This window comes from Citrobacter sp. Cb041 (assembly GCF_030336655.1).
Lineage (GTDB): Bacteria > Pseudomonadota > Gammaproteobacteria > Enterobacterales > Enterobacteriaceae > Citrobacter > Citrobacter braakii.
Genome location: NZ_JAOWDD010000028.1, coordinates 633,954 through 749,296, shown reverse-complemented (window position 1 = coordinate 749,296; position 115,343 = coordinate 633,954). Strand labels below are relative to the sequence as shown.

General features: G+C 48.4%; 107 protein-coding genes and 1 tRNA gene (2 of these 108 cut by a window edge). 44 read left to right on the top strand and 64 right to left on the bottom strand.

The genetic code is table 11. From position 1 onward, the window contains the following. The 6 genes from dmsA to lrp all read right to left on the bottom strand — a co-directional run. A protein-coding gene (dmsA, locus tag OGV52_RS06070) for a dimethylsulfoxide reductase subunit A (RefSeq protein WP_019076391.1) crosses the window boundary here: on the bottom strand, positions 1 to 1,360 show its 5' portion. It extends 1,085 nt beyond the left edge of the window; only the first 1,360 of its 2,445 coding nucleotides appear in the window; the start codon lies at positions 1,358 to 1,360; its stop codon lies off the left edge, out of view. A gap of 236 nt (positions 1,361 to 1,596) precedes the next feature. Next, entirely contained in the window at positions 1,597 to 2,889 is a 1,293-nt protein-coding gene (gene serS, locus OGV52_RS06065) for a serine--tRNA ligase (protein ID WP_003831902.1), read from the bottom strand. A gap of 92 nt (positions 2,890 to 2,981) precedes the next feature. Beyond that, positions 2,982 to 4,325 carry a replication-associated recombination protein RarA gene (gene rarA, locus OGV52_RS06060; RefSeq protein ID WP_016152429.1) on the bottom strand — a complete coding sequence of 448 codons (1,344 nt, stop codon included), beginning with the start codon at positions 4,323 to 4,325 and terminating at the stop codon, positions 2,982 to 2,984. 10 nt (positions 4,326 to 4,335) lie between these two features. Beyond that, positions 4,336 to 4,947 carry an outer membrane lipoprotein periplasmic chaperone LolA gene (gene lolA, locus OGV52_RS06055; protein WP_279263431.1) on the bottom strand — a complete coding sequence of 204 codons (612 nt, stop codon included), beginning with the start codon at positions 4,945 to 4,947 and terminating at the stop codon, positions 4,336 to 4,338. Positions 4,948 to 5,058: 111 nt separating this feature from the next. Further along, positions 5,059 to 9,003 (bottom strand): DNA translocase FtsK, encoded by a 3,945-nt coding sequence (gene ftsK, locus OGV52_RS06050; protein WP_287108230.1) that lies wholly within the window; start codon positions 9,001 to 9,003, stop codon positions 5,059 to 5,061. A 134-nt stretch (positions 9,004 to 9,137) separates the two neighbouring features. Then, positions 9,138 to 9,632 carry a leucine-responsive transcriptional regulator Lrp gene (lrp, locus tag OGV52_RS06045; protein ID WP_002439523.1) on the bottom strand — a complete coding sequence of 165 codons (495 nt, stop codon included), beginning with the start codon at positions 9,630 to 9,632 and terminating at the stop codon, positions 9,138 to 9,140. Between the two features lie 547 nt (positions 9,633 to 10,179). On the opposite strand from lrp, the gene trxB reads away from it, so the two are divergent. The 5 genes from trxB to infA all read left to right on the top strand — a co-directional run bounded on the left by trxB (position 10,180) and on the right by infA (position 16,004). Next, complete coding sequence (gene trxB / locus OGV52_RS06040) at positions 10,180 to 11,148, top strand: thioredoxin-disulfide reductase (RefSeq protein WP_016152427.1); 969 nt, start codon at positions 10,180 to 10,182, stop codon at positions 11,146 to 11,148. A gap of 114 nt (positions 11,149 to 11,262) precedes the next feature. Further along, positions 11,263 to 13,029, top strand: coding sequence for a heme ABC transporter permease/ATP-binding protein CydD (gene cydD / locus OGV52_RS06035; protein ID WP_287108229.1), 1,767 nt, complete (start codon positions 11,263 to 11,265; stop codon positions 13,027 to 13,029). After that, the gene (gene cydC, locus OGV52_RS06030) at positions 13,030 to 14,751 is read left to right on the top strand and encodes a heme ABC transporter ATP-binding protein/permease CydC (RefSeq protein WP_181220609.1); all 1,722 of its coding nucleotides are present in this window, start codon (positions 13,030 to 13,032) and stop codon (positions 14,749 to 14,751) included. 44 nt (positions 14,752 to 14,795) lie between these two features. Then, entirely contained in the window at positions 14,796 to 15,500 is a 705-nt protein-coding gene (aat, locus tag OGV52_RS06025; RefSeq protein WP_016152424.1) for a leucyl/phenylalanyl-tRNA--protein transferase, read from the top strand. A 285-nt stretch (positions 15,501 to 15,785) separates the two neighbouring features. After that, complete coding sequence (gene infA, locus OGV52_RS06015) at positions 15,786 to 16,004, top strand: translation initiation factor IF-1 (protein ID WP_002211347.1); 219 nt, start codon at positions 15,786 to 15,788, stop codon at positions 16,002 to 16,004. Positions 16,005 to 16,083: 79 nt separating this feature from the next. On the opposite strand, the gene OGV52_RS06010 is transcribed toward infA, so the two are convergent. Then, positions 16,084 to 16,995, bottom strand: a complete 912-nt coding sequence (locus OGV52_RS06010; RefSeq protein ID WP_200052275.1) for a LysR family transcriptional regulator — start codon at positions 16,993 to 16,995, stop codon at positions 16,084 to 16,086. Between the two features lie 108 nt (positions 16,996 to 17,103). Between OGV52_RS06010 and OGV52_RS06005 the strand changes: the two genes are divergently transcribed. The 3 genes from OGV52_RS06005 to OGV52_RS05995 all read left to right on the top strand — a co-directional run bounded on the left by OGV52_RS06005 (position 17,104) and on the right by OGV52_RS05995 (position 18,895). Further along, the gene (locus OGV52_RS06005) at positions 17,104 to 17,964 is read left to right on the top strand and encodes a pirin family protein (RefSeq protein WP_153690560.1); all 861 of its coding nucleotides are present in this window, start codon (positions 17,104 to 17,106) and stop codon (positions 17,962 to 17,964) included. Between the two features lie 16 nt (positions 17,965 to 17,980). Next, positions 17,981 to 18,658, top strand: a complete 678-nt coding sequence (locus tag OGV52_RS06000) for an isochorismatase family protein (protein WP_016156101.1) — start codon at positions 17,981 to 17,983, stop codon at positions 18,656 to 18,658. 149 nt (positions 18,659 to 18,807) lie between these two features. Further along, positions 18,808 to 18,895: transfer RNA gene (locus OGV52_RS05995), tRNA-Ser, on the top strand. A gap of 344 nt (positions 18,896 to 19,239) precedes the next feature. On the opposite strand, the gene rlmC is transcribed toward OGV52_RS05995, so the two are convergent. From rlmC to OGV52_RS05945, 10 genes are all read right to left on the bottom strand, one after another. Beyond that, a complete protein-coding gene (rlmC, locus tag OGV52_RS05990; protein WP_200051460.1) occupies positions 19,240 to 20,367 on the bottom strand; it encodes a 23S rRNA (uracil(747)-C(5))-methyltransferase RlmC in 1,128 nt (375 codons plus the stop codon). Positions 20,368 to 20,408: 41 nt separating this feature from the next. Then, a complete protein-coding gene (locus OGV52_RS05985) occupies positions 20,409 to 20,897 on the bottom strand; it encodes a YbjO family protein (RefSeq protein ID WP_016152418.1) in 489 nt (162 codons plus the stop codon). 59 nt (positions 20,898 to 20,956) lie between these two features. Continuing rightward, positions 20,957 to 21,802, bottom strand: coding sequence for a putrescine ABC transporter permease PotI (gene potI, locus OGV52_RS05980; RefSeq protein WP_016152417.1), 846 nt, complete (start codon positions 21,800 to 21,802; stop codon positions 20,957 to 20,959). Beyond that, complete coding sequence (potH, locus tag OGV52_RS05975; RefSeq protein ID WP_016152416.1) at positions 21,799 to 22,752, bottom strand: putrescine ABC transporter permease PotH; 954 nt, start codon at positions 22,750 to 22,752, stop codon at positions 21,799 to 21,801. Before potH ends, potI begins: the two co-directional genes overlap by 4 nt. A gap of 9 nt (positions 22,753 to 22,761) precedes the next feature. Next, complete coding sequence (gene potG, locus OGV52_RS05970; protein WP_200048851.1) at positions 22,762 to 23,895, bottom strand: putrescine ABC transporter ATP-binding subunit PotG; 1,134 nt, start codon at positions 23,893 to 23,895, stop codon at positions 22,762 to 22,764. A 138-nt stretch (positions 23,896 to 24,033) separates the two neighbouring features. After that, positions 24,034 to 25,146, bottom strand: a complete 1,113-nt coding sequence (gene potF / locus OGV52_RS05965; protein WP_287108228.1) for a spermidine/putrescine ABC transporter substrate-binding protein PotF — start codon at positions 25,144 to 25,146, stop codon at positions 24,034 to 24,036. Positions 25,147 to 25,579: 433 nt separating this feature from the next. After that, positions 25,580 to 26,056 (bottom strand): type III secretion system chaperone family protein, encoded by a 477-nt coding sequence (locus OGV52_RS05960; RefSeq protein ID WP_016152413.1) that lies wholly within the window; start codon positions 26,054 to 26,056, stop codon positions 25,580 to 25,582. 89 nt (positions 26,057 to 26,145) lie between these two features. Next, positions 26,146 to 27,048 carry a 30S ribosomal protein S6--L-glutamate ligase gene (gene rimK / locus OGV52_RS05955; RefSeq protein ID WP_047501202.1) on the bottom strand — a complete coding sequence of 301 codons (903 nt, stop codon included), beginning with the start codon at positions 27,046 to 27,048 and terminating at the stop codon, positions 26,146 to 26,148. Positions 27,049 to 27,107: 59 nt separating this feature from the next. Then, on the bottom strand, positions 27,108 to 27,830 hold the full coding sequence (gene nfsA, locus OGV52_RS05950) for a nitroreductase NfsA (RefSeq protein ID WP_200046449.1): 723 nt from the start codon (positions 27,828 to 27,830) through the stop codon (positions 27,108 to 27,110). Further along, a complete protein-coding gene (locus OGV52_RS05945) occupies positions 27,814 to 28,104 on the bottom strand; it encodes a YbjC family protein (protein ID WP_016152409.1) in 291 nt (96 codons plus the stop codon). Before OGV52_RS05945 ends, nfsA begins: the two co-directional genes overlap by 17 nt. 172 nt (positions 28,105 to 28,276) lie before the next feature. Here OGV52_RS05945 and OGV52_RS05940 point away from each other — a divergent pair, with 172 nt between their 5' ends. Beyond that, on the top strand, positions 28,277 to 28,540 hold the full coding sequence (locus OGV52_RS05940; protein ID WP_016152408.1) for a GrxA family glutaredoxin: 264 nt from the start codon (positions 28,277 to 28,279) through the stop codon (positions 28,538 to 28,540). 34 nt (positions 28,541 to 28,574) lie between these two features. Here the strand turns inward: OGV52_RS05940 and OGV52_RS05935 are convergent, their stop codons facing one another. Continuing rightward, positions 28,575 to 28,955, bottom strand: a complete 381-nt coding sequence (locus tag OGV52_RS05935; RefSeq protein ID WP_016152407.1) for an inner membrane protein YbjM — start codon at positions 28,953 to 28,955, stop codon at positions 28,575 to 28,577. A 269-nt stretch (positions 28,956 to 29,224) separates the two neighbouring features. Here OGV52_RS05935 and OGV52_RS05930 point away from each other — a divergent pair, with 269 nt between their 5' ends. Further along, positions 29,225 to 30,910 (top strand): aspartate:alanine antiporter, encoded by a 1,686-nt coding sequence (locus OGV52_RS05930; protein WP_016152406.1) that lies wholly within the window; start codon positions 29,225 to 29,227, stop codon positions 30,908 to 30,910. Positions 30,911 to 31,177: 267 nt separating this feature from the next. Next, positions 31,178 to 31,975, top strand: a complete 798-nt coding sequence (locus OGV52_RS05925; protein WP_047501207.1) for an SDR family NAD(P)-dependent oxidoreductase — start codon at positions 31,178 to 31,180, stop codon at positions 31,973 to 31,975. Here OGV52_RS05925 and OGV52_RS05920 read toward each other — a convergent pair. After that, the gene (locus OGV52_RS05920) at positions 31,962 to 32,522 is read right to left on the bottom strand and encodes a TetR/AcrR family transcriptional regulator (RefSeq protein ID WP_016152404.1); all 561 of its coding nucleotides are present in this window, start codon (positions 32,520 to 32,522) and stop codon (positions 31,962 to 31,964) included. The genes OGV52_RS05925 and OGV52_RS05920 overlap by 14 nt on opposite strands. An 85-nt stretch (positions 32,523 to 32,607) precedes the next feature. On the opposite strand from OGV52_RS05920, the gene OGV52_RS05915 reads away from it, so the two are divergent. From OGV52_RS05915 to OGV52_RS05905, 3 genes are all read left to right on the top strand, one after another. Then, positions 32,608 to 33,816, top strand: coding sequence for an MFS transporter (locus tag OGV52_RS05915; RefSeq protein ID WP_029139467.1), 1,209 nt, complete (start codon positions 32,608 to 32,610; stop codon positions 33,814 to 33,816). After that, positions 33,816 to 34,631: a Cof-type HAD-IIB family hydrolase gene (locus OGV52_RS05910; RefSeq protein WP_049282702.1), complete on the top strand. Its 816-nt coding sequence runs from the start codon at positions 33,816 to 33,818 to the stop codon at positions 34,629 to 34,631. Before OGV52_RS05915 ends, OGV52_RS05910 begins: the two co-directional genes overlap by 1 nt. Positions 34,632 to 34,737: 106 nt before the next feature. Next, on the top strand, positions 34,738 to 35,019 hold the full coding sequence (locus OGV52_RS05905) for a hypothetical protein (RefSeq protein ID WP_287108226.1): 282 nt from the start codon (positions 34,738 to 34,740) through the stop codon (positions 35,017 to 35,019). Between the two features lie 28 nt (positions 35,020 to 35,047). Here the strand turns inward: OGV52_RS05905 and OGV52_RS05900 are convergent, their stop codons facing one another. Next, the gene (locus OGV52_RS05900) at positions 35,048 to 36,280 is read right to left on the bottom strand and encodes an MFS transporter (protein ID WP_047501216.1); all 1,233 of its coding nucleotides are present in this window, start codon (positions 36,278 to 36,280) and stop codon (positions 35,048 to 35,050) included. A 296-nt stretch (positions 36,281 to 36,576) separates the two neighbouring features. Between OGV52_RS05900 and ybjG the strand changes: the two genes are divergently transcribed. After that, complete coding sequence (gene ybjG / locus OGV52_RS05895; protein ID WP_016156091.1) at positions 36,577 to 37,185, top strand: undecaprenyl-diphosphate phosphatase; 609 nt, start codon at positions 36,577 to 36,579, stop codon at positions 37,183 to 37,185. 64 nt (positions 37,186 to 37,249) lie between these two features. Next, the gene (deoR, locus tag OGV52_RS05890; RefSeq protein ID WP_019076372.1) at positions 37,250 to 38,008 is read left to right on the top strand and encodes a DNA-binding transcriptional repressor DeoR; all 759 of its coding nucleotides are present in this window, start codon (positions 37,250 to 37,252) and stop codon (positions 38,006 to 38,008) included. 45 nt (positions 38,009 to 38,053) lie between these two features. On the opposite strand, the gene dacC is transcribed toward deoR, so the two are convergent. Beyond that, positions 38,054 to 39,256 carry a serine-type D-Ala-D-Ala carboxypeptidase gene (dacC, locus tag OGV52_RS05885; RefSeq protein WP_016156089.1) on the bottom strand — a complete coding sequence of 401 codons (1,203 nt, stop codon included), beginning with the start codon at positions 39,254 to 39,256 and terminating at the stop codon, positions 38,054 to 38,056. A gap of 328 nt (positions 39,257 to 39,584) precedes the next feature. Between dacC and OGV52_RS05880 the strand changes: the two genes are divergently transcribed. Further along, positions 39,585 to 40,211, top strand: coding sequence for a glutathione S-transferase family protein (locus OGV52_RS05880; RefSeq protein WP_287108225.1), 627 nt, complete (start codon positions 39,585 to 39,587; stop codon positions 40,209 to 40,211). A 5-nt stretch (positions 40,212 to 40,216) separates the two neighbouring features. Here the strand turns inward: OGV52_RS05880 and OGV52_RS05875 are convergent, their stop codons facing one another. The 7 genes from OGV52_RS05875 to OGV52_RS05845 all read right to left on the bottom strand — a co-directional run bounded on the left by OGV52_RS05875 (position 40,217) and on the right by OGV52_RS05845 (position 44,653). Next, positions 40,217 to 41,314, bottom strand: coding sequence for a PQQ-dependent sugar dehydrogenase (locus OGV52_RS05875; protein WP_181598413.1), 1,098 nt, complete (start codon positions 41,312 to 41,314; stop codon positions 40,217 to 40,219). A gap of 102 nt (positions 41,315 to 41,416) precedes the next feature. Next, positions 41,417 to 41,800 (bottom strand): biofilm formation regulator BssR, encoded by a 384-nt coding sequence (gene bssR, locus OGV52_RS05870; RefSeq protein ID WP_235116573.1) that lies wholly within the window; start codon positions 41,798 to 41,800, stop codon positions 41,417 to 41,419. Positions 41,801 to 42,131: 331 nt separating this feature from the next. Next, a complete protein-coding gene (locus OGV52_RS05865; protein WP_089669716.1) occupies positions 42,132 to 42,848 on the bottom strand; it encodes a class I SAM-dependent methyltransferase in 717 nt (238 codons plus the stop codon). Between the two features lie 197 nt (positions 42,849 to 43,045). Further along, the gene (locus tag OGV52_RS05860) at positions 43,046 to 43,336 is read right to left on the bottom strand and encodes a hypothetical protein (protein ID WP_089669718.1); all 291 of its coding nucleotides are present in this window, start codon (positions 43,334 to 43,336) and stop codon (positions 43,046 to 43,048) included. After that, a complete protein-coding gene (locus tag OGV52_RS05855; protein WP_089669720.1) occupies positions 43,333 to 43,644 on the bottom strand; it encodes a hypothetical protein in 312 nt (103 codons plus the stop codon). The genes OGV52_RS05860 and OGV52_RS05855 overlap by 4 nt, the downstream gene beginning before the upstream one ends. A 2-nt stretch (positions 43,645 to 43,646) precedes the next feature. After that, complete coding sequence (locus tag OGV52_RS05850; RefSeq protein WP_172811828.1) at positions 43,647 to 44,225, bottom strand: hypothetical protein; 579 nt, start codon at positions 44,223 to 44,225, stop codon at positions 43,647 to 43,649. Then, positions 44,222 to 44,653 carry a GIY-YIG nuclease family protein gene (locus OGV52_RS05845; RefSeq protein WP_089669722.1) on the bottom strand — a complete coding sequence of 144 codons (432 nt, stop codon included), beginning with the start codon at positions 44,651 to 44,653 and terminating at the stop codon, positions 44,222 to 44,224. Before OGV52_RS05845 ends, OGV52_RS05850 begins: the two co-directional genes overlap by 4 nt. Before the next feature lie 41 nt (positions 44,654 to 44,694). Here OGV52_RS05845 and OGV52_RS05840 point away from each other — a divergent pair, with 41 nt between their 5' ends. After that, positions 44,695 to 45,147, top strand: a complete 453-nt coding sequence (locus OGV52_RS05840; RefSeq protein WP_089669724.1) for a glycoside hydrolase family protein — start codon at positions 44,695 to 44,697, stop codon at positions 45,145 to 45,147. A 9-nt stretch (positions 45,148 to 45,156) separates the two neighbouring features. Here OGV52_RS05840 and OGV52_RS05835 read toward each other — a convergent pair whose 3' ends face one another. Next, positions 45,157 to 45,429, bottom strand: a complete 273-nt coding sequence (locus tag OGV52_RS05835; RefSeq protein ID WP_089669725.1) for a hypothetical protein — start codon at positions 45,427 to 45,429, stop codon at positions 45,157 to 45,159. Positions 45,430 to 45,507: 78 nt separating this feature from the next. On the opposite strand from OGV52_RS05835, the gene OGV52_RS05830 reads away from it, so the two are divergent. Further along, a complete protein-coding gene (locus tag OGV52_RS05830) occupies positions 45,508 to 46,476 on the top strand; it encodes a DUF6453 family protein (RefSeq protein WP_287108222.1) in 969 nt (322 codons plus the stop codon). A gap of 23 nt (positions 46,477 to 46,499) precedes the next feature. Here OGV52_RS05830 and OGV52_RS05825 read toward each other — a convergent pair whose 3' ends face one another. The 16 genes from OGV52_RS05825 to OGV52_RS05750 all read right to left on the bottom strand — a co-directional run bounded on the left by OGV52_RS05825 (position 46,500) and on the right by OGV52_RS05750 (position 65,055). Further along, positions 46,500 to 49,763, bottom strand: coding sequence for a phage tail tip fiber protein (locus OGV52_RS05825; protein ID WP_089669729.1), 3,264 nt, complete (start codon positions 49,761 to 49,763; stop codon positions 46,500 to 46,502). Positions 49,764 to 49,767: 4 nt separating this feature from the next. Continuing rightward, positions 49,768 to 50,160 carry a DUF6950 family protein gene (locus OGV52_RS05820; RefSeq protein ID WP_089669731.1) on the bottom strand — a complete coding sequence of 131 codons (393 nt, stop codon included), beginning with the start codon at positions 50,158 to 50,160 and terminating at the stop codon, positions 49,768 to 49,770. Next, entirely contained in the window at positions 50,145 to 50,771 is a 627-nt protein-coding gene (locus OGV52_RS05815) for a DUF2163 domain-containing protein (RefSeq protein ID WP_089669734.1), read from the bottom strand. The genes OGV52_RS05820 and OGV52_RS05815 overlap by 16 nt, the downstream gene beginning before the upstream one ends. Then, complete coding sequence (locus OGV52_RS05810; protein ID WP_244566467.1) at positions 50,771 to 51,325, bottom strand: hypothetical protein; 555 nt, start codon at positions 51,323 to 51,325, stop codon at positions 50,771 to 50,773. The genes OGV52_RS05815 and OGV52_RS05810 overlap by 1 nt, the downstream gene beginning before the upstream one ends. Before the next feature lie 63 nt (positions 51,326 to 51,388). Beyond that, positions 51,389 to 53,587, bottom strand: coding sequence for a phage tail tape measure protein (locus tag OGV52_RS05805; protein WP_089669735.1), 2,199 nt, complete (start codon positions 53,585 to 53,587; stop codon positions 51,389 to 51,391). Then, positions 53,574 to 53,930, bottom strand: coding sequence for a hypothetical protein (locus OGV52_RS05800; RefSeq protein WP_157903991.1), 357 nt, complete (start codon positions 53,928 to 53,930; stop codon positions 53,574 to 53,576). The genes OGV52_RS05805 and OGV52_RS05800 overlap by 14 nt, the downstream gene beginning before the upstream one ends. Before the next feature lie 32 nt (positions 53,931 to 53,962). Continuing rightward, positions 53,963 to 54,262, bottom strand: coding sequence for a hypothetical protein (locus OGV52_RS05795; protein ID WP_089669739.1), 300 nt, complete (start codon positions 54,260 to 54,262; stop codon positions 53,963 to 53,965). Between the two features lie 58 nt (positions 54,263 to 54,320). Continuing rightward, entirely contained in the window at positions 54,321 to 54,776 is a 456-nt protein-coding gene (locus OGV52_RS05790) for a phage tail tube protein (RefSeq protein WP_089669740.1), read from the bottom strand. A gap of 58 nt (positions 54,777 to 54,834) precedes the next feature. Then, entirely contained in the window at positions 54,835 to 57,969 is a 3,135-nt protein-coding gene (locus OGV52_RS05785) for a tail fiber domain-containing protein (RefSeq protein ID WP_287108219.1), read from the bottom strand. A gap of 9 nt (positions 57,970 to 57,978) precedes the next feature. Continuing rightward, on the bottom strand, positions 57,979 to 58,374 hold the full coding sequence (locus OGV52_RS05780; protein ID WP_089669743.1) for a hypothetical protein: 396 nt from the start codon (positions 58,372 to 58,374) through the stop codon (positions 57,979 to 57,981). A gap of 1 nt (position 58,375) precedes the next feature. Continuing rightward, entirely contained in the window at positions 58,376 to 58,693 is a 318-nt protein-coding gene (locus tag OGV52_RS05775; RefSeq protein WP_089669745.1) for a hypothetical protein, read from the bottom strand. A gap of 7 nt (positions 58,694 to 58,700) precedes the next feature. Further along, positions 58,701 to 60,653 (bottom strand): phage major capsid protein, encoded by a 1,953-nt coding sequence (locus tag OGV52_RS05770; RefSeq protein ID WP_089669747.1) that lies wholly within the window; start codon positions 60,651 to 60,653, stop codon positions 58,701 to 58,703. Then, entirely contained in the window at positions 60,595 to 62,115 is a 1,521-nt protein-coding gene (locus tag OGV52_RS05765; protein ID WP_287108218.1) for a phage portal protein, read from the bottom strand. The genes OGV52_RS05770 and OGV52_RS05765 overlap by 59 nt, the downstream gene beginning before the upstream one ends. Further along, complete coding sequence (locus tag OGV52_RS05760; RefSeq protein WP_089669751.1) at positions 62,115 to 62,663, bottom strand: hypothetical protein; 549 nt, start codon at positions 62,661 to 62,663, stop codon at positions 62,115 to 62,117. Before OGV52_RS05760 ends, OGV52_RS05765 begins: the two co-directional genes overlap by 1 nt. Before the next feature lie 9 nt (positions 62,664 to 62,672). Next, positions 62,673 to 64,490 (bottom strand): terminase gpA endonuclease subunit, encoded by a 1,818-nt coding sequence (locus OGV52_RS05755; protein WP_244566468.1) that lies wholly within the window; start codon positions 64,488 to 64,490, stop codon positions 62,673 to 62,675. Between the two features lie 22 nt (positions 64,491 to 64,512). Then, a complete protein-coding gene (locus tag OGV52_RS05750) occupies positions 64,513 to 65,055 on the bottom strand; it encodes a hypothetical protein (RefSeq protein ID WP_089669755.1) in 543 nt (180 codons plus the stop codon). A 30-nt stretch (positions 65,056 to 65,085) separates the two neighbouring features. Between OGV52_RS05750 and OGV52_RS05745 the strand changes: the two genes are divergently transcribed. The 4 genes from OGV52_RS05745 to OGV52_RS05730 all read left to right on the top strand — a co-directional run bounded on the left by OGV52_RS05745 (position 65,086) and on the right by OGV52_RS05730 (position 69,424). Continuing rightward, a complete protein-coding gene (locus tag OGV52_RS05745; protein WP_089669757.1) occupies positions 65,086 to 65,646 on the top strand; it encodes a hypothetical protein in 561 nt (186 codons plus the stop codon). A 347-nt stretch (positions 65,647 to 65,993) separates the two neighbouring features. Beyond that, positions 65,994 to 67,814: an ATP-dependent nuclease gene (locus OGV52_RS05740; protein WP_089669759.1), complete on the top strand. Its 1,821-nt coding sequence runs from the start codon at positions 65,994 to 65,996 to the stop codon at positions 67,812 to 67,814. A gap of 104 nt (positions 67,815 to 67,918) precedes the next feature. Beyond that, complete coding sequence (locus OGV52_RS05735) at positions 67,919 to 68,542, top strand: hypothetical protein (RefSeq protein ID WP_089669761.1); 624 nt, start codon at positions 67,919 to 67,921, stop codon at positions 68,540 to 68,542. Positions 68,543 to 68,713: 171 nt separating this feature from the next. After that, the gene (locus OGV52_RS05730; RefSeq protein WP_157903992.1) at positions 68,714 to 69,424 is read left to right on the top strand and encodes a hypothetical protein; all 711 of its coding nucleotides are present in this window, start codon (positions 68,714 to 68,716) and stop codon (positions 69,422 to 69,424) included. Between the two features lie 45 nt (positions 69,425 to 69,469). Here OGV52_RS05730 and OGV52_RS05725 read toward each other — a convergent pair whose 3' ends face one another. The 4 genes from OGV52_RS05725 to OGV52_RS05710 all read right to left on the bottom strand — a co-directional run bounded on the left by OGV52_RS05725 (position 69,470) and on the right by OGV52_RS05710 (position 74,126). Next, a complete protein-coding gene (locus tag OGV52_RS05725; protein WP_089669765.1) occupies positions 69,470 to 69,865 on the bottom strand; it encodes a hypothetical protein in 396 nt (131 codons plus the stop codon). Positions 69,866 to 70,609: 744 nt separating this feature from the next. Further along, positions 70,610 to 71,083 carry a hypothetical protein gene (locus OGV52_RS05720; protein WP_287108212.1) on the bottom strand — a complete coding sequence of 158 codons (474 nt, stop codon included), beginning with the start codon at positions 71,081 to 71,083 and terminating at the stop codon, positions 70,610 to 70,612. Between the two features lie 74 nt (positions 71,084 to 71,157). Further along, entirely contained in the window at positions 71,158 to 71,643 is a 486-nt protein-coding gene (locus tag OGV52_RS05715) for a hypothetical protein (RefSeq protein ID WP_089669771.1), read from the bottom strand. Between the two features lie 749 nt (positions 71,644 to 72,392). After that, positions 72,393 to 74,126 carry a recombinase family protein gene (locus OGV52_RS05710; protein WP_089669772.1) on the bottom strand — a complete coding sequence of 578 codons (1,734 nt, stop codon included), beginning with the start codon at positions 74,124 to 74,126 and terminating at the stop codon, positions 72,393 to 72,395. Positions 74,127 to 74,170: 44 nt separating this feature from the next. Between OGV52_RS05710 and rimO the strand changes: the two genes are divergently transcribed. Then, entirely contained in the window at positions 74,171 to 75,478 is a 1,308-nt protein-coding gene (gene rimO, locus OGV52_RS05705; protein ID WP_047359420.1) for a 30S ribosomal protein S12 methylthiotransferase RimO, read from the top strand. Between the two features lie 57 nt (positions 75,479 to 75,535). On the opposite strand, the gene gsiD is transcribed toward rimO, so the two are convergent. The 6 genes from gsiD to OGV52_RS05675 all read right to left on the bottom strand — a co-directional run bounded on the left by gsiD (position 75,536) and on the right by OGV52_RS05675 (position 82,788). Beyond that, positions 75,536 to 76,447: a glutathione ABC transporter permease GsiD gene (gene gsiD, locus OGV52_RS05700; RefSeq protein ID WP_016156084.1), complete on the bottom strand. Its 912-nt coding sequence runs from the start codon at positions 76,445 to 76,447 to the stop codon at positions 75,536 to 75,538. A 2-nt stretch (positions 76,448 to 76,449) separates the two neighbouring features. Beyond that, complete coding sequence (gsiC, locus tag OGV52_RS05695; RefSeq protein ID WP_016152391.1) at positions 76,450 to 77,370, bottom strand: glutathione ABC transporter permease GsiC; 921 nt, start codon at positions 77,368 to 77,370, stop codon at positions 76,450 to 76,452. A 46-nt stretch (positions 77,371 to 77,416) separates the two neighbouring features. Next, positions 77,417 to 78,955 carry a glutathione ABC transporter substrate-binding protein GsiB gene (gsiB, locus tag OGV52_RS05690; RefSeq protein WP_287108207.1) on the bottom strand — a complete coding sequence of 513 codons (1,539 nt, stop codon included), beginning with the start codon at positions 78,953 to 78,955 and terminating at the stop codon, positions 77,417 to 77,419. A 28-nt stretch (positions 78,956 to 78,983) separates the two neighbouring features. Beyond that, positions 78,984 to 80,855 (bottom strand): glutathione ABC transporter ATP-binding protein GsiA, encoded by a 1,872-nt coding sequence (gene gsiA, locus OGV52_RS05685; protein ID WP_019076365.1) that lies wholly within the window; start codon positions 80,853 to 80,855, stop codon positions 78,984 to 78,986. Further along, the gene (gene iaaA, locus OGV52_RS05680) at positions 80,842 to 81,807 is read right to left on the bottom strand and encodes a beta-aspartyl-peptidase (protein ID WP_287108206.1); all 966 of its coding nucleotides are present in this window, start codon (positions 81,805 to 81,807) and stop codon (positions 80,842 to 80,844) included. Before iaaA ends, gsiA begins: the two co-directional genes overlap by 14 nt. 192 nt (positions 81,808 to 81,999) lie before the next feature. Beyond that, positions 82,000 to 82,788 carry an aminoglycoside adenylyltransferase family protein gene (locus OGV52_RS05675; RefSeq protein ID WP_103766079.1) on the bottom strand — a complete coding sequence of 263 codons (789 nt, stop codon included), beginning with the start codon at positions 82,786 to 82,788 and terminating at the stop codon, positions 82,000 to 82,002. A 175-nt stretch (positions 82,789 to 82,963) separates the two neighbouring features. On the opposite strand from OGV52_RS05675, the gene moeA reads away from it, so the two are divergent. Both moeA and moeB read left to right on the top strand, forming a co-directional pair. Continuing rightward, on the top strand, positions 82,964 to 84,199 hold the full coding sequence (gene moeA, locus OGV52_RS05670; RefSeq protein ID WP_115190784.1) for a molybdopterin molybdotransferase MoeA: 1,236 nt from the start codon (positions 82,964 to 82,966) through the stop codon (positions 84,197 to 84,199). Further along, positions 84,199 to 84,948 (top strand): molybdopterin-synthase adenylyltransferase MoeB, encoded by a 750-nt coding sequence (gene moeB, locus OGV52_RS05665; protein WP_279265129.1) that lies wholly within the window; start codon positions 84,199 to 84,201, stop codon positions 84,946 to 84,948. Before moeA ends, moeB begins: the two co-directional genes overlap by 1 nt. Positions 84,949 to 85,067: 119 nt before the next feature. Here the strand turns inward: moeB and fsa are convergent, their stop codons facing one another. Beyond that, positions 85,068 to 85,730: a fructose-6-phosphate aldolase gene (gene fsa / locus OGV52_RS05660; protein WP_279265130.1), complete on the bottom strand. Its 663-nt coding sequence runs from the start codon at positions 85,728 to 85,730 to the stop codon at positions 85,068 to 85,070. Between the two features lie 132 nt (positions 85,731 to 85,862). Here fsa and OGV52_RS05655 point away from each other — a divergent pair, with 132 nt between their 5' ends. The 4 genes from OGV52_RS05655 to OGV52_RS05640 all read left to right on the top strand — a co-directional run bounded on the left by OGV52_RS05655 (position 85,863) and on the right by OGV52_RS05640 (position 91,553). After that, on the top strand, positions 85,863 to 86,762 hold the full coding sequence (locus tag OGV52_RS05655) for a glycyl-radical enzyme activating protein (protein ID WP_016152383.1): 900 nt from the start codon (positions 85,863 to 85,865) through the stop codon (positions 86,760 to 86,762). 5 nt (positions 86,763 to 86,767) lie between these two features. Then, positions 86,768 to 89,200 carry a glycyl radical protein gene (locus tag OGV52_RS05650; RefSeq protein WP_200079525.1) on the top strand — a complete coding sequence of 811 codons (2,433 nt, stop codon included), beginning with the start codon at positions 86,768 to 86,770 and terminating at the stop codon, positions 89,198 to 89,200. A gap of 121 nt (positions 89,201 to 89,321) precedes the next feature. Next, a complete protein-coding gene (locus tag OGV52_RS05645) occupies positions 89,322 to 90,137 on the top strand; it encodes a Cof-type HAD-IIB family hydrolase (protein ID WP_065554862.1) in 816 nt (271 codons plus the stop codon). Positions 90,138 to 90,290: 153 nt separating this feature from the next. Next, positions 90,291 to 91,553 (top strand): DUF1479 domain-containing protein, encoded by a 1,263-nt coding sequence (locus OGV52_RS05640; protein WP_287108204.1) that lies wholly within the window; start codon positions 90,291 to 90,293, stop codon positions 91,551 to 91,553. A gap of 143 nt (positions 91,554 to 91,696) precedes the next feature. On the opposite strand, the gene OGV52_RS05635 is transcribed toward OGV52_RS05640, so the two are convergent. Further along, entirely contained in the window at positions 91,697 to 93,289 is a 1,593-nt protein-coding gene (locus OGV52_RS05635; RefSeq protein WP_016152376.1) for an ABC-F family ATPase, read from the bottom strand. A gap of 232 nt (positions 93,290 to 93,521) precedes the next feature. On the opposite strand from OGV52_RS05635, the gene ldtB reads away from it, so the two are divergent. After that, the gene (gene ldtB / locus OGV52_RS05630) at positions 93,522 to 94,442 is read left to right on the top strand and encodes a L,D-transpeptidase (protein ID WP_003035268.1); all 921 of its coding nucleotides are present in this window, start codon (positions 93,522 to 93,524) and stop codon (positions 94,440 to 94,442) included. A gap of 80 nt (positions 94,443 to 94,522) precedes the next feature. On the opposite strand, the gene OGV52_RS05625 is transcribed toward ldtB, so the two are convergent. Further along, on the bottom strand, positions 94,523 to 95,632 hold the full coding sequence (locus OGV52_RS05625; RefSeq protein WP_287108202.1) for an anion transporter: 1,110 nt from the start codon (positions 95,630 to 95,632) through the stop codon (positions 94,523 to 94,525). Then, entirely contained in the window at positions 95,629 to 96,102 is a 474-nt protein-coding gene (gene mntR, locus OGV52_RS05620) for a manganese-binding transcriptional regulator MntR (RefSeq protein ID WP_016156071.1), read from the bottom strand. Before mntR ends, OGV52_RS05625 begins: the two co-directional genes overlap by 4 nt. 186 nt (positions 96,103 to 96,288) lie before the next feature. Here mntR and mntS point away from each other — a divergent pair, with 186 nt between their 5' ends. Beyond that, on the top strand, positions 96,289 to 96,417 hold the full coding sequence (mntS, locus tag OGV52_RS05615) for a manganase accumulation protein MntS (protein WP_016152374.1): 129 nt from the start codon (positions 96,289 to 96,291) through the stop codon (positions 96,415 to 96,417). Positions 96,418 to 96,693: 276 nt separating this feature from the next. Further along, complete coding sequence (locus tag OGV52_RS05610) at positions 96,694 to 98,280, top strand: phosphoethanolamine transferase (RefSeq protein WP_287108200.1); 1,587 nt, start codon at positions 96,694 to 96,696, stop codon at positions 98,278 to 98,280. Positions 98,281 to 98,343: 63 nt separating this feature from the next. On the opposite strand, the gene ompX is transcribed toward OGV52_RS05610, so the two are convergent. Beyond that, positions 98,344 to 98,859: an outer membrane protein OmpX gene (ompX, locus tag OGV52_RS05605; RefSeq protein WP_016152372.1), complete on the bottom strand. Its 516-nt coding sequence runs from the start codon at positions 98,857 to 98,859 to the stop codon at positions 98,344 to 98,346. 411 nt (positions 98,860 to 99,270) lie between these two features. Between ompX and rhtA the strand changes: the two genes are divergently transcribed. The 6 genes from rhtA (at position 99,271) to ybiO (ending at position 105,919) form a co-directional block, all read left to right on the top strand. Next, positions 99,271 to 100,158 carry a threonine/homoserine exporter RhtA gene (gene rhtA / locus OGV52_RS05600; RefSeq protein WP_047501252.1) on the top strand — a complete coding sequence of 296 codons (888 nt, stop codon included), beginning with the start codon at positions 99,271 to 99,273 and terminating at the stop codon, positions 100,156 to 100,158. 303 nt (positions 100,159 to 100,461) lie between these two features. Next, positions 100,462 to 100,965 carry a DNA starvation/stationary phase protection protein Dps gene (gene dps / locus OGV52_RS05595; protein ID WP_287108197.1) on the top strand — a complete coding sequence of 168 codons (504 nt, stop codon included), beginning with the start codon at positions 100,462 to 100,464 and terminating at the stop codon, positions 100,963 to 100,965. A gap of 365 nt (positions 100,966 to 101,330) precedes the next feature. Beyond that, entirely contained in the window at positions 101,331 to 102,077 is a 747-nt protein-coding gene (glnH, locus tag OGV52_RS05590; RefSeq protein WP_016152370.1) for a glutamine ABC transporter substrate-binding protein GlnH, read from the top strand. A 107-nt stretch (positions 102,078 to 102,184) separates the two neighbouring features. Further along, the gene (glnP, locus tag OGV52_RS05585) at positions 102,185 to 102,844 is read left to right on the top strand and encodes a glutamine ABC transporter permease GlnP (RefSeq protein WP_003035248.1); all 660 of its coding nucleotides are present in this window, start codon (positions 102,185 to 102,187) and stop codon (positions 102,842 to 102,844) included. After that, entirely contained in the window at positions 102,841 to 103,563 is a 723-nt protein-coding gene (gene glnQ, locus OGV52_RS05580; RefSeq protein WP_003035246.1) for a glutamine ABC transporter ATP-binding protein GlnQ, read from the top strand. The genes glnP and glnQ overlap by 4 nt, the downstream gene beginning before the upstream one ends. A 118-nt stretch (positions 103,564 to 103,681) precedes the next feature. Beyond that, entirely contained in the window at positions 103,682 to 105,919 is a 2,238-nt protein-coding gene (gene ybiO / locus OGV52_RS05575; protein WP_287108196.1) for a mechanosensitive channel protein, read from the top strand. Here ybiO and rlmF read toward each other — a convergent pair. Next, positions 105,916 to 106,842: a 23S rRNA (adenine(1618)-N(6))-methyltransferase RlmF gene (gene rlmF / locus OGV52_RS05570; protein ID WP_287108194.1), complete on the bottom strand. Its 927-nt coding sequence runs from the start codon at positions 106,840 to 106,842 to the stop codon at positions 105,916 to 105,918. The genes ybiO and rlmF overlap by 4 nt on opposite strands. 210 nt (positions 106,843 to 107,052) lie before the next feature. On the opposite strand from rlmF, the gene mcbA reads away from it, so the two are divergent. The 5 genes from mcbA to ybiJ all read left to right on the top strand — a co-directional run bounded on the left by mcbA (position 107,053) and on the right by ybiJ (position 111,516). Continuing rightward, on the top strand, positions 107,053 to 107,313 hold the full coding sequence (gene mcbA / locus OGV52_RS05565; RefSeq protein WP_016152367.1) for a DUF1471 family periplasmic protein McbA: 261 nt from the start codon (positions 107,053 to 107,055) through the stop codon (positions 107,311 to 107,313). 293 nt (positions 107,314 to 107,606) lie between these two features. Next, entirely contained in the window at positions 107,607 to 109,892 is a 2,286-nt protein-coding gene (locus OGV52_RS05560; protein ID WP_287108193.1) for a catecholate siderophore receptor Fiu, read from the top strand. Between the two features lie 43 nt (positions 109,893 to 109,935). Next, on the top strand, positions 109,936 to 110,613 hold the full coding sequence (gene ybiX, locus OGV52_RS05555) for a PKHD-type hydroxylase YbiX (protein ID WP_046274640.1): 678 nt from the start codon (positions 109,936 to 109,938) through the stop codon (positions 110,611 to 110,613). Between the two features lie 75 nt (positions 110,614 to 110,688). Further along, entirely contained in the window at positions 110,689 to 110,955 is a 267-nt protein-coding gene (locus tag OGV52_RS05550; RefSeq protein WP_287108191.1) for a DksA/TraR family C4-type zinc finger protein, read from the top strand. 300 nt (positions 110,956 to 111,255) lie between these two features. Continuing rightward, complete coding sequence (gene ybiJ / locus OGV52_RS05545; protein WP_016152363.1) at positions 111,256 to 111,516, top strand: DUF1471 family protein YbiJ; 261 nt, start codon at positions 111,256 to 111,258, stop codon at positions 111,514 to 111,516. A 97-nt stretch (positions 111,517 to 111,613) separates the two neighbouring features. Here the strand turns inward: ybiJ and OGV52_RS05540 are convergent, their stop codons facing one another. From OGV52_RS05540 to dinG, 3 genes are all read right to left on the bottom strand, one after another. After that, the gene (locus OGV52_RS05540; RefSeq protein ID WP_287108190.1) at positions 111,614 to 112,699 is read right to left on the bottom strand and encodes a malate/lactate/ureidoglycolate dehydrogenase; all 1,086 of its coding nucleotides are present in this window, start codon (positions 112,697 to 112,699) and stop codon (positions 111,614 to 111,616) included. 161 nt (positions 112,700 to 112,860) lie between these two features. Next, the gene (gene ybiB, locus OGV52_RS05535; RefSeq protein WP_016156063.1) at positions 112,861 to 113,829 is read right to left on the bottom strand and encodes a DNA-binding protein YbiB; all 969 of its coding nucleotides are present in this window, start codon (positions 113,827 to 113,829) and stop codon (positions 112,861 to 112,863) included. A 29-nt stretch (positions 113,830 to 113,858) separates the two neighbouring features. Then, positions 113,859 to 115,343 carry the 3' portion of an ATP-dependent DNA helicase DinG gene (gene dinG / locus OGV52_RS05530; protein WP_141875010.1) on the bottom strand. It continues 666 nt past the right edge of the window, so the window shows 1,485 of its 2,151 coding nt (coding positions 667-2,151); the start codon falls outside the window, past its right edge; its stop codon occupies positions 113,859 to 113,861.

Genomic DNA, 115,343 nt, shown 5'->3' with positions numbered 1-115,343 from the left:
GCTCAATCGCGTCCGTCCACATGAACATCGAGATGCTGGTTTCAACAGGGTTTTCCAGCGTTGGCATACGCTCAAACGGCAAACTGTATGAGCCCTCACGCGCCCCGCTGTTGCCGCCGTTGATCCCAACGTTACCGGTCAGGATAGCGAGCATAGAAATGGCGCGGGTCGCTATTTCACCGTTAGCATGACGCTGCGGTCCCCACCCCTGGCTGATGTATGCCGGTTTAGCGCTACCTATTTCACGCGCCAGTTTGACGATACGTTCAGCGGGAATACCGGTAATCTGCGCCGCCCACTCCGGGGTCTTGGCAATGCCATCCTTACCCTGCCCAAGAATATACGCCTTATAGTGACCGTTCTTCGGCGCGTCGGCCGGTAAGGTTTTCTCGTCGTAACCCACGCAGTATTTGTCGAGGAACGGTTGGTCAACCATATTTTCGGTGATCAGGACATACGCCAGACCATTGACCAGCGCCGCATCAGTACCAGGACGGATCGGGATCCATTCATCTTCACGCCCCGCACCGGTATCCGTATAACGGGGATCGATAATGATCATGCGGGCATTGGATTTCTGTCGCGCCTGTTCAAGGTAATAGGTTACCCCACCCCCGCTCATACGGGTTTCACCAGGGTTATTACCGAACAGAACCACCAGCTTGCTGTTTTCAATGTCGGACGGGCTGTTACCGTCAGCCCAGCCGCCGTAGGTATAGTTCAACCCGGCAGCGATTTGCGCTGAAGAGTAGTCACCGTAGTGATTAAGATAGCCGCCGCAGCAGTTCATCAACCGTGCTACCAGCGTTTTACCCGGCGGCCACGAGCGCGTCATAGTGCCACCCAGCGTACCGGTACCGTAGTTCAGGTAGATAGACTCATTGCCGTAGTCTTTGATAAGACGCTGCATATTGCTGGCAATGATGTCGTAGGCTTCATCCCAACTGATGCGCTCAAATTTTCCTTCGCCACGCTTACCAACGCGTTTCATCGGGTATTTCAGACGATCGGGATTATAGACTCGGCGACGCATGGAACGACCACGCAGACAGGCGCGTACCTGGTGCAGACCGTCATAGTTGTCATCGCCGGTGTTGTCGGTTTCGACATACTTTATTTCACCGTCGACCACATGCATACGCAGCGGGCAGCGGCTGCCGCAGTTCACCGTACACGCGCTCCAGATCACTTTCTCATTAATCGGCGTCGGATTAAGGGCTTCTGCAGCATTTGCAATCCGGGTAAATGGCAGGGTAAACGCGCTACTGGCCACCGCCAGTCCGCCTATCGCCGTCGTTTTCACCAAACCTCGGCGAGTAACCTCAGCTGCCAGCACGGCATCGGGGATCTTAGTTTTCATAGTGGCTCACTCTGCTGCTCACAATAAACAAAATACAAATATTCGATGTATAGTTTTTTATATAACGTTAATATCGATATACGGGCTGGTAGAAACTGAATTTGCTAAAAGACAGAGAAAAATACTGACTTTCATTCGAAGTCAGTATTACCCCTATGGGAGTAGTCGTTATTGTCCGACGTCAAACGGGCATAAAAAAAGCGCCCTGAGGCGCTTTTTTAGCAGAGAAAGGTAGCTTAGCCGATGAATTCCAGGCCATTCATGTACGGACGTAATACTTCCGGAACCTGAATGCGGCCATCAGCCTGCTGATAGTTTTCCATTACCGCAACCAGCGTACGCCCAACCGCCAGACCGGAACCGTTCAGAGTATGCACTAAACGGGTCTTTTTGTCGGATTTACTGCGGCAACGCGCCTGCATACGACGAGCCTGGAAATCCCACACGTTGGAGCAAGAGGAGATTTCGCGATAGGTGTTCTGCGCCGGGATCCACACTTCCAGATCGTAAGTTTTGCATGCGCCGAAGCCCATGTCGCCAGTGCACAGGATGATTTTGCGATACGGCAGACCCAGCAGTTGCAGGACCTTCTCGGCATGGCCGGTCATCTCTTCCAGCGCGTCCATCGAATCTTCCGGGCGAACAATCTGCACCATCTCAACTTTATCGAACTGGTGCATACGGATCAGACCACGCGTGTCACGACCGTAAGAACCTGCTTCAGAACGGAAGCACGGCGTATGCGCAGTCATTTTGATCGGCAGCGCATCTTCATCAATGATCTCGTCGCGCACCAGGTTGGTCAGCGGAACTTCTGCCGTTGGGATCAGCGCATAGTTGCTGCTATCAGCTTCTTCATCCAGCGGACGGGTATGGAACAGATCGCCAGCGAATTTTGGCAGTTGGCCTGTACCGTACAACGTGTCATGGTTAACCAGATACGGGACGTAGTTTTCGCTATAGCCATGCTGTTCAGTATGCAGATCCAGCATGAACTGAGACAGCGCACGGTGCATACGCGCAATCTGCCCTTTCATAACAACAAAACGAGAGCCGGTCAGCTTAACCGCCGCGGCGAAATCAAGACCCGTGTGCATTTCACCCAGGGTAACGTGATCGCGCACTTCGAAATCAAACTCACGCGGAGTACCCCAGCGGCTGACTTCGACGTTGTCATTTTCATCTTTACCCACCGGAACGTCGTCCGCTGGCAGGTTAGGAATAGTCAGCGCAATGTCGCGGATCTCGGCCTGTAAGGTATCAAGTTCAGCTTTCGCGGCATCCAGCTCTTCGCCCAGTTTGTTCACTTCCAGACGTAAAGACTCGATATCTTCCCCGCGCGCTTTTGCCTGGCCGATGGATTTCGATCGCGAGTTACGCTCTGCCTGCAGGTTTTCAGTTTGTACCTGCAGAACTTTACGACGCTCTTCAAGAGCGCGCAGCTTATCTACATCCAGCTTAAAGCCCCGGCTTGCCAGTTTTTCTGCGACTGCGTCTGGCTCATTACGCAGCAGATTGGGATCGAGCATGCTTATCCTGTGCTTATCGAATTAAAATAGGAGAAAATGACCACAGCCTGCGGTCACAGGGATACAGAGACAACATTACCGCAACGATAACACTAACGGTAGCGTTTTATAGGGCTATTTTGATCCTGTCCGGCGAGCCAGGCGAGCTTTTCGCCAATCTTGCCTTCAAGACCTCTGTTTGTGGGCCGATAATAGCGCGTTTGTGCCATTTCCTGCGGGAAGTACTCTTCTCCGGCGGCATAGGCATTAGGCTCATCATGGGCATAACGATACTCCTGACCGTAGCCCATCTCTTTCATCAGCTTAGTCGGCGCATTGCGCAGGTGAACCGGCACGTCGTAATCCGGACGTTCGCGGGCATCAGACAGCGCGGCTTTGAAGGCGGTGTAAACCGCATTACTCTTCGGCGCACAGGCCAGATAAACAATCGCCTGAGCAATCGCGCGTTCGCCTTCCGCGGGTCCCACGCGGGTAAAACAGTCCCATGCGGAAATCGCCACCTGCATGGCGCGGGGATCGGCATTGCCGACATCTTCTGAGGCAATCGCCAGACAGCGACGGGCAACGTACAGCGGATCGCCACCAGCGGTAATAATTCGCGCATACCAATAAAGCGCCGCATCTGGGGCGCTTCCACGTACCGACTTGTGTAATGCGGAGATGAGATCGTAAAAACGATCGCCTTTATTATCGAAACGCGCACTACGTTCACCGGCAATTTCGGTGAGCAATTCTGGTTTCAATACGCGCTTGCCGGAATCATCAACTTCGGCCATATCGGCCATCATTTCCAGCGTATTCAGCGCCCGCCGCGCGTCACCATTAACCAGTTCGGCAATAGCCCGACGCGTTTCTGGCGGCAGAACAATATCCTGGCCGCCATAACCACGCGCTTTGTCTGACATCGCCTGGTCCAGCACCTGTTCAATGTCGTCGGAAGTTAACGATTTCAGTAGATAAACGCGTGCACGCGACAACAGCGCCGAATTGAGCTCAAACGAGGGGTTTTCAGTGGTGGCGCCAATAAACGTAATGGTACCGTCTTCAATATGCGGTAAAAACGCATCCTGTTGGCTTTTATTAAAACGGTGAACTTCGTCCACGAACAGGATCGTGCGTCGACCCGCGTTACGGTTCTGACGCGCACGCTCAATCGCTTCACGAATTTCTTTAACGCCAGACGTAACTGCCGAAATTCGTTCGACATCGGCGTTGGCGTAACGGGCAATAACTTCGGCAAGCGTCGTTTTCCCGGTCCCCGGCGGTCCCCATAAAATCATGGAGTGCAGATGCCCGGCCTCGATAGCGCGCGGCAAGGGTTTGCCCGCAGCCAGCAGATGCTGCTGGCCGATATACTGCGCTAAATTTTCTGGCCGCATACGCGCGGCCAGCGGCTGAAAAGTATTATCAGAAAAGTCGAGCGACAGATTGCTCACTCACACGCCTCTACTTACGTTGATCGTCAACCGTTACACCTTGCGGCGGGGTAAAGGTGAATTTAGAGGATTCAATCGCACCATTCTGCTGAGATTTCAGCTGATAGCTGCTGCGCTGATCGTCTTGTTCAACGGCGCTGAACTGGTGGATCGTCCCGTCACGCCCAACATTGATAGTAAACTGCTTAAGGTTACCGCTGCTGGTTTTTGGCGTCAGCACGAAATCATCGCCATTTTGCTTAATATTGTACTGCTGCCAGTCGCTGGCTTGGTTACGCGCAATCAGCATGAACGGCGTGTTGCCCGTGGCGTCTTTCAGCCATGTCGCAGTCGCTTGCTCAACAAACGGGTTAAAGAACCACAGCGTTTTACCATCGGAAACCAGGATGCTCTCGTCAGGCTGCGTCATATGCCAGTTAAACAGATTAGGACGTTTAACCCATAAGTCACCCTGACCTTCCTGCACCGCCGCACCGCTACCGTCCGTGACCTTCTGAGTAAAGCTGGCATGGAAGCTACTGACTTTATCCAGGCGGCTTTTCAGGTCGCTGGCAGCATCTGCCCACACGCTGCTCACCACAAAGCTCGACAATAATGCACAGGTGATTGCGATTCTTTTCATTGTTATTCCTCAAAATACGTCACTCCCAACGGGGAGATCCCTCTGCTATCCATTTCAGGCCAAAAATCAGCATGAGGAAAGTAGAAAATACTGAATTACTTAACTTTGCAATCATTCGAAGGGCGGCGGAGCCAGCACTTCACGATTACCATTATGCCCTTGCTCGCTGACAATTCCCTGCGCTTCCATCTGTTCGATGATACGCGCCGCTCGGTTGTAACCGATACGGAACTGACGCTGGACGCCGGAGATTGAGGCTTTGCGTTTCTGGGTGACAAAGTTTACCGCCTGATCGAACAGCGGATCCAACTCTTCGCCACCATCAAAGCCGCCACCGCCGCCTTCGCTTTCGCTGTCAGACGTAATGCCGTCAACGTATTGTGGACGACCGCGCGCTTTCCAGTCCTGAACCACAGCGTGAACTTCTTCATCACGTACAAAGGCGCCGTGTACACGCACTGGGATCGTTGAGTTTGGTGCGGAATACAGCATGTCACCCATACCCAACAGCGATTCCGCGCCGCCCTGGTCAAGGATGGTACGCGAGTCAATTTTACTGGACACGGTAAAGGCGATACGCGTTGGGATGTTCGCTTTAATCAGACCAGTGATAACGTCAACCGACGGTCGCTGGGTCGCCAGCACCAGGTGGATCCCCGCCGCACGCGCTTTTTGCGCCAGACGAGCAATCAGTTCTTCCACCTTTTTACCCACGGTCATCATCAGGTCGGCGAATTCATCCACCAGCACAACAATATACGGCAGTTTTTCCAGCACCGGATGCTGAACATCCATACTGTCGCCCGGCTTCCAGTACGGGTCCGGAATCGGACGCCCCATACGGGCGGCTTCAGCAATTTTTTCGTTATAACCGGCAAGGTTACGCACGCCAAGCGCCGACATCAGCTTGTAGCGACGTTCCATTTCATTGACGCTCCAGCGCAGGGCGTTGGCAGCATCTTTCATGTCGGTCACAACTTCAGTCAGCAAATGCGGAATGCCTTCATAAACCGACAGTTCCAGCATTTTCGGGTCAATCATGATAAAGCGAACGTCTTCCGGCTGCGCCTTGTATAACATGCTGAGGATCATGGCGTTCACCCCAACCGACTTACCGGAACCGGTTGTCCCTGCCACCAGCAGGTGCGGCATTTTCGCCAGATCGGCAACTACCGGTTCGCCCGCAATATCTTTACCCAGTACCACGGTCAGCGGAGATGAGTTATCACGGAATTTGGCGTTATCCAACACTTCGCGCAGATAAACGGTTTGACGTTTTTTGTTGGGTAACTCCAGCCCGACATACGGTTTGCCCGGAATGACCTCGACCACGCGTACCGCTGCGGTCGATAATGAACGCGCCAGATCTCGCGACAGGTTGGAAATACGCGCCGCTTTAACTCCAGGAGCAAGATTAAGCTCAAAGCGGGTAATGACCGGACCAGGAGAGTAGTTCACCACATCGGCTTTAATGCGGAAGTCCGCCAGACGAGCCTCCACCAGACGAGCCATTTGCTCCAGAGCGAAAGTATCTATCGGCTCAACCTCACTCGGCGGCGGCGTGAGCAGATCCAATGATGGCAGCGGCGTACTTGGACGGTGCGCCGGACGACTGTCGCCATTACGCATCAGGAGCGGATGGATCAGACTATCCTGCGGCGATGGTGTAACAGGCTGCGCCGGCTGCTGATAATGCTGCTGCGGTACGACTGGCTGCGCTGGCTGCTGATAATGCTGCTGTGGTGCGACAGGCTGCGCCGGTTGCTGGTAATGCTGTTGTGGTGCGACAGGCTGCGCTGGCTGCTGGTAATGCTGCTGCGCTGCGACAGGCTGCGCTGGTTGCTGATAATGCTGCTGTGGTGCGACAGGCTGCGCTGGCTGCTGGTAATGCTGCTGCGGTGTGACAGGCTGCTGGTACTGCGGCGCAGGCTCCGGCATTACGCCTGGAGTAAATAGCGGCTCATGCGGACCATCATCCACCAGCGTTTTCATTGGCGAAAATTCAAAGTCATCAAGCGAGAACGGATTCGCTCCGGCAGGCTGTTCACCGGAATAGCGCTGCTGCTGGGAAGAGGCAAACTGGCGAGCCAGTTCTGCTTCTGCGGCTGAATCATCATCAGTCTGACTGGCATCATCCTGATACTCCTCGCCATAGCGGTGCTGCTGCGACTGGGCGAACTGACGCGCCAGCTCATCTTGCTGCATTGCGTCAATTTCTTCGTCACTGTACGCATCTGTATCAAGATGCTCTTCGCGCGCTTTCTCTTCAGCCATACGTTGTGACGGCAGTTTTATGCCATACGACGCCAGCTCCCGACGAGTAGGCACGCGCACACGATTCGGACGCGGTAACTGCGGACCAATCCCCTCTTTCACCTGTGGACGCGGCGCACCGCTACCCGCAAGACTAAAGACAGGAGCTGCGGCAGCCGCACCCGCCCCTAAAGCGGCGTTTTTCACCCCGGCGGCCAGCGGCGCAGCGGCAGCAACTGACTCAACGGGCGGTATGGATGCTGCCGTCGGCATAGACGGCTTAACACGTTCAGGCTCTTGAGCAGGCTCTGGAATCGGCTGATACCAGGCGGCCAGTTGCTCGCGCTCACGTGCACGTTTCTCTTCAACTTCTTCAAAATAGTAGAGTGGCGGACGAGTCGGTTTAACCTCTTCAACCACCGGCTCAGGTTCCACTACAGGCGGTTGTTCAACCGCAGGCTGCTGGAACGCGGCGTTTTGTTGAAAGGTTGATTCCGGCTGATAAACAGGTTGCTGCACGGGCTCCGGCTGATATGCAGGTTCAGGCTGCCAGTTGTGCTCCGCGGTAAATCCCTGCGGCTGCGGACTTTCTTCCACAACCGGCTGCTGCCATGGTTCATACTGCTGCTGCACCGGTGGCTGTGCGTAGTGGGCTGGCTGAGGATACCCCTCAGGCGCTGGCGCAATCACCGCATCACCGGTTTGCGGACCAGGCACGGCTTGCCAGGCCACGGCTGGGGCCGGTTGTTCCATAACCGTATTGGTCACTGGCGATGTTTGCAGCAGCGGATCAACCGGTGCGCTCCAGGCCTGAGCTGCCGTTGTCGCTGCAGCTGCGGCGGCAACTGGCTCTGTCACCGAATGACCATTCAGCAGTGGGTCAAGTTCGTCATATTCAGGCAGCGTCGCACGATTACCGGAGAACAGCACATCGTTAGGATCGGCAACCACGCCACGAGCGCTGTATTCAATTTCGTCTTCATCATCCATGCGTTTGCCGGAAAACAGCGCGGCATCAGTATGACGGCCAAGCGGGTTGGTAAATTTCTCCGCCAGACGCTTACGGCGCGCTAACGCACCGCGCAGAATACGCGCCCGACGCGATTCATGAGGTTTGCCATCAGCGGTGTCGAAAGACTCATCTTCATCTTCATATTCTTCGTCATCGACCCAGGTATCGTCGCGACGGGTACGGTTGCTGGCAAACGTCAGGATATTGAGTAACCAGCCGCCCAGTTTTTCCGCAATGCTCACCCATGACCAGCCGGTAAACAGCGTTAATCCCGCAGCCCAAATGCACAATAGCGTCAGCGTACCGCCGCTACTGTGCAGTAATGGTTGCAACGTGGTGCTGAGCAGGCTGCCGATCACGCCGCCAGAGGCGAAATACCAGATGTCATCGGCATTGATTGCGGCAAGCCCGCAGGAGGTAAGGATCAGCGCCAAAACGCCAATAATACGCAGCGAAACGGCAAAATAATCGACGTATTCGTCGCTGGCCTGGTGTCGCCATGCAAACCAGCAGCCGCCGACAATGATGACGGGAATGGTGTAGGCCATGACGCCAAAAATAAAGAACAGTGTGTCTGCCAGCCATGCTCCGGGTATTCCCCCCAGATTATGGATAGGTTCGTGCCACGCGGTTTGCGACCAACTGGGATCCGAAGGGTTAAAGCTGAGTAAGGCAGCCATCAACCAGACGGCAAAAAGGGCAATAAGGATCAGTAGCGCTTCCAGGAGTCGGCGCCCGCTGCTTAACTTCGTCAATGTGACGTCTTTGTCTTCAGTGTATTCCTGGCTCAAAAACGGCTCTCCAGGTTTCAGGCTTTTCCTGCCCGATGCTAAAACGGACAACAGCACCGGGTTGCCCCGGCACTGTTGCTGTATGGATTAACAGGAGTGTAATCAAACTGCGTCGATTTTGCACCTGTTCCGTGTTAGCGCGTCTTAATTACCAGACGATTGCTCTGTTTGACTTCTTCCATTACGACATAAGTACGTGTGTCATTCACGCCAGGCAGACGCAGCAGGGTTTCCCCCAACAGCTTACGGTACGCCGACATATCCGGTACGCGTGTTTTCAACAAATAGTCGAAATCACCGGAAACCAAATGACACTCTTGAATTTCTTCAAGTTTTTGTACTGCAGAGTTAAATTGCTCAAACACATCCGGGGCGCCACGATTCAGAGTAATCTCAACAAAAACCAGAAGTGATGCATCCAGATAATGCGGGTTTAACAGCGCTGTATAGCCCTGAATAAAACCCTGTCTTTCCAACCGACGCACACGCTCAAGGCAGGGCGTTGGTGAAAGTCCCACACGTTTAGAAAGCTCGACGTTAGAAATACGCCCATCCTTTTGCAGCTCATTAAGAATGTTACGATCGATACGGTCGAGATCTTTGCCAGGGCGCTTCTTACTATCTACCATTATTATTGTCTCTCTGTATTCCTTCCCTACTCCTGCCTGACTCTACCAACATCACTGTTCAGAGTCGCTACCCATCAAAATAAACCGCAACCCAGAGGGATTTTCGGTTTGTAATGCCTGGGCTTATGGTGAGAAGACCGTTGCCTGTCGGCGGCTATCGACATCACGAATGGCATCTGTCCACACCATGCGTAGATTTCGCTAACACGGTAAACATGGTATCTACATGCATGATTATGCAGCACATACATGACACATTTTTTTTCTTCCTTGACTGTTTTCGCAAAACAGCAGGTGATTGTCAAAGCAAAACATCGATTTTTAGTACAACATGCCAGTTATTCATTCGCAGTGATGGAAAATCGTCATTTTATCACCTTATAACTGACCGATTTTTAGTAGAAATCGTTATAGTATTACGACTTATTCCCCCGCTCATCGGTTTCTGCTATTACACATATTGTTAACAAAATCGCCATACTCTTTTTTTACGCCTGTAAATTCCCTACAATCCTGCTCATTGCCTGCCAACAACTATGGGGATCTCATGGGCGCAACCAAACACAGTAAACTTCTTATTCTGGGCTCAGGCCCTGCGGGATATACCGCTGCGGTCTACGCTGCACGCGCTAACCTGCAACCGGTACTGATTACCGGTATGGAAAAAGGTGGTCAACTGACCACAACAACAGAAGTGGAAAACTGGCCTGGCGATCCGCACGATCTCACTGGCCCGCTGCTGATGGAGCGTATGCACGAACATGCGACCAAATTTGATACAGAAATCATTTTTGATCACATCAGCAAAGTTGATCTGCAAAACCGCCCTTTCCGTCTGACCGGCGATAGCGGAGAGTACACCTGTGACGCACTGATCATCGCTACCGGCGCTTCAGCACGTTACCTGGGCCTGCCTTCAGAAGAAGCGTTCAAAGGCCGCGGCGTTTCCGCCTGCGCAACCTGCGACGGTTTCTTCTACCGTAATCAAAAAGTTGCGGTGATTGGCGGTGGCAACACTGCGGTTGAAGAAGCACTGTATCTGGCGAATATCGCATCTGAAGTGCATTTGATTCACCGTCGCGACAGTTTCCGCGCTGAGAAAATTCTCATCAAGCGTTTAATGGATAAAGTTGAAAACGGCAACATCGTGCTGCACACCCACCGCACGCTGGAAGAAGTAACCGGCGATCAAATGGGCGTAACCGGGCTGCGCCTGCGTGATACGCAAAACACTGACAATGTGGAGTCACTTGACGTTGCCGGATTGTTTGTCGCTATCGGTCACAGCCCGAATACCGCCATTTTCGACGGTCAGCTTGAACTGGAAAACGGCTACATCAAAGTTCAGTCCGGTATTCACGGTAATGCCACACAAACCAGCATTCCGGGGGTCTTCGCAGCCGGTGACGTAATGGATCATATTTATCGCCAGGCGATCACCTCTGCGGGCACAGGCTGTATGGCCGCGCTCGATGCAGAACGTTATCTCGACGGTCTGGCGGACGCTTGCAAATAAGTTTTACAAATCAGTAACAAAAGTAAAAAAGGCGACTATAAGTCGCCTTTATTTTTGCCTCGTTGTAACATTGCCCTGCCCAAAAATTCCAATAACTCACCTGCTAAGCGTGCAATGAATAAAACCCGTCAAAAAGAGCTGACCCGCTGGTTAAAACAGCAAAGTGTAATTTCCCAACGATGGCTGAACATTTCACGCCTGTTGGGGTTCGTGAGTGGTCTGTTAATCGTCGCTCAGGCCTGGCTCATGGCCCGCATTCTGGACCATATGATCATGGCCAATATTCCCCGAGAGGCGCTACTGCTTCCGTTCATCGTGTTGGTATTGATTTTCATCCTGCGGGCATGGGTCGTCTGGTTACGCGAACGGGTCGGGTTTCACGCAGGGCAACATATTCGCTTCGAAATTCGCCGCCAGGTGCTTGACCGTCTGCAACAGGCTGGTCCGGCCTGGATACAGGGCAAACCGGCCGGGAGCTGGGCCACGCTGATCCTGGAGCAGATTGACGATATGCATGATTACTATGCACGTTATCTGCCGCAAATGGCGCTGGCCGTATGCGTCCCATTATTGATTGTGGCGGCGGTATTCCCGTCAAACTGGGTAGCCGCCCTTATTCTGCTCGGAACAGCCCCGCTGATCCCGTTATTTATGGCAATGGTCGGAATGGGCGCTGCCGATGCTAACCGCCGCAATTTTCAGGCTCTTGCCCGCCTCAGCGGTCATTTCCTCGATCGTCTGCGGGGCATGGAAACGCTAAGAATATTTGGTCGCGGTGAAGCCGAAACGGAAAGCATCCGCGCTGCGTCGCAAGATTTCCGCCAGCGCACCATGGAAGTCCTGCGCCTGGCGTTCCTGTCATCCGGTGTCCTTGAGTTCTTTACCTCTCTGTCTATTGCGCTGGTGGCGGTTTACTTCGGTTTTTCCTACCTCGGAGAGCTCGATTTCGGCCACTACGGGACAGGCGTCACGCTGGCAGCAGGCTTCCTCGCGCTCATTCTGGCGCCGGAGTTTTTCCAGCCCCTGCGCGATCTGGGCACGTTTTATCACGCCAAAGCGCAAGCCGTTGGTGCAGCTGATAGTCTGAAAACTTTCATGGAAACCCCGCTGGCTCATCCAGAGCGTGGCGACATTGAGCTGGCGACGAAAGACGCCGTTTCACTTGAGGCACACGATCTGATTATCACTTCGCCGGAAGGTAAAGTGCTGGCCGGCCCGCTCAACTTTACCCTGGCAGCCGGTCAACGCGCGGTGCTGGTTGGACGCAGCGGTTCCGGTAAAAGTTCGCTGCTTAATGTCCTGTCCGGTTTCCTCTCTTATCGGGGATCGCTGCGAATTAACGGCTTTGAACTTCGCGACCTGTCACCTGATTCCTGGCGTAAACAGCTGTCATGGGTCGGGCAAAATCCGCAGCTTCCTGCCGCCACGGTTCGCGAAAACGTTCTGCTGGCTCGCCCCGATGCCAGCGAAGAACAGCTACAAGCCGCACTCGACAGCGCATGGGTCAGCGAGTTTTTACCGCTGCTGCCGCAGGGCGTGGATACGCCAGTCGGCGATCAGGCGGCCCAACTTTCCGTCGGGCAAGCGCAGCGCGTTGCCGTTGCTCGCGCCTTACTCAATCCCTGTCAGTTACTGCTGCTGGATGAACCCGCCGCCAGTCTTGATGCGCACAGCGAACAACGCGTGATGCAGGCGTTGTTCGCGGCATCTCGCCGCCAGACCACGCTGATGGTAACGCACCAGTTGGAAGATCTTGCCGACTGGGACGCTATCTGGGTGATGCAGGACGGACAGATCGTTGAACAAGGTACCTGGACCGAACTTAGCTCAGCCAACGGGGCTTTTGCGACATTACTGGCTCATCGTCAGGAGGACATCTAAATGCGCGCTTTGCTACCTTATCTGACGCTGTATAAACGTCACAAATGGATGTTAACGCTGGGGATCGTTCTGGCGATCGTCACGCTGCTGGCAAGTATTGGTTTGCTGACGCTTTCAGGGTGGTTCCTGTCGGCTTCTGCGGTGGTTGGCGTCACCGGAATTTACAGCTTTAACTATATGCTCCCTGCCGCAGGCGTACGCGGCGCAGCGATCACCCGCACCGCGGGGCGTTATTTCGAACGACTGGTCAGCCATGACGCAACATTCCGTGTGCTGCAGCATTTGCGTATTTATACCTTCAGCAAACTGCTGCCGCTCTCCCCTGCGGGCCTGTCCCGTTATGGACAGGGTGAATTACTTAACCGCGTGGTGGCTGATGTCGACACGCTCGATCATCTGTACTTGCGCGTGATCTCCCCGCTGGTAGGGGCTTTTGTCGTCATCATGGTGGTCACGCTGGGGCTAAGCGTTCTCGATTTCACGCTGGCTATCACCCTCGGCGGTATTATGCTGCTAACCTTATTTATTCTGCCCCCACTCTTTTATCAGGCAGGCAAAAGCACCGGACAAAGTCTGACGCATCTGCGTGGGCAATATCGTCAGCAGTTAACCTCCTGGCTGCAGGGCCAGGCTGAATTGACCATTTTTGGCGCCAGTGAACGCTACCGCGCTCAAATGGAAGCCACCGAGCTGCAGTGGCACGAAGCCCAGAGACGCCAGTCTGAATTAACGGCGTTGTCGCAGGCAGTCATGCTGTTAGTCGGCGCGCTGGCAGTGATTATGATGCTATGGATGGCCTCAGGCGGCGTGGGCGGTAACACCCAGCCAGGCGCACTGATCGCGCTGTTTGTCTTCTGTGCACTAGCCGCGTTCGAAGCGTTAGCGCCTGTCACCGGCGCGTTTCAGCATCTCGGCCAGGTTATTGCCTCTGCGCTGCGCATCACCGAACTGACCGAACAGCAGCCAGAAGTGACCTTCCCGGATGCGGGTTCCTCGGTTTCAGAGCAGGTAACCCTTACGCTACGCGATGTGTCATTCAGCTATCCAGGACAGGCGCAAAAGGCGCTCGATACACTTTCCCTGCAGGCCAACCCCGGTGAACACATTGCGATTCTCGGTCGCACCGGCTGTGGTAAGTCAACGTTATTGCAATTGCTAACCCGCGCATGGGATCCGCAGAGTGGCGAGATTCTGATTAACGAACAGCAAATTGCGACCCTTAGTGAAGCCACGCTGCGCCAGAGTATCAGCGTCGTGCCACAACGCGTGCATCTGTTCAGCGCTACGCTTCGCGATAACCTGTTGCTGGCGGCACCGCACGCCGGCGATGACGCATTAGCCGCGATGTTGTGCCGCGTCGGTCTGGACAAACTGCTTGAGGATGATGGACTCAACGCATGGCTGGGCGAAGGCGGTCGTCAGCTTTCTGGCGGCGAGCTCCGTCGTCTGGCTATCGCCCGCGCCTTATTGCACGATGCTCCGCTGATGCTACTGGATGAACCTACCGAAGGGTTGGATGCCACAACGGAAAGTCAAATGCTTGAATTAATTAGCGATGTCATGCGCAACAAAACCGTATTAATGGTTACACATCGTCTGCGTGGGCTGTCACGTTTTGATCAAATAATAGTAATGGACAACGGACAAATTATTGAGCAAGGTAATCACGCAGATCTGTTAGCCAGGCAGGGGCGTTATTACCAGTTTAAGCAACGTCTGTAAGCTATTATTGAACGATCAAACTCGCGTAGTGGAGTTTCGCTGTCATGCGCCTGGTGCAACTGTCCCGCCATTCCATAGCCTTCCCGTCACCGGAAGGCGCTTTACGCGAGCCTAACGGTTTATTGGCGCTTGGCGGCGATCTCAGCCCTGCCCGCCTGCTGATGGCCTATCAGCGCGGTATTTTCCCATGGTTTTCACCTGGCGACCCCATCCTTTGGTGGTCGCCCGATCCGCGCGCCATTCTTTGGCCCGAGAAATTTCACCTCAGCCGCAGCATGAAACGCTTTCATAAAAATTCGCCTTATCGCGTGACGCTCAATTACGCGTTTGGTCAGGTGATTGAAGGCTGCGCGAATGACCGGGAAGAAGGCACCTGGATAACGCATGATGTGGTGGATGCTTACCATCGCCTGCACGAACTGGGGCATGCCCACTCAATTGAGGTGTGGCGACAAAATGAATTAGTGGGCGGTATGTATGGCGTGGCGCAAGGTACGCTGTTTTGTGGCGAATCGATGTTCAGCCGTCAGGAAAATGCGTCCAAAACCGCACTGCTTGTTTTTTGCGCTGAATTTATCCGTCAGGGCGGAAAATTAATCGACTGCCAGGTATTAAATAGCCACACAGCCTCGCTGGGCGCCGTCGAAACACCGCGTCGGGAGTACCTTGAGCACCTGAGCAGACTGCGCCAGCAGCGGCTACCGAGCCATTTCTGGATTCCCAGGACGTTATTTTCACCTCAGGAGTGAATGTTTTCGGCACATTTTTTGTCGGGGTGTTATAATTGTCGCGCAGAGTTGGTTTAGCCCATTACCCCGCCGCCGTTAAGGAACAGTTCGCGTCAGGCAACGCCTATCGTTTATCTCCTCGTTCCCTTACACGTTGCGCTTTAAGTGCGGCTTTGCCGTGTGTGGATAGAGTAATGCGCCAAACCCGATTTGCTGTGTTTTAAACGCACAAATCTTTACTTATTAAAAGAACTTCGGCATTATCTTGCCGGTTCAAATTACGGTAGTGATACCCCAGAGGATTAGATGGCCAAAGAAGACAATATTGAAATGCAGGGTACCGTTCTCGATACGTTACCTAATACCATGTTCCGCGTAGAGTTAGAAAACGGTCACGTGGTTACTGCACACATCTCCGGTAAAATGCGTAAAAACTATATCCGCATCCTGACGGGCGACAAAGTGACTGTTGAGCTGACCCCGTACGACCTGAGCAAAGGCCGCATTGTCTTCCGTAGTCGCTGATTGTTTTTAACGCCCGAATGGCGTCCAGATAATAAAAGGTCGGTTTAACCGGCCTTTTTTGTGGACTGAGGCCTGGTATTTAATCCTCAATCATCCGCGCATATTCTTCCGTTAAGAAATCCACTAATGCGCGCACTGACGGTAATAATCCCCTGCGTGAAGGAAAGACTGCGTGAATAATTTCTCGCTTAGGTTCCCAACCATCGAGCAACGCCACCAACTCACCCGCAGCTAATTGATCTTTTACCATCAACTGTGGAAGTTGAACAACACCTACGCCGGCGACTGCGGCTTCGCGTAACGCCAGCATATCGGTGGTGATCATACGCGGCGTGAAATGCACCTCCGCCCGCGCGCCCTGCGGGCCGAAAAACTCCCAACGATGCACATGTTTACCAGAGGCCAGACTCAAACCTGGCCAACGGGTCAGCTCTGCCGGAGAGTGTAGCGCCCCCATCTGCTCAATTAACTGCGGGCTGGCATACAAGCGATGTCCTCTGTCCGCCAGGACGCGCATCACCAGGTCGCTATCCTCAAATGGCCGAGGTCTGACGCGAATCGCCACATCCAGACCTTCTCCAACGACGTCAACACGACGGTTAGTGGCCTCCAGTTGTACTGATACGTCAGGATAACGTGCCATAAAACGGGCAAGCATTGGCCCGATATGCACATGCAGCAACGTAACAGGACAAGTCAGCTTCACAACGCCACGCGGTTCAACCTGTAACGCTGCAATGGCATCCTGCGCCGCCTGCGCCTCCACCAGCATCGCCTTACAGTGTTCGTAAAAGGTTTGCCCGACTTCAGTCACGTTAAATTGCCGGGTGGTTCGCTGAATCAGTCGTACCCCCAGCCTCTCTTCGAGTTGCGCTATCCGTCGGCTCAGTTTTGATTTTGGTTCATCAAGCGCCCGACCCGCCGCCGCGAATCCCCCTTCCTCTACAACATGCACAAACCATGCAAAATCATTGAGATCCGGCCTTGTCATTTCATTGTCCTATTTTTGAGACAGTGAGAGCTATTTTAGCTACTACTCAGCTCGCTGTCATGAATATAAGCTTATTCACATCAAAACAACGCCACTGAGGAGACACATATGAAACAAGTAACAGGCGTCTACACCGCACCTCGCCCACACTGGGTTGGCGATGGATTTCCGGTTCGCTCGATGTTCTCTTACCAGTCTCATGCTGAGCAATTAAGCCCGTTCCTGCTGCTTGATTACGCGGGTCCGCATACGTTCACGCCGGGTAACGAAAAACGCGGCGTAGGTGAACACCCTCACCGCGGTTTTGAGACGGTGACTATCGTTTACAGCGGCGAAGTTGAACACCGTGATTCAACCGGTCGCGGCGGCATTATCGGCCCTGGCGATGTGCAGTGGATGACCGCTGGTGCAGGAATATTACACGAAGAGTTCCACTCCCCGGAATTTACCCGTCAGGGCGGTGAACTGGAAATGGTGCAACTGTGGGTCAATCTGCCGGCAAAAGACAAAATGGCCGTACCGGGTTATCAGGGCATCAGCAGCGATGTTATTCCCACCGTCGCCTTGCCCGATGATGCAGGCAGCGTTCGCGTGATCGCGGGCAGCTATCAGGATACGAAAGGCCCGGCACACACCTTTTCACCGCTGAACGTCTGGGATATGCGCCTGCAACGTAATCATCCGCTGACGTTGTCCCAGTCTGAAGGGTGGAGCACCGCTCTGGTGGTATTAAAAGGGAATATCACCGTAAACGGCACCACGTCTGCCGGCGAAGCACAACTGGTAGTGCTAAGCCAGCAGGGGAAAACGCTACACATTGAAGCCACCAGCGACGCCAGCGTGCTGCTGCTGTCTGGCGAACCATTGAACGAGCCGATTGTAGGTTACGGTCCGTTTGTGATGAATACGAAACAAGAAATCGCTGAAGCCGTCCGCGATTTTAACTCCGGCCGCTTTGGCCAAATCTGAATCGAAGGAGAAGAATATGTCCAGTCCTGCAAACTTTAATGGTTCACGTCCGGTCATCGATGTGAATGATTCCGTCATGCTGCTTATCGATCATCAGAGTGGGCTGTTCCAGACCGTCGGCGATATGCCAATGCCGGAACTGCGTGCGCGTGCCGCCGCGCTGGCTAAAATAGCAACCCTGGCGAAGATGCCGGTAATTACCACGGCATCGGTACCGCAGGGGCCTAACGGCCCGTTGATCCCAGAGATCCATGCCAATGCGCCACATGCCCAATACGTAGCACGTAAAGGCGAAATCAACGCCTGGGATAACGAAGACTTCGTGAAAGCGGTCAAAGCTACGGGTCGTAAGACGCTGATTATCGCCGGTACGATCACCAGCGTGTGCATGGCTTTCCCGGCCATCAGCGCGGTTGCGGAGGGCTACAAGGTCTTCGCAGTGATCGACGCTTCCGGTACTTACAGCAAAATGGCGCAGGAAATCACCCTGGCACGTGTTGTTCAGGCTGGCGTGATACCGATGGATACCGCCGCCGTCGCTTCTGAAATTCAGGGAACATGGAACCGGGAAGACGCCGCTGAATGGGCGGAAGTGTATACCAAAATCTTCCCGGCTTATCAGTTGCTGATCGAGAGCTATAGCAAGGCCCAGGAAGTCGTGACCAACGGCGAAAAACTGGACTCGCAGCGCTAATCATATTCTCCGCGCCTGTCCGGGCGGAGGAATATGTACATTGCGTAACCAAACGAGAGTTAACACGTAAATTCTGCTTGACCGTATTAGCGCAACTCCCTATAGTAGCGCCCCGTTGCCCCCCAAGCGGTCAGGCAGCAATACAATATGGTGAGGTGTCCGAGTGGCTGAAGGAGCACGCCTGGAAAGTGTGTATACGGCAACGTATCGGGGGTTCGAATCCCCCCCTCACCGCCATATTCGAGAAAGAGCTCGTACGCAAGTACGGGCTTTTTTTTTCGCATGTTGCACGCCTGCGGGGGGATGAGAAGCCCCGACCGGGGGGCGACACAAAATTGCCGGGAGCAATTTTGAACAGCGCATGCGCTGGCCCCGTAGGGGCGAGGCCCAGGGATGGGCCGAGTAGCGGCGCAGCCAGTTGGACAGACTGAGAGCGCAGCGAACAGGCTGCCCGAAGGGCGAGCGAAGCGAGTCAATCCCCCCCTCACCGCCATATTCAAGAAAGAGCTCGTACGCAAGTACGGGCTTTTTTTTCGCATGTTGCATTTGCCTGATAAGCGTCACGCCATCAGGCATGTCGGTTATTGTCGGCTGAGCAGAGTTAACACTTCGTAATGCGCAGTATGTGGGAACATATCGAAAAGTTGGACGCGTTCAATGCGATACCCAGGCAACTCGCGGATATCCTTTGCCATGGTTTGTGCATTACAGCTGGAGTAAACGATAAAACGCGGCGCCATGCGGGAAAGAAAATCGCACAGCGGCTTCCCAATCCCCCGACGAGGCGGATTCACCAGCACCAGGTCCGGCACTTCTCCCTGCGCGGTAGCAAACTGGGTTGAATCCAGCGCCTGAAAATGCAGATTCTTCAAACCAAGCTCCTGCGCCGACTGTTTCGCGCAAGTAATGGCCTCTGGCGCAATTTCAATACCCGTCAGTTTCATCTGCGGCGTGGCGCAGTGCAAACCAAAACCCCCTACGCCGCAAAACAGATCCCACATGTGATTAACCGGAAGCTGTCGCACCCAATCGCGCGCCGTGGCATATAAATGCCCAGCCACCACGGGGTTGGTCTGGAAGAAGCTCTGTGGGCGTATCCACAATGGCACATCGTTAAAGCGTTCAGCCAGCGCCTGTTGTTCCGTCAGGAAGATTTCGCTCTCCCCTTCCATAATCGCCATATGCACAGGTTGAATATTGGCGGTGATCACTTTTAATTGCGGAAGCTGCGCCTGTAACCATGGCAGCGCCGTACGCAGTTGTGCCAGTTTCGCATCGGAGCGCAGCACAAAACGCAGCATCATACCGCCATCAAACCGGCTTTCCGTTAACAGCAGATATTTCAGCTCCCCGCGTTTGCGCGCCACGTTATAGGGCGTCAACCCCGCACGGGCGATAAACGGTTTAAGTGCAGCAAACACCGGCGCAAAAGACTCAGGATAGAGCGGACACTCGCACAAATCCTCCGGCGTACCGTCACGATGCAACATCCCCAGCAGCGGTTTTTCCACGCTGCCGCTGACCACCATTTTGGCTTTATTACGAAAAGCGCTCTCCGGGCCGCTGACCGGCGCGCACCATTCTCCGACCGGATAAGCGGCCAGCAGATTCTGCAGATCGGCTGTTTTGGCGAAGAGTTGATCGGCGACAGGCTGCGTTATCCACTGACAAGAGCGGCAGCGTTCGGCGTCATAAAGTGCGCACTGCATACAAAAACCTACAAATTAACAGGGGGCGAAGATTATACACGTTATTGCAAGCGGAAGAACCGCCTGCTGGACGCAGGAACAAACAGCAGTAGCAACACCAGCATATCCGGTAATTTTTGCATCACCAGCGTATGCAGGATTTCACGTCTGGACTCTCCCGCAATACTGAACAGTTCCGGATATCCATAGCCCAATGAGGCCGCCCACAGATAGACGCTGGCGATAATCTGGGTCAGTAGATAGACCCAGCGTGCCCAGTTCCGACCTTTAACCAGCGAAAATGCGCAGTAAATTTCGATAAACAGCAGCACCAGGCTACCCAGAAACACCAGCGTCAAATTCCAGGTCTGGACGCTGCGATGAATAAACTCGCTGGTTCCGCGAAACCCGAGCGTATTAAAAATCATCAACAGATCGAGACAGCGGATCATGATAATAGCCAGCGCCGCCACCTGCACTAAAGTAGGGACGTTTAAACGGGCATGTGATGTGGATGATTTCTTAAAAAATCCCAACGCGTCGTCTTCCATGAAAACGGCGCAGCCACCGCAGCTGCGCCGTATAGACAGGTTGGCAGATTTTAGTTTTTTCAGCCGCGTCTTGCACGTTGGATATCGCGAATCCGTTGTTTTTCTGTTCGCGCCATCAGATACCACGCGATAAATCCGATAATTCCTACTACGCCAAGTATCAACGTCGCCAGCGCGTTGATCTCCGGATTGACCCCCATACGTACGCTGGAGAACACCAGCATGGGTAACGTTGTGGCGCCAGGACCAGAGACAAAACTGGCAATGACCAGGTCATCGAGCGACAGCGTAAAGGCCAGTAACCACCCTGAGATCACCGCCGGCATAATCATCGGCAGCGTGATGACGAAAAAAACCTTCAGCGGCGTGGCACCAAGATCCATCGCCGCTTCCTCAATGGAGTGATCCAGTTCGCGTAAACGCGAGGAAATCACTACCGCCACGTACGCTGTACAGAATGTGACGTGCGCCAGCCAGATGGTCAACATACCGCGATCCGCTGGCCAGCCGATGGCGTGCGCCAAAGCCACAAACAGCAGCAGCAGCGACAAACCGGTAATGACATCCGGCATCACCAGCGGTGCGGTGATCATAAAGGCGAAACCATTTGATCCACGAAAACGACCAAAGCGCACCATCACCACGGCGGCGATGGTACCGAGAATTGCCGCCATCGTCGCAGCACAGGCGGCAATCGTTAAGCTCATGCCCACGGCGCTTATCATCGCGCTATCGTGGAAAAGCTCACCATACCAACGCGTTGACCACCCCGCCCAGACCGTCACCAGCTTGGAGCTGTTAAACGAATAGATAACCAACATCAGCATCGGCGCGTACAGGAAGGTAAAACCCAGTACCAGGATAAAAATACGCCACGGCGAGCGAACGACCGGTAAGTTATTCATCCGTGTTCCCCCACGCTTTTTTGCTGATATTTATGAAACCACATGATCGGCACAATCAGTAACAGCAGCATAATAATGGCGACGGCAGAAGCCACCGGCCAGTCACGGTTATTGAAAAACTCCTGCCAAAGCACACGCCCAATCATGATGCTGTCCGGGCCGCCCAGCAGTTCCGGGATCACAAACTCCCCAACCGCCGGGATAAACACCAGCATTGACCCGGCGATAATCCCGCCCTTGGTCAACGGCACGATCACGCTAAAGAAGGTTTTCAACGGTCGGGCGCCTAAATCCAGCGCCGCTTCCACCAGCGAGTAATCAATACGCGTCAGCGCGGTATAAATCGGCAGCACCATAAAGGGCAAATAGGCGTAAACAATACCGATATAGACCGCCAGATTGGTGTGCAGAATCGTCAACGGTTGGTCGATAACGCCCAGCCACATCAGAACGTTGTTCAGGACACCGTTATTTTTTAGGATCCCCATCCAGGCGTATACGCGAATCAAAAATGACGTCCAGGACGGCAGGATCACCAGCAGCAACAGAATATTGCGTGTCGAGGGTTTGCTGTGCGCGACCGCCCATGCCAGCGGATATCCCAATAGCAGGCAACAGACAGTCGAAATCCCCGCTACCTGCAAAGATTGCAGGTACGCATCAAAATAGAGCGGATCGTCCGTCAGTTGCAGGAAATTGCCTAAATTGAGGGTGATGGATAACTGATCGTCAGCCCATGAAATGAGGTCGGTATACGGCGGAATAGCCCGCGCCATTTCAGCCAAACTGATTTTGAAGACGATCAGAAACGGCAGCAGAAACAGGAGCATCAGCCACACATACGGCAGCGCGATGACCAGCTTGCGCCCGTGCTTCATTTGCAGCCGCGACATAAACAGCGTGAAACGCCCCACGTTATCCACGCGCGCCGGAGGTTCAAGTGTACTCATCTTCGCTCCTTAAACCGTCAACACCACACAGCTGTCCGCATCCCAACATAAACGGACTTCGTCACCCCAGGTTGGTAATCCCTTGCGATAACGATGTTCATTTTGTAGCTGAGCGCTCAGCATCTGGCCACTTTTCAAGCGTACGTGGTACACCGACAAATCCCCCAGATAGGCAATGTGCACCACTTCGCCTACCGCGAAGTTATATCCCTCTGGCGGAGGGGCTTCGCAGAGCATGATTTTTTCCGGGCGCAGCGCAACATACACCGGGACGTTATCGACAACGGAAGCGTCTGCGTCCACTTTCAGCGGATGTACCAATCCTGGAGACTCAATAACCAGACCATCCTCCTGACGTTCTTTCAGCAGCCCCTCAAAGACGTTAACCGAACCGATAAATTCTGCACTGTAACGCGTAGTCGGATGCTCGTAGATCTCTTCAGGCTCGCCGATCTGGACAAATTTGCCACGGTTCATGATCGCAATGCGGCCCGCCATCGTCATGGCTTCTTCCTGATCGTGCGTCACCATCACGCAGGTCACGCCGACACGTTCAAGGATATCCACCACTTCCAGTTGCATGCGGTCACGGAGCTTTTTATCCAGCGCCCCCATCGGCTCATCCAGCAGCAGCAGCTTCGGGCGTTTCGCCAGGCTACGCGCCAACGCCACGCGCTGACGCTGACCGCCAGAAAGCTGATGCGGCTTACGTTTGGCGAACTCCTGCATATGCACCAGGCCCAGCATCTCATTCACCCGACTGGCGATTTCAGTCTTTGGCAGCTTGTCCTGCTTGAGGCCAAAGGCAATGTTCTGCTCTACCGTCATGTGCGGAAACAGTGCATAGGACTGAAACATCATATTAATCGGACGCAGATAAGGCGGGACATGCGCTAAATCGACGCCATCAAGCATAATTTGCCCGGTTGTTGGCTGTTCAAATCCCGCCAGCATCCGCAACAGGGTCGATTTACCGCAGCCGGACGCCCCGAGCAGAGCAAATATTTCACCTTTGTAGATAGTAAGATTGACGTCATCAACGGCATGCTGACCGTCAAAGGACTTGGTCAGGTTGCGAATTTCAAGCAGCGGGGTCAGCGCCTTGCGGATTTTCGCTTGTGGGCGTGGGGTTGCATCATTCAATTAGGCGCTCTCCGGCATAAAACAAAGAAACGGTGCAAATAACGCACCACAGTGGTGCGTATTGCCGGGTTATGTGTGTCCGGGATCAACACTGCCCGGCAGGCGTAAATCCTGCCGGGTCACGTCCCGTACATCGGGTTATTTCCCGCTTTTTACCTTCGTCCAGGCGCGAGTACGTACACGGTCGATCTTCGGATCCTGTACTTTCAGCGTGAACAGCTTGGCGCGAACATCGGCAGGCGGGTAAATGCCCGGGTTGTCGCGCACGTCCTGGTTGACCAGTGCTGTCGCTTCTTTGTTGGCATTGGCATAGAACACGTGGTCAGAAATATGCGCAATTACATCAGGGCGCAGCAGGTAGTTGAGGAACTGATAGGCTTCGTCTTTGTTTTTCGCATCGGCTGGCATCGCGAACACATCAAAGAAGGCCATCGCACCTTCCTTAGGAATTGAGAAGGAAATATTGACGCCATTTTTCGCTTCTTTCGCCCGGTTTGCCGCCTGCCATACATCCCCGGCCCAGCCAATCGCCACGCAGGTATCACCGTTTGCCAGGTCGTTAATGTACTGCGAGGAGTGGAAGTAGCGAATATTTGGGCGCAGTTTCAACAGCAGATCGGTTGCTGGTCCGGTGTAATCATCCGCTTTGGTACTGTTTGGATCTTTACCCAAATAATTCAGCACGGTGGCAAACACTTCTTCGGGCGCGTCGAGGAATGAGACGCCGCAGCTTTTGAGTTTTTCCAGATTTTCTGGCTTGAGGATCAGATCCCAGCTATTAACCGGCGCATCTGGCCCCAGTACCGCTTTCACTTTATCCACGTTATAGCCAATACCGGTTGTTGCCCACATATACGGCATCGCAAACTTGTTGTCCGGATCGTGTTTACCCACCAGCTTCAGCAGCTCAGGATCGAGGTTTTTCCAGCCAGGCAATTTGCTCTTATCCAGCGGCTGGAAGACGCCCGCGGTCAGTTGACGCTCAAGGAAACTGGCGGATGGAACGACAAGGTCAAAGCCGGTACTGCCAGCCATGAGCTTACCTTCCAGCACTTCATTGGAATCAAATACGTCATAGATAACTTTAATTCCGGTCTCTTTTTCAAAATTAGCCACCGTATCCGGGGCAATATAATCAGACCAGTTATAAATATGCAGCGTTTTTTGTTCAGCAGCGAGCGTGCCAGCAGAGATGGCCATCAGAGCACCCGCAACCAGGCCTGGTAACCATCGTTTATTTAAGGCGGTCATAATCTCTTTCCTTCTGAAAGTTCGTTAACAAACGAACAAAAATGTCACACTCAAATGATATGCAAGAAACGTGCATATTCTTTCAAGCGGCACCCATGAAAAGAGAGGCCTCTCCTCACGCCGCTATTGCGCGCTGTTATCCGCCCATACATTCAATATGCATTGTGGACACAGGTCAGGCCACAAGGGGCTGTTTGAATGATGACGTTGATAAGCTTCGCAAGAATAACTTTAGCCAGGATTTGTGGATATAGCCCAGATTAAAAAACGTCTTTTATCAATTTTTTATGCATGAATTGTCTATGACATACAGCGGAAGGCGCTGAATGGAGGTGAATAATTCTTTAATGAACGGTTAAATGCAGAATAAAAACAGGCAATACGCAACCGCTTTGGCAGCGGCTGCGCAATATATGTCCAGATTCAGGAAGAATTAATGGAGGAAATGAACTTCGGCGTTGCTGTTTTGCGCATCTTCTTCAGCGTTAAATAACAGCTGATGCGCACCGGCCTCGAGGATCACCATCGATATTTGCTCTTCACTCTGGCGAACAAAATATTCGAACTGCTCAAACGTCACGCCCGGGATAACGGATAAAGACTGGCAGACCACCAGCTTTGGCAGATTATCATCCTGCATATCCAGAAAGGCTTTCACCGTCAGTGAACTGGCGTTAATCGCAGACAGATCGGCGGCCAGCGGCAGTAGTGCAGAAGGTCTGACTTCTGCCATCGCGGAAAACAGAATGACGTTATCGACCAAATCAACTTTTGCATCAAAGATGCCGTCAAAATTCTGCATGTGCGGCAAATGCAGCGCCTGACAGGTATCGCATTCAAAAAAACTCATGCCCAGGTCGTCGAGCCATTGACGCAACGTATCCAGAGTGGGAACGACCAGTGATGTCATAATAATGTGCGACCTCTATTGATGAAAAAATACCGGCACAGCTTACGCAAAAAGAGCGTGTCATACTACGATCACAATCGATATTGTGCTTAGCCGCCGATTTTAAGGCAAAATTCAGGCGTAGCGTGACGCTCAATCCACTGGATCATCTTGCCGGCAATGTCTATTCCGGTAGTTTTCTCCACCCCTTCAAGGCCAGGAGAAGCGTTGACCTCCATGACCAGCGGCCCACGTTCAGCACGCAGAATATCAACGCCAGCAACGTCCAGACCCATTGTCTGAGCGGCTTTGAGCGCAATTTCCCTTTCGCGCGGCGTGATATTCGCAAGAGTAGCAACCCCACCGCGATGGAGATTAGAACGAAAATCCCCTTCTTTGGCCCGGCGCTCAATGGCGGCCACCACCTCGTCACCGACCACGAAACAGCGAATATCTCGCCCTTTCGCTTCTTTGATATATTCCTGAACCAGAATATGGGCATTCAACCCACGAAAGGCATCCACCACGCTTTCTGCGGCCTGCCGCGTTTCCGCCAGTACCACGCCGATCCCCTGCGTACCTTCAACCAGTTTCACCACCAGCGGCGCGCCGCCAACCATGTCAATCATGTCGCTGGTATCGTCCGGAGAGTGAGCAATCCCGGTGATGGGTAAATCGATTCCCTGACGCGCCAGTAGCTGCAGCGAACGCAGCTTATCGCGCGCACGCGTAATCGCTACCGACTCATTCAGCGGATAGCTACCCAGCATCTCAAACTGGCGCAACGCCGCAGTACCGTAAAAGGTAATCGCTGAACCAATCCTTGGGATCACTGCATCGAAATGAGGAAGCTGGCGGCCCTTGTAATGAATAGAGGACGCCGCCGGGCTGATGTTCATATAGCAAGAAAGGGGATCGATAATTTCAACCAGGTGACCACGCTGCATCGCCGCTTCACGCAGGCGCTTACAAGAATAGAGCGTTCCGTCCCGGGACAAAATGGCAATTTTCACCCTGCACCTCTCTGAATGACCTGGTAAAAGCTGGCGTATCATACACTGCGTTAAAATCTTTAGCGCGTAGCCCATCCCTGTTTATGCAAATATTCCAGGATAAAGGGACGACTTTCTTTAATGATGGTGCGGCGAATATGGTCGCTCCAGGTGTCACGGCGCGTATTGCTCCCGCGGGTCAGATAGTACTGCGCGAGCTGCTCATCATATTGCGATAAAACGTCTTTGTTGAGTGGCTGATACTGATTTTCGTGCACCACAAGCGACGCTGGCAGTCGCGGCTTGATATCCGGGTTATCAGCAGGCCAGCCGAGGCACAGCCCAAACAACGGCAGAACGTGTTGCGGAAGCTTCAGCAGTTCAGTGACCGGCTCAATGTTATTTCGCAGACCGCCAATAAACACGCCGCCAAGCCCCAAAGACTCTGCCGCCGTCAGCGCATTTTGCGCCATCATCGCGGTATCAACGACGCCCAGTAGCAGCTGTTCCGCCAGCCCGAGTTGCGCGTCAGGGCAAATCTGCAAATGGCGATTAAAGTCAGCGCAAAACACCCAGAACTCGGCGGCCTGCGCCACATGTTTTTGTCCGCCGGATAAAGTAGCCAGTGATTCGCGCAGAGCGTTATCCGTTATGCGAACGATGGATGTGCATTGTAAAAAACTGGAGCTTGAGGTCCCCTGAGCGGCGGCAATAATCGCCTCCCGCTGCGCATCCGAAATGGCATCATCGGTGAAATGGCGAATGGAACGGTGGCTACGAAGTAAATCAATGGTTGGCGTCATCTCTTTTTTCTCTGTCTGAACGTGAAGAATCACCGGGGGTTCGTGACATCAGCTGCGGCGCAACCAGTTGAGCAATACGCCACGTTAATACCACCGCGGCGGGAAGCATCAGCAGCACACCCAGAAATATCATCACCACGCAGGCTAACGGACTGCCAAGCGGTGCGGGTAAAGTGAGGTAATCGTTAAGCGATAGCAGCGCCAGCGATAACAAAACCATCCCGATTATTTCCAGCATCAATACGCTTTTGGGTAATGCACCAATTGTGCGCATAAGCGGCCTCCCGGCGAAATGGCTTTCATTATAAAACGTTCCGGCTTGTCGTGTTTAACAGTTATAGCTTGAGGATATCAAAGCAACAGGCTGAACCTGCTTTTCATCTGTCACAAATCGCGGCATCATAACAAGTATTGCCATCCGGCCTGATAAGTTCGAGGAGAGAGAGATGTTTGCCGTTATTTTTGGTCGTCCAGGGTGCCCGTATTGTGTGCGCGCAAAAGAATTAGCAGAAAAATTAAGCAATGAGCATGACGATTTTAACTTCCGCTACATTGATATCCATGCCGAAGGTATTACGAAAGCCGATCTGGAAAAGACGGTAGGTAAGCCAGTTGAAACCGTTCCGCAGATTTTTGTTGATCAAAAACACATCGGCGGCTGCACGGATTTTGAAGCGTGGGCAAAAGAGAACATGAATCTGTTCGCCTGATCGCCGTTTCTACGCCCTCCGCTGGAGGGCGTCTTCAGTTCTTTTTCCGTCGATGATGCTGATTGAACAAGTTGCTGATAAACAAAAAACACAATGCGCCAAGCGCGCACCAAAACACCGCACTAAACAACCACGCCAGCTCTTGCCACAACGAACGCGTCGGCATAAAAACGAACCGCATCAGTAACAGACAGCACGGCGCCGCCAACATGGCACCAAGAAGGGGTTTGAGCACCTCCCGACGATGGGAGAAAAAGCTTGCTGCAGCACCAGGCAGGATAAAAAACAACAATCCGACCTCAGGATGCCCTGCCGCTCTGAATGCCCCTTTCACGTTCAGCGTTAATGAAAGACACACCACAATAAAGAGCACAAAGCAGCAGACCGCACCCGCCCAACTTTGCTTATGTTTCAATTGTTCCTCCTGACACATTCTCTATCGAACACTCTTTTCGCCCGCAGGCGTCCAGTCAGATAAAGTAACCAGGCATTCCATGCCAAAAACACACTCACACGATTCTTATAGCCGTTGATACGTAATGAGATTAAACTAACCGCATATATTGTTATGCTGCATTATTCGGGGCTGTGTACGAAGCTGTCGCCCCTTAATTTCTGGCAAAAACATTAGCGTAAATTGCCATTTCTTTCAATAGCTTACTAGTAAACAAGAAGTTAGTCTCCGTGAATATAAACGTCGCAGATTTGTTAAATGGGAATTACATCCTGTTATTATTTGTGGTCCTGGCACTGGGCCTGTGTCTGGGTAAATTACGTCTGGGTTCAGTCCAACTCGGTAATTCCATTGGCGTTTTAGTGGTGTCCCTATTATTAGGTCAACAGCACTTTAGTATTAACACCGATGCATTAAATCTCGGCTTTATGCTGTTTATTTTTTGTGTCGGCGTCGAAGCCGGTCCCAACTTTTTTTCGATTTTTTTTCGCGATGGGAAAAATTATCTAATGCTTGCTCTGGTGATGGTCGGCAGCGCCATGCTGATCGCCCTGGGGCTGGGTAAGCTATTTGGCTGGGACATCGGCCTGACGGCAGGCATGCTGGCCGGCTCGATGACCTCAACGCCGGTGCTGGTCGGCGCGGGTGACACCTTGCGCCATTCCGGAATGTCGGGGACATCGCTTTCAACCGCCCTCGATAACCTGAGCCTCGGTTATGCGCTCACCTATTTGATTGGTTTGGTCAGTCTTATTGTTGGCGCGCGCTACCTGCCGAAACTTCAGCATCAGGATCTGCAAACCAGCGCCCAACAAATCGCACGTGAACGAGGTCTGGACACTGATGCCAACCGTAAGGTTTATCTGCCGGTAATTCGTGCCTATCGCGTTGGCCCGGAACTGGTGGCATGGGCCGATGGCAAAAATCTGCGCGAGCTGGGTATCTATCGCCAGACCGGTTGTTACATTGAACGCATCCGTCGCAACGGCATCCTGGCCAACCCGGATGGCGACGCGGTACTGCAAATGGGTGATGAGATAGCCCTGGTGGGTTATCCGGATGCGCATGCCCGCCTCGATCCGAGCTTCCGTAATGGTAAAGAGGTGTTCGATCGCGATCTGCTCGATATGCGCATCGTCACTGAAGAGATTGTGGTGAAAAACCACAATGCCGTTGGCCGCCGCCTGGCCCAGTTGAAGCTGACCGATCACGGCTGTTTTCTCAACCGCGTGATCCGTAGCCAGATTGAAATGCCTATCGATGACAACGTCGTGCTTAATAAAGGCGACGTGCTGCAGGTCAGTGGGGATGCTCGCCGCGTCAAAACCATTGCCGATCGTATCGGCTTCATTTCCATTCACAGTCAGGTGACCGATCTGCTGGCCTTCTGCGCCTTCTTTATCATCGGTCTGATGATCGGGATGATCACCTTCCAGTTCAGTAATTTCAGCTTCGGCATCGGGAACGCGGCTGGACTGCTATTCGCCGGGATAATGTTGGGCTTCCTGCGTGCCAACCATCCAACGTTTGGCTATATCCCACAGGGGGCGCTGAACATGGTCAAAGAGTTTGGCCTGATGGTATTTATGGCAGGCGTCGGTTTAAGCGCGGGCAGCGGCATTGGCAATGGCCTTGGCGCCGTGGGTGGGCAAATGCTGATTGCCGGCCTGGTTGTCAGCCTGGTGCCGGTTGTCATCTGTTTCTTATTCGGTGCTTACGTATTGCGCATGAACCGCGCCCTGCTTTTTGGCGCCATGATGGGCGCGCGTACCTGCGCTCCGGCAATGGAAATCATCAGCGATACGGCACGCAGCAACATCCCCGCATTAGGCTATGCCGGGACCTACGCAATTGCCAACGTACTGCTGACATTAGCGGGGACACTCATCGTCATTGTCTGGCCTGGGCTTGGTTAGCGCTGAAATTTACTCTTAAACGAAAATTTTTTGCAGGTAAGCAGAACTTTTCTTCAAGACGTCAGTCATAACTATTGCCACTGCTTTTCTTTGATGTCCCCAATTTGTGGAGCCCATCAACCCCGCCGTTTTGGTTCAAGGTTGATGGGTTTTTTGTTGCCTGAATTTTGCGATCGCTGACTCCCTCCCCCGAAACTCTCTCACATTTGCAGCATGCTGGTTATGACACATACTTTTAGTCAGAGCTAAATGGTAATGGGGGGTGCTATGTTACTCGCAGGCAAAGTCGCGGTAATCTTCGGAGGCAGCGGCGCTATAGGCAGTGCAGTTGCGCATGCCATGGCGCGTGAAGGCGCCCATGTGTATCTGGGCGCGCGCAGTCAGGAAAAGCTGGATTGGGCGGCCAGTAGCATTCGAACCGCGGGCGGTGCCGCCGAAACCTTTGTCACCGATGTACTCGACGAATACGGCACCTCAAAACAAGTTACTCAGCTTGCGCAGCAAACCGGTGGAATAGATGTGGTGGTTAACGCAACCGGCTTTATGCATGAACAAGGCAAACGCATCGAGGCGTTATCCCTTTCTGAGTTTATGAGCGGTATCACCCCTTTCCTCTCGGCGCAGTTCAATATCGCAAAAGCCGTAACACCACACATGGGCGGCAATCGTGCTGGCGTCATTCTCACCGTTGTTGCGCCCGCGGCCCCGATGGCGATGCCTGGACATCTGGGACACATCGTTGGCTGTGCGGGAACAGAGGCCTTTATTAAAGCGCTTGCCAGCGAACTGGGGCCGGCGAATATTCGGGTCGTCGGCGTGCGCTCGCATGCGATTGTGGATGCCGTTCAGGCCGGTTCCTATACCGGGGAAATTTTTACCGCTAAAGCGCAGTCAATGGGTATTACCGTCGCACAATGGTTAGCTGGTGCGGCGCAAAGTACCATGCTTGGGCGTCTGCCTACGCTTGCACAAATCGCTGAGGTAATGACCTTTCTGGCTTCAGACCATGCCGGAGCAATCACCGCAACGGTGGTGAATATTACCGGCGGCGCTACGCACAACTGACCGTTGCGGGCAACCCCGCAATACGCTCCACCATCAGCAAGATATCTTCTCGCCGCAGTGGTTTTTTGTCCGTGACAAAATGCAGCGTCATCCCTTCAATAAACGCATCCAGCGCCCGCGCCGTAACCGGAGCAAACCACTGCTCCAGCGTTTGTTGGCTGCGTAACATCCAGTTTTGCATCACCGTTTTTAGTGCCGGTTTACGGCTGGCGAAGGCATACAGCTGATACATGAGTTCCATGTTATCGGGTGTCGTGACCTGGGAGCTGTAAATCATATCGGTAATCGCATGGCAAGCCTGCGACGCATCCGTGACGTCGGCAAAAAAAGCCTGATACTGCAGCATCATCCTGTCAGTAAAACGGTCAAACGCCTCCATTAAAAGCTCATCAATTCCCGAAAAGTAATAGGTCATAGAACCCAAGGGCACCTGAGCAATTGTCGCAATCTTCCGATGTGTAACCGCATGAATACCATGGGCTATTACCGCATCCAGAGTCGCCTGAACTATTTTTTCCCGCCGCTGCGGATCGTTCGCACGTCGCACTGCATTACCTCTTCTTGCATTTGTGTACAAATGTACACAACCTTGCTAAGGTTGTCTTCTTTCCTCTTTTCTTCGGCTCGAATTCATGACTGGCATCTCATCACGCAAAGCCTTAAGACGTCGCACCTGGGCACTGTTCACGTTCTTCTTTTTACCAGGATTATTAATGGCCTCCTGGGCAACGCGTACCCCTGCCATCAGAGATATCCTCTCCATCTCAACCGCCGAAATGGGCGCGGTGCTGTTTGGACTCTCAATTGGTTCGATGAGTGGCATTCTTTGTTCGGCCTGGCTGGTGAAACGATTTGGCACGCGTAAAGTGATCCGCACCACCATGTCTTGCGCTGTCCTCGGAATGGCAATCCTCAGCGTGGCGCTCTGGCTGCATTCCGCATGGCTTTTCGCATTTGGTCTGGGCGTGTTCGGCGCCAGCTTTGGCGCAGCAGAAGTTGCCATCAACGTCGAAGGTGCGGCTGTTGAGCGCGAAATGAATAAAACCGTACTGCCGATGATGCACGGTTTTTACAGCCTGGGAACGCTGGCGGGTGCCGGAGTCGGGATGATGCTTACCGCCTTCAGCGTACCGGCGACCGCGCATATCTTGCTGGCGGCGATGGTGGCTATCACCCCTATCTTCATCGCCATCAAAGCTATTCCTGACGGCACGGGTAAAAATGCCGCTGACGGGTCTCACTCTGGCGAAAAAGGACTGCCTTTTTATCGCGATATTCAGCTATTGCTGATTGGCGTCGTGGTGCTTGCAATGGCATTTGCTGAAGGTTCCGCCAACGACTGGCTTCCGCTGCTGATGGTGGACGGACATGGATTTAGCCCAACATCAGGCTCGCTGATTTATGCCGGATTTACGCTGGGCATGACCGTTGGACGATTTACTGGCGGCTGGTTCATCGACCGCTACAGCCGCGTCGCGGTAGTACGCGCCAGTGCGCTTATGGGTGCTCTTGGGATTAGCCTGATTATTTTTGTCGACAGCACTTGGGTGGCGGGTGTTTCCGTTATTCTGTGGGGACTCGGCGCATCACTGGGATTCCCACTGACCATTTCGGCTGCCAGCGACACCGGCCCCGATGCGCCAACCCGCGTCAGCGTTGTCGCCACTACCGGCTATCTGGCATTCCTGGTTGGACCACCGCTGCTGGGCTACCTGGGTGAACACTACGGCCTGCGTAGCGCTATGCTGGTGGTGCTGGCGCTGGTGCTTGTCGCCGCCATCGTCGCGAAAGCGGTGGCAAAACCGGATCTCAAAAACACCACTGTGATGGAGAACAGCTAATGCGTATCAAACTGATTGCAGTCGACATGGACGGCACATTTTTAAGCGACCAAAAAACCTATAATCGTGAGCGCTTTATGGCGCAATACCGCCAGATGAAAGAACAAGGGATCCGCTTTGTGGTCGCCAGCGGTAACCAGTATTACCAGCTCATCTCCTTTTTCCCTGAACTGGCCAGTGAAATCTCATTTGTCGCCGAAAACGGCGGATGGGTGGTCAGTGAAGGGGAAGATGTCTTTAACGGTGAGCTGGCAAAAGACGATTTCCAGGCCATCATGGAACATCTGCTGACCCGTACGGACATCGACATTATCGCCTGCGGTAAAAATAGCGCCTATACCCTGAAGCGGTACAGCGATGAGCATAAGACTGTCTCCGCCATGTATTATCATCGTCTTGAATTTGTGGATAATTTTGACAACCTCAACGACATTTTCTTCAAGTTCGGGCTAAATATTTCAGACGATCGTATCCCCCAGGTGCAGGCTGACCTCCATGAGGCGATTGGCGACATTATGGTGCCGGTACATACCGGCTACGGCAGCATCGATTTAATTATACCCGGTGTGCATAAGGCAAACGGGCTGCGTCTGCTGCAACAACGCTGGAATATTACCGATGATGAGGTTGTTGTGTTTGGCGATGGCGGCAATGATATTGAGATGCTGCGTCAGGCAGGATTTAGTTTTGCAATGGCGAACGCCCATGAGCCGGTTATCCAGGCGGCAAAATATCGCGCAGGGTCGAACAACGAAGAGGGCGTGCTGGATATTATCGACCGCGTGTTAAAGAATGAAGCACCGTTTACGCAATAACGCCTCAGCACAGACGGCAACATAATGATGGCATGATCTATTCATAATCCGCCTCAAATTAACCCGCTGGATTATTACCTCCAGTGAATATTCAGACGAGCGGATTATGAAGAAAAGTGTACTGATAGCGACATTGTTGCTGGGTTTTGCGGGGACAACATTTGCGCAAAGCGTTACCATTGATGTACCAAGCGGTTATAAGGTGGTGGTAGTACCCTCTTCCGTCAGCGTTCCGCAGGCGGTCAGCGTTACCACAGCGCCACAAACGGTGTATGTTGCTCCGGCGCCTGCCCCGGCGCCTGTCTATCGCGCACATACTTATGCGCGACATGTTGCAAGCGTCGGTGAAGGAATGATCATCGAACACCAGATTGACGATCACCACTAAGTTTTTGCCTGGCCCGGGCAACCGGGCTTTAACCTTCCCGTGAATCCCCTACCCGTTTATCTTTCAGGAAGATAACCATCAGAATCACCCACAGTACGCCGCTTGCCAGATTGAACAGGCTGAACAAGCCGTTTCCTCCGAGCAGATAAGCGTGTTTACTCAGCTCAATACCGACGGTAAAAATCAGCATCTGCAACATACCCATGGCGGCAGAAACCGTGCCCTTACTCATTTCACTGGCAAACAGCGTCAGACGTACCAGTCCCGCATTCGCCACGCCAATACCAAACGCATAGATGCTTAAACCCGCCGTCATCCATAGATACGCATGGGATGACACCACCGTGGCCGCAGCGGCAATCACCAGCCCGACGGCGATTGGCCAGCCGCCCATGATAATCAGCGAACGTACGGTTTTTCGCGAGGTCAGGCGCGCCAGTACCAGGTTACCGGCAATCAACGCGCCAAAAATCGGTACCTGCAACAGGCCATATTCGTAACTGCTGAGATGTTCACCGCTGATGATAATAATCGGGGACTGCGCAATCCACGCCAGTAACGGCAGGCTGACAAAACCCAATGCCAGCGCGCCTGCAACGAAGCGCACGTTCCTCAGCACCAGCTTATAATCTTTGCCCAGCTCTTTAATCGACAGCTTTTCACCAAGCCGGGTTGCCGTTTCCGGCATCGCGCGTTGCAGACCAAAAAAAGAGATGGCGGCCAGGGCGGCAAACAGGATAAACATCCCTTCCCACGGCAGAACATGTACCCAGGCAGCGCCGACCAGCGGCCCCAGCAGGGGCGCAATCAACGCTACGTTTGCCATCAGCGCAGTAATTTTTATGCACACCGCTTCTTCAAAGGATTCCTGAATTGCGGCGTAACCCACCGCGCCAATAAAGCACAGGCTTATCCCTTGTAAAAAACGCAGGAAGGTAAATTGCTCAATATTCTGCGCAAGCAGGGTTGCAAGGCAGGTCACAATGAACCAGAGCACGCCGGTTAACATCACCGGGCGACGTCCAATTCGATCCGACAGCGGTCCTAATAACCACTGCAAAAACATGCCGCCAGCCAGATAGGCGGTCATGGATGTGGGCACCCAATCTAATCCGGCATTATATTGCTCCACCACCGCCAACATTCCGGGCTGGATCATATCGTTGCCGATATAAGTAGAGAATTCGTAAAGCACCAGACAGAGAGGGAAAAGTAATGCCTGACGCCCCAAACGGGCGCCTGAAGATAAACGGTTCTGCATGCAGTCTCTTAACTATAGGAAAATCGCGCAAAGTGTAATAAATGCGCCGTACTGGTGATAGTGAATTATGTGATTTGCAAGCAAATTGCGCACATTTTTACACTCATTGCTCAGGAACATTTTGCGTTAAGGTTAATTTAAGTTGAGGCCGCTATCATGTTCAATAAGTCTCATTAATTGTCTGAAAAATAGTCATTTAACAGACAAATAAGACAAGACCGCTTTTTATCCCGTGAAAGCAATTTTATGCTCTCCCCTCATGGGCCTTTTTAACGATTACACTGAGTCTGGACGTTATGCTGGAAAATCTGAACAACTCACTTTTTTATCTCATCAATGCCACGCCGGACTCTGCGCAATGGATGATATCGCTTGCCATTTTTATTGCCAAAGACCTGATTAACATCGTACCGCTGTTAGCCGTTGTGCTTTGGCTTTGGGGGCCGCGGGCCCAGGTTACTCTCCAGCGCCAGTTAGTTATAAAAATGGCGATTGCGCTGATCGTCGGTCTGACGATTTCATGGCTGATGGGGCATCTGTTTCCTCACGATCGTCCGTTTGTTAACCACATCGGTTACAACTTCCTGCATCATGCGGCGGATGACTCTTTCCCGAGCGATCACGGTACGGTTATCTTTACCTTTGCACTGGCTTTCTTGTTCTGGCATCGCCTGTGGACGGGCGCTCTGCTGATGGTCGTTGCTGTGGCGATTGCCTGGTCGCGGGTCTACCTTGGCGTACACTGGCCGCTGGATATGCTGGGAGGATTACTCGCCGGACTGATTGGCTGCCTGAGCGCCCAGATGATCTGGCAGCGGTTTGGCACGCCCCTGTACCTCGGCTTGCAAAATGGCTATCGCGCCTGCTTCGCTCTGCCCATCCGTAAAGGCTGGGTGCGTGACTAACCCACGGTAAAAAGAGTAGTATTAAGCGCGATACTGAGCACTTATTCTACTCTCCAGGGGAACTATGGAAACTCGACGCGACGAGCGTATTGGTCAATTACTGCAGGCGCTGAAACGCAGCGATAAATTACACCTCAAAGAAGCCGCGACGCTGCTGGGCGTATCTGAGATGACCATTCGTCGCGACCTGAATAATCACGATGCTCCCGTCGTCTTGCTCGGGGGCTATATTGTTCTGGAACCCCGCAGCGCCAATCACTATTTAATCAGCGATCAAAAATCCCGACTGGTTGATGAAAAGCGCCGTGCCGCCCAGATGGCGGCAAGCCTCGTGCAGGCACACCAGACTATCTTTTTCGACTGTGGTACCACCACGCCGTGGATCATTGAGGCTATCGACAATGAATTGCCTTTCACCGCAATCTGCTACTCGCTGAATACGTTTCTGGTGCTGCAGGAAAAACCGCAGTGCCGCGTCATTCTGTGTGGTGGCGAATTCCATGCCAGCAACGCAATTTTCAAACCGCTTGATTTCCAGGAAACGCTGAACAACCTGTGCCCGGATATCGCTTTTTATTCCGCAGCTGGCGTTCATATTGAGAAAGGCGCGACCTGTTTTAACCTGGAAGAGCTACCGGTGAAACACTGGGCGATGTCGATGGCGCAGCATCACGTGCTGGTGGTCGATCACAGCAAATTTGGTAAGGTACGTCCTGCGCGGATGGGTGAAGTAAAACGCTTTAATACCATCGTCAGCGATAGCCGTCCTGACGAGGCGTTTGTTGAGTACGCGAAAGCGCAACGTATCAAACTGATGTATTAAGCGATACTGCCGGATGGCGATAGCGTCATCCGGCAAACGCTAAGATTAAGAGAACCAGCCGCCAAACCACTGGTGGAATTTCATCATCACAAAGTCCCACATGCGACTAAAGAATCCCCCCTCTTCCACGGCCTCCATCACCATCAGTGGACGCTGCTCGATGGATTTCCCGTTCAACTGGAAGTCGATAGTTCCCACAACCTGACCTTTCTTCAGCGGCGCGGTTAACTGTGGTTCGGTCAGGGTAAAGCTGGCCTTCAGGTTTTTGAGCTGACCACGCGGGATAGTCACCGAGCCCGCTTCTCCGGCACCCAAATTAACCTCACTCTTATCGCCAAACCAGACGCGCTGCGTCACGAAAGTGGCATCCGGTTTAATCGGCGTAACGGTTTCAAAGAAGCGGAAGCCCCAGGTCAGCAACTTTTCTGACTCATTAAAACGAATGCGGTCGGTTTTCGCCCCCAACACCACGGAAATCAGGCGCATATCCCCCTGGGTCGCGGAAGCGACCAGGTTGTATCCCGCCCCGGCCGTGGTACCGGTTTTCATACCGTCCACGTTCAGGTTGGTGCTCCACAACAAACGGTTGCGGTTCGGCTGGCGGATTTTATTAAAGGTAAATTCTTTCTCTTTGTGGATAGCGTACTCTTCCGGTACATCGTGGATTAGCGCCTTCCCGAGCAGGGCCATATCACGTGCGGTACTGAACTGTCCTGCCGCATCCAGGCCATGCACGGTCTGGAAAGTGGTATTGGTCAGCCCCAGTTTTTTCGCGTAGCCGTTCATCAGACCAATGAAGGATTCCTGGCTGCCGGCAACGTAATCAGCCAGTGCGATACAGGCATCGTTACCAGACTGGATGATAACGCCTTTGTTCAGATCGGACACTGCAACCTGATCGCCGGGCTTGAGGAACATAACCGACGAACCGCGCAGGGCCGGATTACCGGTCGCCCAGGCGTCTTTGCCCACGGTGACCATGTCGTTGAGGTTAATTTTCCCGGCCTTCAGCGCCTGACCGACTACATAGCTGGTCATGATCTTGGTCAGACTGGCAGGATCCAGTTTCTCATCAGCATTACCTTCCGCCAGTACCTTACCGCTGGCGTAATCCATTAGGATCCACGCGCGCGCGTCGACGCTCGGTGGGGCCGTTGGTTGCTCCGCCGCCTGTACGCTCGGCGCCAAAAGGATTAAGAGTGCAGAACCTGCAGCAAAGCTGCGAAGTGAAGAGAAGTATTGCGTCATAAATGCCACCCGAGTATCCATTCCAAAAAACCACGTCATACCACACCGTGTTTACACAAAACCAGCCAGGCGACCCTGGCCAACCCATGCAGAAAAGGTCTGATGGATGACGTGTAAAATAAGTGCGGTGAGTAATAACGCACTAACGAGCTTAAAGAAACCGTAAGTTGGTAAAGTTTTTAAAGTTTATGCAATAACACCGCGCTGCGCTGCTCCTGGCGCGATTTTTTTAGACTTTGTTGCGTAAATATTAGGTTTACCCCACCATGTGGGCTAGTCAGATGGCATCTGCAGCCATAAAGCTGCTCAATTAATTTGCGGGGTTACTATGATTACACTGTGGGGTCGCAATAACTCGACCAACGTAAAAAAAGTATTGTGGACGCTCGAGGAACTGGAACTGCCGTATAACCAAATTCTGGCGGGCGGACAGCATGGCGGTAACCGCGATACCGACTATCTGGCACTCAACCCGAACGGACTGGTCCCGCTGCTACGTGATGATGAAACGGACGTTGTTCTGTGGGAATCCAATACCATTGTCCGCTATCTGGCAGCTCAGTACGGACAAAAGCGTTTGTGGATTGACGCCCCGGCCGCGCGCGCCGTCGGTGAAAAATGGATGGACTGGGCAAACCAGACGCTAAGTCCTGCGCATCGGGTTATCTTGTTTGGCCTGGTCAGAACCCCTGCCGAGAAACGCGATATGGCGGCGATCGAGGCAGGTAGTCAGGTGTGCGATAACCTGTTTGCCATTCTGGATAACGCGCTGGCGGACCAGCCATGGTTCTCCGGGGCTGAATTTGGCACTGCCGATATCGCCGTTGCGCCGTTTATCTATAACCTGTTCAACGTTGGCCTGAGCTGGACCCCGCGCCCACATCTGGAGCACTGGTATCAGCAACTGACCGAACGTCCGGCGTTTCAAAAAGTCGTGATGATCCCGGTCAGCTAACTAAATCAGGGACTCACTTTCAGTAATTCCCCGTCGGACTCGTCGGTTAGTACGTATAAGTACCCGTCTGGTCCGACGCGCACATCACGGATCCGTTGTCCCCTTTCCTGCAACAGACGACCCTCTTCGGTGACGGCATTCCCTTTGACGCTCAGCACGATCACTTCTTTATCTTTCAACGCGCCAATAAATAACTTCTGCCGCCACTGTGGGAAGGTATCGCTATTATAAAAAGCCATTCCGCTGACCGCCGGTGACTTTTCCCAGTAAAAGATGGGTTGCTCTGTTCCAGCAACAATTGGGCCTTTTGCTTCGGGAATTTTAAGACCACTGTAGTTAACGCCCCAGGTCGCAAGCGGCCAGCCGTAGTTTTTCCCTTTCTCGGGGATATTGATTTCATCGCCCCCGCGTGGACCATGCTCATTAAGCCACAGCGTATCGCTCCAGGGATTCATCGCCATCCCCTGCGGGTTGCGGATACCATATGACCAAATCTCTGCCCGCGCTCCTGCCCTCTTCACAAACGGATTATCCGGCGGAATTTTTCCCTCATCGGTCAGTCGTACGACCTTGCCCTGCAGCTTATCCAGATCCTGTGCGGTAGAACGTTGATTGTTTTCACCAAGGCCAATAAACAGATAACCGTTGCCATCAAAAACCATACGTCCGCCAAAATGGTTTCCGCTGGAGAGCTTCGGCTGTTGGCGAAAAATGGTCTGGAACCCTTGCAGATGTTTGAGATCGTCGCTCAGTCGTCCGTAACCAACCGCTGTCCCGGCGTTACCTTCACCGTCAGCTTCAGCAAAGCTAAGCCACACCCGGCGAGATTGTTTAAAATCCGGTGCTAATGCCACATCAAGCAATCCCCCCTGACCATTCGCCCAGACTTTGGGTACGCCGGTCAGCGGGTCGGAAAGCCCCTTCCCTGACTGCCAAAGTCGAAGCTGGCCGCCTTTGAGCGTAATGAGCATGCCGCGATTGTCGGGTAAAAACGCCAGCGACCACGGATGATCGAGTTTCGTTTGCAGCACTTCCACCTCTACCGCGGCGGCATAAGAGGAAAATAGCGCGAGTGGGACAGCACAGAGAAAGAGTCGACGCATAACACCTCCTTAATGGCTCTGCATAAAGCGTAGCCAGCAAGGGGAATTATCCCGCCACATTTACATAATCTTAACGAAAAGGGGGAGCGCCCTCCCCCTGATTCAGACGTGTTCCAGCGTTGAATAAGATTGCAAACACTGGATACTTAGCGTCAGCGTTGTCAGGCAGTTTTCCAGTTTCTCTGCGTTAACGGCGATAAAAGTTGGACAATCGTGATGTCCACTCATAAGACAAACAGCGGCGGCGGCTAACGCCCCTTCAGCACGATGAAGGGCATTCCACTCTTCCTGATCAAGATGCCTACCGTGAAGCTGTGATTGCTCGTGCAATTCGCGATTCAGTGCAAAAAAATTATCACGCAGACGATCGCTCTCGCTGACTGACATGTAGCCTTTCGCTTTTCTCAACAGCAGATAAGCGGCAAGTTCGACACGGGCGTTTATCAATTTGTTGAGAAGATCGGTTCTCAGTCTGTCAACAACCATACTTTGTTCCTCCTCTTTCCAACTATGGTGCAACTTAATAGTATGGTCATTTTTTGAACAAAGTCGTGTCCAGGATCAATCCATCACCGAAAATTAACACAATTTACAAATAATCTTTAATTCCACGCCGGGCGTGGCGACTGATGGTATGAGATTGCGATACAATTTTTATTCAGAACTCTGTAGAATCCGTGCCCTGAATATTCCAATAACTGAACAATTTTTACGCTATGAGCAATGTAACCCACCAGCCGAAAATCGGCTTTGTCTCCCTCGGCTGCCCGAAAAATCAATAAATATATTGTGTTATTTTTTATGCTATCCATTTAACTTATTGATAATCAACTAACACGGATTCGCAAGTTACCTTAGTACCGTTCCATTGGTCACGATAGATTGATGTATCGATGCCCACACCAGGATGTAAGATTAGCCCCGTATCCTTTTCAAATTTGATGTACTTAGCAGACTGTATCGAGCGGTCATAGTATGTATGGCCTGAGTACATAAACCCCGCACTACCCTGTGGAACAATCCATGCCCCATAGCTGGAATACTCCCTTGCCCTGTCAATTATCTTGTACTCAAATTCACTACCCGTATAACGGCCTGTAAACGCCTCTGACGTGTTGATCTTACCGAAAGGAGGATTGCCATAGGCAACACGATAGAAACGGTCTGGTGTGTATTGTAGTGCATCACCAGTGATCCATTCGGCTTGTGGTAGTACACGTTTACCAATAAGTACGTATTCAGGATTCAGTTCTACACATGTGATGTGTGAAGGTTTATTACGTATAAATTGGTAGTAGCTGAGGCGACCAATACCCGCACATAACTCTATACAGTCACCAGTACAGCCAGCATCTAGTATAAAATCCCATGCTAACATTTCGGGAGTGAAGAAAGCACCAGTAGCCCCGATACCATCACCTTTGTAGTTATTAAAAATAAACTCTTTATCATCTTCTGTTAGTTGCCTATCTGAATGTATTAAGTCCATCACTTTTAAATGTTGTTGTGATTCCTTTTTAGTTACTCTTGCCATAAAATACCCTTGTACAGTTGTTGTACGGGTATTTAGGGGGTAAATGAAAAGAATTATTGGTGAATGTATATTTGCTATAATAATACTATCACTAGCATATTGTACTTATAATAGAGATACACCCGGTGGTTATGGTAGGTATGATATGTATTTTGAAGAGTAAAAAATAAAGCCCACGTAGATACATGGGCTTGATATTATCCACCACCTAACATAAGACTAAGCAATGTGAATATTTCACCTAAAGGTAGTGAAAATAGCACAATACCAAAGTAATCAAGTAGTGGTACTAGAATGTAATTCCACGCTATGATAGTTCCGAGAACATAAAACAAGAAATTACGACCACTAAAGCCCTTTTTGATTTCTTCTCTATTTGTCTCGTTATTTTCCTGAGTAGTAACTACAGTCTTATCAATTTCTTTCTCTTGTTTTTTCTGGAAAAAAGATAGACCAGATTTTATTAGTTCTATGATTACACTAATCATTCCATGATTCCTACACAATATGCATGTACTCTTAGACCTTTAACGAACAATTCACCATACCCTAAAACTACCACATCAAAACCCATACCGCGTAATTCCCAACGTAAAGTACTACCAACTTTGATTGGTTTCTTCTTGTCGTAAACTACATTCATATGTTGAGATGAAGTGTAACCACTACTTTTAAGTTCTTTTTTTACTTTCTTATTCAGGAAAATATTATCAATGGGCTTACTATTTGCCATTGGTGTAAACCCATCAAGTGTTATGTATGGTGTGTCATCATTAAAATGTTGTTCAAAGTCCATGCCTAGCCTCTTTTTAATTTAAAGTGTCCTTGTATGCCGCTTATAATCGCAATAGCCCCCTGTTCTGCCTCATTATAAAAGTCATATACGAGCTTGCGTTTTTTACTTTCGCGTACACCAATTATCCTCTTTGTTTTATCTTTAGTGTCTTTTTTAGTAGTATCGATTAAGTACTTCTTACCATTCTGTACTACCGTCTTATATTTACCCTTTGCTAAACCACTTTTTAATTGTGAAATGTTCCCCTGTTTAGTCATCTTTGCCGCACTGGTAGGTACAAATTTATTAATATGGGAAGGTTTTACAATTACATCATATAAGTACTTGGCCTGAATATCCTTAATCATGATAGTACAGGTAACACTAGTACCACTCTTTCCATAAAAGAATAGTACCGCACTATTAGTAAATGGAACTGGACCCTTATCTATTGCCGCCGACATATCGGCCTGTATTTGTCTTGATAATGTACGGGAACGGGAAATTAATTCATCCTGAAATTGATTACCATACTTTTTACCTTCCGAGTTTAGAAAACCCTTTGCACTGGTTAGCCCACTGATTTTAGTTTTTACTTTCATCTTAACCACCCTTCAATAGTCTGTATGATTCCTCTAAGTTTTCTCTTATTGGTTCCAGTTGGGATACGGCATTTACTCATCATCGCCATATTCAATATGTTTTCATCAAGTGAATGAGTGAGAATTAAAAAAGACTCTACATAGTTTGCTTCTGTCATTGTTTCAAATCCCCATAAGATAGTACGGGTATAGTTCATTCCTGAGTCGATCATCTTCTGTACTTTCTTGGAACTAGAACGATAATCACGCCACCCATTTTCTTTTTCACTTCCCTTAAGTTTGGTTGAATCCTTAACCCCTTTCCATATCTGTTTAACCCCCAAATAAAATGTACCATCATCAAATTGGAACATGTAAACAAAACCAACCGAACTACCATCTAACAAATCATTTTCAGTCCAGTCTGGTGAATATAACCAATCATTCATAAATACCTCATAAATTATTATTCTTATGAGGTATTTATTGAATGGATTTAAAACAACGATTAATTAATTATGAAGGTACAAAAGAGTACCAAATAACACGTGGATACTTTAAACAAGGTAAATTCTGGATGTATGCAGATACGGAAGGATACGACACTATTGGTTATGGACATAAAGTACTACCAAGTGAACAAGAAAAATTCAAATCAGGTATTACCCCATTAGATGCCGATCTATTATTGGCATGGGATATTGACCGTACTAAGAAAGATGTAAAAACACTTGGTCTAGTACTCCCGAAAGATTGGGAAGATTTCATGGTGATTATGGTATTCCAGTTAGGGCTAGCAGGTACTAAGAAATTCAAAAAGATGATTGCAGCACTAAAAGTACAGGATTATAAGGAAGCAATTAGACAAGCTAAAGATTCCCTATGGTATAGACAGACACCAAATCGTTTAAATGATATGGTTAATCAATTAACTAACAAATAAAAGGGGGCATTATGCCCCCTTAGTTTTTTCAAGAATTGCAAGAATACGCTCAACTTTTAAATCTAATTGGTGAATTTGTGATTGTAATTCCTGTAGACTGTCGTCTAATTCTCCCTGTTTTTTCTCTAATCTTTCCATATCCACTTTATTGTGTTCTGTATATGATTCAAGTTTAGTAAGACGTGATGCTAACTTATCTATATCATCCCCTTTATCTCTAAAGATATTCCATAGCAATGCACCACCCGCAAAGATAACAGCAAAAATGCTTTCCCAACCCATATTATATTCCTTATTTGCTATTATTATTATTGTAATTATATTTATAAATATTATAACTAATTGAGCGAGGGATTATAAATGGCTGAAGGAATTTTAATTGATTATAATGATGGTAGACAACCAATGCATATTACAGCGGGACTACGTGCACCTGCATATTGCGGGACACTAACACAAAGCAATCGAGGTAATACCGATAGATTCGGTAATGGTAGTATTACATTTCCTGCCCCTAGTAATGTAGGATCACAAGTAATATTCATCCCAACTAATCCTGTCAGTGTTGTACAAGTAACTAGTTTACCAGAAATTTACTATATTACATCCGTTGCACGTAATGACTATTCTAACATGGTCGTATCATTTGGTAATAAAGGTGGACAAGGTTCACGTAGTATTGCATTTGATGGTTTAGCTTTTGAAGTACTTCCGGCTGCTTCTTATAATGAAGGTTTGCTAGTTGCAGATTCAACTAATTTTACCGCTATATCTAACGTTGGTACAATATTAACATGTGCATGGTCTGGTAATATGTACGTTAACGGTCAGGCTTCAATTCCAGTAGGTGGAATACCATTTTGTAAGTGGGATAACCCAAACGTTTCCGTAGGCTTTGACGGTACTAATTTAATAGTACGTGATATAAATTATACAGGACGTGATGATGTAGCAGGGGCTGTATCAATCGATGTAGTTGTATTCAACCAAACACCACCCGTACCGGGGGAAGGTATTACAATGTATAACCCTGCGGGACAATGTACATTTTCAACCACTAAAAAACCTTTCTTATTTGATAGTACAATAACAATTAGTGATTCAAATCAATACATAGGTAATAAGTACATTAACGTTTGCTATACAGGTACACAAGTACGTATGGTAGGTGGTTTTGGTAATGCACGATATAAAGGTTTAGTACGTTCTGGTGGATATGTACGTTCCGCATACAATAAAGTATTTGGTGGTACTCCTTCCAATGGTTGGGACGCCTCATATAACATGAATATCAATATGCCGATGATACTATTACCGGATTCATATTAAGGGGGCAATTGCCCCCTTTTCTATTACCAACGTCCAACGACTACACGCCCCCCATTAGATAACGGGACGGTAATTCCATTACCATTAATAACTACCCCACCATTACCATTTAGACCAAAGTTACCTGAATCCGCATAAATCCCACCACGAAAATAGCCGTTATAGAACAATGCTGTACCATCTTTCCCAATATACCACCCTGAAGAGTTCCATTGATAGTTATTGCTATAGATCTCATTACCTATCTTTAAGTTTGTTATTGAGCCATCAACAATTTTAGCTGAGTTAACTGACAGGTCGGCAATTTTAGAATTGGTAACTGACAAATCACCTATATATGCTGTACCGATACTTCCCTGTTGGATCATTGCCGTCTTAATATAAGTACTTCCATTTATAATTGAAAATGGTGCTGTACCGCCTACAGTGGCTGTATCAGTTCCAGATACAATAAATTTATTTGCCGCAAAATATATTGCCGAATTATTACTAGTTCCTTCACTTGCCACTAAACGCATACCAGCTACCGTACCACCTGCATTAACAGATAAAGTATATTGTGCATCTACTGTAGATTTATCGGCCTTAGTAACCATTTGTTGGTTTACACTTGCAATATTTCCATCAACTTCACTTTTCAATTGTGTAATTTGTTGTGTAGTTGCCGTGTTATTATCAACAATAGTTTGATTCATTTCGGTAATCTTGGCACTAATATCATTATCAATTTTATTTTGAAGTACACCAATCTGTGTATTAGTATATTCACTACTTTCATTTACTGCATTACTCAATGTATCATCTAAACGTTTATCAAGATCTAGAATACCATTAATTTCATTCGCATCTTCCTGTGTGAATTGATACTTGGAATTGATTGAAATAGTCTGCTCTGGAGTATAGATTATATTGTCTTGTCCAAAGATATCAAAAAAACCAATTTTTACTTTATATTCACCATCCGTAATATTAGGTACAGAATCGAATTCCGGTTTATTACTAATGTAAACTCTGGTTTGAGTACCTGAGATCATGGAAATTACACAACCTGCATAATCACGTTCATTAGATGGAGTCCATGAACAAAATAAATTACCAAATCCACCACCAATTGTTAAACCCTGTGCCTGTTTACATTGTTTGTTTTCAACGGTAATTTTCACTTCCTGTGAGTATGTACCCGAATTATAACCCTGAGCAATAATACCAATTGTTGGTTTACGTACCTTAGATTCATTCAATGCTAGTGTGTAATTGAAGAAACTCTCTTGAGTATAGAAAGTTTTAATTAATGAATTACCATTATAGATGTTAATAACATAATACCTAAAATAATCACTGAATGATCTACCATTCACTGGTAAATTCTTCTGGTTATCCCAACGTATATTAAAATCACCCGAATCTGTGACGTATACGGATTCGGTACTATTGGCAAGAATAACACCAGTAACTGCGGGTAATGTGAAATTAAATTCAGGCTTGATACCTTCTAACGTTAATTTAGCACTACGACGGTTAAGGATGTTATATGCTTCTACGGAAAAGTCATAGTTTTGACTTTCATCTAAACCGTATATATCGAATTCCGTAGACATTACTGAAGTAGATCCGGCATACGTCCATGTATTAGTACTAGATAATTTATAGTACACATAATATCCACGTAAATTGGGATCGGGGCTTGCATCCCAATCAACCGTTACTACGTTACCCGTAGTAATTGTACCTTTACGGAATACCTGTAGATTTACTGGCGGTAGTACAGTTAGTACATTACCTGCACCACCCGAAATTGTTCCCGCTGGAGGGAATACCAATGAATCATCACCATCAAATATTGCATCTGGATATTCAACCGCCGAAATCTGACAATAGCCCACGTTCTTTTGATCGGTCGCTACTGACTTGGTTAGTACTTTGAATTTTCCATTAATACCCAATTCACTATTCTTAACAGTAATTGAATCCCACACTTTTAAATCCCACGCTTCCCCTGTGGTAAATTGGATTGTTTTAAGGGCAAATCGTGCCTTGCGTAATTCACTATTCGCAAGTAGATTTACTGCACGCTCCGAATAAATCCAGGAAAAATCACGGCTTAGGGGGATTACTTGACCATCTGACTTAATAACATCATCTGTACTAATATCTGATGGAATACGTATTACATCCGTTGAGTAGTTATTCTTAACACTAGTAAACTGACAATCTAGAACATTATAATAGTCCTGATTACCGGATGTGATTACTTTCAAATCACCAACCATATTTGATTCATCAAATGATTGTACCGATAATGTTTTACGATCAACCGTGATGCAAATTTGTCCACCATGTACATATGTTATACCTCCAAATGTTTGGAGAATGTTTTCAATATTCTTTTTATATGTATCCTGATAGCTAATTGCACCATTCGAGTATAGACCAACTGAATTGCAATATGCTGCTGACTCTTCGAATGACTCAATATTAATTAATTGTGGATCTAATCCCATACCATAGATAGAATTAGTTAGGTAGTCATAAATCTGGCTTACAGGGCATGAAGTGGCAAAGGTAGTACCTGTATAGAAATCATAGATTTTTTGACCTTTTAACTCAACATTCATTGTGAAATTATCATTTGTTAAAATATTATCTTCTAATGATTGTTGAGTCTTTTTAATTACTGCATAGACTGCTACAACACCCTTACCATAAAAGTTATCTTTCCATTTCTCCCCCGCATATGTTTTTGCAAGAGATGAAGTTGAATTATAGTCACCACCAAAACGCACTTCCAATTGAAGGTATGGTCGAAACTTAGATGAAATAATATTATTACCTACAATACCATCCTGTGTAATGGGTGCATCAAGTACAGGAACGTTATCAAAATAGATTTGCTCTATATAGGGTTCTACACCCGACATAGCAACTACCTGTGAAGAAAAGAAGTATTGTGATTCATTGTCTTTAACTGCATACCAGTTATTGATAGTACCAGTTAGTACGAATGATCCTTGATGCTTATCATCCTTATGTGGAAATTGACCACCATATATTACAGGCAACCCCGTTGCAGGGGATGTACTACGGCTTAAAGTATCCGTTACATCCCCATATCCCTGTGCACCAATTTGTGAAAGCATACTTGTTGCTACGAGTGATACAGCCCCTGCCGCTGCACCATAACCAATTGCCGCTAATGCCGTACCACCTGAAAAGTACACCGCAACCGCTACTACTACCGCTGTTAGGATTGCCCCAAAAAAATTACCAATGCCGCCACCGCCGCCCATAGTTTTATTTCCTTATTCTATAATAGTCCCCATCCTTTCTACGTGGAACTATATTAAATTCTGTATGTTCTTTATTTACCCCCAATAGACGACCGGAAACGACTATTGCCACGGTATGGGGGTTATCTGGATCTACCCAAATATCACCATCGATTGTGTATTTAACTTTATCTGAATGTTGTTTGATAATATCTGCTGTGCTTTCAAAACCCAATTCTTTTAGATTCTTAATACCACTTATAAGACTGTCATAGTCTGCTTTAGTTTCCCAATCTGTACCAGCAATACAATCAAGTACTCTAATTGCAACAATATTACAATCATTAGTACCGTAACTATAGGGGTTATTTAATGCATCTTGGCATATTTCATAAACTTTACTTATTTGTAACGCCATACTTGATCCTCTTTATTAACCTGCCCTAGTAGTGACATAATCGCGTCATTTGGGTAATAACTCTGATAGACTGAATTACTTGCTAATGTTTTTGGAGTTAAGTCTAAACGTTGGTATACACTATTCACGGTAACTTTCATTTCGTTAATCTCACTAAATGGGTTCACGGTACATTCAAAGTTTTCAATGAATCCTGAAAACATTCTTTGTTGATAGATAGGAGTAGAATCATATGGGTTCAAAATGACAAGGGAAATATTTAACTTTGCCTTATCTAGTTGTCCTGACATTGCCATGATTCTTGTGGCGTTATCCACATTGGAAACTGTAAAATCAATCGTATCATTACTAATTCCCTTTTCTTCACTGAATGAAGGTAATGAATCCTGTACTAAATCGGGAAAGGGTTCATATAAAACACCATTTAGGGAAAGTTGCGTGAATCCATCATTCCAATATATGGCGTTAACTGAACGTGGTAACAAATCAAATGTAGTAACGTGAATACCCATTGACATTAAATCACTAATTGATAAACGTGTTAGTGTTTCACCGCGTAGTAATTCCCAATATTTTAATAATGCGGGATTAGTTAGAATTGAATCATCCATTATCTTAGGTACTCCGTAGCGTTGAATTGAATTGTTGAAACACTTTGAATAGCCATATCAAAAGTTTGATCAACATCTAGTGTTGCGGTGATAGACAGGTTGTTATAAATCACTGATTCACCCATGCCTACATTATTTCTAAGCTGTGGGAAAATGGTTAATTGTGTACCTGTAGTTTCAACAATCTGATATAGCTTTTTGTGATTACTGAACTGTACTAAATCACCCACACGTAATGTATTTTGTGTTGTTGGAATGATCATTGATCCCTTAGCAACTGCCCCCGCTGCGGTAATCGCTCCAGATTCTGTACCCGTATATGTTCCAGCTCTACCCAATGGTACGTTAAATGGCTTTCCTTGCTGATACTCGGCAATAAATGCCTGTACTTCATGTCTATCTTTCATTTCAAAAGATAGATTGAATTTAATGGTATAGTATTGAATGCCCGCACTACGGCGTAGTTCTTCCCCTGTCCATGCACGTTGTGAGTATTGGGGCATAGTACTTGATAGTGTAACTTCATTAACTTTAATATTACTTGAAAAATTCATTTTAGATTCCTTCTAATTATTCTCCTGTATTTATAAAGAAAGGGGGCAATATGCCCCCCCCTCTTATGTATTACGTTTTTGGCTACTTCTAACGGCCTGTGCGACGTTGTTTTGGTTTTTCTGTAACATCTTATTCCATGTTTCGGGATCGTCTACGTTCCCTTTTACGATTAGTGGTGAATAGATTGTTACTTCACCACCACCAGAATATGAACCATTATTCCCCTTTTGTTCATCGAGGAACTTAATTAGATCCTGGTTGGCGGCTGGCTGTACTACACGCTCACCCGCTTTAAGTAGGAATGATTTATTATCATAGTTAGATGGTAATTCATCGACACCGCCGTGGAATTGCCCAGATCCTGCACCAGTTGCTGTACTAATAATACTCATACCCATTGCCGCTATTTGTGCATATGCAGGAATGTTTTGTGGAAAACCTAATGCTAATGCTCCCGCTAATGCTTCTTGGATCTTCATAATAGTCATACTAATAGTTAAACCCTTCTGAACGGCAAAGAATGCCTGTGCCGCACCGGAGGATTGACCAAAAGCCGCCGCCATCCCTTGTCCAATTTGACCCATTGAATCTTCCATACTTTGCATTATTTGCATAGTTTCCTGTTGTTGGATCTGTACGGCCTGTGCCGCATACTTAGCAGTAATTTCAGATTTACGGCGTTCAAAATCTTCATGACCTTTTAGTAGTAATTCATTTTGTTGCAATTCAAGATTCATTGCTTCCGTATTACTATCTAATTGACGTTGAGTATTAGCGTTTTGACCTAATCCCTGTGCTTGTTGATCTGCAAGATAATTCTTTTGGTTTTGATTTAATGAACCACTTTGTAGGAGTCCAATATTATTTTTCATCGATTGGTTTGGATCTTGATAACCAATCATTTGATTAACCATATCGGTACGCTTGCTTGCTGCACTTGCTTGCTGATCAAGTAATAGCTTGTTTAAATCACCCTGAGACAATCCAAGAGTTTTGGCACTGTCTTTAATCTTCTGTACTAACTCTTTTTGTTGGCGGTCAAACATGGCTAATTGACGTTCATTAGTACCAACTACCATATCGGTAATGGCTGCATCCAATGTCTTTTGTGCATTTAAACGTTCTGTAGCTGCTCTTTTCTGGGCTGCTGCGGCCTTTGCTGCGTCTGCGTCACGTGCTTTTTGAAGTTTATCGGCTTCGTTCTTGGCTTCGTCCTGCTCGCGTTTCTTCTGTTTCTCTTTTAACTTATCTTGGCCTTTACCCGCATCTACGGCGGCCTGTAGATCACCCTGAAGCGAACTGATAGAGTTTAGAAGTGTGTCCCTTGCCTGGCTTGTTACTTCAGTAGCTGATACATCGAATTGATCACGTAGAAACTCTGGTATTGCACCATCACCGCCAAAGAAAAAGTTTTTAAATCCACCCTTCATTAGTTCAACTAACTTTGTTTTATCCCAATCTTTATTAAACCATCCAAATAATGTATTCAGTTCTTCAATTGTTGGAGTAATAAACTCATATAAAAAAAATTGTCCAGTAGTGGTTAAGTCATTTAAGTTTTTATCGAACTGTTCGAATGCTCTTGCACTTTCATTAGTAATAGCAATTGTTTCACTATGGATCTTATTCCATGCTTCACTTGCATTTGCTGATTGTTCTAGTACTTCACCCATACGGGACGCATCACTAGCAACTGATTCAAGTAAGAATTTAGTTTCAGCTACTGATGCACCTGCCGCTTTAAGATCATAGAACATTTGTATGACTGCTTTAACACCACCATCTTTTTGTATCATGTAATTGATATAGTTATTAACATCAAGCCCGACACTTTTTAGATCATCTGCGATAGTACCGCCATTGGCTATTGCATCGCCCATCTTATCTAATGAATCTTGGTTAATGTCGGCAAATTTATCAACGGATAGACCTGTACTATAAAATGCCCTCTGTAGCTGCTGTAAAGTTTCTACTGACATTCCCGACTGTTTTGATATTTGGTTTAGTTCTCTTACTGCGTCATTTAGCTTTAATACAAGCCCCCCAAGTGCCGTTACTGCAAGACCAGCACCAGTAGCTACACCAGTTAGCCCCATTGACATAGACCCAAATGCACCGCCAACATCACGTGATAAGCCACCAAGACCACCACCAATATTTTTACCAAATAAATCAAGTTTCTTTTCTGCGGTATTAAGTGACTTTTCTAGTCCTGTACTATCACCAACAATTTCAACTTTTATTTTTTTATTTTCTGCCATTACTTTTCCCTTTCATCATGGCTTGGGCTTTAATCGCTTCACCTAGTTTATTGAATTCCGATTCTTGCCTTTGCTTGTTTATTCTAGTAATACGCTCTTTACTTGTTTCTCGGTCATCCAGTAAACCTAAAAAGTCGTAATCTTTATACTTGATTTTCTTTGCAAGTTCTTTAGTCATTCCTGGAGTATTCATTGTCATTGTGTGGCATAGATGGGAATAATACAGCATATCCATTTTAGATCCTGACGGTTCTATAAACTGATCAAATATAACTAATGCCTCAAATAAATCAGGATCTAAATCTTCAAATTCGGCGGGGGATAAACCACGCTTATTAATCATTTTTAGGTAATAGCGTAAGTCTGGAGACTCGATTACTTTTTTTCTACTTCATCAACTTTATCCATTTCAGTGACAAGTTTTAGAATTGCACCATATAGTTCATTCTGATATTGAAAATCAATGGATGTTACATTAATACGTCCATCAATATCTTCACTTGCAAAAATTGGATCACCATTTTCATCTTTCACACAATAGATTAGTGTGTTTTCAACATTATCACATTTTGAAAAATCACGTGCACTTGGACGGTGAATATATACAGTTTCGCCCTCTAGGTTATGTTCATATAGTTTTGGTTTTAGTTTGTTTTTTAGTTTTTCAATGTTCATTTTGTTTCCTTAAGGTAATAAAAAAGGTGATAACAACTGCTATCACCCTTATTTAGTATTATTCGCCAATTAGACCTGATTCAATTGCTTCACCATCAACTGCAAGAGTAAATGATTTTGTAACTACCTGATCCTTATCGCCATCAATGGTAGTTGAGGAAACAAAGCAAGTATAAACTACGTAGAACCCTGCGGTTTTCGCGGCATCTGTGAAGTACTCTAATTTTACTTGGCAACGTTTTTGCTCATCTGCAAGAGTTTCTAGTTTCTGATGTACCGCATTATCTGGTAGATAGTTAACCTGTAGATCAATGTCGGGAATAGATTTAGTACCAAGTAGTTTACGATTATATGCACTGTTAAAAGTAACTACATCAATAACTACTGATTCAAAACCACTTGTAGTAAATGATGCAACTTCTGGTACTACTTGAAAATCAGTTGCAAGTACTTTACCCGCACTTGTACCAATTGACACGGTAATATTAGCACCGCTGAAAATATCCATAGCCATTATTTTATATCCTTATATAAGTTATGATTGGGGTAACTTCCTGTCACCCCGATTGTATTTATTTATTTAGAAGTGATTGTACTAATGCTTTTAGTTCATCAATTTGGGATTGTTGATCTTTAATAGTATTACGCATTTCATCTAGTTCATTAGTTGGAATGGTAATAGAATCAACTTTATCGTTTAGTTCTTTAACAGAGTTAATTACAAGTGCCTGTAAAGCATATGATGAAACACCAAGAATCTTGTCATCACCAACTGATGAAACTGCTTCCGGTAATACCTTCTGTACTTCCTGTGCAATTACACCTGCTTCATGAGTAGTGAAAGTATGTTCATTCGGTTCCAAATCGCTACGCTTATCATATGTGTAACCAGTGATTTGTTTTAGTTTATCTAGTGATCCGGTGATGGGTTCAATATTAGATTTTAATCGTTTATCGGAAGTACTTAACCAGTTTGAAGCGGAGTTAACACCATCTGAACCGAAAATACATCTCGCATTGCCAGTTACAATACTTGTATACCAAATACCGGAAGTAGGATAATAAACCTGCATCGCCGCTACGTGGTTAGTACCCCAATGTGTACATTTCCATATTGTACTAATCATTCCCACACGTGGCATCTCTACAAGTAAGCCTGATGCTTGATCTCTCCAACCATCCCAGAAATCTACACCATCTACTTTTCCACGTACTAGAGCGTTTTCGCCGCCAGATCTACCATTACCAGTTAAGTACAATCCACTACTAGCTGCTGGGGTTGAACTTGTAATAGGCTTTGTAGTAGTAAATCCACTTGTAGTAAAAGTACAGAAGTTTGCCCCATCGGTATAAACATCAAGTACACCGTCACTACGCTGTGCAAATCCGGTATCATGATCTCCAATCGCAATAGATCTTGCTCCTAACCCTTGTGCATCGCCGGGTGTGCCAACTGACATACGATCTACTACTGCTAATGTGCCTGTACGAGTTTTACCCGAAATATCGATGGTGGAAATACCAGAAACTGTACCATTAGAATAGAATTGGTAATATGCGTTTTGGTTGGTTGTGCCATCACTTGCGTGTAGTGTAAGTTTTGGTATTCCATCTGATTGAATTTCTGTGTACATACGACCTAATGCACGCACACCAGAAGATGTATTATATAATGTACTTGCGATGATACCACCGTTATATAATGTTGCATCACTCCATGTATCAGCAAATACACCACCAAAGTTAGCATTTTGTATTTTACCCAATCCAAGATTATTACGAGCACCATTTACATCTAATGCACCTGTACCACCATTGTTAATAGGTAGAGCAATGCGAGCACCTGAACTTAAATTCATTGCACCCCATGTACCATCCATTACAAATAGACCGACATTAGAAGTACCATTACCACGTATAAAAGTACCGTTATCTTGTTGTTGTAGTCTTTCGATACCTAAGTTTGCTCTAGCAGATTGTTGATCCCATCCCCCCGTACCACCCTGATTTATACCTAGTGGAATATATGATTGGGAAGTTTCATTATAACCACCCCATGTACCACCATCATTTACGATAATTGATTTAGTACGATCACCAGACGTAATACTTGTAGTTACACCAAATTGATTTAGACGGTCCACCTGTAAATTAACTTTCGCGGTTGATACATCGTTTGCTGACGTGCCGCCCTGTTGAATACCAAGAGGTATAAATGAGTTTGCTTGAGTATTCCACATACCCCATGAAGAGTTATTAATTGTAAAATATTTTAACTTATCGGGTGATTGTATATATGTTTCACTGGTGGATTGATTGTAACAATCCAATTGTAGGTTAATTCTAGCACCTGCTGGGCTATTACTTCCCGTACCGCCACCAGTTACAACCAATGGAATACTATTACCATTACTATCTGCTACACGCCATGAACCATCATTAGCTAAACGGAATGAGTTTGAACCATCTGGACTATATAAGACGTTAAAAGCACTACTAGCCGTGTTTGAATTGCATTGTAATCCTTGTACCAATAAGTTAGTACGGGCTGCTCCTACATCGGACAAATCACTTAGATTACTTGCCGTTTTTAGATAGCGTGTATCACTTTCAGTTTTTGAAATTAGATCAAGATTAATACGGGCTTGTAATGCCGTACTCGCATTAGTACCGCCATTTGCAATTGGCACAATATCAAATGTACCTGCGGCCTTAACTCCCAATGCTGAACGTGCATCTGTGGCGTTCTTACTACCTGTACCACCATTTGCCACACTCAAAGGTTGACCCAATGTTAGATTATCGGCCTGTGCTGTACCTAGTGTGGAGTTATTAACGGTAATACTATCACCATTAATACTTTCAGTTACTGTAAGTGATTTACCACTAATACCATTACTTGATGTTAATGAGTCTACATAGATCCCTTTAATGAAAGTCTTAGTACCGTCAATTGATTGATCACCTGTTAATGCTACATATTTTGAATCACCCAAATTACTTGTTAGGATTCGAGTCCATGCCGTTGTTTGGTTTTTTGCATAGATAGCGAGTGATCCGCTTTTAGTCATGGCAATAGAACTAAATGTATTACCATCAATAAGACCTACACCCATCATATCTACACTAACGGGATTACCGATCTGATCTGCGGGAACCTTAATAAAACTATTTCCCGTTGGGGTTAATGGTTCATATTGGGGTACGTCCACACCATTACTACCAACACCATATGAACCTTCATATAGTTCTACACTTGCAAGTGCGGTAGCGTCACGTACAATCATTTCTGTAGGGGTAAATGTATATGTTTTCTGTACTACAGAATCTTTATCACCACTTAATGCGGCTGCTGAAATTCGTCCATTCATTAGTGAATAGTCTAATGTCCCTTCACTATGGCGACGAATAAGGATTAATTGAAATTCCTTTTGTGTTTCGGTCGCTTCATCTAAAAATGTATGAGTGTAGTCGCCAGGAATATAGTTAACAGTAATTTCAACTGGATCTACATTCTGTTCACCCGCTAATTGTTCTACATACTCACTATTATATGTTTCAACCTGAGCCATTGCCGCTGCAATATGTAATGTTGGCATAGCGGCAATTTCGCTAATTTGTTCATTACCTGCGTTCTGTGGTAGTCGGTTTGCCGTATCTTCATTATAGAAAATTTTTAATCCATTACCCGTATAAATGTTAGCCATCGTTCATCCTTATTGTTTCTGCGTTGCTACAATATTTATGGAGAACGAAAGGGAAACATAACCAGTTGTAGGATCTGTTACTAACTCGCCACTATCAAATGCATATGAAATTAGTGTTACATTATTAGTTTTGAATTCCTTTAATGTAGTATTTTGGAAGTACTCCATAATTACAGAAAATGTATCTGCTGGAGGTGTACTATCTGCTTCCGGTACTAGTAGAAATTCAAAGTTGAATGTTCCCGTTTGGCGATTAGTACCGTAATTAGTTAAACCATAACTTTGATTTACCGATACCAAGATAAACATTTCCTTACCCGCTTGAATTTTCATTGCTTTACGGATTGGTTGAATGTTCTCTAAACTGTTTTTTATTGTTTTCTTTACGTCACTGAGTAAGGCCATGTTAACCCCCAAAGTTATTAATTACAGTTGGGCGTACATATACTTCAGTAACTCCACTCAAATCATCATAGATGTTATAAACTGTATAATTGATATTTCTTACTTTTACGATTGAATCTATTTCAATTCCATGTGTAGTTACTTCCACTGACTTCATTGAAATAAATGTTTCTGTACTTTCTATTAGTCCTTCTGTGCCGCTATCAATGACAACGGGGCGAACATCTACTATGCCCGTAAATGTCGCCCCGTTAATTGAGATAGTTTCACCAAAGGCATCTAGAAATACATCTGTTTGTTTATCACTAAATGCCCTCATAAAAGTATTACGCTAGTTTCATTACATAAAATGCTTCGTCATGTGCTACGGCATGATCAATATATGCAAAGGTACGTAGTACAATACCTTGACTTGCACGTAGGGAAGTATCATCACGGTCAATAGTTAGGCCACCCCAAGATGCGAGTACAACATTACTAAAGTCCCCAAAGATTACTTGACCTGCTGCAACTTGAGTAGATTCGATAACGCGTACAGAATCACATAGCCATGCTTCAAAGCGAAAACCTTCAATCATATATTTTGCTGCGGTATTCGCACCAACTAAAGTACTACGTAGAATAGCTGCGGTAGTTGGGTGTACAATTGCAACTACAGAATCTACACGTACATTAGCTGCTGCTAGTTTACCTAGTGCATTTTGTACATCTTCTTGTGAAGGTGCTGCGGTTAGTGTGTCACTTGGTGCTGATGCAACGATTTGATCTAGGATTTTCTTTTCTAGTTTTAGACCTGCACCACGTACCATAGCATCTTGTACAAAACGCTCTGCGGTATCTGCACTCTTAATTAGAGTACGGGTTAGTGGAACGGAACCGGAAAAAGTTTTTGGTGAAAGCGTTAATTTTTCAAAGTTTGCATCTACTTCTGGAGAATTAGCTCCTTCAGCGATGAAATCAAACATTGCTGTAAAGTCGCTGGATAGTTTAGGTAGTACTAGATTACCTTCACCCTCTAGACCGGAATAAGTTTGAATTGGTAGTTGTGCGAAAATAGAGTTTGCACGTAGTACATCAATATAAGAATCTACATATACTTCTTTAACCAATGCACCGCCAGTAGCTGGAGCGGTAGAAGTTGCACGTACTAGTTGATTTACTGGAACGTCTACACGTTGCCCTTCAAATGGTTTACCTTCAGCGGCTGAACGAATTAGACCATTAATTACAGATTTTTCCATTTTGTTATCCTTAACGTTAGGAGATTTATTATTATTTGTATTTAGTGAACGTTTGAATTCAGATACGCTAATTCCTTTAGCGATTGCTTCTGATACATCCACATTAAGTACATGACCAATTGAAGTTAATTCACGCTTACGCTCTTTTTCGGCGTTATCTTCCATATCTTCGGGATGTTCTGCTTTCCCGTCGGCATCTTCGAATTCGCCCACATCACGTTTATCTTCTACTTCTACTGGATCGGTACTATTTAGTTGATCGGGTTCGATACCCGCTTGTAGTTTCTTTAAAAGATCTGGACGTTTAGAAATTAGTTCTTCTAACTCACCATCACTTAGTTCAATGTTAGCTACGCCACCATTTTCATCATTATCAACAATTAGAGTTTCTTTAATGTCGTATGATTCATTATCTAGGCGGGTTTCTTCCATGCCCTCTTGTTCTTCCATGAGTCTTTCCTCTTCAATAGTATTCTCATTACTATTTAGTGATTCATCTTCATGGGCTTCTTCTAATTCTTCCTCTAGTACATCACGCATTTGATCATCACAACCAAATGCACGACCAATACCTACTGTTTCATCTGCGGGTACAGTTACTAGGGAGATTTCATAAATTTCAAAGTTAGTAACGATAATATTGTTACCGTCCATGCGGTAATCATAGATGTTATAGCCAATACTAATATGAGATAGAATTCCTTCCTGAATCATTCCCCACATGGTATTACCAAGACCTACATTACTAATTTTTAGTGTTGCACGTCCTACGCGATCCGAATCCATACGGGCTTCAACTACTGCCCCAAGTAATTTGTCTCGGTCATGATTGAAAAGTACAGCACCTTTATTATTAAGTCGGCGTAGGTCTACGTTTTCTTCACCACACAAGAGAATTTCATAATATAATTCATCATCGATCATGCGGCTTACAGGTTGTTCTGAACAAAAAGCTACTTCAATAGTACGGGCATCTTCATTAATTGCCCTTACTGGAATAGTCAGTTCCCTCTTTTGTTTGAGTTTCTTCAAATCCATTTGAATCTTCTTCCTTATTTGTTTGTTTTTCTTTTTCTATTTCCTCTAAGATCACGCGTGGATCTCCACCCATTTCACTAATAATCTGAGTTTTAGATTTTAGTCCTGCATCTAGTAGCATAATTTCAGCCTGAATATCCTTTGTAGGATCTAGGGAAATTGGTTTTACTGGAATATAACGAGCACAAACAAGATCATCGAAATCAGAAAAAGATAGATTAAGACTATTGTTATTTAGCATTTCATTCTTCATCCAGGCTAGATAGATTGGTTTTAGTACTTTACTGATTAGTACATTAGTACGGGTTCTAAAGGTTGTGGCTTGTAGGCGTTCTGCCAACTTTGCAGCACTAAATGAAGCATCGGCAGTAGATCCCATTAGGGATTGCTTAGTAACATTCAAGCCCATTGAAATTTGATCCATTAGTTCACTTGTAAATTCACCTATACGATCTACACCCGCTTGTGGGTTTACAGTCTTAATATCTTGGTTTTTACCAAGTTCATACACTGCACCCGCTTCAAGATATTCCGTATATGTTGCCGTTGAATTCTCTTCACCAGCTACTAACTCTACTTGGTCTGTATCATTATTATTATTCGTAATATATGCAGTGGTTGACGCTGAGACACGTTTAGCAATTAATGCCGCTTCAGTGAAATTCTTTAGATCTTCCATAGTCTTGCTTGTACTAATCATGTCTGGAATTCCGCGTTCCTGTCCCATTTGTTGAGGAATGAAATAATGACAAATCTCACTAGCCGGAATAATTTCAAATGCCGTTGCATCATACGTATATGTAATTGGGTTATAGATACAGAAATAGTAATTTACTGGTTTATGATTTTGGTCAAATTCAATACCATTACTGATATAGTTGCCATTATCTAGCCATTGGTTATTAAGTTGTGTTAGTCGTGCGGCATCAATAATTTCAAGTTTAATAGTACCGTTAACGTTATGAATACGTATAAAACATTCACCATCCTGTACACGTACTTTCTCTACAGTTTGTTGGAAAATATCAAAGGTTAATTGTCCATCAAGACTAAAACGATCCGCATCATATGCCCAACGATCAAAACGTTTTTCAAGTTTATTACTTAGTTCCTGTAGTTGATCTTCATCCATTGATTCTACAGTTGGGGAAGGTTTTACATAAACACCTTCAGCACCTATAACGCCATCCACTGATAGATTCATATATTTAGAACCCAATGGATTCTTTAGAATTGCTTCACGTGATGAATTACGCCAATCACTAAGGAACCAACGGATCAAGTTATTGATATTTTGTGAACCTGTACCAGACGTAAAGCCAAATGAAATTACGGGAGTACTCATACCGCGTACCGCCTGTAAATCTCGTTTTAGGTTTGCCGATGGTTTATCTATTAAACGTTTCTTACTTGCTTGTGGTTTGATTTGTACAGGTTCGGTTTTTGCTTTTCTCCAAAACATTATCGTGTTCCCCATCTATTAGGATAATTAGGATCACGAAAAACGGTTACAGATTTAAACGGCTTACCATTTCCATTTACGGGCTGATCGTTCATACTAGCCCATAATGCATTTGCACGTTTAATATAACGGATACGCATATTTTCTAGGTTAGTAAGTGTCTCACTAATTAGTGTTTTATTATTAATTGTTGTTGAATATACGCCACCACCAGCTATTTTAGTTTCAATAACTTCATCAAGTTCCTTAATCATTGATATTAGTTTTGAGTATTCTGTAGTGTACTTACTTGGATCAATTAGTTCTGATACAAAATTAGTACTAGTACCCTTTGCGTTATCAAATAGAATGCAAAATACCTTATCACTCGGACCATCAATTTTAAATGTGATTAGTGTTGCTTCCGATGTGGTACTAAAATTATCAATTGATGTACTATTACCGCTGTTTAGATAATTAACTACAAGGGTAGAATGTGGCGGCATCATTACATGAAAATCATATGGGTTCATAGTCATATAGATTTTCTCTGGTAAAATATTTGCCATTTTATTTCCTTATTTGCCGAACCATCCTGTACCGCCAGTTCTGCGTACCGTCCTTTTTGGGGGTGCTTTAATCTGTGATTTTAGTTCTGGTTCTGGTTTGGTTTCTTCTTTATTTATCACTGGCTGTACTTGCATTTGCTCTTTAGTTGATGCCCTAAATTCTCTAAGTTTTCTATATGGCTGGTGTGTACCTAATTTACTTACTGCATACTCACGTGCAATTAAAGAATACACAAAGCAGTCCAATGCCTCGTTTCTTTTTTGACCTTGTTTAAGTCGCCATTGTAATTTACCACCACGTGGTTTTAGTTCTTCGGCGGTTAATTGATCAAAGTAATCATGGGGTAGTGAACTACTAAAATGTAATTGCGTTGGTGCTAAATCTGGTTCATCACTTAACATATGGTTTAGTAGCTTACGTATTGTTAACTTGCCTTCATGAACATTTAGGATCTGTAGTTTATAACCAGCTTCAGTAGACTTTTTGAATAATGGTGATGTGGTAGAACTACTACCCTTGATTGGGTGATACTTCGCCCAACGTCCTGTGAAGCGTTTAACCGTTTCCGTGGCGTTACCGTTCGATGAATCCACAAATACCGCTAGCGTTGGAATGGTGCGGCCTGATGGGGTTTTAAAATCCTGTCTACAGAATTTATCTAGTTCATTCCATGCAGGTGCTTCAATCTTAGTACAGTCATGTGAATAGAAAAATTCATGACCAAGTACCCATACATTCTTTTCATCAAAGGCAATTACAGTAGATTCTAATCTATCTAATTGTTGGTCTGTGGCAATACAAATTCCTAATGCTTCTGGAATATTATGTAAGTTAAATGAATCATCGCGTGTCTGTTCTAACTGAATGATATCAATTTCTTTTTCATATTCGTTTTCATAAACTTCACCTAGTTCATTGTTATAGAAAGTTTGAAGATTAAACGAGTACAATGCATCGGCGTACTTACTTACCATTTCTTCAATAGTATTAAGGGGGCTAATCATACGGCTACATTGAAAACCTACTACGCCCTTTTCACCATTTGGATTAGTGGCAATCCATCGCCCCTTGTTTACCATCTGGTGTCTTGTATGTTCATCGATTTCTTTATTACAATGAGGACACATTAACTTAGCAGTAGTTGAATCTGGAATAGCTCTACCATTCTCTAATTGTTTAAATTGAAACTTAACTTGTTCCCATTCAAATTTATATTCATGACCACATGAATGTGTAACGAACCAATAGCGTTTATCACTTAGGTTGAATTCTGAGTTAATTAGATCATTCTTATATAGTGGAGTACTCGCAACTACAATTAACGCGTCCTCTCCGAATGTGGAAGTTCTAGCCTCACAAAGTTTAATTGGGTTTCCTTCTGCACCTATTTCCACATTTGATACTTCATCAAGTAGAACTGTACTACACGTAATCCCTCTAAGGTTTCCGGGTGTGTTAAGGTTCAGCCAATAGATAAAAGTACCGTTTTGTAGTTGTGTCTGTTTGGCGTTATTAGCGGCATTCTTATCTGCTTTATCAGTGACGAGGGAAGAGAGTACAGGAGAACTTTCAACTACTGGCATGAATTTACCAAGTCTAAATTTTTTGATTTCATCTGCTGAGCTTGAAGCAAATGCAAAGTTTGCGGGGTCATTTGACATTTTGTTCATGGCTATTGCCGTCATGACCTGTGTCTTCAAAAGTTGACTACATGCCTGAATTACGATCTTCTTAGTGCTTCTTTCCTGTGCAATATCCATAGGCAAGCACTGAAAGGGAAATGGGACAAAATCTAACCCCATATTAGGCCCATCCACCAGCTTCATCACACCGCCAGTTTTAATCCAATCACTGGTTCTCTGTATCTTCGGGGGTTTGATCGTCGGTAGTACTTTCTGTAGTAATGTCGTTAGTTTCTTCTTGTTCTTGTTCATCTAATATTTCTTCATCCTCTGGTAATTCAAATTCCATTTCACCCAATTGATAAAGATGCGTGTCTATTACTTCCTTTAATCGGTCGCGTAAATCTTTCGCGTCAGTCATTGCAAATAGTTCTAGATAAATCTTATTGGGGATACTTCGAATAGTAGTTTTTATTTGATATAGATATGCGGTTAGTACTTGTTCCACGTATTCTGTATTCAAAACATGCTCTAACTTTTCCTGTAATTCCAATTCTGCTAATTGTCTTTCGGTAGTTAGCTTTTGTAATCGTTCCTGTTCAATCTGTTCTTTGATGTTAGTATTACGGAGTGGTTTTAAAATATTCTCCACAATCCACTTTCTTGTGTTATAATCCGTATCCATTGGCATTCCTTTTAATACCCAAGAACGCACAGTTGATTCATCATATCCATATTGTTTTGCTAAAGTTCTAAGTGATGTTTTCATTTATCATCCTTTATTTATTGAGAGTTAATAATGCACGACCGTAAAATGGATTTTGAGCTTGTTATTAATTTATTAAATAGTTTCCTTAAAAATAAAGACATAAGAAAAAGATTACATTACATTGTTGATAATAGAATTAATGATTGGGAAAAATGGCTTCAAATAGAATTTGAACAATTTATTGCAGCCAAAAGATTTCAAGTAAAGCGGGAAGTGACTGCTTATCTCGACCCATTTTTATTCCCACAGAATAGGCTTTCAAAAGTAGACATTATTCTTTGTCAAAACAAATCACTTAACGATGGTTTTATATTTATTGAATTTAAATGTACTAAGAGCATCGCAGCACTGAAGAGAGGTTTAGAACACGATAAGTTAAAAATACAATCCATCATTGACTGTGAATATAAAATCCGCAATTCTTTTTTTGTTGGTTTCCATTTAAATTGTAAACCTACAGAGATTGATAAAATGGATACATATGTTACTGAAATACTAAAAGGATCTTATGCTGTATTCAAGATTTGCCCCTGCCCCGCCAATCACAACTGTAATTGCACTAATAATGAAATTGGGGTAGTACTTTGTTAAGTGCGGTGCGGGTATGCATTTATTTTTCATATATATGTAAATTAATGCGTGGGCGAAAACTCGCGAATTATCCAGTGTCTAAGAGGAACCTAGATTAATCTCATTATTAATGTATTTACTATCATGCCAATTGGCATTTCTGTAATTTAAAGTTAGTTAATCACTATTTTATAAAACTACAGAATTCATGATGTTAATGTTTACAAATTGATAATCCATGTAAATTATTATCAACATAATAATATCTACTTTTGAAATGAACACACATCACATTTTTAATAAAAGTTAGTGCTTTATTTTTCGGCTCATGCTATTAATCACTTACCTTTCATACTGTGATTTTAAAAATGAAACTAATTCGCATTGATATACAAAACTTTAGAGGTATATCCTCTGCCTCTATAAACCTTGAAAATTTCACAACTTTAATTGGTTCGAACAATATTGGAAAATCTACAATCCTAAAAGCTATTAAAATTCTCGTAGATACCACAAACCCTACATCCGAAGATTGGCCATATCGTACTGCTAGTACTGATGAAATGGTCATTACTGGTATTTTTTCTGATATTCAAGATACTGAACGAGCCAAACCCGCTATTTCTAATCTAGTTCATGAAGGGAAACTCAGTATTAGAGTTAGAACAAAATGGGATCATGACAATGATTGCATGGGTATTCCTACTTATGAAGCATTTTACAGCAAAGAAAATATCGAGGACTATACAACAGCTATAACCGCTGCAAGACATATTCCGTGGTTATTAGAAATTATTAATGAACTTGATTGTAATAATGCTAAAAGCTACAAGGATATGCAAAGTGACGTTATTGGATTGATTAAGCAAAGATATCCTGAAAAAGTTTCTTCTTCTCTGTGTTGGACTTCTGATGGTATAAATTTCAAAAACAGTCTTCAACAAGCCTTACCCCATGTATTATATATACCAGCTTGTTTCAAAATTGAGGATGACCTTAAATCACAAAAGGGTACTCCTTTTGGATTCTTATTTTCCAATAGAGTTTATCCAGTTCTACAGTCAGATCCATCTTTTACGCAATATACTTCCTCACTTGACCTATTACACAAGAAAATGAAAGGGGAAGTTGATGGTGAAGTAATTGAAGGGCTGCATGAATTAATGGAATCTATTACTGAGTCCCTTAATCAGGTAATGGATTTGAAATCCAAAGTAAAATTAAGCCTAACGGAAATTGATATTAATGCAGCGTTAATGAAAGCGGCAACATTAGTCATTGAAGATAAACTTGAAACACAACTAGAATATCAAGGTAGCGGAGTTCAGCGAGCACTAGCTTATGCTTTGCTAGAATCTAATGCATTATTCGAAGTAACCGCTTCTCAAAGATCAACAATTATTCTCTATGAAGAGCCTGAGCTATATATCCATCCACATTTAATGAGATTATTGAGAGATAAACTTAGAGAGAAATCGACAAATTCTGCCTGTCAAGTTATCGTTAGTACACATTCGCCATTCTTAATCGATATTGCAGAAAACCCATCATCTCTGAAATTGATTAAGGATACGTATGAGGGTACTAGGACAGTTCATGAAATAGATGATAGCATTTTCCATGTCGATGAATCTTATGATGAAAGGGAAATGCTACGAGCCGCATTAGATTTCCATCCTACTGTCTGTGAAGCATTTTTTGCTAAAAGAGTTATTGTAGTTGAGGGAGATACAGAGGTTGCAATACTCCGATTTGCTTCAGAGTTATGTGACAAATTTGGAATATCTACAGAATTAGTAAAAGATACCACAATCGTTTCAGCGGGTGGCAAATGGACAATTCCTGCGATAGCAAGAATTCTATCAAAACTTAATATTCCATTTAAAGTCGTTCATGATACTGATAGAAAAGGAATGACTGAAGATCAAATTAGTCAAATATCGGCGATCAATGCTTATCGTGCAAATGCTAAAATTGAAAGTATAGTTGGTACTGATAGAGTGTTTCGTGTAGATGATACATTTGAGCATTTACTATGGGACCCTATAATCGATGGGAATGCTCCATCAGATGGAGGTAAACCTTTCAATGCTTGGAAACGAGTACGAGCATATTTAGATGGTACAATTACTTTAAATACAATATGTGAAACCAAACTAAAATCAGTAATTCAATTTATTTATGAATAATAGTTGCTACCTGCCAGTTTAAACACTGGCAGTTTTTTTAAACATCAATAGTGCTTTGATGAAATTTTATTAACATAATCAAGAAATACAGAATATAATTTACCATGAAAAAACTAATTAACATTCTCATACTTATAACGATATTACTTGTAATAGTAGAAGTTGTACTTCTCATCAAAATTCTGTTATCTGATATAAAAGGTTTTGAGTGGATAAGTACCTTTGCTGCAATCGGTGGAACAACAGCCTCATTTGGAACTTTATATATTGCTTGGCTCGCATACAGAAATGCACCGAAATGGTTTCATACCAAGCAAAATGAAGAAGGTTTCAATCTTGTAACAGATATTATGGGAGAGTATGATTTACAAGTTTTAAATATTCAAAGGATTTACTTTGATGTAATATCTATTAATACAACAGATCCAAAGTTCGACATACTAACTAACAAAATTATCACTCATATTTATGAGACATTCCAGTTATCCTCAAAACTTACATCACTTGGCAGATGGAAGATATCATATCCACCAAGTATGAAAGATTCTTTTGATCGACTATCTGGATTTTATAACCAAGCCTTTGGAATATTGATGTTTAAAAAAACGACTGGTAATACGTACCCTGATGAAATGATTACAATAATTGATGATTTAAAAAAAAGGATATTGAGTGATTCCACAGAGCTAAAAGGTAATATAGAATCTCTTTTTGCATTTAATAAATGATTTTAGTATGTCTGTTTATTAGTGTATAGATGCACACCCCACTCACCCCAATAAACAAACCTACCCAATGTGAGGGGGTGTGCATCCAAAGTGTACATTATAGAGGCTTTCATGGTAAAGTGAAAGTACTCCTTATCTGGTTCTATCTTCGTTATAATTCGGATAATAAAAATGAATATAAAAAAATGGAATACAGCTTTGCTCACGGCAGTTCTTTTTCTATTAATTATAAGCATTCTTATCTTTATAAAAATTTTATTTTTAAATAGTCCTTCATTCGAGTGGGGGAGTTTTACTGACTGGCTTAGCTCGTTATCGAGCATAATTACTTTGGCTTTTGCTTTTTATGTTTATTCCCGTTGGAAAAAAGATAGGTATAGAGAAGATGCCTACGCCCTACAAAAGAAAATAATAACACAGCACTTTCCTAAAATATTTATGATCGCTGATGAGCTAGACTTTAGACTTGTAAACTTCCAGTTTAGAATTAATGGACATAATCATTATCTAAAAGATTCTGTTTTAGATTCAATGCAAACATACTTTATTGACACTATTACAGAATTGGAAATAACCTCTCAACAATTACAAACCGATATCAATGTGATAAAATTATTTCGTTATAAGCCCACATCTGAATTTGAAAAAATATGTATTGCAACTACAAGAGTCATTGAATTAATTATTCAATGCATCAAAAACCTAATAGGGAACTTGAGTGGTCTAAAAATGTCTGAATTTGAGCATTTAAGACGAAAGATGTATGATGGCTTCAATGGAATGATTCCTTTAACATCCGAAAAAATAAAAATTTTATCGGATGCAAAAAACTACATTTTTGCTAGCAATCGAGATTTAAATACATTATTCACTAATTTCTAAGGTAACATAATGGATATGAATCCTATAATAAAAATATTTTTAAAACTATTGTACCTTGCCGGGCTTTTTTGTTTTCTTCGGTTTAGGGTTTAGTACAGTGTCCAGTAGTTCCACGGTCATTTCCTGGTTGTTACTATAGAATGCATCCAGTAGCAGTCCTGCAATCTTCTTTTGGTGGGATAAGGGATCTACCAGTGAGTTCTGAAATAGTTCTTCTTCTGTCATATGGTGCTGTGTGATCTCTTCACCTGCCCCGTAAATCTTGCCGTAGGCGTTACGTGTGGCGTTCTGGTGACGGGCAATACGTACCCATGAGTTACCAGTTATTAGCCTTCCATAGTGCGTAGTATCGCCTTGTAGTTGGGCTTGTTGCTCTAGTCCATCCACTTCATATTGTACTTTGAAATTTCGTTTATTGTTGTTGATTACTGTGTATTTCATTGTAATTCCTTTTTCATAGCCCTCTATAAAAATTAGATGTTGCTCTTATTGAATATTTATTATTGAGGTGTGCGGTTGTAGGTCTTTTCCCCTTAGTACGTTTATAGTCGCATATATAGTCCTGTATGACTTCCTTTAGTGCCTCCCCTACTGGTGGAGTATCACTAAGGAGGGATTTCTTCGGCTTGTTATAAAGTCCGTTTGGCTTCATCCCACATGCTTTATTGGCTTTTCGTATTTGTTCCCATGTACTCATAGTAATTCCTCTAGTTGTGCCTTTCGGCGGTTTATTTTGTGACCGTTCCCACTTCGCGGGGCTGCGTGTCCACTTCAAGAGACTTTGAATAATCTATTGAGTAGTAATTCTTGATAGTTGGTACTTCCAATCAATTATTTGTTAATACTTTTATTGTCTGAGCGAAAGCGAGTAGGAACGGGCGTTCTTTCGAGTACTCACGAGAAAAACGCAAGTTATACTCTTATTTTGTTTTTAAGGGGTAATAGTGAGGAAGCAAAGCGACGAGCTATTACCCCTGAATAACATAATATGACGTATGGAATATTATGTTATTCATCTTTCCAACAAATGGATAAGATTATTATATTAAGTCGGAAAGATGCCCTTTTACACCCCTAAAACGGGAAAAAATGGCTGTTCTTGGTTATTATTTGTACTAAAAATGGCTAGTTTTACTACCATCTTTCCAACAAAGGAATCCCCCCATCAAACTGTCGGAAAGATGGTTATAAGCCGTTAATGTAGCTTTTGATAGTACCTAAACTTGTTCCATCGTTTAGCATTTGACGTAATTTGACCTTTTCCCATTTGTTTATCTGTCGTGCATCACCATCAAGAACATACTTAATCGTTACACCATGATTATATGCCTCTAAAAGCTCCTGTGCGGCCTGTGTAGCGATTCTTTTATATTGGTATATCTGAGTCTTCTTTAGTGGCTGTTTCATCACGTCGCCACTCTGACGGCGTGTATTGATGTTATGCTCTACTTCCGCATAACCTAATATTGGGCATTGAATAATTAGATTTAGTATTTCTTTACGACCTACCTTAGTTCTGCTTGTTGAACCTTCGAATTCTTTTTGTATTGCCCCATCTATGATTGCTATTGCTTCATTGGTGAATTGGTTGATGTACTTGTAACCTTTCAAAATTGATCTTAGATCTGCGTTATCATAAAACTGTTTCTTTCCTGCCATGATAAATATCCTTATAGTATGTTGTGATATTATAGTTAACTGCCCTTAGTATTCCTGTACTAAGGGCTTTTTGTTTATAAGTAAGGTTTTAATGCTTCTACAAGGCGTTTATAAGCGTATTGATTTTTAATACTACTATATCGTTGTAAAAGCTCCTGCAAACGTTCCCTACGTAGTTCTAGGTAGTATTGGTGTGCACCCGCTGCGGTATCACTAGATCCTCTCTGTACGGTCTTACCGTCGATACGCATTTGACCATAAAACTTATTATATCTGTCATCAAAGTACACACCCTTATAGCCGTGAATAGATGAAGAACTACGGAATAGAGCATTTATTTCATGTGGAACCATCAAACATGTAGAAGATGAATAACACTTATTAGTTCCGCTTAGTATATCCTTGTCAATTTCCCATCCTTCAACATAGTTTTGTTCCATCCACTCTTTGAATGGTTCGAAAGATACCCAATCGCCAATAGTGGTATGTTTATATGCTTCATTATTTTTTACACGAGCCACTATATTGTTATAACGTTGTTTTAGTTGTTTGTTGTCCATAATCAAATCCTTTTGAACATGTACTAACGATCCATGTTAGTACGGTAATAATACTTTTTACGATAGTATCAAACGTTACTCATTGTTTAGAATAATAAAACTGTTTAGTACATACTGTATTGCTTGGTTCATATTCTTCACCTTACCGTCGTCTACTAACTTCTGTAGATATTCTTCCTGTAGTGGATTAATGCGTACTCCTATAGATCTTGTTTCCTTTGCCATGTATTTTCCTTTTGTGCACGATTTTTCATAAATTTAAAGTGAGAATAACCCCATGAATAACATGGGGCTATAATATCTTAGGATGAGATATTATAATTTTCTACACTCTTATTTATCAGAATGATTTAAAAAGAGTGTTCAAATGGATGGGCTTCTTCACTTCACACTAATATTATATCACTTTTTTTCATTTCATCCCAAAAATTGGCTTGCTATTTTGTAACATGCTAATTTTTAAAGGTATTTATTACTTCACAGATAAGCCACATTGCGAGCCAGATCATGAAGCCAATATAAAGTGCTTCAATCAATCCAGTAATCATTACCAACCAACCAAGTAGTAGTATTAGAGTTGTTTTAATCCAGTTCATTTAGTTCTCCTTTTCATACTTTATTTATTAGAAAAGGAGAACAGTGTAATAATATTATCCTTTGTACACTCACACATACAAAAGCTCCGTAGAATCGCTCCTACGATGCCAAAATACACTTTCAAACGAGAAATCTAACTTAGTATTTTACTATTACCGATTTGGCCAGAATAGTGATCCGTTGATTTCTGGATAACCAACCTGAGATAACATAGAAACTGATGAATCATATAAGTTATGATAACTTTTCCTTAAATCCACTAAGTATTGATTAGTTTTTTCTCTGATTTCATCGGTAACTACAACAGCATTACTATCCTGATCATCATTTACTAGTTCAATATCAAACTCCCAATGAGGTTTTCTGTTTACACCACCAAATACTAATACTTCATCAATGCCATAACACTTGATACGAATGGTAATACATGAATCAGTTTTATCCACTATTACATATTCAATTATTGAAGATATGATCTTTCTAATTTTATTTCTATCTTCATCTTCCAAATCGGTAAACACTGCATACTGAATTAATATTAAAAACTCGGTCATTTCTATTTCAAATGATCCCTTACTCTTTAATGATACTGATCTTTCCTTTAAGTTAACTACGTTTATTAGTAATTGTTCACGTTCTGTATTTAACACTTGAATCTTTGTTGCAAGCTCAACAACGTTTGGTGCAACTGAAATTGCAGCAGCTAAATTTGATATTTTGGAATCCAAATCAGCGATTATTGATTGTTTTGCATTTATCTCTTCATCAATCAATGTAGTATCACTACCATTTTTCCAACTGTTGTTTAGATAACCCATCAGTAAAGCAATCATCGTGCAGTGTTCTACCAAAGAGGCAATAATCGACCAACCAGAACAACTTTTCTGTTTATGTGTACCATTCGTACATATGTAACGTGGTGTTTTTTTATTAATAAAAGAATGCATAGTACCACCACATTTACTACAACGTAGTAGTGATAACCCTGATAACAGTTTAATTTTATCTTTTGATTCTTTCTTGGATTTAAAATTATTCTGCTCTTTCTTTTCAGCCAGTACTAAATATTCCGTTTCATCTTTGCATAACAACGGATAATAGTTTTTCAATTTATAGATTTGACCACCTACTTTCATTGTACGCTCACCGATCAATGCACGGTTATTACGCATCTTTTGTAATACCTGATAATCCCATTCTTTACCCTTCAATCCATTTGGGTATTTTTCATCTAAAGCCCGTTTAACACTATAGACCCCATGACCATCTAGGAACATATCAATAGCTTCTCTAGCAATATTCCAATAGATAGGATGCTTTTTAACTGCTTCGTACTGTGAACCAGAATCATCTATCCAAAACGGATGACGACCCACGGATTTAATGTTTACTGGCAAGCCTTGATTATGTCGTTCTACTAAAGCAACAACATTTCCTATAGTTCTTTTAGATTTCGTTTCTGATTCCTCATTCCCACGGATAAACAGTAGGATTGACAACATCAAGTCTGTAGGATTTTGCCGTATCGATGCCTTGTTATAAACCTTCTTGTCCATTCCTGTGACTATTGTTAGTCCCAGCCTAATCATCTCAAGAAAAAGACTTAACGCTTCATCCACCTGATCACGGGATAGACGGTCAAGGTTTTCGCAATAAAGCCATGAGTCAGAAGGTATAGCATTACTCTTTACAGCATCTATAAAGTCTCCCAGCTTTCCAGAGCGGTTTTTCCCACGAAACGCACTTACACCTGGCTCAATGATTTCTACCATCTCCAGCCCCTTCTCTTCAGCATACGTCCTCGCTGCCGATAACTGGCGGTCTTTTGTCGTTCCCTTGTCTTGTCGGTCACTTGACCAACGGATGTAGCTGTAAAGTTTAGGCATGATGTATAATCCGAGTTTTCCCGAGCAATGTATTGTACAAAATAATGTCTAAGATTGGATTTATATCATTAGGGTGCCCGAAAAACCTCGTCGATTCTGAACGCATCCTGACCGAACTTCGTACCGAAGGCTATGACGTTGTGCCAAGCTACGACGACGCGGATATGGTTATCGTTAACACCTGTGGCTTTATCGACAGCGCGGTTCAGGAGTCGCTGGAAGCAATCGGCGAAGCGCTGAACGAAAACGGCAAGGTGATCGTCACCGGCTGTCTGGGCGCGAAAGTCGATCAGATCCGTGAAGTCCACCCGAAGGTGCTGGAAATCACCGGGCCGCATAGCTACGAACAGGTTCTGGAGCACGTTCACCACTATGTGCCCAAACCAAAGCACAACCCGTTCCTGAGCCTGGTTCCTGAACAGGGCGTCAAGCTTACTCCGCGTCATTATGCCTATCTGAAAATTTCTGAAGGCTGCAACCACCGCTGCACGTTCTGCATTATTCCGTCAATGCGTGGCGATCTGGTGAGCCGTCCGATTGGCGACGTCCTCAGCGAAGCCAAACGTCTGGTGGATGCGGGCGTAAAAGAGATACTGGTCATTTCTCAGGATACTTCCGCGTACGGCGTGGATGTGAAGCATCGCACCGGTTTCCATAACGGCGAGCCGGTCAAAACCAGCATGGTTGATCTGTGCGAGCAGTTATCAAAACTGGGGATCTGGACTCGTCTGCATTACGTCTATCCCTATCCGCACGTTGATGACGTGATCCCACTGATGGCGGAAGGGAAAATCCTGCCGTATCTGGACATCCCGCTGCAGCATGCCAGCCCGCGTATTCTTAAGCTGATGAAACGCCCAGGCTCCGTGGACAGACAACTGGCACGCATCAAGCAGTGGCGTGAAATCTGCCCTGAACTGACGCTGCGCTCAACCTTCATTGTCGGTTTCCCGGGTGAAACGGAAGAAGACTTCCAGATGCTGCTCGACTTCCTGAAGGAAGCGCGTCTGGACCGCGTGGGCTGCTTTAAATACAGCCCGGTAGAAGGCGCTGGCGCCAATGACCTGCCGGACCAAATCCCGGAAGAGGTGAAAGAGGAACGCTGGAACCGCTTTATGCAATTGCAACAGCAAATCTCTGCTGAACGTTTGCAGGAGAAAGTGGGCCGCGAAATTCTGGTTATCGTTGATGAAGTTGACGAAGAAGGCGCGATTGGCCGCAGCATGGCTGACGCCCCGGAAATCGACGGCGCGGTATACCTGAATGGCGAAACCAAGGTGAAACCTGGCGATATCATCCGCGTGAAGGTCGAAAACGCTGATGAATACGATCTGTGGGGCACCCGCGTTTAAATAAGCGCAACCCAACTGTAGGCCGGATAAGCGTTACGTCTTATCCGGCCCTGTGATTTATCCTTTAATTTTCGGGTCCAGCGCGTCGCGCAGACCATCTCCCAGTAAGTTAAACGCCAGTACCGTCAGGAATATCGCCACCGCCGGGAAAATCGCCACGTGCGGCGCGATCACCATATCAGCGCGGGCTTCATTGAGCATTGCCCCCCACTCCGGGGTCGGCGGCTGCGCACCCAATCCCAGAAATGACAGGCTCGCGGCAGAGATAATCGACGTGCCAATTCGCATGGTAAAAAAGACCACGATCGATGAAACCGTACCCGGCAGGATATGGTTGAAGATGATGGTCGCATCGCTGGCGCCGATACTGCGCGCGGATTCAATAAAGGTCTGCTGCTTTAGCACCAGCGTATTTGCGCGCACCAGCCGCGCGAAGGCCGGAATGGAGAAAATGGCCACGGCAATAATCACGTTTGCAATGCCGCTGCCCAGCACAGCGACCACGGCTATCGCCAGCAAAATACCCGGAAAGGCAAACAGCACATCGCAGATACGCATAATCAGTCGATCCCACCAGCCTTCGTAGTATCCCGCCAGCAGACCCAACACGGTGCCAATCGCCGCGCCAATAAATACGGCAAAGACCCCCGCCGCCAGCGAGATTTGCGCCCCCACCAGCACGCGGCTAAAAATATCCCGCCCCAGCGAGTCAACGCCGAACCAGTGCAGCATCGACGGTCCGTCATTCAGACGGTCATAATCGAAGTAATTCTCGGCATCAAATGGCGTTAACCAGCGAGCAAAAATCGCCACCATTATCAGCAGCACGACAAATAACCCCGCTAACATCGCCATGCGCTGGCGACGGAAACGACGCCAGAATTCATGCCACGGCGTGCGTATCTGCTCAGGCTTAACAAGGGGCATCGCATTTAAAATCGCCTGTCGGCGCCAGTTAAAAAATCGCATCCTTACTTGTACCTGATAGCCGGATTAATGGCGGCATAGAGCACATCCACCACTAAGTTAATAAGAATAAACTCCAGAGAAAACAACAGCACCTCGGCCTGAATCACCGGGTAGTCGCGCATTTCGACTGAGTCCACCAACAGCCGCCCAAGCCCTGGCCAGTTAAACACCTTCTCAACCACAATCGAGCCGCCAAGCAAAAAGCCAAACTGTAGCCCCATCATGGTGACCACCGGGATCATCGCATTGCGCAAACCATGTTTTAACACCACCCAGGTTTCACTCACCCCTTTGGCCCGCGCGGTACGCATATAGTCTTCACTGAGCACATCGACAAACGAAGCGCGGGTAAACCGGGCTAACACCGCAGCCACCGCCGCACCCAGGGTAATAGACGGGAGGATATAGTGCCGCCAGGTATCAGCTCCAACGGTGGGCAACCAGCCAAGCTCAACGGAGAATATCTGCATGAGCAGCATGCCGAGCGCAAACGCCGGGAAAGAGATCCCGGTGACGGCGAGCGTCATACTCAATCTGTCCGGCCAACGATTGCGCCATACAGCAGCAATAATCCCTGCCGTCATGCCGAATAACACCGCCCACGCCATGCTGGCAATGGTCAGCCATAGCGATGGCATAAAACGACTGGCTATCTCTTCGGAGACCGGGCGACGAGAAACCATTGAGGTTCCAAAATCGCCTTGCAACACGTTAGTAATGTAATGCCAGAACTGAATATGCAGCGGCTGATCCAGACCCAACTGCTGGCGCACCAGTTCGATCACCTCAGCATCAGCCTCCGGTCCGGCAATCAGCCGGGCCGGATCGCCGGGTAGCAGGTGAACAAATAAAAATACCAGCACCGCTACAATCAACAGAGTTGGAATCAACCCCAGCAGGCGCTTGAAAACATAGTTAAGCATCACACTCCCTTCGCCGGCCCCTGTGTGGCTGGGCCGGATGAATTGCTTATTTTAAATCCGCATCATCAAAGCTAAATCCGGTATCCGGCATGATCCAGAACCCGGTCAATCTGGTGTTGTGCGCCGAAATCAGTTGTTCCACTACCAGTGGGATCCACGGCGACTCTTTCCAGATAATATCCTGCGCATCCTTGTACAGCTTCGCTTTCTGGGCCGGATCGTTGGTTTGCAACGCTGCTGCTAAATCACTGTCCACCTGCTTATTGCTGTAGAACGCCGTATTAAACAGCGTTGGCGGCCAGTTTTGAGATGCAAACAGCGGTGACAGCGCCCAGTCTGCTTCACCCGTAGAGGCAGACCAGCCGGTGTAGAACATGCGTACCCCGCTCTCTTTCTGCGCTTTACCTTCGACTTGCGCCGCGCGCTGACCGGCATCCATCGCCGTCACCTGAGCCTTAACGCCCACCTGCGCCAGTTGCTGCTGGGTAAATTGCAGCACTTTCTGCGCGGTACTATGGTTATGAGAAGACCATAGCGTGGTGGTAAAACCGTTCGGATAACCCGCTTCTTTCAGCAGTTCGCGCGCTTTTGCCGGGTCGTATGGCCATGGCGTATAGCTTTGCGCATAGGCGATCGACGGAGGGAGAACGCCGGTTGCTGGCGTCGCGTAACCGGCAAACGCCACTTTCACCAGCGCCTGACGGTTGATGGCATAATTCAGCGCTTCACGCACCTTCGGGTTATCGAACGGTTTTTGCGTGACGTTCATGCTGATGTAACGCTGCATAATAGACGGACTGGCCACCAGTTCCAGGTTTTTATTCTTCGCCAGTAGCGCCGCCTGCTCGTAAGGGATCGGGAAGGCAAACTGCGCTTCCCCGGTCTGCAGCATTGCCGCACGCGTGTTGTTGTCGGTCACCGGACGCCAGGTAATCGTATCCAGCTTTGGCAGCCCTTGCTGCCAGTAACCCGCGAACTTCTTAACCTTTACAAAATCCGTCTGATTCCAGGTCTCAAGCTGATACGGCCCGGTCCCCACGGGATGGAAACCGATCTCCTTGCCGTATTTCTCCAGCGCGGCGGGAGAGATCATCGCCGTAGCCGGGTGCGCCAGAATATTGATAAATGCAGAGAACGGCTGCTTCAGCGTTATCTTCACCGTCGACGGATCGACGACCTCGGTTTTATCGATATTCTTATACAGGTTGTAGCGTTTCAGATGGTTTTCCGGGTTGCTGGCCCGATCGAGGTTAGCTTTAACCGCATCGGCGTTGAAGTCGGTGCCGTCCTGAAACTTCACGCCCTGTCGCAGCTTAAGGGTATAAGTCAGGCCATCATCAGAAACCGTATAACTCTCCGCCAGCACATTTTTCAGCTTCATCTCTTTATCAAGGCCAAACAGCCCCTGGTAAAACGACTTCGCTACCGCCTGCGACAACGTGTCGTTTGCGTCGTAGGGATCGAGGGTGGTGAAATTGGATCCTACCGCCACTACTACATCTTTGGCAGCCCAGCCAGGTGTGGCGGCCAGCGCAGAGGCTACTCCCAAAGCAACCAGCCATTTTCGAGCAACAATTTTTGTCATGTTATTCTCCTTAAACCCTGCCTGCCTGTTATAAACGCGAAAGCGCATTTTCTGGTTGCGGTCGCGCAACATAATGCCCCGGGCCAACTTGCTGGAGTGAAACGGGGGAAATCTCTTCACCGCGTTTGCGGATATTACTGGGGATATCATCCGACAGCAGCACGCGCTGGGGCCGGTGATGTGAGGGATCGGCGACCGGGACTGCCGCCATCAGTTTGCGGGTGTACGGATGCTGCGGATTTTCAAACACCGCGCGTCGGGTGCCGATCTCGACGATTTGCCCAAGGTACATCACCGCCACCCGATGACTGATCCGCTCCACCACCGCCATATCGTGGGAAATAAACAGGTACGCAATCCCCATTTCTCGCTGGAGGTCGAGCAACAGGTTGATAATTTGCCCGCGAATTGAGACATCCAGCGCCGAGACTGACTCATCGGCAATAATCACCTTGGGATTGAGCGCCAGCGCCCGAGCAATACAGATACGCTGACGCTGACCACCGGAAAACTCATGCGGATAGCGCCAGGCATGCTCAGGGAGCAATCCTACGCGTTCCAGCAGCCATGCAACCCGTTTTGCCGCCGCATCGCCTTGCAGTAGCCCATGCACCCGCAGCGGTTCTAAAATGGAATATCCCACGGTTTGACGCGGATCGAGCGAAGCATAGGGGTCCTGGAAGATAAATTGAATATCCCGACGCAGCGGCTGTAGCTTACTGGCGGCCAGGGTATCGATACGCTGTCCGTTGAAAACAATCTCCCCGCGCTGAGACTCGACCAGACGTAGCAGCGCCCGACCGGTGGTGGATTTCCCACAGCCCGACTCCCCCACCAGCGAGAGCGTCTCTCCGGGCCACAGGTCAAAGCTAACGTTTTCCACCGCATGCACCTCGCGGGTCACCCGATTAAGAATGCCGCTGCGCAGCGGAAAACGCGTCACCAGATTACGTACCTGCAAAATAGGCTCGCCTTCAACCACGGTATCCTGTTCAGTCTGTGGTTCTACATGACTGGGATCGTGTAACGAAATGAGAGGAAACCGGCGCGGGTACGCTTGTCCGGTCATCGCCCCAAGCTGCGGCACGGCTGCCAGCAGCGCTTTGGTGTAAGGATGCTGGGGAGCGTGAAAAATCTGCTCAACGCTGCCGGTTTCTACCGCCTCGCCCTGATACATCACCAGCACGCGATCGGCAATATCCGCCACGACGCCCATATCGTGGGTAATAAAGATCACTCCCATCGACATATCCTGCTGCAACACTTTTATCAGTTGCAGGATCTGTGCCTGAATAGTGACATCCAGCGCGGTGGTCGGTTCATCGGCAATTAAAACCGCAGGGCGACACGATAGCGCCATGGCGATCATTACCCGCTGGCGCATGCCGCCAGAAAGCTGGTGCGGATAGCGCGATAAAATAGCCTTCGCCTCGGGGATACGCACCTGGTCGAGCATCCGTTTCGCTTCCACCATCGCCTCTTCGTGGCTGGCCCCCTGATGCAAACGGATTGACTCAGCAATCTGCTCACCCACGGTAAATACCGGATTAAGCGATGTCATGGGCTCCTGGAAGATCATGGCGATATCCGCGCCACGCACGTGACGCATCCGCGACGCGCTCTGTTCACCCAGCTCAATAACCTGTCGGTTACGGCGTCGAAGGAGCATTTCATCGCAGCTCACCTCGCCGCCTGACTGTTCAATCAAACGCATTAGCGACAAGGCTGTTACCGACTTTCCTGAACCGGATTCGCCCACTATCGCCAGCGTTTCACCACGCTTCAGACGAAATGACAGATTACGCACCGCACTGATGCGCTGCTGCTCCTGCTCAAAGGCAATGTTCAGGTTGCTGACTGCCAGCACGTCGCTGGCGTCAAGCTCATCACTGTGTGGCAACGGTATCTCCTTTTTCCCGATAAATACCGGTGGTTGGCGTATCGCCTGCATATCCCCAGGCACGGTACATGCCTTCGCTGTTAAACGGCAAGGCGACGTTGCCCTCGTGATCGACGGCAATTAAACCGCCGCTACCGCCGAGCGCCGGTAATTTTTCCATTACTACGCGTTCGCACGCCTCCGATAAACTCAGGCCGCCATAGTCCATCAACGCCGCAATGTCATACGCCGCCAGCGCACGAATAAAGACTTCACCGGTTCCGGAGCAGGAAACGGCCACACTTGCGTTATTGGCATAACAGCCTACGCCGACCAGCGGACTGTCACCTACCCGCCCCGGTAATTTGTTGGTCATCCCGCCGGTCGATGTTGCCGCCGCCAGATTGCCAAACATATCCAGCGCGACCGCACCCACAGTACCCATTTTGTTGTTTTCATCCAGCGGGGTCGCGCTATGATCCAGCACCGTTTCACCCGCCGATTGCGCTGCCAGCAGTTGAGCGTAGCGTTCTGGCGTCGAGAAAATATCCGCCGAAACGCGCTCCATCCCCTGCGCAATGGCAAAGTTTTCAGCCCCTTCACCTATCATCATGACGTGGGGGCTGTGTTCCATCACCAGGCGTGCCGCGAGAATCGGGTTGCGCAGATGGCTAACCCCGGCGACGGCTCCCGCGTTTAGCGTATTACCGTCCATCACACAGGCGTCCAGTTCATGGGTTTCATCACGGGTATACACCGCGCCAATTCCGGCATTAAACAACGGACACTCTTCCAACAAACGCACGGCTTCGGTGACCACATCCAGTGCGCTACGACCGTCTTCAAGCATCCGTTGGCCGGTTTCAACGATATCCGACAGCGCTTGTATATAACGCAATTCTTGCTCCTGGCTCAGTAACGCGCGGGTGATAGCCCCTGCGCCGCCGTGAATTGCAATGACTGCTTTACCCATTTTATTCGTCCATTAGGTGGCGGGTACCGGGGGGTTATAAATATCAGAATTTCGGTGACTTATTGATTCGATTTTTGAATATAGAAAGATGCAGACGTCATGTAAAGGTAAAGGCCCGCACCTCACCCCCCGTCTCATCAGGTCATTCAGATGTGTTTAACGGAAAGGAGATCTCTCGACGTTGTTGCTAAATTATTCAAGCCGATCGGTAATCTGTTTTTTTGCATAAAACACAAAGCGTTCTACAGACGGCATACACGCTGCCCAGTTATGTTTGGTTAACCCCAGATATTCCGCACGCGCCGCTTGCAGCAAATCAGCATGCTCAGCGGGTAATTGCGGCAGAAGCCAGGATGCGGCCTCATCTTTAGCGACAATATTACCCGTAACCACGCTATACCAGATACGTGCCAGAGCAAGGATGATATTACGCTCGTCCCCCTCTAAATCAGCCGGTTTCTGCCACATCTCAAGGATATGCCGAAATGTTTGCAATACATCGCTAAACGGAATGACGTTAAATAACGTCTCAGCAGGTTCACCGAACAGCGGTACGCTGGCGCGCCGGGCCTGGGTTAGCAGAATAGAAAGATCAGGATCCACCATTGCCGGTTCAAACACGCCAGCGCGAATATCATCACGCAACCATTCGCCAAACTGCATTTCTCTCGCCGGTGGGAATCGCCACGGCACGATCTGCGAGTGCAGAACAACGGTCACTTCCAACGCACGATATGGCCCGGAGGTGCCGGGAGGCGCTGAAATGGTCAGCAAATCCTGCATCAGTTTTTTTCTTTGTCGGGCATTTATTGGTTCACGCAGGGTGACCAATAAATCAATGTCGCTTTGGGGTTTTAAGCCGCCTTCAACCGCAGAGCCATACAAATGAAGGGCAATGAGATTCCCCGCGAAAATCTGGCGGATGCACGCACTGGCGGCCTCCACCTGTCGTCGAATTGCGTCTGGAATAATATTAGCCATTTAGCCCCAGGGAAAAATGAGCGGAAATATTGAGTCTATACTGCATTCTTCTTGCAGCGCTATCCCTGGCACAAAACCTTTACCAGATCTGATTCTAAGCCTGAGGTAGCATACTGCCCGCGTCCATTTTCTGACATAATGAGCAGATTCGATTTTGCCCCGCAGGAGTCTTCTCATGGAATTTACCGCCGGACTGATGCCGCTTGAAACGGCTCTCTCTCAGATGCTTTCGCGTATTACCCCGCTCACCGCCGTCGAAACGCTGCCGCTGGTTCAATGCTTTGGCCGTATTCTGGCTACCGACGTTGTCTCCCCCATTGATGTACCGGGATTCGATAACTCAGCAATGGATGGCTATGCGGTACGATTAGCCGATTTACAATCTGATCAGCCGCTTGCGGTGGCGGGTAAAGCCTTTGCCGGTCAGCCTTTCCATGGCGAGTGGCCTGCGGGAACCTGCATCCGAATTATGACCGGCGCCCCGGTGCCAGCTGGTTGTGAAGCGGTGGTGATGCAGGAGCAAACGGAACAAACTGACGACGGGGTGCGTTTTACCGCCGAAGTCCGCCGCGGGCAAAATATTCGTCTGCGCGGTGAAGATATTGCAAACGGCGCGGTGGTGTTTCCCGCCGGGACTCGGCTGACAACCGGCGAGCTTCCCGTTCTGGCTTCGCTCGGTGTTGCCGATGCTCCCGTAGTGCGCAAAGTCCGCGTGGCGCTGTTCTCCACCGGTGATGAACTGCAGTTGCCAGGTCAGCCGCTGGGAGACGGGCAGATTTATGACACTAACCGTCTGACCGTTCACCTGATGCTGCAACAGTTGGGCTGCGAAGTGATCAACCTGGGGATTATTCGCGACGATCCCAACGCGCTGCGTGCCGCGTTTATCGAAGCCGACAGCCAGGCCGATGTCGTCATCAGTTCCGGCGGCGTTTCAGTAGGCGAAGCGGATTACACTAAAACTATTCTGGAAGAGCTGGGAGAAATTGCCTTCTGGAAGCTGGCCATCAAACCGGGCAAACCGTTCGCGTTTGGCAAACTGAGCAACAGCTGGTTTTGCGGTCTGCCGGGTAATCCAGTGTCTGCGGCCCTCACCTTCTATCAACTGGTACAACCGCTCCTGGCGAAACTCAGCGGCAACACCGCCTGTGGACTACCGCCTCGCCAGCGCGTGCGCACCGCCTCACGCCTGAAGAAAACACCTGGCCGTCTGGATTTTCAGCGCGGCGTATTGCAGCGTACCGCTGAAGGCGAACTGGAAGTCACCACTACCGGGCACCAGGGCTCGCATATTTTTAGCTCTTTTAGCCAGGGTAACTGTTTTATCGTGCTGGAGCGCGATCGCGGTAACGTCGAAGCCGGCGAATGGGTTGAGGTCGAGCCGTTTAACGCACTGTTTGGAGGCCTGTAATGGCAGAACTCAGCGACCAGGAGATGATGCGCTATAACCGGCAAATCATTCTGCGCGGCTTCGATTTCGAAGGTCAGGAAGCGCTCAAGGAGGCGCGGGTACTGGTCGTTGGTGTGGGGGGACTGGGATGCGCAGCAACTCAGTACCTTGCAGGCGCTGGCGTCGGGCATTTAACCTTGCTCGACTTTGACACGGTCTCCGTGTCGAACCTCCAGCGCCAGACGCTGCACAGCGATGCTACCGTTGGACAGCCAAAAGTGTTATCCGCCCGCGACGCACTGGCGCGGATTAACCCTTATATCGCCATTACGCCGGTGAATGCCCTGCTGGACGAGAGCGAGATTCACACGCTTATTACCGAACACGATTTGGTGCTGGACTGTACGGATAATGTCAGCATCCGCAATCAGTTGAATGCCGGATGCTTCGCCGCCAGGATTCCGCTGGTTTCCGGTGCGGCAATTCGCATGGAAGGACAAATTACCGTATTTACCTACCAGGAAGGAGAGCCCTGCTACCGTTGCCTGAGCCGTCTGTTCGGTGAAAACGCCCTGACCTGCGTAGAGGCCGGAGTGATGGCCCCGCTGATCGGCGTGATCGGCTCGTTACAGGCGATGGAAGCCATTAAGCTACTGACTAACTACGGTAAACCGGCTTCAGGAAAAATCGTCATGTACGACGCCATGACCTGCCAGTTTCGCGAAATGAAGCTGATGCGCAATCCCACCTGTGAGGTCTGCGGGAGTTAGCATAGAAATCGTCGGCACCACACTATTGCCAGAGGGCGATGCTAATGCCTCCAATCAGGCCTACAACAGCGCATTGTGTAGGCCGGATAAGGTGTCAGCCGCCATCCGGCAAAACAGACTTACAGAGAAGTGCGTCCAAATGCGCTCTGCCAGTCGTGCTCGAACTTCGCTACGGCAGCATCAACGGCCGGAGAGCTAATCATCTGCTGAGCGACATCCAGCGGCAGCGTGATGGACTCGCAGCCTGCCAGCAGGCAATCCAGCGCCTGACGCGGCGTTTTAAAACTGGCGGCCAGTACTTTGGTGTGCGGGGCATGCATTTTCAGTAAGGTCTGCAGATCGGTCACCGTCTGAATGCCGTCCCCCCCCTGCGCATCCACACGGTTAACGTATGGCGCAACGTATTCGGCCCCCGCAAGCGCAGCTAATAGCCCTTGAGCAGCGCCGTATACCGCGGTACCCAACGTCGGGATCCCTTCTTCTTTCAGCAATTTAATGGCCGTCAGACCTTCTGCCGTGACCGGCACTTTGACCACGATATCCGCAATGATTGCCCGCAGCTTACGCGCATCGCTGACCATGCCTTCGGCGGTGGTCGCCATTACCTGAGCAAACAAGCGTCCTTCCCCTCCCATCGCTTCCTGCAGTTGCGGCAGTAACACGTCCAGCGTCTGCTTACCTGCCGCCACAATGCTTGGGTTAGTGGTCACCCCTGCCAGCGGAAAAACCCGCGCCAGAGCTTTTACCGCGTCAACGTCAGACGTATCTAAATAGAGTTCCATAACCTTTCCTCAAACGAATAATTAGCATGAATAAAAGGTAGCACGGCGAAACCTCACGGTTAGTTGACGTACGTCAATATAACTTTCATTCGAAAGTAATTTAATCTTTATACGAAAGATGAGAGGCCGCTTATGATTTTCAATATCCAGCGCTATTCCACACATGATGGTCCCGGTATCCGTACCGTGGTGTTCCTTAAGGGATGCTCTCTGGGCTGTCGGTGGTGCCAGAATCCGGAAAGCCGCGCCCGCACGCAGGATCTGCTCTATGACGCGCGTTTGTGCCTCGACGGTTGCGATCTCTGTGCTCAGGCCGCACCGAAGGTGATTGAACGCGCGCTGAGTGGATTGCTGATTCATCGCGAAAAACTGACCGATGATGCGCTCACGGCGCTGACCCACTGCTGTCCAACCCAGGCGCTGACCGTCTGCGGAGAGGAAAAAAGCGTGGACGACATCATGGCGACCGTAGTGCGTGATAAACCGTTTTACGATCGCAGCGGCGGGGGTCTCACCCTGTCTGGCGGTGAACCCTTTATGCAGCCAGAACTGGCGGCAGCGCTGCTCAAAGCCAGCCACGATGCAGGTATTCATACAGCGGTTGAAACCTGTCTGCATGTCCCGTGGAAGTATATTGAACCGTCATTACCTGACGTCGACCTGTTCCTGGCCGATTTAAAACATGTCGCCGACGCGCCGTTTAAACAGTGGACCGATGGCAGCGCCTCTCGCGTACTGGAAAATCTGAAAAAACTGGCCGCCGCCGGTAAAAAAATGGTTATCCGCGTCCCCCTGATTCAGGGGTTCAACGCTGACGAAGCCGCTATTCAGGCCATTACCGATTTTGCTGCCGACGAGCTTCACGTCGATGAGATCCATTTTTTGCCCTACCACACGCTGGGCATCAACAAATACCACTTACTCAGTCAACCCTACAACGCACCGGATAAACCGCTTGATGCGCCTGCGCTGCTCGAATTTGCCCAGCAGTACGCCAGCCTTAAAGGTTTAACCGCGACCCTACGAGGATAATCGCCATGACCACTCTGAAACTGGACACACTCAGCGACCGTATCAAAGCGCATAAAACGGCCCTGATCCACATCGTGAAGCCGCCGGTTTGTACCGAGCGCTCCCAGCACTATACCGAGATGTATCAACAGCATCTGGATAAACCTATCCCGGTTCGCCGCGCGCTGGCGCTGGCCCATCATCTGGCGGAACGCACCATCTGGATAAAGCATGACGAACTGATCATTGGTAACCAGGCAAGCGAAGTGCGTGCCGCGCCAATCTTCCCGGAATACACCGTGTCGTGGATTGAAAAAGAGATCGATGACCTCGCCGACAGGCCGGGCGCGGGCTTTGCGGTAAGCGAAGAGAACAAACGCGTGTTGCACGAGGTGTGTCCATGGTGGCGTGGTCAGACCGTGCAGGATCGCTGCTACGGGATGTTTACGGACGAGCAGAAAGGGCTGCTGGAAACCGGCATTATCAAAGCCGAAGGTAACATGACCTCTGGTGATGCACACCTGGCGGTAAACTTCCCGCTGCTGCTGGAAAAAGGTCTCGACGGCCTGCGCCACAAAGTTGATGAACGTCGTTCCCGCATCAATCTGACATGTCTGGAAGACCTTCATGGCGATCAGTTTCTGAAAGCGATTGATATCGTGCTGGAGGCCGTCAGTCTGCACATTGAGCGCTTTGCCGCGCTGGCACGTAAAATGGCGGCCACGGAAACTCGCGCCAGTCGTCGTGATGAACTGTTGACCATGGCGGACAACTGCGATGTGATCGCCCATGAGCCGCCAAAAACGTTCTGGCAGGCGCTACAGTTGTGCTATTTCATCCAGTTGATCCTGCAAATTGAATCGAATGGTCACTCGGTGTCGTTTGGTCGCATGGATCAGTACCTCTATCCGTTCTACCGTCGTGACGTAGAACTGAACCAGAGCCTCGATCGTGAGCTCGCCATTGAGCTGCTACACAGCTGCTGGCTGAAACTGCTGGAAGTGAACAAAATCCGCTCCGGCTCCCATTCGAAAGCCTCGGCGGGTAGCCCGCTGTATCAGAACGTGACCATTGGTGGCCAAAACCTGGTTAACGGTCAGGCAATGGATGCCGTCAATCCGCTCTCCTACGCCATTCTGGAATCCTGCGGCCGCCTGCGTTCTACTCAGCCAAACCTGAGCGTGCGTTATCATGCAGGGATGAGTAATGATTTCCTGGATGCCTGTGTACAGGTGATCCGCTGCGGCTTCGGGATGCCTGCCTTTAATAACGACGAAATCGTCATACCTGAATTCATTAAGCTTGGCATTGAACCGCAGGACGCCTATGACTATGCGGCCATTGGTTGCATCGAAACCGCCGTTGGCGGCAAATGGGGCTACCGCTGTACCGGTATGAGCTTTATTAACTTTGCCCGCGTGATGCTGGCAGCGCTGGAAGGTGGTCGCGATGCCACCAGCGGTAAAGTATTTCTGCCACAGGAAAAAGCGCTCTCGGCTGGTAACTTCAACAATTTCGACGAAGTGATGGACGCCTGGGATGCGCAGATTCGCTACTACACGCGTAAATCTATCGAAATTGAGTATGTCGTCGACACCATGCTGGAAGAGAACGTACACGATATTCTGTGCTCTGCGCTGGTAGATGACTGTATTGAACGCGCGAAAAGCATTAAGCAAGGCGGTGCGAAATACGACTGGGTATCGGGTTTGCAGGTGGGTATTGCCAACCTCGGCAACAGCCTGGCTGCGGTGAAGAAACTGGTCTTTGAACAAGGCGCTATCGGTCAGCAACAGCTGGCCGCCGCGCTGGCCGACGATTTTGACGGTCTGACCCACGAACAATTACGCCAGCGGCTAATTAACGGCGCACCGAAATACGGCAACGATGACGATAGCGTTGATACGCTGCTGGCCCGCGCTTATCAGACCTATATCAATGAGTTGAAACAGTATCATAATCCACGTTACGGACGTGGCCCGGTTGGCGGCAATTACTACGCGGGTACCTCATCGATCTCCGCAAACGTACCGTTTGGCGCGGCAACGATGGCCACACCGGATGGTCGTAAGGCGCACACTCCGCTGGCAGAAGGCGCAAGCCCGGCTTCCGGAACGGACCATCTCGGCCCAACAGCGGTAATTGGCTCGGTGGGTAAACTGCCGACCGGTTCAATCCTCGGCGGCGTGTTGTTAAACCAGAAGCTGAACCCGGCCACGCTGGAGAATGAATCCGATAAGCAAAAGCTGATGATCCTGCTGCGTACCTTCTTTGAAGAGCACAAAGGCTGGCATATTCAGTACAACATTGTCTCCCGTGAAACGCTGCTGGAAGCCAAAAAGCACCCGGATCAGTATCGTGACCTGGTGGTCCGTGTAGCAGGTTATTCGGCCTTCTTCACCGCGCTGTCTCCAGATGCGCAGGACGATATCATCGCACGTACTGAACATATGCTGTAATCCCCCTTACCCGGCGGCATTTCGCTTGCCGGGCATTCTTCTTTCGAATGAAATAAATTTGTGCTTTAGCTCACATTGTTATTAAAATGTTTCTGGTCGCAGTTATGAGCCAGGAGCAAGTATGACCATCAAAGTTATCGTCACCGATATGGACGGAACTTTTCTCGACGACGCCAAAAAATACGATCTTGCACGTTTTATGGCGCAGTATCAGGAACTGAAAAAACGAGATATTGAATTTGTCGTGGCCAGCGGCAATCAGTATTACCAACTGATCTCCTTTTTCCCGGAACTCAAAGATGAGATCTCTTTTGTTGCCGAGAACGGGGCGTTAGTCTTTGAACATGGCAAACAGCTGTTTCACGGTGAGCTGACCCGCCACGAATCCCGCATTGTCATTGGCGAACTGCTCAAAGATACGCATCTCAACTTTGTGGCTTGCGGCCTGCAAAGCGCCTACGTTAGCGAAAATGCCCCCGAGTCCTTTGTCGCATTGATGTCAAAACACTACCATCGCCTGAAACCCGTGAAGGATTATCAGGACATCGATGATGTGCTGTTCAAGTTCTCGCTGAATTTACCGGACCAACAAATCCCATTAGTGATCGATCACCTTCATTCTGCCCTTGACGGTATAATGAAGCCCGTCACCAGCGGCTTTGGGTTTATCGACCTGATCATTCCAGGCTTACATAAAGCCAACGGAATCAGCCGTCTGCTAAAGCGCTGGAACCTGTCCCCGCAAAACGTGGTCGCCATTGGCGATAGCGGCAACGACGCAGAAATGCTGAAAATGGCGCGCTACTCTTTCGCTATGGCCAACGCGGCAGAGAGTATCAAATCGATTGCCCGCTATCAGACCGACGACAATAACCATCAGGGCGCGCTGAACGTGATTCAGGCGGTGCTGGATAACACTTCCCCTTTTAATTGCTAATCCTGCCCAACCGGGGTATCCCCTTGCCCCGGTTTCCACGCTTTTTCATGTTTCTCACACCATCAAATTTTAAACTTGCGTTAACTAAATTTTAACTTATATTATCACCTGTAAGTTAAATGAGTTTCGAATGAAAGTTAATGCGAGGTGGATATGGCTTTTACTTTTACCAGCGACACGTTGCCCACCGATCACAAAGCGGCAATCCGGCAGATGAAAAAGCAATTGCGTGAACAGCTTGGAGATGTTCAGTCGATTTTCAATCAGTTGAGCGAGGCCATTGCTAATCGCGTGGCGGAAATCAACGCCCTCAAAGCGCAAGGCTCTCCGGTATGGCCTGTGTTGTCCTATGCGGATATCAAGGCAGGTCGCGTGAGCGCTGAGCAGCGTGAAGAAATTAAGCGTCGCGGATGCGCGGTCATTAAAGGCCATTTCTCTCGCGAACAAGCCCTCGATTGGGATAGGTCAATGCTGGACTATCTGGACCGCAACCATTTTGACGACGTTTACCAAGGACCGGGCGATAATTTCTTTGGTACCCTGAGCGCGTCGCGACCTGAAATCTACCCCATCTACTGGTCCCAGGCGCAGATGCAGGCCCGTCAGAGTGAAGAAATGGCAAATGCGCAGTCATTTCTCAACCGTCTTTGGACATTTGCAGGCGAAGATAAGCAATGGTTTAACCCGGATGTCAGCGTTATCTACCCCGACCGCATACGCCGTCGTCCACCGGGAACGACGTCCAAAGGGCTGGGCGCGCATACGGATTCCGGTGCGCTGGAACGCTGGCTTCTGCCGGCATATCAGCAGGTCTTTGCTAATGTTTTCAATGGTAAGCTGGAAGATTACGACCCGTGGCAGGCCGCGCATCGCACTGAAGTAGAAGAGTACACGGTGGATAACACCACCAAATGTTCAGTATTCCGTACCTTCCAGGGCTGGACTGCTCTCTCTGATATGCTGCCAGGTCAGGGGTTGTTGCACGTGGTCCCTATCCCTGAAGCGATGGCCTGGGTACTGTTACGTCCATTGCTTGACGATGTGCCGGAAGATGAACTTTGCGGCGTAGCACCCGGCAGAGTTCTGCCTATTTCTGCGCAATGGCATCCGCTGCTGATTGAAGCGTTAACCAGCATTCCGCAACTGGACGCCGGAGACTCCGTCTGGTGGCATTGCGATGTGATCCACTCCGTCGCGCCGGTAGAAAATCAGCAGGGTTGGGGCAACGTGATGTACATCCCTGCCGCACCGATGTGCGAAAAGAATCTGGCCTACGCCCATAAAGTGAAGGCCGCGCTGGAAAAAGGCGTATCGCCGGGTGATTTCCCACGCGAGGATTATGAAACTCACTGGGAAGGACGCTTCACGCTGGATGATTTGAATATCCATGGCAAGCGTGCGCTGGGGATTATTTAATCTGTAACTTACACAAGTTTCCCTAAGTATTTCGCGTTACAGGAAGGCGGCCAGCCTGTAAATCCCCGCAAGCTTACACAAGTAAGTGACCGGGGTGTACAGGTGCAGCCAACACACCTGTAACACGAAAGACGACGGGAAAATTATTCGACGCCCTTGCTACGCAGGTAATCTTCGTAGTTACCGGTGAAGTCGATTACGCGTTCCGGCGTAATTTCAATCACGCGGGTTGCCAACGAACTGACGAACTCACGGTCGTGAGAAACGAAGATCAGCGTGCCCTGGTACATTTCCAGCGCCATGTTCAGCGACTCGATAGATTCCATATCCAGGTGGTTGGTCGGTTCATCCATTACCAGTATATTCGGTTTCTGCATCATCAGCTTACCGAACAGCATGCGTCCTTTTTCACCACCGGACAGCACTTTAGCAGGTTTCTTGATATCGTCCTGACTGAACAGCAAGCGACCAAGGAAGCTACGTACTACCTGCTCATCATCGCCTTCCTGTTTCCACTGACTCATCCACTCGAAGACCGTCAGATCGTTTTCGAATTCGTACTCGTGATCCTGCGCGTAGTAACCAACCAGGGCGTTTTCAGACCATTTCACAGTACCGTTATCCGGCTGTAATTCGCCGACCAGCGTTTTCAGCATGGTTGATTTACCCACCCCGTTGGCACCCAGAATGGCAATTTTCTCACCGACTTCCAGCAGCAGGTTAAAGTTTTTAAACAACGGACCTTCATCAAACCCTTTCGTCAGCGCTTCCACTTCCAGCGCGTTACGGAACAGTTTCTTATCCTGTTCGAAGCGGATGAACGGGTTCTGACGGCTGGACGCCTTCACTTCGTCAAGCTTGATCTTATCAATCTGACGCGCACGAGAAGTCGCCTGACGAGATTTAGATGCGTTGGCGCTAAAGCGGCTGACGAAGGATTGCAGATCGGCAATCTGCGCTTTCTTCTTGGCGTTATCGGCCAGCAGACGTTCACGCGCCTGGGTTGCCGCCGTCATATATTCGTCGTAGTTACCCGGATAAACACGCAGTTCGCCGTAGTCCAGATCCGCCATGTGCGTACAGACCATGTTCAGGAAGTGACGGTCGTGCGAAATGATGATCATGGTGCTGTCACGCTCGTTCAGCGTCTGTTCCAGCCAGCGGATGGTGTCGATATCCAGGTTGTTCGTTGGTTCGTCGAGCAGCAGAATGTCCGGGTTAGAGAACAGCGCCTGTGCCAGAAGCACACGCAGCTTCCAGCCGGGGGCGACTTCGCTCATCGGGCCGTAATGCTGTTCTACCGGAATACCTACGCCCAGCAGCAGTTCACCCGCACGCGCTTCCGCAGAGTAGCCGTCCATTTCGCCATACTGAACTTCAAGGTCAGCAACTTTATAGCCGTCTTCTTCGCTCATTTCGGCCAGGGCGTAAATGCGATCGCGCTCCTGCTTTACTTCCCACAGTTCACCGTGACCCATGATCACGGTGTCAAGCACGGTGAACTCTTCAAAGGCGAACTGATCCTGACGCAGCTTACCAATACGCTCGTTCGGATCGAGGGAAACGTTGCCCAGCGTCGGTTCGAGGTCGCCGCCGAGAATTTTCATAAAAGTGGATTTACCGCTACCGTTCGCGCCAATCAGGCCGTAACGGTTGCCGCCGCCAAATTTGACGGAAATATTTTCAAACAGCGGCTTACTGCCGAACTGCATGGTGACGTTGCTGGAAACTAACACTGGCGTATCCTGAAAGAGAAAGAAATATGTGACGAACCGCTTATTATGCCATAAGTCTGCAATAAGATCGCGCCTTGATGCTGAAGGGATAAAGTGAAAGCAAAAGGAAAAAAATGTGATTTAGTACACATCCGAATTCCTTGTTGCTCAGATTGCACATATAATGCGTGCCCAACACTACATAAATCTCAACCCACTAGCCTGCCTGGCACTGAATCTCGCATACATGAACATGAATATGAAATTAACAACGCTTTTCGCGGCGGCACTCGCAATAGTTGGTTTTTGTAACACCGCTTCTGCCGTCACGTACCCGCTGCCTACCGATGGCAGCCGTTTGATCGGCCAAAACCAGGTCATCACTATTCCTGAAGGCAACACCCAACCGCTGGAGTATTTTGCGGCGGAGTATCAGATGGGTCTGTCTAATATGCTGGAAGCCAACCCGGGCGTGGATACCTTCCTGCCGAAGGGCGGTACCGTACTGAACATACCTCAGCAATTGATCCTGCCGGATACCGTGCATGAAGGTATTGTTATTAACAGCGCTGAAATGCGTCTGTACTACTACCCGAAAGGCACCAACACCGTTATTGTTCTGCCGATCGGTATTGGCCAGTTGGGCAAAGACACGCCAATCAACTGGACCACCAAAGTAGAACGTAAAAAAGCGGGCCCAACCTGGACGCCAACGGCAAAAATGCATGCGGAATACCGCGCTGCGGGCGAACCGCTGCCAGCTGTTGTTCCGGCAGGTCCGGATAACCCGATGGGCCTGTACGCGCTGTATATCGGTCGCCTGTACGCCATCCACGGCACCAATGCTAACTTCGGCGTCGGCTTACGCGTCAGCCACGGTTGCGTGCGTCTGCGTAACGACGACATCAAATTCCTGTTTGAAAATGTGCCGGTCGGCACCCGCGTACAGTTTATCGATGAGCCGGTAAAAGCCACGACTGAACCAGACGGCAGCCGTTACATCGAGGTACACAACCCACTGTCCACCACTGAAGCACAGTTCGAAGGCGGGGAAATCGTACCGATTACGCTGAACAAGAGCATTACCAGCATCACCGGTCAGTCTGACGTCGATCAGGCCGTCGTTGAGCAGGCGGTACAGAACCGTTCAGGTATGCCGGTTCGTCTGAACTAAGCATCAAAACTGCCCTTTCGCCTTATCCGGCCTACTTAACCTGTAGGCCCGATAAGCGCCAGCCCCATCGGGCACAATCCTCAAATCACCTGCAATAAACCATACCCTACCAGCGCCGCCCATATCAGCATCGGCACCGAATACCAATGAAAACGCCACCAGATCCGTCGATCGTTTGCCATCCGTAAAGCAATAAGATTCGCCAGCGATCCCGGCAACAACCCAAAACCGCCCACATTGACCGCCCAGGCCAGCAGCAGCGTTGGCGGGACGTAGTTCAGCAGCAAAATCGTGCTGGGAACATTACTGATAAACTGCGACAGGCCAATGGCCGTCAACCAAAGCCCCGGCGCTGAAAGCGTGCCAATCTGGTGGGTAATCTCCTGCAAGGCCGGGAGCTGCGTCAGCAAGTGCACATCAATGAACATCGCCATAAACACCAACAGCAGCGTCCAATCCACGCTGAGGATCACGCGGCGAGCCAGCACCATGAATCCTGCCGCGACGATCGCCAGGCCCCACAGCTCTTGTTTTAACTCCAGTGCCGCCAGGAAAATGATATACAGCCCCAGACAGCTCCACACCAGGCGCGGTTGCCAGTCAGGCGCGCGCGTACCGGTATGATAATGCAAAGCTTTATGCGGGAAACTGAACCAGCACAGTGCCACCAATGTCAGCATCATGGTCCCCGCAAGCGGCGCCATCTGCCAGGTAAACGCGGTAAACGATAAGCCGGAGCGTCCCCACATCAGAATGTTTTGCGGATTACCTATTGGCGTGAGCAACGAACCGGCGTTTACCGCCAGCGCCTCAAAGATAATCAGGCGATTTACAGGAATGGCACACAATTTTTTCAGGGTGATCGTCAGCGGAACAACAATAAACAGCGCAACATCGTTGGTCAGAAACGTCGACAGCAGCGCCGCCGCCAGCACCATAAATATCGCCAATTGACGTTCGGTGTTAAAGCGCCGGGTCATCTTGCGCCCTAACACATCGAAGTAACCGCTTAGCTCCACGCCTTTGGTCAGTAACATCAGGCCGCTAAGCGTAAAAATCGTGTGCCAGTCTATCGCCCCCGGCCACGACCTTGGCGTAAACGGCACGAACAGGCTCAGTACAACCCCGACGATGATTAACAGCTGAAAAAAGCGATCGCGCTGTAAGGCGCGTAGTAAAGGAAAACTCATTCAGAGCCAGCACCTTGCTGTTGCGTAAACCGGCTAAAAGCCTCCAGCGTTTCCTTACTGACGTGATGCTCCATTCCCTCCGCGTCGCGACGGGCAATTTCCGGGCTGATACCTAACATCAGCAGAAAATTCTCCACAATCTGGTGACGCTCCCGACTCTCCTGAGCCAGTCGTTCACCTTCTGCGGTTAAAAACACGCCCCGCCAGGGGATCATTTCAATCAACCCAACTGAAGCAAGACGCTTAAGCATTTTAGCAACCGTCGGCTGGGAAACCCCAAGCCGTGCTGCCATATCTACCTGGCGCGCTTCACCCACCTCAATAATGAGATCGGAAATCAGCTCTACGTAGTCATCAATCAGCTCACGGCGATGTGCCTCCCGGACCTGACGAAATCCTTCAACGTGTTCTTCGACATTCACCAATTGCGTCACTTTTTTTGTTGTTGGCATACCTGCGCGACGACTCATTCTGCTTCCTCGTTACTGTGACGCGTTAACGGCATCTGATTAGAGAACGCTCATTGTAAACCAGAGTTGCGTGGGCACAAAAAATTAACGTTTTAGCAATAGCTATATAATATAGCCTGTGCTATATCTGTATATAATAAAGACATCCCTCAAGGACTGATGGGATCGTGAAGTCAGGAGGTTTATATGAATGAATTTAAGAGGTGTATACGCGTGTTTAGTCACTCTCCCTTTAAAGTACGGTTAATGCTGATCTCTATGCTGTGCGACATGATTAACAGCAAACCAGAGCAGGATAAACCTGCAGATAAATAATGCGGCGTCGCGGTACGCCGCTTCATTTTCCTGCCGTAACTCGGATACGGTGATCGTTTTCGTGCCAATAACCCTTCTTTTTGTCAGTTTTGCCACGCCCCTCGCAAAACAATTTCTTAGTAGTAGTTGACCTTCTCTTGCACACACTCTATCTTTTCGCAGCCCTGCATATATTGCGGCTCGCGGATGCGGACCCTATCCCCCTTCTCGCTCTCTCAGGCAGGCAATGACCCTTAGCGCCAGGGTAAGCACATGGCGTTTTTGTAACAGTGGCATATGAATTTAACCCTCAAAGATTCAATCATTGCTCGTAGCCGGGCGATTAGTCCGTGGACTGGCCTCTATTTCTTACAGTCTCTGCTGATCAACCTTGCGCTGGGCTATCCGCTTAGCCTGCTCTATAGCGTTGCTTTCACCTGTATATTGATGCTGCTGTGGCGCAGCGCGCCGCGTGCGCAGAAAGTGCTGATTGGCATTTGCTCGCTGGTAGCGGCAATGTACTTCCCGTTTGGCCAGGCTTACGGTTCACCGAACTTCAATACCTTGCTGGCGCTGCACTCAACCAATATGGAAGAGTCTACTGAAATCCTGACCATCTTCCCCTGGTACAGTTATCTGGTTGGGGTGTTTATTTTCGCCCTCGGTGTTATCGCCGTACGCCGTAAAAAAGAGGTGCAGCAGCGTAGCTGGAACAAGTTCGACAGCATTTGTTTGCTGTTCAGCGTAGTCGCGTTCTTTGTAACCCCGGTGCAAAACCTGGCCTGGGGCGGCGTGTTCAAGCTGAAAGACACCGGCTATCCGGTTTTCCGCTTTGCCAAGGACGTTATCGTTAATAACAACGAAGTGCTCGACGAACAAGAGCGTATGGCGAAGCTGGCGAGCGTGAAAGACAGTTGGACGGTAACTGCGGTGAAGCCGAAGTATCATACCTACGTGGTGGTCATCGGCGAAAGCGCCCGCCGCGATGCGTTAGGCGCTTTTGGCGGCCACTGGGATAACACCCCGTTTGCCAGTTCCGTTAACGGCTACATCTTCGCGGATTACATCGCGGCAAGCGGTTCGACACAAAAATCACTCGGCCTTACGCTAAATCGGGTGGTCGACAATAAACCCCAGTTCCAGGATAACTTTGTCACTCTGGCCAACCGCGCGGGATTCCAGACGTGGTGGTTCTCCAATCAGGGACAGATTGGTGAATACGATACGGCCATCGCCAGCATTGCGAAGCGAGCTGATGAAGTTCAGTTCCTCAAAAACGGTGATTTCGAAGCGGATAAAAATACCCGTGACGAAGCGTTGTTGAAGATGACCGCCCAGGTGCTGGCAACCGAGCGCACTCAGCCACAGCTTATCGTGCTGCATTTAATGGGCTCGCATCCGCAGGCCTGCGACCGTACGCAGGGTAAATACGAGACTTTCGTCCAGTCGAAAGAGACATCTTGCTATCTGTACACCATGACGCAGACGGATGACCTGCTGCGCCAGCTTTACGATCAGTTACGTAACAGCGGTAACAGCTTCTCGATGGTCTATTTCTCCGATCATGGCCTCGCGTTTAAAGAGCGGGGGAAAGAGGTGCAGTACCTGGCGCATGACGATCAGTTCCAGCAGAATTTCCAGGTACCATTTATGGTGCTGTCGAGCGATGATAAAGCGCACCGGGTGATTAAAGCCCGTCGCTCCGCCAATGATTTCCTCAGCTTTTTCTCGCAGTGGACGGGGATAAGCGCGAAGGAAATCACCAACAGCTATCGCTTTATTTCAGAGAAAAAGGCTGGCCCGGTGTACATCACCAACTTCAAATTGCAGAAGGTGGACTACAACCATCTGGGTACCGACATCTTTGAGATCAAATCTCGTTAATCTCTGAATTGCGCACAAAAAAAATCCGCCCCGAGAGGCGGATTTTTTGTATCACCGAAGTGATTAGAAGCGGTAACCCACGCCAGCGATCCAGGTGCCAACGTCAACGCTACGAATACGGCTCTGCTCGTAGGAGAAGTCCAGAGCAACGTTTTCGATCGGGTTGAACTGCAGACCAGCACCGTAAGAGAAACCGTAGTCACTGGTGGTGTGGTTATCAGCCGGGGATGCTGCGTTCTGGAATTTACCGTAGCCAACACCCACTACACCGTAGATGCTTGCCCAGTCGTTCAGACGGTAAGCCGGACCAGCAGTGATGCCGTAGTACTGGGTTTTGTTGTAGTCGCCAGACGCATCGGTACGATCTTTTTCAGTGTAAGTGAAGGAACCGATAACACCCAGCGGGTTGCTGTCCTGCTCGTAGCGATACTTCAGGTTAAAACCGTTCATTTTGTTCGCTGCGCCCTGAGCATCGCTCTGAGCGTAACCACCGGTAACGGTAGAAGTCGCAGCTACAGCAGTACCTGCGGAGAAAGCCAGAACAGCGGCCAGTGCTGAAAGACATGCAATTTTTTTCATAACCACCTCAAATGTGCTTCAAGTAAATCCTAAGTTTTAAATATACCAAAAATTGATGGGAAACTCTTTGCGATTCGCGATGTCTAACGGGGTCTTTCATGTAACAGAACGTTTCAGAAACCCGCTATCTCTTTCAATTAACATCACTTTTCTAACCTAAAATGCCATTATTGCGCGCACAATATGGCACATTCATCCAGAATATTCCTAATCACACAGATTATTAATCCATCACTTTCATGCCATTGTACGGAACTGAGCAATTTTTTTTTCAACGAATACTCAACCAGCGGTGCGTATTTCCATTACACTCGCTGTTTTACTTTTCTATACATCACGTCATCCGTGTCGTAGCAAGTTTGCAACGTCGCGCAGATGAAGGCGTGTAATTATCATTTGACAGGAGAAAGGATGCCGGGGTCGTCACGTAAAGCGCCAGTCTGGTTGCCTATTTTGGTTTTGCTTATTGCTATGTCCTCCATTCAAAGCGGAGCATCTCTGGCAAAATCGCTATTCCCACTCGTCGGTGCGCCGGGCGTTACCGCATTGCGCCTTGCGCTGGGCACCCTCATCCTTATTGCCTTCTTTAAACCCTGGCGTTTGCGATTCGCCAAAGAACAGCGCCTGCCGCTACTGTTTTATGGTCTGTCTCTGGGCGGGATGAACTATCTCTTCTACCTGTCAATCCAGACCGTCCCGCTGGGAATTGCCGTAGCGCTGGAATTCACCGGCCCGCTCGCGGTAGCGCTGTTTTCATCCCGACGTCCGGTGGATTTCATTTGGGTTGCACTGGCTGTACTCGGGCTTTGGTTCCTGCTGCCGTTAGGTCAGGACGTTTCTCACGTGGATTTAACCGGTGCTGCGCTGGCGCTGGGCGCTGGCGCCTGCTGGGCAATCTATATTCTTACCGGGCAGCGTGCCGGCGCGGAACATGGTCCGGCGACCGTCGCGGTAGGGTCATTAATTGCGGCGCTGATTTTTGTACCCATCGGCGCGCTCCAGGCTGGGGAAGCCTTGTGGCACTGGTCCATTCTGCCGTTAGGCCTGGCCATTGCGGTCCTCTCCACTGCGCTTCCCTACTCGCTGGAGATGATTGCGTTGACGCGGCTGCCAACGCGCACTTTTGGTACTCTGATGAGTATGGAACCCGCACTGGCTGCGGTTTCAGGAATGATCTTCCTCGGTGAAACGCTGACGCTTGTCCAGACGCTCGCTCTGGGCGCCATTATTGTCGCATCAATGGGTTCGACGCTCACTATTCGCAAAGAACCACAAATTAAGCAAGTTGACGTGAATTAACCACTTAATATTCTGCATGGTTTGCATAATCATGCAGAATATCCAATCGTAAATCTGCGTGATAATTATTCTAATAAATATAATTTTCTCATCTGCATATTTCTTGAAATTTTTACATTAACATAAAAATAACACACCTCCATTAATAACCATCATATCCATATGATTTTATTGATTATTTCAAACCAACCCCTCTCTTCGCTATTAAAGTGATAGGTAACACCAGAAAAATAAATCCAAAATTCACGCTATACTTATTCCCGTTGAAGAGCTGGGACATAATTATCAAGAGGATATGAAAATATGAGTACCGCAAAACTGGTAAAAACAAAAGCATCTGCCCTCCTTTATACCCGCAACGATGTAACAGATAGCGAAAAGAAAGCGACCGTAGAGCTGCTGAATCAGCAAGTGATCCAGTTCATCGACCTGTCTTTGATCACCAAACAGGCTCACTGGAACATGCGCGGCGCGAACTTCATTGCTGTGCATGAAATGCTCGATGGCTTCCGTACTGCTCTGACCGATCACCTCGATACCATGGCTGAGCGCGCCGTACAGTTAGGCGGTGTGGCATTGGGTACCACCCAGGTTATTAACAGCAAAACGCCTCTGAAAAGCTATCCGCTGGAAATCCATAGCGTACAGGACCACTTAAAAGAGCTGGCCGATCGTTATGCCGTCGTCGCTAACAGCGTCCGTAAAGCCATTAGCGAAGCAAAAGACGAAGATACAGCAGATATCTTCACCGCCGCTTCACGCGACCTCGACAAATTCCTGTGGTTTATCGAAGCCAACATTGAATAACAGCAGACATAAGAATTACCTATATAACCCTCGCCCTGGCGGGGGTTTTGCACATCTATGGTGCATGACATTGATCGTTCGTCACTCCAAAGTAAATTATTTGTAATAATCACTTCACACAATCGTTAACGAAAGATTGTTTTATCAACAATTTTTACGCTAAATAGTCATACCGTTTGCACCGTGTCAGGTACGCACCAAATGAGTGCCCCAAAACAGTGCAGATTACCCACTTTGCCCTACTTATTGTGCAGAGAAACGAGACACCCTCTTGTTAAAACAATGAGTTGCAAAACTGGCACGATTTTTTCATTAAGCCATATGTTCTCGCAGGGGATCGCCCCGTGGATATAAAAGGAAATCCTATGAAGTCTGTATTAAAAGTCTCACTGGCTGCACTTACCCTGGCTTTTGCGGTGTCCTCCCATGCCGCAGATAAGAAACTGGTTGTCGCAACCGACACCGCGTTTGTACCGTTCGAATTCAAACAGGGTGACAAATACGTTGGTTTTGATGTGGATCTGTGGGCTGCCGTGGCCAAAGAACTGAAGCTGGATTATGAACTGAAACCAATGGATTTCAGCGGCATCATCCCGGCTCTGCAAACCAAGAATATCGACCTGGCGCTGGCGGGTATCACCATCACTGATGAGCGTAAAAAAGCGATCGACTTCTCTGACGGCTACTACAAAAGCGGTCTGTTAGTGATGGTCAAAGCGAATAATAACGACGTGAAAAGCGTGAAAGATCTGGATGGTAAAGTCGTCGCAGTGAAGAGCGGCACGGGTTCCGTTGATTACGCGAAAGCTAACATCAAAACCAAAGATCTGCGTCAGTTCCCGAATATCGATAACGCATATATGGAACTGGGCACCAACCGCGCAGACGCCGTGCTGCACGACACGCCAAACATTCTTTACTTCATCAAAACCGCTGGCAACGGTCAGTTCAAAGCTGTAGGCGAATCCCTGGAAGCCCAGCAGTACGGTATCGCCTTCCCGAAAGGCAGCGATGAACTGCGCGAGAAAGTGAACGGCGCGCTGAAAACGCTGAAAGAGAACGGCACATACAACGAAATCTACAAAAAATGGTTCGGTACCGAACCTAAATAACAAGAACGTTCTGTAACGCCCGGTAGCGCCAGCGCCGCCGGGCCTGCAATTTTGAGTCATCGCGTTATGGCTCATTACTTTTCTCACCACGGTAACAGGAACGAAATATGCAGTTTGACTGGAGTGCCATCTGGCCCGCCATCCCGCTTTTGATTGAAGGCGCCAAAATGACCCTGTGGATCTCGGTCCTCGGTCTGGCAGGCGGTCTGATAATCGGGCTTGCAGCAGGGTTTGCGCGTACTTTCGGCGGTTGGATAGCCAATCACGTAGCGCTGGTGTTTATCGAAGTCATTCGCGGTACGCCAATCGTTGTGCAGGTGATGTTTATTTACTTTGCCCTGCCAATGGCATTTAACGATTTACGCATTGATCCCTTTAGCGCCGCCGTTGTCACCATCATGATCAACTCCGGCGCCTATATTGCGGAAATCACCCGCGGCGCGGTGCTCTCAATCCATAAAGGATTCAGCGAAGCCGGACTGGCGCTTGGGCTTTCACGTACAGAGACTATCCGCCACGTTATTTTACCTCTCGCGCTGCGTCGTATGCTGCCACCGCTGGGCAACCAGTGGATCATCAGCATTAAAGATACCTCGCTGTTTATTGTCATTGGCGTAGCTGAACTGACCCGTCAGGGCCAGGAAATCATTGCCGGTAACTTCCGCGCACTGGAAATCTGGAGCGCCGTTGCGGTGTTCTATCTGATCATTACGCTGGTGCTGAGCTTCATTCTGCGTCGTCTGGAAAGAAGGATGAAAATCCTGTGATTGAATTTAAAAACGTTTCTAAGCACTTTGGCCCAACCCAGGTGCTGCACAATATTGACCTGAACATTCAGCAGGGCGAAGTGGTGGTAATTATCGGACCATCCGGGTCCGGCAAATCAACCCTGCTGCGCTGCATTAACAAACTGGAAGAGATAACCTCTGGCGATCTGATCGTCGATGGTCTGAAGGTAAACGATCCAAAGGTAGACGAGCGGTTAATCCGCCAGGAAGCCGGGATGGTGTTTCAGCAGTTCTACCTGTTCCCGCATCTGACGGCGCTGGAAAACGTCATGTTCGGACCGCAGCGCGTACGCGGTGCGAATAAAGAACAGGCCGAGAAACTGGCTAAAGAACTGCTGGCGAAAGTAGGTCTGGCCGAGCGTGCGCATCACTACCCTTCTGAACTGTCTGGCGGTCAACAGCAGCGTGTGGCGATCGCCCGTGCGCTGGCGGTGAAGCCGAAAATGATGCTGTTTGATGAGCCAACCTCAGCGCTGGACCCGGAACTGCGCCACGAAGTTCTGAAAGTTATGCAGGATCTGGCGGAGGAAGGGATGACCATGGTCATTGTGACCCACGAAATCGGCTTTGCCGAAAAAGTGGCTTCACGCCTGATTTTCATCGATAAGGGACGTATTGCCGAAGACGGTAATCCGCAGGCCCTGATTGAAAATCCGCCCAGCCAACGTTTACAGGAATTCTTGCAGCACGTTTCCTGATAGCTCTCCCTCCCTTCGCCTGAAGGGAGGTTTTTCACCAGAATCCTCTCATTTCATTTCTCCCCCGCCCTGACATCTATACTTATCCTTTTGAATTTATTTTCTCATGGGAGGAGTCATGCGCTGGATCCTGTTCATCTTTGTTTGTCTGGTGAGTCTCCCGACTCAGGCGGTGACGATACCTGGCGTCACTACGCCAACGTCAACCAACGCGCAAACCGCGCCGGCGAAAGAGCCGGATGTTGAACAGAAGAAAGCGGCCTACGGCGCACTGGCTGATGTGCTGGAAAATGATGCCTCGCGCCAGGAACTGATCGGTCAGTTACGCAAAGTGGCGACAGCGCCCCCTGCCGAACCGGTGCCAACCATTGTTCCGCCCACGTTAACGGAAGAAAAAACGGTGCTGGAAAACGTCACGGATGTCACCCGCCACTACGGTGAGGCGCTCTCCAGCCGCTTTGCTCAGCTTTACCGCAATATTACCGATGCACCACACAAGACCTTCAACCCGCAAACGTTCACCAATGCCCTGACCCATTTTTTAATGCTGGCGGCGTCAGTGTTCGGTTTTTTCTGGCTGCTTCGCCTGTGCGCGCTGCCGCTGTATCGCAAAATGGGGCAATGGGCACGACGGAAAAACCGCGAACGCAGCAACTGGCTCCAGCTTCCGACGATGATCGTCGGCGCATTCATTATCGATTTGCTTCTGCTGGCGCTGACTTTGTTTGTCGGGCAGATACTGAGTGACAGAATGAACGCCGGTAGCCGCACTATCGCCTTTCAGCAAAGCCTGTTTCTCAATGCCTTTGCGTTGATTGAGTTCTTCAAAGCCATTCTGCGCCTGATATTTTGCCCAACGGTGGCCGAACTGCGCCCGTTTAACATTCAGGATGCCGGTGCGCGCTACTGGAATCGCCGTTTAAGTTCATTGAGCAGCCTGATTGGATACGGACTTATCGTTGCCGTTCCCATTATCTCGAATCAGGTCAACGTGCAGGTCGGCGCGATGGCAAACGTCATCATCATGCTGTGTATCACGCTATGGGCGCTGTACCTGATTTTCAGAAACAAGAAAGAGATAACGCAGCATTTGCTGAATCTGGCGGAAAGATCGTTAGCGTTTTTCAGCCTGTTTATCCGCGCCTTTGCACTGGTATGGCATTGGCTGGCCAGCGCCTACTTCATTGTGCTGTTTTTCTTCTCGCTGTTTGATCCTGGCAACAGCCTGAAATTCATGATGGGCGCTACGCTGCGCAGCCTGGTGATCATTGGGATCGCCGCTTTTGTTTCCGGTATGCTTTCCCGCTGGATAGCCAAAACTATTACCCTTTCGCCACACACCCAGCGCAGCTATCCGGAATTACAAAAACGGTTGAATGGCTGGCTGTCGACGGCGCTAAGCGTGGCCAGGATCCTGACGGTGTGCGTCGCGGTAATGCTGCTACTGAATGCCTGGGGATTGTTCGACTTCTGGAACTGGCTGCATTACGGCGCAGGAGAAAAAACGGTGGATATCCTGATCCGTATCGCGCTGATTTTATTCTTCTCCGCCATCGGCTGGACGATCCTTGCCAGCCTGATTGAAAATCGTCTGGCTTCCGATATTCACGGTCGCCCGCTCCCCAGCGCCCGTACCCGCACCCTGCTGACGCTGTTTCGCAACGCGCTGGCGGTGATCATCAGCACGATCACCATCATGATTGTGCTATCCGAAATTGGCGTCAATATCGCACCCTTACTGGCCGGGGCCGGGGCGCTGGGGCTGGCTATCTCTTTCGGCTCGCAAACGCTGGTAAAAGATATTATTACCGGGATCTTTATTCAGTTCGAAAATGGCATGAACACCGGCGACCTGGTGACCATCGGTCCACTCACCGGTACGGTTGAACGGATGTCCATCCGCTCTGTGGGCGTCCGTCAGGACACCGGGGCGTACCATATCATTCCCTGGTCATCGATAACGACCTTCGCCAACTTTGTGCGCGGGATTGGATCGGTCGTCGCCAATTACGACGTAGACCGCCATGAGGATGCAGATAAAGCGAATCAGGCGTTGAAAGACGCTGTGGCTGCAGTGATGGAACAGGACGATATTCGCGGGCTGATTATTGGCGAGCCGTCGTTTGCCGGGATTGTGGGGTTAACCAATACGGCCTTCACGCTACGGGTCTCATTTACCACATTACCGCTGAAACAGTGGACGGTACGTTTCGCGCTAGACAGCCAGGTGAAGAAATACTTCGATCTGGCCAACGTACGCGCGCCGGTACAGACCTATCAGGTCTTGCCTGCACCGGTGAATGGCCCTGCGTCGGCAGCAAGCGAACCGCTGCCGCCAACCGAGCCAACGCTTTAGCGTTTACGCGCCATAAAACGGCGACGCTGATCGTTATCCATAAAGGTCCAGGCAATAAAGCGACTCTGCTTTTGCCCCTGGGCCATCTCTTTCTTAACCACTTTCACCGCACCCGCATCCGTTAACGCGTGGTACAGCGGAGGCAAATTCTCACCACGCGAAACCAGCGTGGTGAACCACATCACCTGACGGCCAAAGGCCTGGCTTTCGGCGATCATTTTTTTGATGAACGCCACTTCACCGCCTTCACACCACAGCTCCTGCTGCTGCCCGCCAAAGTTCAGCGCATCATCTTTATCCTGCCCCAGATTACGACGTTTGCGCTCGCTTCCGGCGCGGGCTGAAGCCGCAGAATCATGGAAAGGCGGGTTACACAATGTGGCTTCATATTGCTCATTCTTGTGAATGATACCGTTGAAGATTGCCGTAGCATCTTTCTGGCGACGCAGACGAATAGCACGAGTTAACCTCGGATTGGCATTTACGATCGCCTGAGCGCTGTTAAACGCTTCGCTACTGGTCTCACTACCGGTGAATCGCCAGCCATATTCATGCACGCCGATCAGCGGATAAATACAGTTTGCCCCAACTCCCACGTCCAGCACGCTCGCATTTGCCGGAATGGTTCCGCTGGTTTCACCTAACAGGTCGGCCAGATGGTGAATGTAGTCAGCGCGACCAGGAACCGGCGGGCACAGAAAACCGTCTGGAATATCCCAGTTTTTCACCGCATAAAAATGCGCCAGCAGTGCTTTATTGAGCGCCTTCACTGCCTGCGGATTCGCGAAATCAACACTCTGCTCGCCGCCTGGCGTGAGGGTGAGAAATTGCGTCAACTCGGGTGTAACCTGGCATAAAGTCGCAAGATCATAACGGCCATTGTGGCGGTTACGTGGGTGTAATCCCGGTTTCTGGGGGGACATAGCATTCTCCTTTTAACAGCGGCGTAAGATACCCGCATAACGCCACGCGGTAAACACACAGCAAGGAAATTTGCTTTTTTTATACCTATTTGATGGCTTGCTGATTGTTCAAAAAACAGACAGCTCATCACCAGTTTTTTGCGGTAAATGTCATCCGCTGACGGCCTAAACTTATCAGGCACGACCTGTTGTTTCTCAGAGGATATCACCATGAAGAAATGCCTCACATTCCTTGCCGCTACCGTACTGACCGGCATGACATTTGCGTCCTTTGCTGCACAGCCCTACACCAGCCCTCAAACCGGCCAGCTACAAGCTTCCGGCACTGTTTTCGCTACCGGAGCTTCTAACCTGAGCGATCTCGAAGACAAGCTGGCAGAGAAAGCGAAAGAGCAAGGCGCAAAAGGCTTTGTCGTCAATTCTGCGGGCGGTAAAAACCAGATGTACGGCAGCGCAACTATCTATAAGTAGTCCCTCACCTTAGCCCAACTGCATTCACCCCGAATGCAGTTTGCTACCTGCTGTTCACGTCGTTCACCGCTCAAATTGTAATCATCGTGTAGCAATTTTGAATCCAATGTAAATAAATGTATTTATTTTTGAATTAATGAATGCTAAAACGTCGCACTGATTAGTAATGCTTATCAAAATCATTATCAATTACACATTCACTCCCGCGAGGCCTGCAGGGTATAACATCCACAGAGATGTCCCTTCGCGCGAGTGAAACCGTCTACTCAAAAAATAATAAGTCACTCACTAACATGGATAAAAATCGCAATTTGCCTGCCAGTAGTTTTCATTCACTGACTTTTTTTGCCGGTCTGTGTATTGGCCTGTCTCCGGTAGCTCAGGCTGTCGCCGCGGGCGATCAAGATAAAAAACAAGAAGATACGTTGGTTGTTGAAGCGGCCAAACCTTCGTTATACGCCCCAACGCAGTCTGCCGACCCTAAGTTCTCCCGCCCGGTAGCGGATACAACCCGCACCATGACAGTGATTTCTGAGCAGGTGATTAAGGATCAAGGTGCAACCAATCTGACCGATGCGCTGAAAAACGTACCGGGCGTTGGCGCGTTTTTCGCCGGTGAGAACGGTAACTCCACCACCGGTGACGCGGTGTACATGCGTGGTGCGGATACCTCGAACAGTATTTATATCGACGGTATCCGAGATATTGGCAGCGTTACGCGCGACACTTTCAATACCGAACAGGTTGAAGTGATCAAAGGCCCCTCCGGCACCGACTATGGCCGTAGCGCGCCAACGGGCTCCATCAATATGATCAGCAAACAGCCGCGCACTGACTCAGGGATCGATGCCTCGGCCAGCGTCGGTAGCGCCTGGTTCCGCCGTGGTACGCTGGACATTAACCAGGTCATCGGCGAGACCACCGCTGCACGGTTAAACCTGATGGGTGAAAAAACGCATGATGCCGGTCGCGATAACGTTAAGAATGAACGTTATGGTGTGGCCCCCTCCCTCGCCTTTGGCTTAGGCACTGAGAACCGACTGTATCTGAACTATCTGCATGTCACCCAGCACAACACCCCGGATGGTGGTGTCCCCACCATCGGTCTGCCGGGATATTCCGCGCCTTCCGCGGGGACTGCTGCACTGAATCAGTCAGGAAAAGTGGATACGCATAACTTCTACGGTACCAACTCGGATTACGACGATTCAACGACCGATACCGCAACGATGCGTTTTGAACATGACCTGAACGACAGCACCACTATTCGCAACACCACCCGCTGGTCACGCATTAAGCAGGATTATCTGATGACGGCGGTGATGGGCGGCGCGACTAACATCACTCAACCCTCCAGCAGCGTCGACACCTGGACCTGGTCACGCCTGGCAAATACCAAAGATGTCAGCAATAAGATCCTGACCAACCAGACCAACCTGACCTCAAAATTTTACACGGGAGCCATCGGTCACGACATCAGCACCGGCGTGGAGCTAACGCGTGAAACGCAAACCAACTATGGTGTAAACCCGATCACCCCGCCGCCGGTAAATATCTATCACCCCGACAGCAATGTGAATATCGGCGGATTGTCTCGTAACGGCGCTAATGCTAACGGGCAAACCGATACCTTCGGTGTATACGCCTTTGATACGCTACAGATTACCCGTGAGTTTGAACTGAACGGTGGTATTCGCCTCGACAATTACCGCACGGAATATGACAGCGCCACCGCTTGCGGCGCTTCTGGTCGCGGCGCGGTCGCGTGTCCGACAGGCGTGGCGAAAGGTTCTCCGGTCACCACCGTGGATACTGCCAAATCAGGCAATCTGGTGAACTGGAAAGCGGGCGCGCTGTATCATCTGACCGATAACGGTAACGTTTACATTAACTACGCCGTTTCTCAGCAACCGCCGGGCGGCAGCAACTTTGCCCTCGCTCAGGGCGGAAGTGGTAACAGTGCGAACCGTACCGATTTCAAACCGCAGAAAGCGAAAACCAGCGAGATCGGCACCAAATGGGAGGTGCTGGATAAGCGCCTGCTGTTAACTGCCGCGATTTTCCGTACGGATATTGAGAACGAAGTTGAGCAGAACGACGACGGCACATATTCCCAGTACGGGGAGAAGCGCGTTGAAGGTTACGAACTCTCGGTAGCAGGGAACATCACTCCCGCATGGCAGGTTATTGGGGGTTACACCCAGCAGCGCGCGACGATCCACAGCGGCAAAAACGTTGCTCAGGATGGTTCTTCATCCCTGCCGTACACGCCAGAACATGCGTTCACGCTGTGGAACCAGTATCAGGCTACCGATGATATCTCCGTTGGCGCGGGCGCTCGCTACGTGGGCAGTATGCATCGCGGTTCCGACGGGGCCGTGGGTACGCCATCCTACACCGAAGGTTACTGGGTCGCCGACGCGAAACTGGGTTATCGCGTGAATCGCAATCTCGATTTCCAGTTGAACGTCTATAACCTGTTCGACACCGATTATGTATCCTCCATTAACAAGAGCGGATACCGTTACCATCCGGGCGAGCCAAGAACCTTCCTGCTCACGGCAAATATGCATTTCTGATCTTTTACGTGGGGCGTAAGCCCCACTTTCAGGAGAAACACTGATGATGTATCACATTCCCGGCATTCTGTCGGCGCAGGATGTCGCTTGGTTTCGCGAACAACTGGACGCTGCCGACTGGGTTGATGGCCGAGCAACCACCGGAGCTCAGGGCGCGCAGGTTAAAAACAACCAGCAGGTGGATACGCAAAGTGAGCGTTACGGCGTTTTACAACAGGCGGTACAAAACGCGGTGAACAACAGCGCGTTATTCTTCGCCGCTGCATTACCGAAAACGCTTTCCACACCGCTGTTCAATCGCTACCAGGACAACGAGACCTACGGTTTTCACGTTGACGGCGCGGTGCGTAGTCATCCGCAAAACGGCTGGATGCGCACAGATCTTTCCGCCACCTTATTCCTGAGTAATCCCGACGATTATGAGGGAGGAGAGCTGCTGGTCAATGACACCTACGGCCAGCATGCGGTAAAACTTCCGGCAGGCGATCTGGTACTTTACCCTTCCAGCAGCCTGCACTGCGTTACGCCGGTGACCCGTGGGGTTCGGGTGGCATCCTTTATGTGGATCCAGTCGATGATCCGGGACGATAAAAATCGCGCCATGCTTTTTGAACTGGATAAAAACATCCAGTCCCTGAAGACACGTCATGGGGAGAGTAGCGAGATCCTGTCGCTTCTCAATCTCTACCATAACCTGCTGCGCGAATGGTCCGAAATCTGATACCGCTGACGCGTGGTCGTTTTTCAGCCATCACATTCGCTATACTTATTTTGTAGACATCAGCAGGAGGTAGGTATGGCATCCGGATGGGCAAATGACGACGCTGTTAACGAACAGATCAACAATACTATTGAAGATGCTGTTGCCCGCGCCCGCGGTGAGTTACCGACGGGGGAAAGTCTGTATGAATGCGAAGAATGTGGCAATCCAATCCCTCAGGCCAGACGGAAGGCGGTGCCCGGCGTACGCTTGTGCATCACATGCCAGCAGGATAAAGATTCACATAGCGCAGCATTTTCAGGATATAATCGCAGAGGTTCGAAAGACAGCCAGCTACGTTGACTTATCTTTACCGAAAGTTTCAGCGCATACGATTTCCTTTACGAGCACGCTTTTTTGCACTCTGTGTAGCAAAATGTGCCGTTGTCGGTTTCTCTGTAAAGCGCAATGACAAGAACTGTAAATCCCTCTTTCGAATTTATTAATATTCAATAAGTTATTTGTCATTCAATTTTTTTGATTGATGTCGTCAATTCTATTCGATTTTATCTCGCATAAAAAAACGTGATACTTCTCACATCGACGAAACAACGTCTTCTTAAAGAACACTGACTAACAGAACAAACCTGCGAGAAATTAATCATGAAAAATATCAAATTTGCTGTTGCCGCCATCGCTCTGTCTACCCTGTCATTTGGCGTTTTTGCTGCCGAGCCAGTTTCCTCTACTCAGGCGCAAAACATGAACAAAATTGGTGTGGTATCTGCTGACGGCGCCACCACGTTGGACGGCCTGGAAGCAAAACTGGCTGAAAAAGCGACCGCTGCTGGCGCAACGGGTTACAGCATCACTTCTGCTATCGGCAAAGACAAAATGAGCGGCACCGCGGTTATCTATAAATAACCGAAAGATTACCTGTACGACCCAATGCTCCAACCCTCATTGACCCTGTTTGTTACCCTTTGTTTGCCCGTCCGCCACTGGACGGGCTTTTTTTTGCTTAGTGTTCCAGTCGTTGACGGAATTCCTGCAACATGGCGTCTGGCATCCCTATTTGCAACGCCGCCTCGCAAATCGCCTGCCAGCTTCCGGCATCCAGCGGAATACCTTGCTCCAGCCGTTCTTCACGAGTATTCACCTCCCACTCCCCTGGCAACAGGATCGGGGCATCTTCAGCATGGGGGGACGCTTTCACCCACTTAGCAAATGCCGCGACCTGGTTGTCGCAGTCCGGCGCGCCAAACAGTTCCGGATTCATAATGATGGTCGTCATACAGTTAATGATGGCGTCCGCGCTGGTCTGCAGGCTCTCTTCATGTGTGGTTTTACCACCAGAAAGCGCTCCCCCCATAATTTCGCACATTGCCGCCAGCGCATAACCTTTGTGTTGGGCGAAGGTCAGCAACGACCCCAGTGGAGAGACCTGCATTACGGCAGGATCGGTTGTGGGTACCCCATTAGCATCAATCAGGCATCCCGGAGCCACCGGCTCACCCTTGTGCCATGCCACACGAGTTTTGCCAAACGCGATGGCGCTGGTTGCATAGTCCAGCAACAACGGGAACGTATTTTTACGCGGGAACACCACGCAGAAGGGGTTAGTGCCAAATCGACTATCGCGGCCATGAAACGGTGCGACCATCGGGATCCCTACCACATTCACAAAGTGCACCGAAACAAAACCCGCCGCCGCACATTGCTCCGCCCAGTAGCCAATGCGTCCAATATGGTGCGAATTATGTAATGCCACGGCAGCGATACCGTACTGGCGCGCTTTTTCGATCCCAAGCGTAATTGCCTCGTGGGCCGCCACCTGACCAAATGCGCAGTCGCCGTCAAGCGTAATCACCGCTCCCGCATCGTTGACCACTTTGGCATGGCGGTTGATCTGCAGGTGTCCCTGCGAAAATGAGCGAATATAGCTTGGGATCATGCCGATACCGTGGGAGTCGTGGCCGGCGAGGTTAGAGGCTATCAGATGATCTGCTACCAGCCGCGCCTCCAGCTCATTGCTTCCCATCTGGTGAAAAACGGCCTGGATAAAGGCGTGCAGCGTTGGCACATGGAAGCGATGTCCACTGTTCATTGTTATCTCCTGTTGTGTCGCGTGTTGATTGTGTTTCTTATTTTTCAACAAACTATGCTGCGCCACAGCGCTCAGGAGATCAATAAACGTGCAGAAATTTCACGTTGCCGGAAGGCGTGAAGCGACGGGCCAGGCAAATGACCCGTCGAGAGAAAGAAAAATCAGAAGCTTTGCTCGACGCGGCCAAGTCCTTCAGCCAGCGTCGCGGATTCACCGGTTGCTACCAGGCAGCAGGCCATCTGGATTTTCAGCGATGCCGGAACCGGCTCACTGCCCGCCAGACAACGCTCAATCCAGCGCGCGGTAGTTTCCGGGTCTTTAGCCACCGGCAGTGGGACCGGCTCATCGGGCATCTCGCTCTGCCGGTCCTGTAGCACTCGCACGCCGGACGAATCTATCAGGCTTATCTGCGGGCAGCGCTGCGGGTTGGCGTACACTTCACCCTCGGTACCGTGCATCAACAGGGCACGCCCACCGATATCGCCGAAAAATTTCGCCACGCGCGATACGTATTCCGGGTGGGAAACGCTGGAAAGACGCAGCGCGGCATCTTCGGCAAACGGCGTGGCTAATTTAGCCAGCGTATGCGCACTGTTACGCACGCCCATTCGCCAGCGCATCGCCAGCTGTTTTTCCAGCGGAGGACACAGCGCACTCACCGGGATAAACACCGGCTCATGACCATCCAGCTTTGCCTGCGCCTGCCCGGCATGCAGCGTCGGCGCAATCCCCATCAGTTCAAAAATGGTTTCAGTCAGCACGCGGGTTGGATCCTCGCTGACGCCGTGCACCACCACCGGGAAGCCCAGTTTATGCAGTAAAATCGCCAGCAGCGGAGTCAAATTTGCCTGCTTGCGCGCGCCATTGTAGCTGGGAATGACAATCGGCATGGGTTTGGCCACTGGCGGAGTCAGGCGAATGGTGTGGTTCTGCATCGCTTCGTAAAAGCCCAGCATCTCCGCTTCGCCTTCGCCTTTAATACGCAGCGCAATCAGTACACCGCCCATCTCAAGATCGGGCACCTCGCCGTTCATCATATGGGTATACAGTCCGCGAGCAGTATCCTTATCCAGGTCACGCGCGTGATTTTTTCCTCGCCCAATCTCTTTGATGATTTTGCGGTAATCCATCGATAACTCCTTGCCTGTTGCTCGCATCGTTAACGCCGACGGCGACGCGTGGGTTTCGCTTTTTCTTTTGGTTTTACTATAACGTCTGGCACAGCAGGTTGCTCTATCGGAAATATGGGTAATGCGTTCAGTAAACGCTTGCCATAGCTTTTGGTCAATAAACGCTTGTCATAAATAACCACTTCTCCCCAGCAGCCGTGGCTACGAATGAGTCGCCCAACCTGCTGGATCAAATTGAATGACGCCGCGGGCAAGCTCTGCACCTCAAAGGGGTAGCGGTTCAGGCTTTTCAGCCACTCGCCCTCGGTGATCACCACCGGGCTGTCGATAGGCGGAAAAGCAATTTTGTGAATATGCACCTGGGTCAGCAAGTCGCCTTTCAAATCCAGACCTTCGGCAAAAGATTGCAGCCCAATCAGTACGCTACGCTCGCCGTTGGTCACCCGCTTGCGGTGCAGCTCCACCAGTCGATAGCGCGGCTGGTCGCCCTGTACCAGCAACAGCAGGCGCAGATCGGTAACGTGCTCAAGAAAACGCTGCATTGCCCGACCGCTGGCAAAGAGTACTAGCATGCCCTGATGCTTTTTACTTTCCAGCTGTTCGCGGAAATAGGCGGCCATTTCCGCGATATGCTGCTCTTCGTTATCAATTGACGGTTCGTAGCGCATCTGCGGAATGACGATTTTGCCTTGCTCAACGTGATTAAACGGTGAATCCAGCGCGATAAACCTGTCCCCTGCTTTTTCTTTCAGCCCGCTCATCTCCTGCAAACGCGAGAAGCTGTTGAGCGAACGCAGCGTGGCGGAGGTCACGATAATATGCGGTACGCTGCGCCACAGCAGTCGTTCAAGCTGATCGCTCACACGGATCCCCACACAGTGGAACCAGACGTGGATCTGCCCGTCACGCACTTCGCGCGTCGCCCATTTACTCACCGGCGCGCCTGAAGACTGCGCGAGCGAAGCCAGCCGCCACAGTTTGCTTTGCGCCTCAAACATGCCCAGCGCCCGATTCATCTGCAAAATAACCCGATGCAGACGCACAATATCGTGGGTGCCGGTTTTTTCGCTGAGATCGTTGAGGAACAGTTCCGCCAGACCGCGCAGCATTTCTGTTAGCTTCGCCAGACGCTGACAAATCTCCATCACTTCCGCAGGCAGTTCGCCCATCGCGAAGCGGTGTTCCGCCTCCTGGGTCGCAGGCATGTACAGATTAAGAATGTTATTGAGCGATGAAATCAGCTCATACAGTTCCTCACAGTGACCGCTCAGACGCTCGGCATTCGCCAGCGGCGGCGTGGTTTTTGGACGAAACTGTTCCAGGCAGGTGGCTACTAATTTGCAAAACAGATCCAACTGCAGCCGATACCAGGGGGCGCTGATTTCTGCGCTCATCTCCAGCGCATCGCGCGCGACGTCCGGCAAATGGTGACCTTCATCAAGGACCAGCAGCAGGTTCTTCGGCTCCGGCAAAACAGCTTCGCTTTCCATGGCCGCCATCACCAGCGCGTGGTT

Excerpts from the sequence above, each read along its gene's own strand:
- OGV52_RS05880 (WP_287108225.1), top strand. The coding sequence starts at position 39,585 with ATGATTACACTGTGGGGTCGCAATAACTCGACCAACGTAAAAAAAGTA.
- OGV52_RS05830 (WP_287108222.1), top strand. The coding sequence starts at position 45,508 with ATGGCTGAAGGAATTTTAATTGATTATAATGATGGTAGACAACCAATG.
- mntS (WP_016152374.1), top strand. The coding sequence starts at position 96,289 with ATGAATGAATTTAAGAGGTGTATACGCGTGTTTAGTCACTCTCCCTTT.
- OGV52_RS05855 (WP_089669720.1), bottom strand. The coding sequence starts at position 43,644 with ATGGACTTTGAACAACATTTTAATGATGACACACCATACATAACACTT.
- OGV52_RS05745 (WP_089669757.1), top strand. The coding sequence starts at position 65,086 with ATGCACGACCGTAAAATGGATTTTGAGCTTGTTATTAATTTATTAAAT.
- OGV52_RS05770 (WP_089669747.1), bottom strand. The coding sequence starts at position 60,653 with ATGGATTTGAAGAAACTCAAACAAAAGAGGGAACTGACTATTCCAGTA.
- OGV52_RS05960 (WP_016152413.1), bottom strand. The coding sequence starts at position 26,056 with ATGACATCACTGGTCGTTCCCACTCTGGATACGTTGCGTCAATGGCTC.
- OGV52_RS05675 (WP_103766079.1), bottom strand. The coding sequence starts at position 82,788 with ATGGCTAATATTATTCCAGACGCAATTCGACGACAGGTGGAGGCCGCC.
- OGV52_RS05730 (WP_157903992.1), top strand. The coding sequence starts at position 68,714 with ATGAATATAAAAAAATGGAATACAGCTTTGCTCACGGCAGTTCTTTTT.
- OGV52_RS05835 (WP_089669725.1), bottom strand. The coding sequence starts at position 45,429 with ATGGGTTGGGAAAGCATTTTTGCTGTTATCTTTGCGGGTGGTGCATTG.
- gsiC (WP_016152391.1), bottom strand. The coding sequence starts at position 77,370 with ATGCTTAACTATGTTTTCAAGCGCCTGCTGGGGTTGATTCCAACTCTG.
- OGV52_RS05985 (WP_016152418.1), bottom strand. The coding sequence starts at position 20,897 with ATGGAAGACGACGCGTTGGGATTTTTTAAGAAATCATCCACATCACAT.
- ompX (WP_016152372.1), bottom strand. The coding sequence starts at position 98,859 with ATGAAAAAAATTGCATGTCTTTCAGCACTGGCCGCTGTTCTGGCTTTC.
- OGV52_RS05735 (WP_089669761.1), top strand. The coding sequence starts at position 67,919 with ATGAAAAAACTAATTAACATTCTCATACTTATAACGATATTACTTGTA.
- mcbA (WP_016152367.1), top strand. The coding sequence starts at position 107,053 with ATGAAGAAATGCCTCACATTCCTTGCCGCTACCGTACTGACCGGCATG.
- OGV52_RS05550 (WP_287108191.1), top strand. The coding sequence starts at position 110,689 with ATGGCATCCGGATGGGCAAATGACGACGCTGTTAACGAACAGATCAAC.
- OGV52_RS05710 (WP_089669772.1), bottom strand. The coding sequence starts at position 74,126 with ATGCCTAAACTTTACAGCTACATCCGTTGGTCAAGTGACCGACAAGAC.
- ybiO (WP_287108196.1), top strand. The coding sequence starts at position 103,682 with ATGCGCTGGATCCTGTTCATCTTTGTTTGTCTGGTGAGTCTCCCGACT.
- OGV52_RS05790 (WP_089669740.1), bottom strand. The coding sequence starts at position 54,776 with ATGGCTATGGATATTTTCAGCGGTGCTAATATTACCGTGTCAATTGGT.
- deoR (WP_019076372.1), top strand. The coding sequence starts at position 37,250 with ATGGAAACTCGACGCGACGAGCGTATTGGTCAATTACTGCAGGCGCTG.
- cydD (WP_287108229.1), top strand. The coding sequence starts at position 11,263 with ATGAATAAAACCCGTCAAAAAGAGCTGACCCGCTGGTTAAAACAGCAA.
- nfsA (WP_200046449.1), bottom strand. The coding sequence starts at position 27,830 with ATGACGCCAACCATTGATTTACTTCGTAGCCACCGTTCCATTCGCCAT.
- OGV52_RS05815 (WP_089669734.1), bottom strand. The coding sequence starts at position 50,771 with ATGGATGATTCAATTCTAACTAATCCCGCATTATTAAAATATTGGGAA.
- OGV52_RS05765 (WP_287108218.1), bottom strand. The coding sequence starts at position 62,115 with ATGTTTTGGAGAAAAGCAAAAACCGAACCTGTACAAATCAAACCACAA.
- OGV52_RS05910 (WP_049282702.1), top strand. The coding sequence starts at position 33,816 with ATGCGTATCAAACTGATTGCAGTCGACATGGACGGCACATTTTTAAGC.
- OGV52_RS05540 (WP_287108190.1), bottom strand. The coding sequence starts at position 112,699 with ATGAACAGTGGACATCGCTTCCATGTGCCAACGCTGCACGCCTTTATC.
- OGV52_RS05865 (WP_089669716.1), bottom strand. The coding sequence starts at position 42,848 with ATGGCAAGAGTAACTAAAAAGGAATCACAACAACATTTAAAAGTGATG.
- moeB (WP_279265129.1), top strand. The coding sequence starts at position 84,199 with ATGGCAGAACTCAGCGACCAGGAGATGATGCGCTATAACCGGCAAATC.
- OGV52_RS05760 (WP_089669751.1), bottom strand. The coding sequence starts at position 62,663 with ATGGCAAATATTTTACCAGAGAAAATCTATATGACTATGAACCCATAT.
- lolA (WP_279263431.1), bottom strand. The coding sequence starts at position 4,947 with ATGAAAAGAATCGCAATCACCTGTGCATTATTGTCGAGCTTTGTGGTG.
- bssR (WP_235116573.1), bottom strand. The coding sequence starts at position 41,800 with ATGGTTGTTGACAGACTGAGAACCGATCTTCTCAACAAATTGATAAAC.
- trxB (WP_016152427.1), top strand. The coding sequence starts at position 10,180 with ATGGGCGCAACCAAACACAGTAAACTTCTTATTCTGGGCTCAGGCCCT.
- OGV52_RS05860 (WP_089669718.1), bottom strand. The coding sequence starts at position 43,336 with ATGATTAGTGTAATCATAGAACTAATAAAATCTGGTCTATCTTTTTTC.
- OGV52_RS05645 (WP_065554862.1), top strand. The coding sequence starts at position 89,322 with ATGACCATCAAAGTTATCGTCACCGATATGGACGGAACTTTTCTCGAC.
- OGV52_RS05840 (WP_089669724.1), top strand. The coding sequence starts at position 44,695 with ATGGATTTAAAACAACGATTAATTAATTATGAAGGTACAAAAGAGTAC.
- potF (WP_287108228.1), bottom strand. The coding sequence starts at position 25,146 with ATGACCGCCTTAAATAAACGATGGTTACCAGGCCTGGTTGCGGGTGCT.
- OGV52_RS06005 (WP_153690560.1), top strand. The coding sequence starts at position 17,104 with ATGAAACAAGTAACAGGCGTCTACACCGCACCTCGCCCACACTGGGTT.
- OGV52_RS05805 (WP_089669735.1), bottom strand. The coding sequence starts at position 53,587 with ATGGCAGAAAATAAAAAAATAAAAGTTGAAATTGTTGGTGATAGTACA.
- OGV52_RS06010 (WP_200052275.1), bottom strand. The coding sequence starts at position 16,995 with ATGACAAGGCCGGATCTCAATGATTTTGCATGGTTTGTGCATGTTGTA.
- glnH (WP_016152370.1), top strand. The coding sequence starts at position 101,331 with ATGAAGTCTGTATTAAAAGTCTCACTGGCTGCACTTACCCTGGCTTTT.
- mntR (WP_016156071.1), bottom strand. The coding sequence starts at position 96,102 with ATGAGTCGTCGCGCAGGTATGCCAACAACAAAAAAAGTGACGCAATTG.
- infA (WP_002211347.1), top strand. The coding sequence starts at position 15,786 with ATGGCCAAAGAAGACAATATTGAAATGCAGGGTACCGTTCTCGATACG.
- rhtA (WP_047501252.1), top strand. The coding sequence starts at position 99,271 with ATGCCGGGGTCGTCACGTAAAGCGCCAGTCTGGTTGCCTATTTTGGTT.
- OGV52_RS05875 (WP_181598413.1), bottom strand. The coding sequence starts at position 41,314 with ATGCGTCGACTCTTTCTCTGTGCTGTCCCACTCGCGCTATTTTCCTCT.
- OGV52_RS05750 (WP_089669755.1), bottom strand. The coding sequence starts at position 65,055 with ATGAAAACATCACTTAGAACTTTAGCAAAACAATATGGATATGATGAA.
- glnP (WP_003035248.1), top strand. The coding sequence starts at position 102,185 with ATGCAGTTTGACTGGAGTGCCATCTGGCCCGCCATCCCGCTTTTGATT.
- OGV52_RS05560 (WP_287108193.1), top strand. The coding sequence starts at position 107,607 with ATGGATAAAAATCGCAATTTGCCTGCCAGTAGTTTTCATTCACTGACT.
- ybiB (WP_016156063.1), bottom strand. The coding sequence starts at position 113,829 with ATGGATTACCGCAAAATCATCAAAGAGATTGGGCGAGGAAAAAATCAC.
- OGV52_RS05845 (WP_089669722.1), bottom strand. The coding sequence starts at position 44,653 with ATGAATGATTGGTTATATTCACCAGACTGGACTGAAAATGATTTGTTA.
- OGV52_RS05915 (WP_029139467.1), top strand. The coding sequence starts at position 32,608 with ATGACTGGCATCTCATCACGCAAAGCCTTAAGACGTCGCACCTGGGCA.
- fsa (WP_279265130.1), bottom strand. The coding sequence starts at position 85,730 with ATGGAACTCTATTTAGATACGTCTGACGTTGACGCGGTAAAAGCTCTG.
- OGV52_RS05720 (WP_287108212.1), bottom strand. The coding sequence starts at position 71,083 with ATGGCAGGAAAGAAACAGTTTTATGATAACGCAGATCTAAGATCAATT.
- iaaA (WP_287108206.1), bottom strand. The coding sequence starts at position 81,807 with ATGGGTAAAGCAGTCATTGCAATTCACGGCGGCGCAGGGGCTATCACC.
- gsiD (WP_016156084.1), bottom strand. The coding sequence starts at position 76,447 with ATGCGATTTTTTAACTGGCGCCGACAGGCGATTTTAAATGCGATGCCC.
- OGV52_RS05795 (WP_089669739.1), bottom strand. The coding sequence starts at position 54,262 with ATGAACATTGAAAAACTAAAAAACAAACTAAAACCAAAACTATATGAA.
- potI (WP_016152417.1), bottom strand. The coding sequence starts at position 21,802 with ATGAATAACTTACCGGTCGTTCGCTCGCCGTGGCGTATTTTTATCCTG.
- lrp (WP_002439523.1), bottom strand. The coding sequence starts at position 9,632 with ATGGTAGATAGTAAGAAGCGCCCTGGCAAAGATCTCGACCGTATCGAT.
- rimO (WP_047359420.1), top strand. The coding sequence starts at position 74,171 with ATGTCTAAGATTGGATTTATATCATTAGGGTGCCCGAAAAACCTCGTC.
- moeA (WP_115190784.1), top strand. The coding sequence starts at position 82,964 with ATGGAATTTACCGCCGGACTGATGCCGCTTGAAACGGCTCTCTCTCAG.
- OGV52_RS05650 (WP_200079525.1), top strand. The coding sequence starts at position 86,768 with ATGACCACTCTGAAACTGGACACACTCAGCGACCGTATCAAAGCGCAT.
- potH (WP_016152416.1), bottom strand. The coding sequence starts at position 22,752 with ATGAGTACACTTGAACCTCCGGCGCGCGTGGATAACGTGGGGCGTTTC.
- OGV52_RS05740 (WP_089669759.1), top strand. The coding sequence starts at position 65,994 with ATGAAACTAATTCGCATTGATATACAAAACTTTAGAGGTATATCCTCT.
- OGV52_RS05850 (WP_172811828.1), bottom strand. The coding sequence starts at position 44,225 with ATGAAAGTAAAAACTAAAATCAGTGGGCTAACCAGTGCAAAGGGTTTT.
- dacC (WP_016156089.1), bottom strand. The coding sequence starts at position 39,256 with ATGACGCAATACTTCTCTTCACTTCGCAGCTTTGCTGCAGGTTCTGCA.
- OGV52_RS05755 (WP_244566468.1), bottom strand. The coding sequence starts at position 64,490 with ATGAAGCTGGTGGATGGGCCTAATATGGGGTTAGATTTTGTCCCATTT.
- OGV52_RS05610 (WP_287108200.1), top strand. The coding sequence starts at position 96,694 with ATGAATTTAACCCTCAAAGATTCAATCATTGCTCGTAGCCGGGCGATT.
- rlmC (WP_200051460.1), bottom strand. The coding sequence starts at position 20,367 with ATGCAGTGCGCACTTTATGACGCCGAACGCTGCCGCTCTTGTCAGTGG.
- ybiX (WP_046274640.1), top strand. The coding sequence starts at position 109,936 with ATGATGTATCACATTCCCGGCATTCTGTCGGCGCAGGATGTCGCTTGG.
- OGV52_RS05925 (WP_047501207.1), top strand. The coding sequence starts at position 31,178 with ATGTTACTCGCAGGCAAAGTCGCGGTAATCTTCGGAGGCAGCGGCGCT.
- ybjG (WP_016156091.1), top strand. The coding sequence starts at position 36,577 with ATGCTGGAAAATCTGAACAACTCACTTTTTTATCTCATCAATGCCACG.
- OGV52_RS05655 (WP_016152383.1), top strand. The coding sequence starts at position 85,863 with ATGATTTTCAATATCCAGCGCTATTCCACACATGATGGTCCCGGTATC.
- gsiB (WP_287108207.1), bottom strand. The coding sequence starts at position 78,955 with ATGACAAAAATTGTTGCTCGAAAATGGCTGGTTGCTTTGGGAGTAGCC.
- OGV52_RS05725 (WP_089669765.1), bottom strand. The coding sequence starts at position 69,865 with ATGAAATACACAGTAATCAACAACAATAAACGAAATTTCAAAGTACAA.
- cydC (WP_181220609.1), top strand. The coding sequence starts at position 13,030 with ATGCGCGCTTTGCTACCTTATCTGACGCTGTATAAACGTCACAAATGG.
- OGV52_RS05820 (WP_089669731.1), bottom strand. The coding sequence starts at position 50,160 with ATGGCGTTACAAATAAGTAAAGTTTATGAAATATGCCAAGATGCATTA.
- ldtB (WP_003035268.1), top strand. The coding sequence starts at position 93,522 with ATGAATATGAAATTAACAACGCTTTTCGCGGCGGCACTCGCAATAGTT.
- OGV52_RS05905 (WP_287108226.1), top strand. The coding sequence starts at position 34,738 with ATGAAGAAAAGTGTACTGATAGCGACATTGTTGCTGGGTTTTGCGGGG.
- ybiJ (WP_016152363.1), top strand. The coding sequence starts at position 111,256 with ATGAAAAATATCAAATTTGCTGTTGCCGCCATCGCTCTGTCTACCCTG.
- OGV52_RS05810 (WP_244566467.1), bottom strand. The coding sequence starts at position 51,325 with ATGAATTTTTCAAGTAATATTAAAGTTAATGAAGTTACACTATCAAGT.
- OGV52_RS05780 (WP_089669743.1), bottom strand. The coding sequence starts at position 58,374 with ATGGCCTTACTCAGTGACGTAAAGAAAACAATAAAAAACAGTTTAGAG.
- OGV52_RS05640 (WP_287108204.1), top strand. The coding sequence starts at position 90,291 with ATGGCTTTTACTTTTACCAGCGACACGTTGCCCACCGATCACAAAGCG.
- OGV52_RS05800 (WP_157903991.1), bottom strand. The coding sequence starts at position 53,930 with ATGATTAATAAGCGTGGTTTATCCCCCGCCGAATTTGAAGATTTAGAT.
- OGV52_RS05625 (WP_287108202.1), bottom strand. The coding sequence starts at position 95,632 with ATGAGTTTTCCTTTACTACGCGCCTTACAGCGCGATCGCTTTTTTCAG.
- rlmF (WP_287108194.1), bottom strand. The coding sequence starts at position 106,842 with ATGTCCCCCCAGAAACCGGGATTACACCCACGTAACCGCCACAATGGC.
- OGV52_RS06000 (WP_016156101.1), top strand. The coding sequence starts at position 17,981 with ATGTCCAGTCCTGCAAACTTTAATGGTTCACGTCCGGTCATCGATGTG.
- OGV52_RS05900 (WP_047501216.1), bottom strand. The coding sequence starts at position 36,280 with ATGCAGAACCGTTTATCTTCAGGCGCCCGTTTGGGGCGTCAGGCATTA.
- aat (WP_016152424.1), top strand. The coding sequence starts at position 14,796 with ATGCGCCTGGTGCAACTGTCCCGCCATTCCATAGCCTTCCCGTCACCG.
- serS (WP_003831902.1), bottom strand. The coding sequence starts at position 2,889 with ATGCTCGATCCCAATCTGCTGCGTAATGAGCCAGACGCAGTCGCAGAA.
- OGV52_RS05945 (WP_016152409.1), bottom strand. The coding sequence starts at position 28,104 with ATGCGCACAATTGGTGCATTACCCAAAAGCGTATTGATGCTGGAAATA.
- dps (WP_287108197.1), top strand. The coding sequence starts at position 100,462 with ATGAGTACCGCAAAACTGGTAAAAACAAAAGCATCTGCCCTCCTTTAT.
- OGV52_RS05940 (WP_016152408.1), top strand. The coding sequence starts at position 28,277 with ATGTTTGCCGTTATTTTTGGTCGTCCAGGGTGCCCGTATTGTGTGCGC.
- OGV52_RS05715 (WP_089669771.1), bottom strand. The coding sequence starts at position 71,643 with ATGGACAACAAACAACTAAAACAACGTTATAACAATATAGTGGCTCGT.
- OGV52_RS05825 (WP_089669729.1), bottom strand. The coding sequence starts at position 49,763 with ATGGGCGGCGGTGGCGGCATTGGTAATTTTTTTGGGGCAATCCTAACA.
- OGV52_RS05775 (WP_089669745.1), bottom strand. The coding sequence starts at position 58,693 with ATGAGGGCATTTAGTGATAAACAAACAGATGTATTTCTAGATGCCTTT.
- OGV52_RS05785 (WP_287108219.1), bottom strand. The coding sequence starts at position 57,969 with ATGGCTAACATTTATACGGGTAATGGATTAAAAATTTTCTATAATGAA.